Here is a 115,343-nt window from a genome sequence, read left to right as displayed (position 1 = left end):
ACGGCTACACGAAGGAAGAGTGGAAGGTGATGGCCGAAACCAAGAAGATCCTCGATCCGAAGATCAAGCTGACCTGCACGGCCGTGCGCGTTCCGGTCTTCATCGGTCATTCGGAAGCGATCAACATCGAATTCGAAAACGAGATCACCGCCGACCAGGCCCGCGACATCCTGCGCGAGGCGCCGGGTTGCCTGGTCATCGACAAGCATGAAAACGGCGGCTACATCACGCCCTACGAAAGCGCCGGCGAGGACGCGACCTATATTTCCCGCATCCGCGAAGACGCGACGGTTGAGAATGGCCTCAATATTTGGGTCGTCTCCGACAATCTGCGCAAGGGAGCCGCCCTCAACGCCATCCAGATCGCCGAGCTTCTCGTCAATCGTGGCCTGATCACCGCCAAGAAACAGGCAGCCTGAGCGAAAATCTGAAAAGCGACAGAAAATATAAAGTTTTAACCAATAAAAGCCCCGCATGAACCGTGATATGGTCTGCGGGGCTTCTTCATACGGCATAAGGCGGTAGCGGACTTCGGCGGAGGATTCACGTGAAATGGGCTTTCCTTCCTGTTCCACCCTCGTGACAGAACCCGCAAAGACTGGCATTTTGCGGACATTATTTTTTGGATTCAGGCAATCGGGGTTTTCCATGCACAAGGCAAAGTGCGTACTGGCAGGTTTCACGGCACTCGTTGCAGCGGCCATCCTGCCGGCGCAGGCATCTGCCGCGCAATGCGGCAATACATCGGCGGGCTTCGAGGCCTGGGTCGAGGGATTCAAGGGCGAGGCCGCCGGCCGCGGCATCAGTCCCTCGGCGCTCAACAAGGCGTTTGCCAATGTGCGCTACAACAAGGCGACGATCCGCGCCGACCGCGGCCAGAAGAGCTTCAAGCTGTCGCTCGACCAGTTCATGCAGAAGCGCGGCGGCCAGACGATCATTTCGCGCGGCAAGAAGCTGAAGGCGCAGAACGCCTCGCTGCTCAAGTCCATCGAGAGCCGCTACGGCGTGCCCGCCGGCCCGCTTTTGGCGATCTGGGGCATGGAAACCGGCTTCGGCGGCTTCCTCGGCAAGGAACATACGCTCTCGGCCGTCTCGACGCTCGCCTATGACTGCCGCCGGTCCGACTATTTCACCAACCAGCTTTATGCGGCGCTCGAACTGGTGCAGCGCGGCGATCTCAGCCCCGATGCGCGGGGTGCTGCGCATGGTGAAATCGGCCAGACCCAGTTCCTGCCGGCCAATGTGCTGAAATTCGGCGTCGATGGCGACGGCAACGGCCATATCGACATGGTTCGCTCCAAGGCCGATGCGCTGGCCTCGACCGCCAACTTCCTGCGCGGCCACGGCTGGAGCGCCGGGGGCGGATACCAGCAGGGCGAGGGAAATTTCAACGCCATCAGGGGCTGGAACGCCGCCAGCGTCTACCAGCAGGCCATCGCCATCATCGGCGCGGAAATCGACGGCGGCTGATAGGCCTGCCTTTTCGGCATGATATCGTCCGCAGTCCAGGAAACCGGGCTGCGGATTTTTTGTTGCGTGCGGGACGTTTGGCGGGTGGCGCATGGATCCTCGGGTCGAGCCCGAGGATGATCCGGGGAAGAAGGCCGACGGGGAAAGACGGTTACCGGCCGGAAGATGAGGCGGGCTCAACTGCGATTGCGGTTGCCAATATAGGGCTAACGCGCGGCCTACCAGCGGGACGCCGAGAATTTTGCCTCTTCGCCAATCGTAAGCATTTGAAAGGAGTATCTCCCACACTCCGTCATCCTCGGGCTTGACCCGAGGATCCAGCCAAACACTGCGGTTGGAGAACGCTGGCGTGGACGTGGTGATAGGCGGAGCTACCGGGCTGTTACTCGTTCGGCCGCAGGAAGTCTCCCGACTTGGTGTCCATGATCCAAAGCTCGCCGGTGGAAATATCGAACCAGGCGCCGTGGAGCTGCAGCTTGCCCTTGTCCTCGAGGATCTTGACGCAGGGGAAGGTGCGCAGATTGGCGAGCGAATTGCGGATCGAGACGCGTTCCAGCGCGCGCTGGCGTTCGCCGGCGGTGAGCAGGTCATTGTTGAGAATCTGCTCGGCGGCGGGTTTCAGGAGGTTCATCCAGCGGCCGATAAAATCGCCCGGCGACAGCGGCTCGGCATCGGGATCGAGCGCCGCCTTGATGCCGCCGCAACGGCCGTGGCCCATGACGACGATATCGCTGACCCTTAGGACCTGGACGGCGAATTCAAGCGCCGAGGAGGTGGAGTGATAATGCCCGTCCGGCTGATAGGGCGGCATCATATTGGCGACGTTGCGGACCACGAAGAGTTCTCCCGGACCGCTGTCGAAGATCGTCTCGGGCGCCGCGCGGCTGTCGCAACAGGCGATCACCATCGTCCGGGGTTTCTGGCCGGTTTCAGCGAGCGCCTTGTAACGTTGCTGCTGCTCGTTGAAGCGGCCGCTCATGAAATTATTGTAGCCCTTCAGCAAATAGTCCGGAAAGCGCTGCATCTGCTCTGTACTCCGTCTCTTCAAGTTCATTGGCGTTAAATTTCATTGGCCTTAAATTCGCGCGTGCCGCGCCGGGCAAAGATCTCGGCGCAAATCCGCCGCCGGTCTTGAGCGTGTCGATCCGGTTTATGCGCAGGCAACGGGTCGATGCAAGGATTACATGGAGGCGGATGGCATCATCGCCGTCGTTTCTGGCCCGGATGCAGCAGGCGGCGCATCTGGACCAGGGCCATCGGGCTGGCAAGGCTTGCGGCATCGCGCTCGAGCGTCAATTCATCGGCGCCGCGCCGCGTGGAGCGGGCAATGATCTCGAAGACGCTTGCGGTCGCAAGCTGCAAGGCGCGCTCCTCGTCCAGCCCTTCAAGAATCCGGGCAAGGAAAAGCGCTGCCAGGAGGTCGCCGGTGCCGTTCGGCGGGTTGTCGATCAGCCGGTGCTCGGCCAGAAGCGCAGTGTTTCCGGAAAGATAGAGATTGCCGGTGCTGCCCTGCATCATCGCCAGCGCCGAGGTGACGAGCATGCGGGACGGCCCGAGCGAAAGGGCCGCTTCCAGAATGGCGGCATTGCTCTCAAGCGCCACGCCGCAGAGCCAGGAAAGCTCGAACCGGTTCGGCGTGGCAAGCGAAGCGAGCGGCAAAAGCCGGTCGCGCATGGCAATCGCCGTTTCCTCCGGCACGTAAAGACCGCCGGCATCGCCCATGACCGGATCGCAGGCGTAGAAGAGATCGGGATTCTTGTCCCGCAGCGCTTCCACCAGCCGCGCCACGCCGTCCGCCTGACGGGCAGAGCCGAGATAGCCGGTGAGCACGGCGCGTACCTCGCCGACGAAGGGGGAACGGATCAGATCGTCGATCAGACTATCGAAATCGTCTTCGCCGAGCGTCACCCGCGTGGCGCGGCCATGGCCGGGATGCCAGGGCAGGATCACCGTCGGCAATGCCCAGACCGGATAGCCGAGCGTCTCCAATGCAAAAACAGCCGCCCGATTGCCGACCGAGCCGCGAATCACATGGCTCGAAATAACGATGACGGCGCCGGCGGCACTCTCGGACATGGGTTTTTCCGTAGTTTTGACGATCTTCTGATCGCCCGACAATCATGCGCCTGTCAACTGCGGCCGGCGGCATCGCGGCGGCAAATTTCGCGACCGGAGCAAAGATGCACTTGAACCGATTGAATTGCAAAACCGACGCTTCTTGGCTGAAACTTTCATGAAATCATTCCGAAATTCGCCAAAGAATGCCGAAAACGGCCACGATTTCAATCGCCAACCACTTTTCTTCTGCTAGGTTCGATCAAATCGTTGACGGCAGGAGAAAACGGCCATGGGCGCGAAATACAATCCGAAACGGGATCGGCATGCGGATGTGATGGAGGCAGCCAAGGCGCTGGATATTGCCATCCTCTCACCGGATGCGCTTTTCCGTCGGGCGAGCCCTGACGACCTCGGCAATTATACGCCCGACATGCTGGCGTTGACCGCGGCACATGCCTTGAAGGAGATCGGCCGCCAGGCAACGGAGCGTCCGACGATCACCGTCGAGACCGTCGATGGCATCGCACCCGGCGGCGCCGAGGTTTCGATCCTGGCGGTGACCGACCGCAACATGCCGTTCCTCTACGATTCGGTAATGGGCGAGGTGACCGGCACCTATCGGGACATCCATCTGGCGGTGCATCCGATCCTCGTGCTCGAACCGGGTAAGCCGGCTAAGCTTTTCGATCCGGAGGAAAAGAGCGACCCGGCGACGCGGGTCAGCCATATCCAAATCCACCTGCCGAGATTGACGGACAGCCAGGCGGAGGACCTGAAGGAGCGGATCGGCACCGTGCTGTCGCAGGTTCACCTGGCGGTCGGTGACTGGCGTCCGATGACCGAGCTGCTCGACCAGGCAATGGCCGAGCTCGAGGCCAACGGCCCGGCGCGCCGCAGGCATGATCGCGACGAGGCGCTGGCCTTCCTGCGCTGGCTGCGGGACAATAATTTCACCTTCCTCGGCATGCGCGAATATACCTATTCCGGCGAGGGCGAGAATGCCGTGGTCGAGCGCGGCGAGGGCCGGGGGCTCGGCATTCTCTCCGATCCGGACGTGCGCGTGCTACGCCAGGGCAAGGATGCGGTGCTGACGACGCCGGAAATCCTCGCTTTCCTCGACGGGCCGGATTTCCTGATCATCACCAAGGCCAATGTCAAATCCGTCGTCCATCGCCGCGCCTATATGGATTATATCGGCGTCAAGCGTTTCGATGCGAACGGCAATGTGACAGGCGAGCTGCGCATTGTCGGCCTGTTCACCTCCACCGCCTATACGCGGCCTGCAGCCGAGATTCCGCTGCTGCGCTCCAAGGTGGAGAAGATCGTCGACCAGTTCGGCTTCGATCCGCAGAGCCATTCCGGCAAGATGCTGACCAATACGCTGGAATATTATCCGCGCGACGACCTGTTCCAGATCGACGTCAAGCTGCTGGCGAGCTTCTGCGAGCAGATCAACGAGCTTGCCGACCGGCCGCGCATCCGCGTCCTGCCGCGCATCGACCATTTCGACCGCTTCGTCTCCGTCATCGTCTATGTTCCGCGCGAACAGTACGATTCCGACGTGCGCGAAAAGATCGGCACCTATCTTAAGACCATCTATGACGGGCGGGTTTCGGCCTATTATCCGGCCTTCCCGGAAGGCGGGCTGGCGCGGGTGCATTTCATCATCGGCCGCTCGGGCGGCAAGACGCCGCGCATGGCCCAGGCGAAGATGGAGGAGGCGGTGCGCGACATCGTCACCCGTTGGAGCGACCGCTTCGATCTTCTCGCCCGCCAGGACGGGGTGGAAATCCGTGTCAACGGGGCCTATCAGGCAGACTTCACGCCGGCGGAGGCTTATGCCGACCTCGCCGATATCGCGGCCTGCGCGCCGGATGATCCGATCCGCATCGCCTTCTACCAGAAGCCGGGCAAGGGACCGGAATCGCTGGAACTGAAGATTTTCCACGCCGGCGAGCCGGTGTCCCTGTCGCACCGCGTGCCGCTTCTCGAGAATCTCGGCTTCCGGGTGATCAGCGAACAGACGCATGATATCGTCGTCATCGACAAGGCCCGCGGCGAGAGGCTGGTGGTGCTGCACGACATGGAACTGATCCACCGCGATGGTCAGGCGCTGAATCTGGCGAAGAGCGGCCCCATGCTGGAAGAGGCCTATCTGGCCGCTTGGAACGGCCTGATCGAGGACGACAGTTTCAACCGGCTGATCCTGCTCTGCGGCCTTTCGGCCCGCGAGGTGACGGTGCTGCGCGCCTATGCCCGCTATCTGCGCCAGACCGGCATCACCTATTCGCAGGGCTATCTTGCCGATACGCTGAACAAATATCCGGCCATTGCCGGCGATATTTTCCGGCTGTTCGTCACCCGCATGGACCCGGCGCTGGACGACAAGCCCAAGGGCAAGCGCATGGCCGCGCTCAAGGCGGGCATCGAGGGCGCGCTGAACGCCGTGCCCAGCCTTGACGAGGACCAGATCCTGCGCCGCTACGTCAACGCCGTCGAGGCGACGCTGCGCACCAATTATTTCCAGCGCGACGCCAGCGGCAAACCCAAGCCGATGCTTGCCTTCAAGCTCGATCCGAAACTTCTCGACGGCCTGCCCGAGCCGCGTCCCTTCAGGGAAATCTTCGTCTACGGCACCGAGGTCGAGGGCGTTCACCTGCGCTTCGGCAAGGTGGCTCGGGGCGGGCTTCGCTGGTCGGACCGGGCGCAGGACTACCGCACCGAAGTGCTCGGCCTCGTCAAGGCGCAACAGGTGAAGAATGCCGTCATCGTGCCCGTCGGCGCCAAGGGCGGCTTCTACCCCAAGCAATTGCCGGTGGGCGGCACGCGCGACGCGATCTTCAAGGCCGGTTCCGAGGCCTACAAGACCTTCATCCGCACCCTCTTGTCGATTACCGACAACATCGTCGGCCAGGACGTGGTTCCGCCGGCCGATACGCTGCGGCTCGACGGGGACGATCCCTATTTCGTCGTCGCCGCTGACAAGGGCACGGCGACCTTCTCCGATACGGCCAATGCGCTGGCCCAGGAGGCGGATTTCTGGCTGGACGACGCCTTCGCCTCCGGCGGTTCGGCCGGCTACGACCACAAGAAGATGGGCATTACCGCACGCGGCGCCTGGGAAACCGTCAAGCGACATTTCCGCGAAATGGACGTCGACATCCAGACGACGCCGTTCACCGTCGCCGGCGTCGGCGACATGTCGGGCGACGTCTTCGGCAATGGCATGCTGCTGTCGGAAAAGATCCGGCTGATCGCCGCCTTCGACCATCGCGACATCTTCATCGATCCCGATCCGGATATCGAACGATCCTTTGCCGAGCGCCGGCGCCTGTTCGACCTGCCGCGCTCCAGCTGGCAGGATTATGACCGCTCGACGCTATCGGCGGGCGCGATGATCATTCCGCGGAGCGAAAAATCCGTGACCCTGACGCCGCAGGCCATGGCGGCGATCGGTCTCGACAAGAGCCATGCGACGCCTTTCGAGATCATGTCTGCGATCCTCAGAAGCCCCGTCGATCTTCTGTGGTTCGGCGGCATTGGCACCTATATCCGCGCCGCCGGCGAAACCGATGCCGATGTGGGCGACCGTGCCAATGACGCAATCCGCATCACCGCCGAGGAGGTGGGCGCAAGGGTGATCGGCGAAGGCGCCAATCTGGGCGTCACCCAGCGCGCCCGCATTGCCTACGGCCTGAAGGGAGGCCGCTGCAACTCCGACGCCATCGACAATTCGGCCGGCGTCAATTCCTCCGACGTCGAGGTCAACATCAAGATCGCGCTGGCTTCGGCGATGCGCGACGGCCGGCTGACGCGCGCCAAGCGCAATACGCTGCTGGCCTCGATGACCGACGAGGTGGCGGCGCTGGTGCTCCGGAACAATTACGAGCAATCGCTGGCGATCTCGCTCACCGAAATGCTCGGTGCCGGCAACCGCACGCCGCTGGCCCGGCTGATGACGCGACTGGAGGCGGAAGGGCACCTGAACCGCAAGGTGGAAGTGCTGCCGACCGATCAGGCGCTCAGCGAGCGCTACCAGAACGGCAAGCCGCTGACCCGCGCAGAGATCGGCGTGCTGCTCTCCTATTCCAAGCTCGTCCTCTCCGACGAGATCGTTGCCAGCGACCTGCCGGACGATCCCTATTTCCTGACGACGCTGCGCAATTATTTCCCGGCCCGGATGCACAAGGCCCATGCGGCCGATATCGACAGCCATCGCCTGCGCCGCGACATCATCGCCACGGTGCTTGCCAATGACACGATCAATCGCGGCGGGCCGGCCTTCGTCAGCACGCTGATCGACCAGACGGGTTTCATGCCGGCCGATGTGGTGAAGGCCGCGGTGCTGGCGCGCGACGGCTACGATTTGAAGCGCGTCTTCGGCGAGATCGATGCGCTCGACAACGTCATCAGCGGCGCAGTGCAGAACGAGCTCTACCAGGAGGTCGCGCGCATCTTCGCGATCGTCACCGAACGGACGCTCAGGACCAAGGCGATGCAGACGCCGCTCAAGGAAGCGATCGAGCGGCTGCGGGAGGCCCTGCAGAAGCTTAAATCCGCCCTGCAAAGCTCCATCCCAGCGGATGCCACGGCGGATGTGCGGCAAACGGCGGCCTATTTCATCGAGCGCGGCGTGCCGGCAGCGCTTGCCGAGGAGATCGCCGCTCTCGCCGTGATGACCTTCGTGCCGGAAATCATACAGATCGCCGACGATACCGGCGTGACGCTGACGCGCACCGCGCAGAGCTATTTCGGCGTGACGCAGAATCTCCGGATCGCCAAGCTGCTTGCCGCCGCCGAGCGCGTTTCGGCCACCGAGCAATATGAGGCGATGGCCCTTTCGCGCAGCATCAACGACATCGCGACCGCGCGCAAGGACATCACCATTGCGGCGCTCACAGGCAACAAGGACGAGCGCAATCCGGTCAGTGCCTGGCAGGACAGCGACCGGAGCCGGATTTCCCGGGTAAGCGACCAGCTGACCCTGTTGACGGAAAAGGGCGAAACGACCCTTGCCAAGATCACGGTGGCCGCGGGGCTGCTCAGCGATCTTGCGCATAACCGGATGAGGTGACACTGTCGGCCCCGGCGGGGGCGCGACCTGGGAGAGGCGAGTGAGCGGCATGACGGCAAGGGCGGGGGCCGACGCGGCCCCCCGGGTGACGCGTGCCGGCCTTGCCGGCTGGATGCTGTTCGATTGGGCCGCCCAGCCCTTCTTCACGGTGATCATCACCTTCATCTTCGGCCCCTATTTCGTCTCCCGTCTTGCCGAGGACCCGGCCCATGGCCAGGCCATGTGGGGCTATACGCTGACCATTTCCGGCATCGTCATCGCGGTGCTTTCGCCGGTACTCGGCTCGATCGCCGACGCCACCGGCGCCCGCAAGCCCTGGATCGCCTTCTTTGCCGTGATCAAGGTGGTTTCGCTGGCCCTGCTGTGGTTTGCCATGCCCGGATCGCCGCTGATCTATCCCTTCGTGCTTGTCATCCTTGCCTCGATCGCGGCGGAATTCTCGATCGTTTTCAATGATTCGATGATGCCGCGGCTGGTGCCGGAGGAGGAGATCGGCCGGATTTCCAATATTGCCTGGGGGCTCGGCTATCTCGGCGGCATGATCGTGCTGATCGCCGTCGTGGCACTTCTGGCCGCGAGCCCCGAATCCGGCAAAACAATTCTCGGGCTCGATCCACTGTTCGGCCTCGATCCGGCCACCGGCGCCGATGCCCGCGTCACCGGGCCGATCTCTGCGCTCTGGTATCTCGTCTTCATCCTGCCGATGTTCCTGTTTACGCCCGATGCGCGCCGGATCTCGCTACCGGCGGCCACGGCAGTGCGCAACGGCCTTTCCGAACTGCGCCAGACGATCGGCGAATTGAAGCACCGGACCGGCATATTGCGGTTTCTCGTAGCGCGGATGATCTTCCAGGATGGCGTCAACGGCCTCCTGGCGCTCGGCGGCACGTTTGCGGCCAGCATGTTCGCCTGGCAGACGGTCGAACTCGGGGTCTACGGGATCATCTTGAACGTCGTGGCGATCGGCGGCTGCCTCTATGCCAGCCGGCTCGATGCGAAACTCGGCTCCAAGACCATCGTCACCGCCAGCCTGGTCTGCCTGACGATCGCGACACTCGGCATCGTTTCCACCGGCCCCGGCTATACGCTGTTCGGCCTTCTGCCGCTGTCTGTCACCGATTCCGGCGGGCTTTTCGGCACCGCCGCGGAAAAGGCCTATATCGTCTTCGGGCTGCTGGTCGGCATCGCCTTCGGGCCGGTGCAGGCCTCCTCGCGCTCCTATCTCGCCCGCAGCGTCAGCGCCGAGGAGGCGGGGCGCTATTTCGGGCTCTATGCCTTTTCAGGCCGCGCCACCACTTTCCTGGCCCCCGCCTCCGTCGCCACCGTCACCCTTGCCACCGGCTCAGCCCGCATCGGAATGATGGCGCTGGTGGTATTCCTGGCTGTGGGGCTGGCAATCCTTCTGCGGACCCCTTATCCGGCAAAGTAGAGCGGATGGGTCGTGGATGGTCGGGTCGAGCCCGACCATGACGGAGGGAGAGCAGCGACAGCTCAGGAAGCAATATTTAGCAAGGCACTTCCGGTCGGAAAGCCGTGGAGAACCGCCGGCTTCCAACAAGAAGCTCAATGCCGGAAATGCCGCATTCCGGTGAAGACCATGGCGACGCCGGCTTCGTCGGCGGCGGCGATGACTTCGGCGTCGCGCATCGAGCCGCCCGGCTGAATGACGGCGGTGGCGCCGGCCGCGATCATCGACAGGAGACCATCGGCAAAGGGCAGGAAGGCCTCGGAGGCGACGGCGGAACCCTTTGTGAGCGGCGCCGGAAGACCGAGCACCCTTGCCGCTTCCTCGGCCTTCAGGCCGGCGATGCGGGCGGAATCCACCCGGCTCATCTGGCCGGCGCCAATGCCGACGGTCTGGCCGTCCTTGGCATAGACGACCGCATTCGACTTCACATGCTTGGCCACCTTGAAGGCGAATTTCATGTCTTCCAGCTCCTGCGGCGTCGGCGCGCGCCGGCTGACGACCTTCAGGTCCAGGTCCTCGACCATGCCATTGTCGCGTTGCTGGACCAGCATGCCTCCGGCGACGGTCTTGGCCGAGAGGCCGGGCACGCGCGGATCGGGCAGGGCGCCGGTGACGAGCAGACGCAGATTGGGCTTGGCGGCGATGATCGCCTTGGCCTCGTCGGTGACCGAGGGGGCGATGATCACTTCGGTGAAGAGCTTGACGATCTCCTGCGCGGTGGCGCCGTCCAGTTCGCCGTTGAGCGCGATGATGCCGCCGAAGGCCGAGGTCGAATCGCAGGCAAGGGCGCGCTCATAGGCTTCCAGCAGTGTCGGCCCGGTGGCGACACCGCAGGGATTGGCATGCTTGATGATGGCGCAGGCCGGCAATGCCTGCGGAGGGAATTCTGCGACCAGTTCAAAGGCCGCGTCGGTATCGTTGATATTGTTGTAGGAAAGCTGCTTGCCCTGCAGCAGGGTGGCGGTGGCGACGCCCGGGCGATCTTCACCGGTGAGATAGAATCCGGCTTTCTGATGCGGATTCTCGCCATAGCGCATTTCTTCCTTGAGCACGCCGCCAATGGTGCGGTGGCGCGGCATCGGCGTGTCGAGAACCTCCGCGAACCAGCCGGAAATGGTGGTATCATAGGCGGCCGTACGGGCATAGGCGCGGGCCGCAAGGCGCTGGCGGAAGGCAAAGGAGGTGGCGGCACCGTCGCCGAGTTCGGCCAGAAGCGCGTCATAATCGCCGCTATCGGTGACGATGGCGACATAGGCATGGTTCTTGGCCGAGGCGCGGATCATCGCCGGGCCGCCGATATCGATATTCTCGACCGTGGTCGGATAATCGCCGCCTTTGGCGCGGACCTCCTCGAAGGGGTAGAGGTTGATGACCGCCAGATCGATGCCGGTAATGCCATGAGTGGTCATCGCCTGGACATGGTCTTCATCGTCGCGGATGGCGAGGAGGCCGCCATGGACGCCCGGATGCAGGGTCTTGACGCGACCGTCCATCACTTCCGGAAAGCCGGTGATTTCGGACACGTCGGTGACCGGCAGGCCGGCATCGGCAAGCGCCTTGTGCGTGCCGCCGGTAGAAACCAGATGCACACCTTTTTCATGAAGCGCCCGGGCAAGCGCGACGATGCCGGTCTTGTCGGAAACGGAGAGGAGGGCGGTGCGGATCGTCACCTGGTCGGGGGCGGGGATTTTCTTCGAGGCGACGGCCATCATCATGCTCCTTGGAAAACGCCACGGGAGAAACGCGGCGGGAAAGCGCGGGAGAGAAAAAGCGCCGGCTGTTTCTCACATCCGCCGGCCGCCTGCCGTTAGCACAGCTTCCGGCCCGAAGAAACCGGGCGTGCTGCGCTCATCGGATTTACCGGGTAAAAATCAGCCCTCGCGGGAAAAAACCCACTGGATTTCGGGTTGGCTCGCGACAGGAAAACTCACGGCGATCTGCGCGCTGGGCCGCACGCCCGAGGGGTCGGCAAAGAAAATATCCTCCTCGACCGCGATTTCGCCGTCACGGCAGGTAAACAGCCAGGTCTCGCCGTCGGGCGCCGTCAGATAGGCCTCATGTGCGCTATGGCGGCGAATGGTGATGGCCGGATGGATATGGAAACGCGCAACCGCAACGGCCGTGTGGCTGGGCGCCGGATCGTTGCCATCCGGCTGCAGCAGCCGGTCACGGCCGCGCACGATACGTCCCTGGCCGTTGAGGCTGATATCGCGCTCATGGACGAGGCCGAGGCTTTCGACATAGCCATCATGGCTGGCAATGACCGCATCAAGCTCGCCCGCCCGTTCCTCGCGCCGCACGGCAACCCTTGAGACGCCGCCGGTGACGATAGGACCGAGAAAACGCGACTGCGACAGCCGCGCCGACGAGCGGTCATCGACGGTGACGGTCGAATGCGCCGCCGTCAGCCGCGCCAGTTGGCGGAATCGGTCGCCGGCGAATTTCGGCGAACCGGAATTGATGACGAAGCGGTGGCGGCCGGACGACATCTCGAACGACAGGCAGCCAGCATGCGCCGTGCGCGACCATGCGCTCGACAGCGGCATGCCGGTATCGACGATGACCACGACGGTTTCGGTGGCAAGCCTCTGATACTGGAGATGCGGCAGGGCCTTGAAGGGCATGCCGGCGGTTTCGTCATAGCGCAGCACCGACATCAGCTCGTTGCCGAGCGTCGAGGTGGCGCCGTTGAACAGGGCGAGTTCGCCCCCCTGGTGGCGGAAGAAACGCAGGGCCGGATACATGCGGTCGATGCAGGGAATGAGCCGGACCGGGAGTTCGTGGCCGAGATTGACATAGGTCTGGCGCAGCGGCAGCAGATCGAACAGGAGTTCGAGCCCGACACGCGAATTGCGCGAGACATGGCCGCCATCCGGCAGGATCTGCCGATCCAGTTCCCGATCGAGATTGCGGGCCGCCTTACGAATGGCGGAAGTCGAGGCCGGCATGGCGACCGAGGCCATGGCAAGGGCGATCCGGGTTTTCAGCCGTGCCTCGCCATCTGCGGTGGTATCGGCGACATGCCGGAGATATCGCAACTGGAAGGCAAGGCTCTTGAGGAAACGCCGATAGAAGGCATGTTCGGCATCGCGTAGGATGATCGGCGAATGGGACAGCCAGGAAATCATCCGCTGGGCGATGATATCGACATCCCAGGCCATGCCACCGATGACGCGGCCATGCGTGACGATCCAGTCATTGACGATATGGCGCAGCTGGCCGAGCGCCTCTTCCTGGCGGACGGAGCGCATATGGCGCACCCAGCCGAAGGAATGGAGACGAACGCCGAACTCCCGCGACGGAAGATCCATCTCAAAGGGCGATTCGCCTTCGGTTTCGAGAACCCGGCCAGCCAGCGGAAAACGCCCTTCAAGGATTTCCTGCGCGACAAAGGGATCGACAGCGCGCAAATCCGTCGGCGCGACGATCAGCCGGTCCGGCGTGGTGCCGGCAAAACGCAGCGCTGAACTGCGGCCAAGCGCAAGCCGGCGCGAGAACCGGCGCCAACCCTCACGCACATACAGATAGAGCAGCCTTTGACGATCGGAGATTCGCATATTCGACGCCCGTTTCACTCCCCTCTTCCGGACCAGGCCTCATGCCGTATCGGCACACCGGAATGACTGCTGTGCATGTGGGAACATCAGGACCATGATCCTGCCTGAAAAGTCATTAAACTTTTATAGATCACACCAGTTTGAACAGGAAAAACCGTGGACAGCGTCAGCTGAACGACAAAAACGGCCTGTTGATGGCGACATTATCCCTCTAATCCACACGGCGAAGGACGACGGCATAGAAACCGTCGAGCCCACCGGAAAAGCCATCCTGCGGCGGGATCATCGCCGGCGTTGTGCGGAACTCGCCGAGCGGCGTGACCGCTTCCTCAAGCCCGGGCCAAGCACTGGGATCAATGGACACGCGTTCGCAATGGCCCTCGGCAAGGATTCGTTCCGAGACCTCTTCCCCTTCGCGCTTGTCGAGCGAACAATTGGAAAAGACCACCTGCCCGCCGGGTTTCACCAGCGTCAGCGCGTGGCGCAGCAGCTTTTCCTCCAGCAGGGCCAGCTTTTCGATGTCTTCCGGCCCCTTGGTCCAAAGCACATCCGGATGGCGCCGGATCGTGCCGGTGGAGGAACAGGGCGCATCTAGCAGGGCGGCGTCGAACAGGTCTTCGGTGCGGAAATCGGCCATGTTGATTTCCTGTGTCCCCGCCTCCAGCCCGAGCCGGGCAAGATTGGACTTCAGGCGTTTCAACCGGCTCGACGACTGGTCGAGCGCCGTCACCTCGGCACCGGCGAGGATCAACTGGGCGGTTTTTCCGCCCGGTGCGGCACAGAGATCGATGACGCGCTTTCCGGACAATTGCCCGAACAGCCGGGCTGGAAGGGCGGCGGCGGCATCCTGCACCCACCACTGGCCATCCTCGAAGCCGGAAAGACCGGGCACCGCGCCGGAAAACCCGGCAAGACGCACCGAGCCCGTCGGCAGGACGCGACCATTGAGCTTCTCGGCCCAGCCGGCCGCATCGGATTTGACCGTCAGATCGATCGCCGCGGGCGAAAGCAGAGCCGCGGCAATGCGGCCGGCCTCCTCGGCCCCGTAATAGGTGACCAGGCGCTTGTGAAACCAGCCGGGGATTGCCGGGGTGTTTTCGCCGATGGTTTCGAGCAGGGCCTGTTTTTCGCGGGAAAGACGGCGCAGCACGGCATTGACGAGGCTGGCAAAACGCCGGTTGCGCGGATCGATCTGCGCCTGTTCGACGGCCAGATCGACGGCGGAATGGTCAGGAATGTCGAGATAGAGGATCTGCGCCGCGGCAACCGTCAGAACATGATCGAGCGCGCGGGCGCCCTCGGGAAGCGGGGTCTGCAGCAAGGAGGCGATCATCGCTTCGATGCGCGGCAATTGCCGGAGCGCCGAATTCAGGATCGCGCGGACGAGGGCACGATCGGCCTCGTTCAGTTCGCGATAGACCGGGTTGCCATTTTCCGCGTCCAGCATGCCATCGAGCGAGGTCTTGCGATCGACAACCGCAGCCAGCATCTTGGCGGCGGCCTGGCGGGCCCTGATCCCCGGCTTGTCGCTGCGCTCGAACGCCGGATTTTCGCTGTCGCGGCCCGAAGCTCTGCCGTAGGCACGCGGCCGTTGATTTCGTTTCGGTTGCGAATTGTTATTGTCGTCTGATGTCAAGACCAGGGCCCTTTCGGCGGCTCGGAACCACCGCGACCCCAGCCGGTCGACGGCACGGAGCGCGATTTGCGCACCGGATTATCAGCCCTGACGGGCGGCGTCGAGACCGATGCCATCTCGCCCGCCATGCGCTCCAGCGCCTCGATGCGGTTTTCCGTCGCCGGATGGGTGGAAAACAGATTGTCCATGCGCTCACCCGAAAGCGGGTTGATAATGAACATATGAGCGGTGGCCGGATTGCGCTCGGCTTCAGCATTCGGCACCTGATGGGCGAAATTCGAGATCTTGGCCAGCGCCGAGGCCAGAGCCAGTGGCTTGCCGCAGATTTCGGCGCCGCGCCGGTCGGCGGAATATTCACGCGTGCGGCTGACCGCCATCTGCACGATCATGGCGGCCAGCGGCGCGACGATCATCGCCACCAGCACGCCGATGAACCCGAGCGGATTGTTGTTTTCACGATTGCCGCCGAAGAAGAAGGCGAAATTGCCGAGCATGGAAATGGCGCCGGCCAGCGTGGCCGTCAGCGTCATGGTCAGCGTATCGCGGTTTTGCACATGCGCCAGTTCATGCGCCATGACGCCGGCCACCTCATCATAGGACAGCGCCTGCAGCAGCCCGGTGGAGGCGGCGACGGCGGCATTCTGCGGATTGCGGCCGGTGGCAAAGGCATTCGGCTGCGGATTGTCGATCACATAGACCCGCGGCATCGGCAATCCGGCATTTTGCGCCAGATCGCGGACGATGCCGTAATATTCCGGCGCGCTCTGCGCATCGACCTCCTGGGCGCGGTACATGCGCAGCACCATCGTGTCGGAATTCCAGTAGGAGAAGAAATTCATGCCGGCGGCAATGACGAGCGCGATCATCATGCCGCCCCTGCCGCCGATGAGAAAGCCGACCGCCATGAACAGGGCGGTCATGAAGGCAAGGAGCATGGCAGTGCGCATCAGGTTCATCGGCGAGGTCTCCAGCGGCGTTTCACGTGAATCACGGTTTTTCTTGAACGCGGATTTCCTATATGATGGGGAGATAGAGCGCTTTCTTCAATATTTTCACGGAAAATCGGTTCTCCCATGCAAAATGACAATGATAATCTGCTGGCGGCGCCGGCCAGGCCGCTGAGCCCCGCAGCAAAACGTGCGCTCGCGGAAGCCGAGGAGCGTAGGCGCGCCTCTCAGCCGCTGGCACTACCGGAGGAACATGGCGGACGCGGCGGCACCGAACCGGTGCGCTATGGCGACTGGGAGATCAACGGGCGCGCCGTGGATTTCTAAGGAAATAATTCCTGTTGTCTTTTGGTATTGATCGGCTTATTTTCCTATTCATGGGAACAACGATCAAAATCCTGCTGGCCGCTCTGATCTTGCCGCTTCTGGCGAGCGCCGCTGGCGCGGCGGGCTCCGGCAGCGGCTTGGAGATTGCAGGCCCGGTCAGCGCCGAGATCGTCCGGGTCATCGATGGCGATACGGTGCTGGTCATGGCGAGGCCCTGGCCGCAGCAGATCGTCGAGGTTTATGTGCGACTGCGCGGTATCGATGCGCCTGAGCTGAAATCATTCCTGCGCGGCGACGCGCGATGCCGGCCGCCAGGCGCTGATCGCGCTGGAAAATCTGCTCCGCTCGCAGGGCGAGATCCGGCTGTCGCGTATTTCCGGCGATAAATATTTCGGCAGGGTGCTGGCCGATATCAGTTTTCCCGACGGCCGGAATCCGGCTCAGGAAATGCTGTCGGCAGGCCATGCTGTGGCCTATGCGGGCGGACAAAGATCGAAGGCTTGTGCTTCGTTCTGGTAAGCTTCCCATCTCCACACTCGGGAGAAATACAGGACGGTGAGGGGGTTCGGCTAAGCTGGAGCCATAAAAAGGTGGCCTTCGGCCCCCTCATCCGGCGCGTTGCGTCCCCTTCTCCCCGACGGGGAGAAGGGGGAAGAGCGCCTATTTCCGGTTCTGGCGATTGGCAATCAGGTCGTCGACCACGGCCGGATCGGCCAGGGTCGAGGTATCGCCGAGCGTGTTGAAATCGTCCTCGGCGATCTTGCGCAGGATGCGGCGCATGATCTTGCCGGAGCGGGTTTTCGGCAGGCCTGGGGTGAACTGGATCTTGTCGGGCGAGGCAATGGCGCCGATTTCCTTGCGCACATGGGCGACCAGTTCCTTGCGCAGCTCCTCCGTGCCCTCATGACCGACCATCAGCGTCACATAGCTGTAGATGCCCTGGCCCTTGATATCATGGGGATAGCCGACGACGGCGGCTTCCGATACCAGATCATGGCTGACCAGCGCCGATTCGACCTCTGCCGTGCCCATGCGGTGACCCGAGACATTGAGCACGTCATCGACGCGACCGGTGATCCAGTAATAGCCGTCCTCGTCGCGGCGGCAGCCGTCGCCGGTGAAATATTTGCCCTTGTAGGTGGCGAAATAGGTCTGGATGAAGCGGGCATGGTCGCCATAGACGGTGCGCATCTGCCCCGGCCAGCTGTCGGCAATGCAGAGATTGCCGTCGGCAGCACCTTCCAGGACGCGGCCTTCGCCATCCACCAGCTGCGGCTGGACGCCGAAGAAGGGCAGGGTTGCCGAACCCGGCTTCAGGTCCATGGCGCCCGGCAGCGGGCTGATCATGATGCCGCCGGTCTCGGTCTGCCACCAGGTATCGACGACGGGGCAGCGATTGTCGCCGACCACATGGTAATACCATTCCCAGGCTTCCGGATTGATCGGCTCGCCGACCGAGCCGAGCGTGCGCAGCGACGAGCGCGACGAGCGGGTGACGAAGGCATCGCCCTGGCCCATCAGCGCGCGGATGGCGGTCGGGGCGGTGTAGAAGATGTTCACCTGGTGCTTGTCGACGACATCCCAGAAACGGCCGGCATCCGGATAGGTCGGCACGCCCTCGAACATCAGCGTCGTGGCGCCATTGGCGAGCGGCCCGTAAACGATATAGGAATGGCCGGTGACCCAGCCGACATCGGCGGTGCACCAGTAGATATCGCCGTCGTGATAATCGAAGACATATTCATGCGTCATGGCGCTATAGACGAGATAGCCGCCGGTCGTGTGCAAAACACCCTTCGGCTTGCCGGTGGAGCCCGACGTATAAAGGATGAACAGCGGGTCTTCCGCGCCCATTTCCTCCGGCGGACAATCGCCCGCGACCTTCGCGACGGCCTCGTGGTACCAGATGTCGCGTCCGTCGGTCCAATCGATCTTGCCGCCGGTGCGCCGCACCACCACGACGGACTTGACCGCGACGCCGCCGCGCCCGGCGATCTCGACGGCCTTGTCCGTATTGGCCTTGAGCGGGATAGGCTTGGCGCCGCGCAGGCCCTCGTCGGCGGTAATGACGATGTTGGACTGGCAATCGACGATGCGGCCGGCCAGCGCATCCGGCGAAAAGCCGCCGAAAACGATGGAATGCACGGCGCCGATGCGGGCGCAGGCGAGCATGGCATAGGCCGCTTCCGGGATCATCGGCATGTAGATGGTGACACGGTCGCCCTTTTTGACGCCGTTTTCCTTCAGCACATTGGCGAGCCGGCAGACATGCCCGTAAAGCTCGCGATAGGTGATTTTGGCGTCTTCCGACGGATCGTCGCCTTCCCAGATGATGGCGACCTGGTCGCCGCGTTTCTCCAGATGCCGATCGATGCAGTTATAGGCGACATTGGTCAGACCGTCCTCGAACCACTTGATCGAGACCTCGCCTTCGAAGGAGGTGTTCTTGACCTTAGTGTAGGGCTTAAACCAGTCGATCCGCTTGCCGTGCTCACCCCAGAAGGCCTGCGGATCGGAGACGCTCTTCTCATACCATTTCCGGTAGGTGGCCTCGTCGATCAGGGCACGCTTCTTCGCCGGTTCCAGGACCGGATAGGTTTTGACGGACATGCGATTTCCTCCCTGCGCAGGCTTCCTTGGACCGTACGTCTCCCCGTACGCGTTCTTTCCGGCAGTATTCATATCAGCTGAAGGCACGGCGGCAATTAGACAAAAGGTCATTTTTTCAGGAAGAATTGCATTTCCGACATGACGCAGGTATAGAGGCGCTCATTTCCCGGAAATCAGTGGTAGCATCCCACGGCCCGCGACACCGGCGCGGACGGACAGAAGGACTATATCCATGGCTCAACAACTGCTCATGCCCAAAGCGACGGCCGTATGGCTTGTTGACAACACTGCCCTGTCGTTCGAACAGATCGCCACCTTCTGCAAGCTGCACCCGCTGGAAGTCAAGGCGATCGCCGATGGTGAATCGGCGCAGGGCATCAAGGGTCTCGACCCGATCGCCACCGGGCAGTTGTCGCGCGACGAGATCGTGCGCGCCGAAGGCGATTCGAACCACAAGCTGAAACTGTCGGAACCGAAGGTCCGGGTGCCGGAAAGCAAGCGCAAGGGCCCGCGCTACACTCCGGTTTCCAAGCGCCAGGACCGCCCGAACGCCATTCTCTGGCTGGTGCGCAACCACCCGGAACTGAAGGATGCGCAGATCTCCCGCCTGGTCGGCACCACGAAATCGACGATCGAGCAGATCCGCGACCGCACCCACTGGAATTCGACCAACCTGACGGCGATGGACCCGGTCACGCTTGGCCTGTGCACGCAGATCGACCTCGACCTTGAGGTGGAACGCGCCTCCAAGGGCCGGCCGCTGCCGACTGCAGCCGAACTCGGCGCGACGCTCGAAGCCTCGCAGGAAACCGAAAAGCTGCCTTTCTCCTACGAACGCGAGGAAGAGAAGGAAATGGACGCCGACGCCGTTTTCGCCAAGCTCAAATCGCTGAAATCCGACCGCAAGGACGAAGACGAAGACGACGCCTTCTGATCGCGGCGAATTTTTTTTGAGACGACCAAACCCGGATCGGTGATTCGGGTTTTTTTGTGCCTGAACAGGCCCCGGTTGCGCTACGGCGCCGTGTTTCCCAGGCCGCGGGCCTTGAGGGCATCGGCGATTTCTTCCAGCACGGCAGGATCGTCGATCGTCGCCGGCATTTTCCAGCTTTCGCCATCGGCGAGCTTCTGCATCGTGCCGCGCAGGATCTTGCCCGAGCGGGTCTTCGGCAGGCGCTTGACGCAGATGACCGTCTTCAGCGCCGCAACCGGACCGATCCGCTCGCGCACCAAAGCGACGATTTCCCTTTCGATATCGGCGGTCTGGCGCGAGACATTGGCGTTGATGACCAGGAAGCCGGCGGGAACCTGGCCCTTGATCGCATCGGCAATGCCGATCACCGCGCATTCGGCGACATCCGCATGGCTGGCGCAGATTTCCTCCATCGATCCGGTGGATAGCCGGTGACCAGCGACATTGATGATATCGTCGGTGCGCGACATGATGAAGATATAGCCGTCCTCATCGATATAGCCAGCATCGGCGGTGCGGTAATAGCCGGGGAATTCGGCCAGGCAGTGCTGGCGAAAACGCTCGTCCGCCTTCCAGAAGGTCGGCAGGCAGCCGGGCGGCAACGGCAGCTTGATGACGACATTGCCGAGCGTGCCCCTGGCCACCGGGTGACCGGCATCGTCGAGAATCCGGACATCATAGCCCGGCAGCGGCACCGTCGCCGAGCCGTATTTGACCGGCAGAAGCCCGAGCCCGAGCGGATTTCCGGCCACCGGCCAGCCGGTTTCCGTCTGCCACCAATTGTCGATCACCGGCACGCGCAGCTGGGTTTCCGCCCAGGCGATCGTATCGGGATCGGCCCGCTCTCCGGCAAGGAACAGCGCTCGGAACCCGGAAAGGTCGCGACTGCGGATCAGATCGCCCTGCGGGTCTTCCTTGCGGATGGCGCGAAAGGCGGTGGGCGCCGTGAACAATGCCGCGACGCGGTGCTCCTCGATCACCCGCCAATAGGCGCCCGCATCGGGCGTGCCCACCGGCTTTCCCTCGTAGAGGATCGCCGTGCTGCCATTGAGGAGCGGTCCATAGACGATATAGCAATGACCGACGACCCAGCCGATATCGGACGCCGCCCAGAACACTTCGCCGGGTTTCACTCCGAAGAAATGTTCCATCGACCATTTGAGCGCGACCATATGGCCGCCATTGTCGCGTACCACGCCCTTGGGCTGGCCGGTCGTGCCGGATGTATAGAGGATATAGAGCGGATCGGTGGCAAGCACCGGCGTGCAGGCCATCTCGGCGCCGCGCGCCTTGGCCGACGAGACGGCGGTCGCAAAGTCGATATCGCGCTCCGCCACCAGTTCCGCCGTCAGTTGCGGGCGCTGGAAGACCAGGCAATGATCCGGCTTGTGCGGGCTGATCTCCATCGCCGCATCGAGCAGCGGCTTGTAAGCGATGGTCCGGCCGACTTCGATGCCGCAGCTGGCGGAAACGACCAGCTTTGCCTCGCAGTCCGAAATGCGGGCGGCCAGTTCGCTGGCCGCGAAACCGCCGAAGACGACGGAATGCACCGCGCCAATGCGCGCCGAGGCCAGCATGGCAAAAACAGCCTGGGGAATCATCGGCATGTAGATGACGATCCGGTCGCCTTTTCCAATGCCGAGATCGCGATAGACGCAGGCAAGTGCCGTGACCTCGGCCAGCATTGCCTCATAGGTCCAGTGTTCGATCGTTCCGGTGACAGGACTGTCGTAGATCATCGCATCCTGGCCGCCGCGGCCGGCGGCGATCTGGCGATCCAGGCAGTTGTAGCACGTATTGGTCTTGCCGCCGGTTAACCAGTGGCCATAGACGCCTTCCTGCGCGTCGAACACCCGGTCGAACGGTTCGAACCAGTCTATCTCCTGCGCCGCATCGGCCCAAAAACCCTCCGGATCCCGTTGCCATGCGCCATAGACGTCGAGATAGCTGCTCGCCATGATATCCTCCTCCGCTGCGGCAGGCCGGCCCGCCGGCGCCAAGCATAGGATATAGAGCCCCCGCCGAGAAGTCAGACGAAAGCGTAAGGAGGTTCAGCGCGTTCCGAAGATGGCCGAGCCGACCCTGACGCTGGTCGCGCCGAAGGCGACGGCGACATCGAAATCGCCGGACATGCCCATGGAGAGCCTGTCCAGCCCGCAACGCCCCGCAAGCCTGGCAAGCAGGGCGAAATGCGGACCGGGATTTTCATCGGCCGGCGGGATGCACATCAGCCCTTCGATCGGGATGCCGATGGTTTCGCGGCAAAGCCTGACGAAGGCCTCGGTCTGCTCAGGCGCAATGCCGGCCTTCTGCGGCTCGAGGCCGGTATTGACCTGGACATAGAGCCGCACGGCCTTGCCCTGGCGGGCCATTTCGGCAGCCAGGGCCCGGGCGATCTTCTCGCGGTCGATCGTTTCGATGACATCGAACAGCGCCACGGCATCCGCCGCCTTGTTGGATTGCAAAGGACCGATGAGATGAAGCGCGATCCCCGGTGTCTCCGTTTTCAGGGCGGGCCATTTGCCCTGCGCTTCCTGCACCCGGTTTTCACCAAAGACGCGCTGGCCGGCAGCGATGACGGGCCGGATCGCCTCGGCGGCGAAGGTCTTGGAGACGGCCACCAGCGAGACGGAACCGTCTTTCCGGTTCGCTGACGTCTCCGCCTGGCGAATCCGGCTCAGAACGTCATCCAGTCGTTCTTCCACCTGCATCATTCAGCCTCCATAGACCAAGCCGTCAAAAATCCTCAAGCCGGCATAGTCAAACCGGGCCGGACTGCCAAGCCCAAATGCCGCAGACACGCCGGTGCCTCAAAGTTTTTAACCCAAAGCCGTCCAAAACTTGACGCTACGCCTGTTTCATGGTGAAGGTCAGCCCAAATATTAAGGGCCGATTTTCCCGCCCCAAACTTCCGGACATGAGCATTATGGCGACCGAACGTTACAATCCACGCGATGCTGAACCCCGCTGGCAGCGGGAATGGGACGAGAACAATGTTTTCGTGACCGATAACGACGATCCGCGCGAAAAATATTACGTCCTCGAAATGTTCCCCTATCCGTCCGGCCGGATTCATATGGGGCATGTGCGCAACTATGCGATGGGCGATGTCGTCGCTCGCTACAAGCGCGCGCGCGGCTATAATGTGCTGCATCCGATGGGCTGGGATGCCTTCGGCATGCCGGCAGAAAATGCCGCCATGGAACGCGGCGTCCATCCGGCGAGCTGGACCTACCAGAACATCGCCTCGATGAAGGCGCAGCTGAAGGTCATGGGGCTTTCGCTCGACTGGTCGCGCGAATTCGCCACCTGCGATGTGGAATATTACCAGCACCAGCAGCATCTTTTCCTGGATTTCCTTGAAAAGGGCCTCGTCTATCGCAAGCAGTCCAAGGTTAACTGGGATCCGGTCGACAACACCGTGCTCGCCAACGAGCAGGTGATCGACGGGCGTGGCTGGCGTTCCGGCGCGCTGGTCGAGCAGCGCGAACTGACGCAGTGGTTCTTCCGCATCACCGATTTCAACCAGGACCTGCTCGATTCGCTCGACCAACTCGATCAATGGCCGGAAAAGGTCCGGCTGATGCAGAAGAACTGGATCGGCCGCTCGGAAGGCCTGACCATTCGCTGGGAGATCGTGCCCGGCACCGGCGCTAGCGACGCAACCGAGGTCGCCGTCTATACGACGCGGCCCGATACGCTGTTCGGTGCCTCGTTCCTGGCGATCGCCGCCGATCATCCGCTGGCACGCCAGGCCGCCGCCGGCAATGCCGAACTGGAGGCCTTCTGCGATGAATGCCGGCGCGCCGGTACGTCGCTCGCCGCCCTGGAAACAGCTGAGAAGAAGGGCATGGATACGGGAATCAGGGTCAGGCATCCGCTCGATCCCGATTGGGAACTGCCTGTTTACGTCGCCAATTTCGTGCTGATGGACTATGGCACCGGCGCGATCTTCGGCTGCCCCTCCGGCGACCAGCGCGACCTGGATTTCGCCCGCAGATACGACCTGCCGGTCGTTGCCGTAGTGATGCCCAAGGACGGTGATGCGTCGAGCTTTGCCATCGGCACGGAGGCCTATGTCGGCGACGGCGTGATGATCAATTCGCGTTTCCTCGACGGCATGTCCACCGAGGACGCCTTTGGCAAGGTCGCCTCCCTGCTGGAGGAAAAGAAGATCGGCGGCACACCGCAGGCCGAGCGCAAGGTCAATTTCCGCCTGCGTGACTGGGGCATTTCGCGCCAGCGCTACTGGGGCTGCCCGATCCCCGTGATCCATTGCGAGGATTGCGGCGTGGTTCCCGTGCCGAAGGCCGATCTGCCGGTAAAACTGCCCGAGGATGTGAGCTTCGACAAGCCGGGCAATCCGCTCGACCGTCATGCGACCTGGCGCAACGTGGCTTGCCCGCATTGCGGCAAGGATGCGCGCCGTGAAACCGACACGATGGATACCTTCGTCGATTCCTCCTGGTATTTCGCCCGGTTTACCGCGCCCTGGGAGACGAAGCCGACCAATCCGGCCGCCGTCGACCATTGGCTGCCGGTCGATCAATATATCGGCGGCATCGAGCACGCGATCCTGCATCTGCTCTATTCCAGGTTCTTTACCCGGGCAATGAAAGCCACCGGCCATGCCGGCCTCGACGAGCCTTTCAAAGGCCTCTTCACCCAGGGCATGGTGGTGCACGAGACCTATAGCCGCGGCGACGGCGCGCAGCGCGAATGGATCACGCCCGCGCAGATCCAGATCGAGGAACTGGACGGCAAGCGGCGGGCAACGCTGATCGAGACCGGCGAGGCGGTTGCCATCGGCTCGATCGAGAAAATGTCGAAATCGAAGAAGAACGTCGTCGATCCCGACGACATCATCGCCTCCTATGGCGCCGACACGGCCCGCTTCTTCGTGCTGTCGGACTCGCCGCCCGATCGGGACGTCATCTGGTCGGAATCCGGCGTCGAAGGCGCCCACCGCTTCGTCCAGCGGCTGTGGCGGCTGATTTCCGAGGCCTCCGCGGCATTGAAGGCCGCCGAGGCGCGTCCAGCCTCCGAAGGCCCCGCACTGGCGATCTCGCAGGCGGCCCACAGGACGCTGAAGGCCGTGCAGGCGGACTATGACAAGCTCGCCTTCAACAAGGCCGTGGCGCGGATTTACGAACTGGTCAACATGCTGGCCGGTCCGCTGGGCCAGGTCGGGGCCGGCACGGCCGATGCGGCGACGACGGCGGCCCTGAAGGATGCCACATCGATCCTGATCAGCCTTGTGGCGCCAATGATGCCACATCTGGCCGAACAGTGCTGGCAGGAGATTGGCGGCCAAGGGCTGGTCGCCCAATCGGCATGGCCGGCCTACCAGGACGCGCTGGTGGCCGAGAACGAGGTGACCATGCCGGTGCAGATCAACGGCAAGAAGCGCGCCGATTTGACAATCGCACGCGATGCGGACCAGACTGCGATCGAGAGTGCCGTCCTGGCGCTTGAGCCCGTCAAAGCCGCCTTGAACGGATCGAGCCCGAAGAAGATCATCGTCGTGCCGCAGAGGATCGTGAATGTCGTTGTCTGAGAACGCACGGAAATTGGCATGCCTCGCGATCCTCGGCACCGGCGTGGCAATCGCCGGATGCCAGGTCCGCCCGCTTTATTCGGAGGGTTCGACGGGAAAGCCGGCGCTGGCGCTGGCATCGATCGAGATTTCCGATGCGGACGATCGTGTCGAGCAGGATGTGCGCAATGCACTGATCTTTTTAACCTCGGGCGGCGCCGGCGAGCCGACAAATCCCGTCTATCACATGGCGCTGAACGTCACCTCGACGGCCAATGGCGTGCTCTATGACCAGGAATCCGACACGGCCGGCGCGGCGCGCGTCGTAGTCCGGGCCGACTACAATCTGACGCAAACAGCAACCGGTGAAACCGTCCGTTCCGGCAACCGCAGCGCCGTCGCCCTGGTCGATTTCTCCAAGCAGGAATTCGCCAAGCTGCGCGCGCTCCGCGACGCCGAAAAGCGCGCGGCGAAGGAGCTTGCCGAGATCATCCGGGCCGATATCGCCGCGGCGCTCGGCCGCTGAGCGGTATCGCGCCGGGGTAGCCGAATGAGCGACATCAAATCTCACGAATTCGACGCCTTTCTGCAGCGTCCGCTCGGGGACAATCGTCTCTTCCTGGTCTATGGGCCCGACCGTGGGCTCGTCTCCGAGCGCGCCGGCCAGATCGCGGCTAGAAGCAGCGTCGATCTTACCGATCCCTTTTCGCTGATCAGGCTCGACGGTTCCGATCTCCAGCAAAACCCGGGTCGCCTGCTCGACGAGGTCAATACGATCGGCCTGTTCGGTGGCGAAAAGCTCATCTGGGTCCGGGCAGGCGGCAGTGAAAAACCGCTTGTGGATGCTTTTTCCCTTCTGGCGCAGCAGCCTTCGGTCGCGAGCTTCGTCATCGTTGAGGCGGGCGATCTGAAGAAGAGTGCGGCCCTGCGCAAGACCGGCGAAGCCCGCTCGGTCATCTCCGTCGCCTGCTACAGCGACGATGCGCGCGCAATCAGCGTCTTGATCGACCAGGAATTGGGGCAGGCGGGCATGCGCATCTCGCCGGCGGCGCGGGAAAGGCTCAACGAGGCGCTGGGCGGCGACAGGATCGCTTCGCGCAACGAGATCCGCAAGCTCCTCCTCTATTGCGCCGGGATGGCGGTGATCGAGGAGGAACACGTGATGGATATCGTCGGTGATGCCAGCGCGGTTTCGGTGGATGATGCGGTCGACGCCGTTCTGAAGGGTGACCCGGATGGGCTCCAGCACGCGATCGCCAAGATCGTCGCGTCAAAAACGGCGATCTTCCTCGTCCTCCAGGCCTGTTTGAAGCAGTTCCAGCTGCTGGATGTGATGCGCTCCGAAATGGATGACAAGCGGCAACAGCCTTCGCAGGTCGTGGCGTCGCTGGGCCGCCATCTGCATTTCCGCCGCAAGCCCCTGATCGAATCCGCTCTTCGGACCTGGACGTCGCAGGCGATCCGGCGCGAATCGAGCCGTCTGCAGACCGCCATCTTCCAGAGCCGCTCGCGACAGAGCCTTGAAGACAGTATTGCCATGCATGCTTTGCTGGCGATAACCCTTCAGTCCGCCCGTAAGTAACTGAAAGTACTTCACTTTACGGACGTTACGTCTCCGAATCGATCAGCGGCGCTCAAGCAGTCGGCAGATTTCCTCGAGTTGATCCAGGGTCTTGTAGGAAATCCGCAACTGGCCGCCGCTTGCCTTGTGATTGACGGTGACGTCGAGGCCGAGACTGTCGGTGAGCGTGCGCTCAAGTGCCAGCGTATCGGCGTCCTTCTCTTCCCTGGCTGACGGCTTGCCATAGGAGGGGTCGTTCTGCGCGCGGATATCGTTCTGGGCCAGGCGCTCGGTATCACGCACTGAAAGCCCCTTGGCTACGATAGCTTTCGCCAGTGCGACCGGATCGGACGTCGGGATCAGGGCGCGGGCGTGGCCGGCCGAGAGAGTGCCGGAAGAGAGCATGTCACGAACCGGATCAGGCAATTTCAACAGCCGAAGGCTATTGGCGACATGGCTGCGGCTCTTGCCGATAATTTCTCCCAGGTCATTTTGCGTATAACCATGCTCGGCGATCAGCTGATCATATCCAAGCGCTTCTTCGAGTGGGTTGAGGTCCGACCTCTGGACGTTCTCGACAATGGCGATCTCCAGCGCCGTGCGATCGTCCACATCGCGAACGATAACCGGGATATCGGTAAAACCGGCCAGTTGAGCCGCCCGCCAGCGCCGCTCACCGGCGATGATCTCGAATCGGTCTTCAGCAAGAGTGCGCACCACTACGGGCTGAACGATGCCGTGCTGGCGAACGGAGCTTGCCAGATCCTGAAGCTCGGCCTCGTCGAAGCTGCGGCGCGGATTGCGCGGATTGCGCGTGATGAACTCGATAGGCACTCGGCGATCGGCACTGACTGACGAAGCGAGTGCGCTTGCCGGTAGGGGCTGATCCATCTCGCCGATCAGTGCTGCCAGACCGCGGCCGAGGCGTCGTCTCGAATTATCGTCATTCATGGTTTCTACTCACGCTAAATCGTTACGATGTCGAATCGGTTCTATGCCGCCCGTCGTACTCGCTCACGCTGGATGACTTCTGATGCCAGTTGAAGATAGGCCTGGCTGCCCGCGCATTTAAGATCGTAAAGAATGGCCGGCTTGCCATAGGATGGGGCCTCCGAGACCCGCACATTGCGCGGGATCAGTGTATGATAGACCTTTTCACCCAAATGTGTCCGAACATCGTTGACGACCTGCTGCGCCAGGTTGTTGCGGGAATCGAACATGGTCAACACGATCCCCTGGATATCCAATGTCGGATTCACGGATCGTCGCACTTGATCGACCGTTTCGAGCAGCTGGCTAAGGCCTTCCAGCGCAAAAAACTCGCACTGCAAGGGCACCAGAACGGAGTGTGCGGCCGCCATGGCATTCATCGTCAACAGGTTGAAAGAGGGAGGGCAATCGACGAGAACATAGGAATAGGTGAGCGCTTCCGGCGCCGACAGAGCCTTGCGCAGGCGGAAGACGCGGTCGCTCTCGCGGGAAATCTCCATCTCCAACCCAAGCAGATCCATGGTTGAAGGAATGATCGAGAGATTGGGGACGACCGTATTCTGGACCACATCCGCAACGGAATGGGTCCCGATCATCAGTTCATAGGAAGAGAGCTTACGATCCCGGCGTTGTATGCCGAGACCGGTGCTGGCATTACCCTGTGGATCGAGATCGACGATCAACACTTGCTCGCCGATCGCCGCCAGCGCGGTGGCAAGATTTATGGCTGTCGTTGTCTTTCCGACGCCACCCTTCTGGTTGGCGATCGTGATAATGCGGTTCTTCTCGCCTGCCATTGCCTATTCCGCCGTTTTAACGCGATGCGCTAGATTTTTGACCTCGAGCACGACCGAATCCGGCTCGATGACGCTTTGATGTTTTACCAGATCGAAATCAAAGCGGCCAATCGCTTTGTCGATCTCCTGCTGATAATCCCGGCCTTTATGGAAAAAAGCGGTCGGCCTGTTCTCCTGAGACATCCAGGGCGAGCAATAATCTAGCAATTGCTCCAGATCGGCCAATGCCCGCGCCGAAATCGCGTCGCAGGTCGGTATATGTTTGCGCGCTTCCTCTATGCGGACGGGATGGACAGACCCGCGCGCTCCGGTCTCGTTCAGAGCAACACGCAGAAAAGCCGCCTTCTTATTGTTGCTTTCCACCAGATGCACCCATCCATCCTTCAGCTCCGCCAGGAAGATGGCGGTGACGATGCCGGGGAAGCCGCCGCCGCTACCCAGATCAATCCAGCGCTTTGCGCCCGGATGAAGTTGGTAGATTTGAGCGCTGTCCGCAATATGGCGAGTCCAGAGATCATTAAGTGTCGATGGCGCAACAAGGTTGATCGACTTGGCCCATTTTTGGAAAAGGGCGGCAAAATGATCCAGTCGTTCCGCGGTTTCACGTGAAACACGTTGGCCGTTCAGGCTTTGTCGAGGACTCGCAGTCATTGCATAACGCGCTTTTCGATTGTGGGAGAACGCTCCGCCTTGGCCAAGTGGGCAAGAAGCAGCGAGATGGCAGAGGGTGTAATCCCGTCCACCTTCGTGGCTTGAGCTAGGTTACGCGGTCGCGCCTTCTCAAGTTTCTGCTTCAACTCGTTGGAAAGCCCCGACAGGCTGTGGAAGTCGAAGTCATCAGGTATATCACGGCTCTCTTCCCTCTGGACTGCCAAAATATCCGCGGCCTGCCTGTGCATGTAAACCGCATAGGTCGCATCGATTTCCAGCGCTTCCGCCAGCTTTTCGGGAAGCGCTGCCAGTTGCGGCCAGACGCGTGAGAGCGAAGCGATCGTATGATCGGCATAGGAGAGAAGCTCGAACGCCGATCGGCGCTGCCCATCCAGATTGAGTTTCAATCCGAGCTTCAGGCCCTCCGTTGGCGTAATCGCCAGCGCCTTCAACATATCGGCGCCAGCGGCCAAATCCTCGGTCCAGCGGCGAAATCTTCCAGCTCGATCCGAACTGACGCAACCCAGAGCAATCGCGTCCGGCGTCAACCGCACATCGGCGTTATCGGCACGAAGCGATAGTCTGTACTCCGCCCGGGAGGTAAACATTCGATACGGCTCTTCGATCCCACGTGTGGTCAGATCATCGATCATGACGCCAATATAGGAATTCGTACGGCTGAAGATATGACGGGGGCTGCCGGCACAGAGCAAAGCGGCGTTCAGGCCGGCGACAAGGCCCTGGGCTCCCGCTTCTTCGTAACCCGTTGTTCCATTGATCTGACCCGCGAGGAACAGCCCCGGGATTTTATTTACCTCTAGTGAGGCCGACAATTCCCTTGGATCAACGTGATCATACTCGATCGCATAGCCGGGCTGAAGGATCGACACAGTCTCGAGACCGGGGATGGTGCGAATAAAGGCCCGCTGTACCTCTTCCGGCAGCGATGTGGAGATGCCGTTCGGATAAACCGTATCGTCGTCTAGCCCTTCCGGCTCAAGAAAGATCTGGTGACCATCCCGCTCGCCGAACTTGACGATCTTGTCTTCAATCGACGGGCAATAGCGCGGGCCCACCCCTTCGATCTGGCCGGAGTACATGGCCGACTGGGACAGATTGTCAGCGATCAGCTTATGAGTCGCCTCTACTGTACGGGTCACACCGCATTCTATCTGCCTGTTGGAAATATGGTCGGTCATGAAAGAAAAGGGAACCGGATGCTCGTCGGCGCCCTGGCGTCCAACGGACTGCCAGTCGATAGTTCTGCCATCCAGCCGCGCCGGTGTTCCGGTTTTCAAGCGTCCGAGCCGAAGGCCAAACTGTTCCAGCGTTTTGGACAGACCGAGGCTGGGCTGCTCGCCGACGCGGCCGGCCGGAATTTTCCGTTTGCCGATATGGATCAAACCGCGCAGAAATGTTCCGGTCGTCAGGACGACGGCGCCACAAGAGAAGAACCGGCCATCGGCAAGTTCAACGCCACTTACGCGCCCCTCCTGCAGCCGCAGGTCGAAAGCGTCGCCTTCAATGACCTGCAGACCGGGGATATTGCCGATTTCCAGCTGCATGGCCTGGCGATAGAGTTTTCGGTCCGCCTGCGTGCGAGGGCCTCGAACGGCGGGGCCCTTGCGACGGTTGAGCAAACGGAACTGGATACCCGCCGCATCGGCAACACGGCCCATCAAGCCATCAAGTGCATCAATTTCCCGGACGAGATGGCCTTTACCCAAGCCGCCAATCGCCGGATTGCAGGACATGACGCCGATCGTGTCCTTTTTGTGCGTCAAAAGCGCGGTTCTTGCCCCCAAGCGCGCGGCAGCGCTCGCTGCCTCGCAGCCAGCGTGACCACCGCCGATAATGATGACGTCATAATCAGACATAGTCTGTCTCCATCGACACGAATCGTTTCACGTGAAACATGCGCCACGACTCGCTGAGATTGTAACAATGCTACTTGCCGATGCAAAACTGCGAGAAGATAACGTCGAGCAAATCTTCAACATCCACTCTGCCAGTGATCCGGCCAAGCGCATCGCCCGCCTGTCGCAAATATTCGGCCTGAATATCCAGTCCGCGATCGTCATGCAACAGGCTGAGTTCAATCGCGTCCTTTGCCTGCTTCAGGCAACTGACATGCCGCTTTCGCGTTGGCAGCGAAAGAGCCGAGCTTTCCGAGAGATCAGGAAGGAATTTCGTGATCGCCGATATCAGTCCATCTACACCCTGGCCTGTCGCCGTCGATATCAATATATCAGCCGCCGCCTTATCCCATAGTTCGGGATCGCGATCAATCTTTGTTCCAACGCGCAGAACCGGCTTCGCGGCGGCTCCCGTCACATCCATCGGAAAACCGTCCGGCCGATCGGCAAGCAAGAGAATGAGATCTGCCTGTTCCAGCGTCGCATAGGCACGGCGAATCCCTTCCTGCTCGACCCGATCCCGAGTTTCACGCAGACCGGCCGTATCGAACAGCCGGACACTGAATCCGGCTAAGGAAAGGTCCACCGAAATGACATCGCGCGTTGTACCGGCTATGTCGGTGACGATGGCGATATCCCGCTTAGCCAAGCTATTGAGAAGACTAGACTTTCCAACATTTGGCTCGCCGACGATGACGATTTTCAGCCCATCCCGGATGATTTCGGCAAGGCCGGCACCGGCCAAGTGCTGATCGATTTCACTTCGAAGCTTCTGCATATCGGACCAGATCTGCTCAGCCACCGATCCAGGCACATCGTCCTCGTCGGCAAAATCCAGTTCGGCCTCGATCATCGCCCTTGCGTGAACCAGGCGGCGCGCCCAGTTCCCGTAAAGATCGGAGAGCCGGCCGCTGGAATGTTCCTGTGCCAAGCGCCGCTGCATTTCGGTTTCAGCGGCGATCAGATCGGCGAGGCCCTCCACTTCGACAAGGTCGAGCTTGCCATTGTGAAAGGCGCGCCTGGAAAACTCTCCGGGCTCCGCATGCCGCAGGCCCGTCACGGCCGAGAGTTCCCGCAGGATCGCCTCCACGACTGCCCTTCCGCCATGAACCTGCAGCTCCGCGCAATCCTCTCCCGTGAAGGAGGCGGGGGCCGCGAAGAACAAGACGAGGCCCTGGTCGAGCATTTCACCGTTTCGGCCACGAATCGACCTGAGCGTGGCTTGCCGGGCGACGGGAACTGTCCCGCAGATAGCCTGCAGCGTCGTACGTGTCTGCGGTCCGCTGATGCGAATGACGCCCACACCTGCCGGCAGGCTGCCGGAGGAAAGCGCGTAGATCGTATCGGCCATGGCCTGGCTCCGGTCGTGGTTCGTGATCTCCAACGGCAGTCGCCTCCGCATCACCGCTGAGATCAATGAATCCGGGTAAAGATCGACTTCAGAAATGCAAAAGCCCAGGACAGGCCTGGGCTCCGCACGACGATGTTCGCCCCGATCAGGTGTTCATCGAGTCGAAGAAATCGCCGTTCGTCTTGGTCTGTTTCAGCTTGTCGATCAGGAATTCGATCGCGTCCGTCGTTCCCATCGGCGCAAGGATGCGGCGCAGGACGAAGATCTTCTGCAGATCCTGGCGCGGCACGAGCAGGTCTTCCTTGCGGGTACCGGATTTGAGAATATCCATCGACGGGAAGATGCGCTTGTCGGCGACCTTACGATCGAGCACGATTTCGGAATTGCCGGTGCCCTTGAACTCTTCGAAGATCACTTCGTCCATGCGGCTGCCGGTATCGATGAGGGCGGTAGCAATGATCGTCAGCGAGCCGCCTTCCTCTATATTGCGGGCGGCGCCAAAGAAGCGCTTCGGCCGCTGCAGGGCATTGGCATCGACACCGCCCGTCAGGACCTTGCCAGACGACGGAACGACGGTGTTGTAGGCGCGGCCGAGGCGGGTGATCGAATCGAGCAGGATGACGACATCGCGGCCGTGTTCGACCAGGCGCTTGGCCTTCTCGATGACCATTTCAGCAACCTGCACGTGGCGCGTGGCCGGCTCGTCGAAGGTCGAGGAGACGACCTCGCCCTTGACCGAGCGCTGCATGTCGGTGACTTCCTCGGGCCGCTCGTCGATCAACAGCACGATCAGGTAGCATTCCGGATGGTTGGCGGTGATCGAATGGGCGATGTTCTGCAGGAGAACGGTCTTACCGGTGCGCGGCGGTGCGACGATCAGGCCGCGCTGGCCCTTGCCGAGCGGCGCGATCAGGTCGATGACGCGGGCGGAAAGGTCCTTTGAAGTGGGAACCTCGAGCTCCATCTTGAAGCGCTCGTTCGGATAGAGCGGCGTCAGATTGTCGAAATGGACCTTGTGGCGGATCTTTTCCGGATCCTCGAAATTGATCGTGTTGACCTTGAGGAGCGCGAAATAACGTTCGCCCTCCTTCGGTCCGCGGATCGGGCCTTCGACCGTATCGCCGGTTTTCAGCGAGAAGCGGCGGATCTGCGAGGGGGAAATGTAGATATCGTCGGGGCCGGGCAGATAATTGGCATTGGCTGAGCGCAGGAAGCCGAAACCATCCTGCAGCACTTCGACGACGCCTTCACCGATGATCTCGACATCCTGGCTGGCCAGCATTTTCAGGATCGCGAACATCAGTTCCTGCTTGCGCATGACACTGGCGTTCTCGACCTCGACCTGCTCGGCAAACGCCAGGAGATCGGTCGCGGATTTGTTCTTAAGTTCTTGTAGCTTCATTTCAGCCATGAAGGGGGACCACACTAGGAAATCGGAATGGAAGGTCGGCGTGTTGGGGAGCTGCCGAGGGGGCAGGCTCGTAACGTTACACATGCCACGAAAGAGGAGATGGCGCGAAAATAGCGTTTCACTCGATGCGCCGCAAGGGGTCTGGCGAAATAACCGGTCGTTTCATCCATCAACGTCGCAGATTCAAAAAGGTTTCACCACGGCCATGATGACGATGAGGATCATCAAGAGCGTCGGAGCCTCGTTCATCAGCCGCCAATAACGCGCCGAGCGGGTGTTCTCGTCGCGCCCGAAGGCCCGTACCGCGCGGCTGAACCGCATATGGACGCCGGTCAGAAGAACGACAAACAGCAGCTTGGCATGCAGCCAGCCGCCCTGGAAGCCGTAGACCGTCCAGGCGAGGTAGAGGCCAAGTCCCCAGCTGATCATCATCGCCGGATTCATGATCACCTTCAAAAGCCGCTGCTCCATCATCTTGAAGGTTTCCGACTGCTCCGATCCCGGCGCCGCGTCGGTGTGGTAGATGAACAGGCGAGGCATGTAGAGCAGCGCCGCCATCCAGGACATGACGGCGATGATGTGCAGGGCCTTGATCCAGAGATAGAGGTCGTCCGGCTTAAACAGCAAGAGCCCGGCCAGAAGCGCAACGAAAAGGCTGATCGCGACAAAGGCGCGCAAGCGGGCCCGTCTTCCGGGCGCGCTGTCGGTTTGCCGCTCGCTCATGCGCTCGTCCCGCGCACCCGCGCGACCAGCCGCGAGACATGGTCAGGGTCCGCCTGCGGGGTAATGCCATGGCCGAGATTGAAGATCAGCGGACCATGACCGAGGCGCTGCAGGATCGCGTCGATCCCCTCGTCCAGCGCCTGTCCACCCGCCACCACTCGCATCGGGTCGAGATTGCCCTGGACCGGCCCGTCCTTCTGCAACTCGGCGGCAAAGGAAAGTGGCACCGACCAATCGAGACCGATCGAATCGGCGCGCGTCGCCTGGCGGTAATCCTTGAGCAGAATCCCGGCGCCCTTGGCAAAGGCGATGATCTTTGCTTGTGGGCGGCGGGCTCTGACACTGTCGATCATCCGACGGACGGGCTCCACGGCATAACGCTTGAACTCGCTTTCGCCGAGAACGCCCGCCCAGCTATCGAAGATCTGAACCGCATCGGCGCCGGCATCAATCTGCTCGACCAGGTAATCGGCGGAAACATCGGCAAGGAGGGCGAGCAGCCGGTCGAATTCTTTGGGATGCCGATAGGCGAACAACCGTGCCGGTGCCTGGTCCGGCGTTCCCTGTCCGGCGATCATATAGGTCGCCACCGTCCAGGGCGCGCCACAGAAGCCGAGCAGGGTCGTTTCCACCGGTAGTTCCTGCCGCAGGCGGGCAACCGTTTCGATCACGGGCCGCAGATGCGAAGAGACAGGCTTCACGTCGAGCTTGCCAATCTCTTCGGCAGCAATCGGATCCATGCGCGGCCCGTGCCCTTCCTCGAACCGCACATTGCGCTTCAAGGCATCTGGAATGACCAGAATATCCGAGAAGAGGATGGCCGCATCAAAGCCATAACGGCGGATCGGCTGCAGGGTTACTTCCACCGCCATTTCGGGCGAATAACAGAGATCGAGGAAACTGCCGGCCTGTTTCCGCGTCTGTCGATATTCCGGGAGATAGCGTCCTGCCTGCCGCATCAGCCAGATCGGGGGAGGCGAGAGCGTTTCGCCCTTCAACACCTGTAGCACCTTTCGGCTTTGCGCACTCACCGGATATGTTCTCCCATCTTAAAATATATCTATATCTAAGGCTTCTATTTCTTAGAGTCGGTGACTATCAAGGATTAAAATCCCTCCCGTCCTTTTCCACATCCGTTCCTGTTCGAGCAACTCTGCGCAATGATTTTGCGGGTCTGCTGAAAACTTCGTGGATTTTTTGAAAAAGCCGATCGGATTCAAATCTTTGGCCTCTATGCCACACCTATGCCGTTCTGTGGACAGGATGTGGATGAACGTGACACTTTGTCCTCTCATGAGTCTTGTTCACAGAGGCGAATTTTCCGTCTCCCGAAAATGGCAATTGTGAATAACTCGCCGGTTTTCCCCTTGCCTTCGAACCCGGCCGGCCCTTAGCTTGGCCCGTCCCGGTTTATCAACACCCCCCGGAGAATAGCGTGGAGAACCAGAAAAACTATTTCCACCTGCATCTGATCTCCGATTCGACAGGCGAGACGCTGATTGCGGCAGGCAGGGCGGCGGCGGCGCAGTTCCAGTCCGCGCATGCGCTGGAGCATGTCTATCCGCTGATCCGCAACCGCAAGCAGCTTGCCCAGGTGATGGAGGCGGTGGATGGCGCGCCGGGCATCGTGCTCTATACGATCGTCGATCGCGAGCTTGCCGATATCATCGATGCCGGTTGCAAGGAGATGGGCCTGCCCTGCGTCTCGGTGCTGGAACCGATCATCGATCTCTTCCAGTCCTATCTGGGCACCGCATCACGCCGCCGCTCCGGCGCCCAGCATGTCATGGATGCCGATTATTTTGCCCGCATCGACGCGCTGAATTTCACCATGGACCATGATGACGGCCAGTTGCCGGCGGATTTCGATGATGCCGATGTCGTGCTCGTCGGCATCAGCCGTACTTCGAAGACACCGACCAGCATCTATCTTGCCAATCGCGGCATCCGCACCGCCAATATTCCGATCGTTCCCGGCGTGCCGCTGCCGGAGCGATTGCTGGAGGCGACGAAGCCGCTGGTGGTCGGCCTGATTGCAACGGCCGACCGGATTTCGCAGGTGCGCCAGCACCGGGTGCTCGGCACCACGCAGGGCTTCCATGGCGACGACTATACCGACAGGGCGTCGATTTCCGAGGAACTCAAATATGCACGGTCACTCTGCAGCCGCAACAACTGGCCGATGATCGACGTGACGCGCCGGTCGATCGAGGAGACCGCCGCGGCGATCGTTGCCCTACGGCCAAGGCTGCGCTAAGGCGGCTAAAGAAACAGGACATGCCCATGACAACTTCCCTCATCCTTGCATCGGCAAGCCTATTTCGACGCCAGCTCCTGGAAAATGCCGGCATCACCTTCCAGGCGAAGGCGGCAGGGATCGACGAACGGGCGATCGAAGCGGAGATCGAGCAAAAAGGTCTTATGCCGGAAGAGATCGCCCTGGTGCTGGCCGAAGCAAAGGCCCGCGATGTCGGCGCGTCCTTCGCAGACGATGCCATCATTATCGGCTCTGACCAGACGATGTCTCTGGGTGCGCGTGTCTATCACAAGCCGAAGGATATGGATGAGGCACGCGACACGCTCCTCTCCCTGTCCGGGCAGACGCATCAGCTGAACAGCGCCATCGTCCTTACGCGCGGCAACCAGCTGCTCTGGAAACACATATCCTCGGCACGTCTATCGGTGCGAGTGTTGAGTGAAAACTTCGTCGAGGCCCATCTGTGCCGGGTGGGCGAAAAAGCGCTGACCAGCGTTGGCGCCTATCAGCTGGAAGGCGAGGGCATCCAACTGTTCGAGAAAATCGAGGGCGATTATTTTACCATCCTCGGCCTGCCCATGCTGCCGCTTCTTGCCAAACTCAGGGAATTGAATGTGATCGATGCGTGATTCACGTGAAACATTTGTTAACCATGCCTTCGTCACCGGCTATCCGGTCAAGCATTCCCGCTCGCCCTTGATTCACGGCTATTGGCTGAAACAGCTTGGACTTGAGGGCTCTTATCGCGCCCACGCGGTTTCGCCTGGGGATTTTTCCGACTTCATCGCCTCACTGAAAACCGGACAATCCGGCTTTACCGGCGGCAATGTAACGCTCCCGCATAAGGAAACGGCCTTTGCCCTGTGCGATCGGCCGGACGAACTGAGCCGGGAAATCGGAGCGGTGAATACGCTGTGGCGGGAAGACGGGCTTCTTCATGCCACCAATACGGACGGCCGCGGCTTCACCGCCAATCTCGACGAACGGGCGCCTGGATGGGACACGTGCAGCACCGCCGTCATCCTGGGAGCGGGCGGTGCCAGCCGCGCCGTCATCCAGGCGGTGCGCGATCGCGGCATAGGCACGGTGCATGTGGTCAACCGGACGCTGGATCGCGCCCGCGAACTTGCCGACCGTTTTGGCGCGAGCGTGCATGCGCAGCCTATGCCGGCGCTGGGCGAGGTGATGCGCGATGCCGGTCTGTTCATCAACACGACCTCGCTCGGCATGGATGGAACGCCGGTGCCGCCGATCGATTTCACGGTCATGCGCGAAAACGGCGTGGTGACCGATATCGTCTATGTCCCCTTGAAGACACCGATCCTGAAGCAGGCCCAAGAGCAGGGACTGACGACCGTCGATGGCCTCGGCATGTTGCTGCATCAGGCGGTCCCCGGCTTTGAAAAATGGTTCGGCCAAAAACCGGTGGTCGATCGGGCGCTGCGGCAGATCATCATCGACGACATGGCGCGGACAACATGATCGTTCTTGGCCTCACCGGATCGATCGGCATGGGAAAATCCACCACGGCGCGGATGTTTGCCGATCTCGGCGTGCCGGTGAACGATGCCGATGCCGTGGTACATGCGCTTTACGAGGGCGAGGCCGTCGCGCCGATCGAGGCGGCTTTTCCCGGATCGACGAAGGCGGGCGTAGTCGACCGAAAGGAATTGTCGCGACAGCTCAACGAGGATCCGGCCTTGTTCAAGACGCTGGAGGCGATCGTCCATCCGCTGGTGCGCGCTAGGGAACAGGAATTTCTCGCGCGCCATCGGGATGCCGGCGCGCCCTTCGTCGTGCTCGATATCCCGCTTCTCTTCGAGACCGGCGGCGAGGCCCGTGTCGATGCCGTCGTCGTCGTCACCTGCGATCCGGACATACAAAAGGAGCGGGTGATGAAAAGACCGGGGATGACAGAGGAGAAATTCGCCCTTCTCCTCTCCCGCCAGGTTCCCGACGTTCAAAAACGGGTGAAAGCCGATTACATCATCGATACCGGCAAGGGTCTTGATTCGGCCCGACAGGACGTCGAGGCGATCGCCCGGACGCTGTCCAGCCAGAAGGGGCCATGATGCGCGAAATCATTTTCGATACGGAAACGACCGGCCTCGACAACCGCCTGGACAGGGTCATCGAAATCGGCGGCATAGAGCTCGACAATCATTTCCCGACCGGCCGGACCTTTCATGTCTATATCAATCCGGGCGACCGAAAGGTGCATCCGGATGCCTTGGCGGTTCACGGCATTTCCGACGAATCCCTGAAGGACAAGCCGGGCTTCGCCGAGATCGTCGACGAACTGCTCGGCTTCTTCGGCGATGCCCGCTGGGTGGCGCATAATGCCACCTTCGACATGGGCTTCATCAATGCTGAGCTTGCGCGGCTCGGCCTGCCGGCAATCACCAATGATCTCGTCACCGATACGCTGGCGCTGGCAAGGCGCAAGCATCCGATGGGGCCAAATTCACTCGATGCGCTCTGCCGCCGTTATGGCGTCGACAATTCGCACCGGACCAAGCACGGCGCGCTGCTCGATTCCGAACTGCTGGCGGAAGTCTATATCGAACTGATCGGCGGCCGGCAGACGGCGCTCGGCCTCACCAGTGCCGACGGCGGCGACCGGGCAACGGAGGCCGACGATATCGTCATCGCTGCCAGCCAAAGGCCGCGCCCGCTCGGCTCTCGCCTCAGCGTCGTGGAAGTGGAAGCCCATGCCGCGCTGGTGGCGAAGATGGGCGAAAAGGCGATCTGGGCGAAATATTCGGACGTCAAATAAAAATGCCCGGTCGAAACCGGGCATCGATAAAACGGCTTCTCAAAAAGCGGATCAGTTCGGCGTCGTGGAAACCTGCGAACGGACCTTTTCCTCAGCCATGCGCTGGGTGAACATCTGCGCGAAATCGATCGGGTCGATCATCAGCGGCGGGAAGCCGCCATTGCGCGTCGCGTCGGCAACGATCTGGCGGGCGAAGGGGAACAGCAGGCGCGGGCATTCGATGAACAGCAGCGGCAGCATGTGTTCCTGCGGGAAGCCGGTGACGCGGAAGACGCCGCCATAGGACAGCTCGACATTGAACAGCATCTTGTCGCCATCCTTGGCTTCCGCGTTCAGCGACAGGACGACGTCGAACTCGGATTCCGAAAGCGGATTGGCATTGACGTTGACATTGATGTTGATCGCGGGCGCCTTGTCGCGCGCCTGCAGCGAACGCGGTGCGCCCGGATTCTCGAAAGAAAGGTCCTTGATGTACTGGGCCAGGATGTTCAGGGACGGGCTCTCGGCGGCGCCGCCATTGGCTGGGGATGCGGTATCGGTCATAAGGCCTTTTCCTTCGGACATGAAATTTGGTGAGGCCATCTAGCATTTCGCTGGAAGGCTTACAACCCGGCGGCCCTGTTCAACGCAACCGGTCGCGCTCGTTCGGGTCGGTATGGCCACGACTGTTGCCGGTGCGCGAGAACTCGTCGTCGTCGAGATCGATCACGCCCGGGCCGGTTCCGGGCCGGGGCGGTCCGTCCTGATGGGGGCTACGAGAAAATCCGCCGACACCGCCCATACCGCCCATGCCGCTTGTCACGATCGTCAGGCGGCTCTTGATCAGGCGCCAGGCCACGTCTCTTATTGTGGGAACGAAGAGCAGCAATCCGACGATATCGCTGATGAAGCCGGGAAGGATCAAAAGGAAGGCGGCAACGACGATCATCAGGCCATGCACCAGCTGTCGGCCCGGATCGGTGCCGGCCTGGCTGGCCTCCTGGATTTTTCGCAGTGCTCCGAAACCCTGGATGCGCAGGAGAAGCGCGCCAGCCACGGCGCTTGCGAGAACGAGAAGCAGGGTGGCGCCGACGCCGAGCTGCCGGCCGACGACGATGAAGCCGGCGATCTCGGCGAGCGGCATCATGAGAAGAAATATCGGAATCATCAGGGTACGCATCATGCCTGCTCGGGGATTTGAGGCCGGCCCAAGCGGGGCCGGCAATTGCAAATGAAGTGATATAGCCATTTGAATGATCGTGCCATGCAGACTATATGGGATGATCGCATGCCAAATTAACAGCGGTTCTGGGTGGAAATGGGCTCTTTCGACTTTATCACATTGTTTTTTCTGGTCGCCGCGGTGATCATTTTCCTCCAGCTGCGCAGCGTGCTCGGCAAGCGGACCGGCAATGAACGGCCGCCGGTCGATCCCTATTCGCCGCGCGAAGCGGCGGAAGCGCCGGAAAGCTCGGGCAAGGTCGTGCAATTGCCGCGCCGCGACGGTACCGGCGAGGATGTGTCGCGCTATGCCGCGATCGATGCTTTCACCAAGTCCGGCACGCCGCTCAACGATGCGCTGCGCCGCATGAACGATGCCGATCCGGGCTTCGACCCGAAGGAATTCGTCAAGGGCGCCAAGATGGCCTACGAGATGATCGTCATGGCCTTCGCCGATGGCGACCGAAAGACGCTGAAGGGCCTCCTGTCGCGCGAAGTCTATGAAGGTTTCGACGCGGCGATCTCCGAGCGCGAAAGCAGGGGCGAGGTGGTCAAGTCCACCTTCGTCGGCATCGAGAAGGCCGACATGGTCAATGCCGAGATCAAGGACAGCGAGGCCAATATCACCCTTCGCATCATCAGCCAGCTGATTTCGGCCACCTATGACAAGGCCGGCACCATTGTCGATGGCGATGGCGAAGCCGTGTCGGAGGTCAACGATCTCTGGACCTTCGCCCGCGATATCCGCTCGCGCGATCCGAACTGGAAGCTGATCGCCACCGAATCCGAAAACTGATCTAGGACCGGCGGCGATGGATTTCGATGTGCAACGGGTCGAATTTTCCGACCTTCCCGGTTGGCATGACGACAATCCGCTGCCGCTTCTGCCGGCGCTGAGGCGCTGCCACCATCAGGTTTCAACCGTCAAGCCGCACAGGACCGGCGCGCTCGGGATTTCATCCACCGACCTGATGCCGGCCTATGAGGCCGCCCTATCCACGGCACCTGCCGACGCGGCCGGTGCTCGAAATTTTTTCGAAACGCATTTCGTACCCTTCCGGATTGTCCGCCGCGATGGCGGTTCCGGCTTCGTCACGGCCTTCTACGAGCCGGATGTCGAGGTCAGCGACATGCCGGACGGCACCTACCGTTTTCCCTTCTATCGACGGCCGGAGGATCTGGCCGATATCGACGATAGCAACCGGCCCGCCGGCATGGATCCTTATTTCGCCTTCGGCAGGTCCCGGGATGGCGTGATCGGCGAATATCCGGATCGCAGGGCGATCGAAGAGGGATTTCTCGCTGGGCGCGGGCTTGAGATCGCCTATGCGAAATCGAAGGTCGATGTCTTCTTCGCCCATGTGCAGGGGGCCGCCCGGCTGGTCTTTCCCAATGGCAGCGTCAGGCGGATCACCTATGCGGCCAAGACCGGCCATCCTTTTTCGGCGACCGGCAAGCTCCTGATCGAGCGCGGCAAGATCGATGCGCGGACCGTTTCGATGCAGTCGATCCGGCACTGGCTGGAGACGCATCCCGACCAGGCCGACGAAGTGCTGTGGCACAACCGGTCGTTCATCTTCTTCCGCGAGGCGGAGGTTTCGGATGACGGGCTAGGCCCCATCGCGGCGGCCAAGGTGGCGCTGGAACCCGGCCGCTCGCTGGCGGTCGACCGGCTCATCCATACATTCGGCGTGCCCTTCTTTATCGCAAGCGACAGCCTGACGACGATCGACGGCGGCCGTCCGTTCCGCCGCCTGATGCTGGCGCTTGATACCGGCTCGGCGATCGTCGGGCCGGCACGGGGCGATATCTTTACCGGCTCCGGCGACGAGGCCGGGCGGATGGCCGGTGCGGTGCGCAACGAGGCCGATTTTTTCGTTTTCATTCCCAGGGGCGCGGCGGCAAGATACGGCCATGGCTAAGGGAAAGGCGCTGAGCGCCGAAGACCGGATACTCTGGGGCAAGGTCGCCCGCACCGCCCGCCCCCTGCCGGGCCGCATGGACGAGCTTGCCGAATTCGAAGCCCCGGCGGAGGAGCCGACGGGAGAGAAATTGGTGGTGACCGGACGGGCGAGGGCAACGGCGGAGCCTCCGGCAAGCCTGCAGCCGGAAAAGCCGAAACGCGCTGTTCCCGTCCATCATCCGCTCGAAAAGCCGGTGAAGCGCAAGCTTTCCCGCGGCCATCTGGCGATCGAGGCGCGGATCGACCTGCATGGCATGGTGCAGAGCGAGGCGCATGGGTTTCTCCTGCAATTTCTGCTGCGGGCCCATGATCGCGGCCTGCGCCATGTGCTGGTCATCACCGGCAAGGGCACCTCGTTCGGCAGCGACGGGGCGCTGAAGCGGGCGGTGCCGCTCTGGTTCTCGCTGCCGGAGTTTCGCGGGCTTATTTCCTCCTATGAGCCGGCGGCGCGCAATCACGGCGGCGACGGCGCGCTCTATGTGCGCCTGTCGAGGCTGAAGGGCCTTGCCTCATGACGCCCTTCGGCGAGGCCATGCATCGGCTGCGGCGGCAAAGGGGCGTTACGCAGAAGGAGATGGCGGCGGCGATCGGCGTTTCCCCCGCCTATCTTTCGGCACTGGAGCACGGCAAGCGCGGCGCGCCGAGTTTCGAATTCCTCCAGCGGGTCGCCGGCTATTTCCACGTCATCTGGGACGATGCCGACGAACTCTTCGGCCTGGCCGCACTTTCCGACCCTCGCGTCGTGCTCGATACGTCCGGCCTGTCGCCGGCGCACACCGCCTTTGCCAACCGGCTCGCGGCCCATATCCACTCGCTTGACCGCGAAACCATCCGCCTTCTGGAAGATGTTTTGGAAAAAGCCCGTTTTCCTGATAAGGAACCCTGACGATCCCCTGATTTCTGCCGCTTTCAGGCCGCACGGGATTGGGAACGATGGACAAAATCCCTATAGTCGGGAGGGCGTTTGAGGACTGATTCGCACGGAATCGGACCGCCACGCACATGCCGTGAAGAAACCTGGAAAGACTTAAAGCCGAATGACCGATTTGCCTGAAACCGAAAACGGCGCAAACGCCGAATATGGCGCTGATTCCATCAAGGTTCTGAAGGGCCTCGATGCCGTCCGCAAGCGGCCCGGCATGTATATCGGCGATACCGACGACGGCTCGGGCCTGCATCACATGGTCTATGAGGTGGTGGACAACGCCATCGACGAAGCGCTTGCCGGCCATGCGGATATCGTCACCGTGACGCTGAATGCCGACGGCTCGGTGACCGTCACCGACAATGGCCGCGGCATCCCGACGGATATCCATACGGGCGAGGGCATTTCGGCGGCCGAGGTCATCATGACCCAGCTCCATGCGGGCGGCAAGTTCGACCAGAATTCCTACAAGGTCTCCGGCGGTCTTCACGGCGTCGGCGTCTCGGTGGTCAATGCGCTCTCGGTCAAGCTGCAGCTGAAGATCAAGCGCCAGGGCAAGATCCACGTGATCAACTTCACCCATGGCGTTGCCGACGCGCCGTTGAAGGTGATCGGCGACAGCAATGGCGAAACCGGCACGGAAGTCACTTTCCTGCCGAGCACCGAAACCTTCACCATGATCGATTTCGATTACGGTACGCTCGAGCACCGGCTGCGCGAACTGGCCTTCCTCAATTCGGGCGTGCGCATCGTGCTGACCGACAAGCGCCATTCGGACGTCAGGCAGGACGAGTTGATGTATGAGGGCGGGCTCGAAGCCTTCGTCACCTATCTCGACCGCGCCAAGAAGCCGCTCGTCAGCAAGCCGGTGTCGATCCGTGGCGAAAAGGACGGCATCACCGTCGAGGTCGCCATGTGGTGGAACGACAGCTACCATGAGAACGTGCTGGCCTTCACCAACAATATCCCGCAGCGCGACGGCGGCACCCATATGGCCGGCTTCCGCGGCGCACTGACGCGGCAGATCGTTTCCTATGCCGATAGCTCCGGCATCACCAAGAAGGAAAAGGTCTCGCTGACGGGCGACGATTGCCGCGAAGGTCTGACGGCGGTCCTGTCCGTCAAGGTGCCGGATCCGAAGTTCTCCTCGCAGACCAAGGATAAGCTGGTCTCCTCGGAAGTGCGCCCCGTCGTCGAGAGTCTTGTCAACGAGGCACTCAGCACCTGGCTGGAAGAGCATCCGGGCGATGCCAAGATCCTCGTCGGCAAGGTCGTCGAGGCCGCTGCCGCCCGCGAGGCGGCCCGCAAGGCCCGCGAACTGACGCGGCGCAAGGGTGCGCTGGATATTTCCTCGCTTCCCGGGAAACTTGCCGACTGTTCCGAACGCGATCCGGCCAAATCCGAGCTCTTCCTGGTGGAAGGGGACTCGGCCGGCGGCTCGGCGAAACAGGGCCGCTCGCGTGAAAACCAGGCGATTCTGCCCCTGCGCGGCAAGATCCTCAATGTCGAGCGCGCCCGCTTCGACAAGATGCTGTCGAGCCAGGAAATCGGCACGCTGATCACCGCGCTCGGCACCTCGATCGGCAAGGACGAGTTCAATCTCGGCAAGCTGCGCTACCATAAGATCATCATCATGACCGACGCCGATGTCGACGGCGCCCATATCCGTACGCTACTTCTGACCTTCTTCTTCCGGCAGATGCCGGAGCTGATCGAGCAGGGCCATCTCTATATCGCCCAGCCACCGCTCTATAAGGTCTCGCGCGGCAAGTCGGCGCAATATCTCAAGGACGAGAAGGCGCTGGAGGACTATCTGATTTCGATGGGTCTCGAGGATGCGCGCCTGGAACTGGGCTCGGGCGAGGTACGCACCGGCCAGGACCTGCGCGAGATCATCATCGATGCCCTGCGCCTGCGTACGCTTCTCGAGGGCCTGCATTCGCGCTACAGCCGCTCGGTCGTCGAGCAGGCGGCGATTGCCGGTGCGCTCAATCCGGAACTGAACGACAACACCGCCCAGTCGGAGGCCACCGCCGCTGAAGTCGCCAAGCGGCTCGACCTGATCGCCGAGGAAACCGAGCGCGGCTGGAGCGCCGTGGTGGCGTCGGATGGCGGGCTGAAATTCGAGCGCATGGTGCGCGGCGTCAAGGAAGTCGCCTCCCTCGATATGGCGCTGATCGGATCCGCCGATGCCCGCCATATCGACCAGCTGACCCCGCGGCTGAAGGAAATCTATGCGGTACCGCCGGCCCTGAAGCGCAAGGAAGGCGAAATCGAGATCAGCGGCCCACGGGCTCTGCTCGACGCGATCTTTGCCAGCGGCCGCAAGGGCCTGTCGATGCAGCGCTACAAGGGTCTCGGCGAAATGAATGCCGAGCAGCTCTGGGAAACGACGCTCGATCCGAATGCCCGCTCGCTGCTGCAGGTCAAGGTCCACGACGCCACCGATGCCGACGGCCTGTTCTCGCGCCTGATGGGCGACGAGGTCGAGCCCCGCCGCGACTTCATCCAGGAAAATGCTCTGAGCGTCGCCAATCTCGATATCTGATCGAGCGGCGTTTTGACCGAAAAAGCGAACCACGCCCTCTCGCGAAGGCGTGGTTTTTCTTTAGAAGCTCAATCGGCCTTGAACGCACCGTTGAAGGCGAGTTCGGACAGCGGACGGCGCGGGCTTGGCGTTTCGCGGGCCTGCAGATAGTCGGGCAGCTGCGCCTTGTCGCCGAGACGACCGATGGCGGCAGCGGCTTCGACGCGGTAGCCGTCGGGGATGCCGAGGATCTCGGTGGCCTTGTCGAAATGCAGGCCGGTCATGCCATGGGCCTGGAATCCGAGCAAATGTGCCTGATGCGCAATCGCACCCCAGGCAGCGCCGGTATCGAAACTATGGCTGTGCGACAGCTTCGCCTCGTCGGAACCGGGAGCGACGAAATGCGTTTTCGAGATCATGAGGACGAGCGCGGAAGCGGACTTCGCCCAGCCTTGGTTGAATTCGACCAGGATCGGGAAAATTCTGTCCCATTCCGGCGTCTCGCGCAAAGCATAGACGAAGCGCCACGGCTGCGAGTTGAATGCCGAAGGCGCCCAGCGACCCGCTTCGAGAACGGTCAGGACTTCTGTTTCGGTAATGGTTTCGGCGGTAAACGCGCGCGGGGACCAACGGTTGAGAAAGCTCGGCTCGATCGGAAAATCGGCCTGACGGTGATTGCTGGCGGTTTTCATGGCAGTTCCTGTCTTGGGAGATCGGACATTCTGGTTCGTGTCCGAAGCACGGACGAAGTCCGTATATAAAGATCGGGTACCCACCCACTAGGCTGCGTTTTGGAGATGGACTGTTTCTCCAGTGAGAACAAACGACCCGCTTCGGGGCGGTCGGATTCCGAAGAGGCCAAGGAAAGCTATACGGGTGATTGAAGAAGACGAAAATAATTGTATAAGTTCTGTAGATTTCTCAAGCGAAGGATTGCCGCCCATGACCGTGCCCCTGAAAGACGTTTCGCTGTTCCGCCAGGCTGCTCTCGTCGGGGGCAACTGGATCGAGGCCGATCCGAAGAATGCGATCGAGGTCAACAATCCCGCCACCGGCGAAATCATTGGTCGAGTGCCCAAGCTGGGTGCCGAAGAAACCAAGGCGGCGATCGAGGTAGCGCGGATCGCTCAGAAAAGCTGGGCCGCACGCACCGCCAAGGAGCGCTGCGTCGTGCTTCGCAAATGGTACGACCTGATGATCGAGAACAAGGACGATCTCGGCCGTATCCTGACGATGGAACAGGGCAAGCCGCTGGCCGAGGCCACCGGCGAAATCGTCTATGGCGCAAGCTTCATCGAATGGTTCGCCGAGGAAGGCCGCCGGATCTATGGCGACCTGATCCCAGGCCACCAGCCGGACAAGCGCATCATGGTGATGAAGCAGCCGATCGGCGTCGTCGCCGCCATCACGCCGTGGAACTTCCCCAATGCGATGATCACCCGCAAGGCGGGGCCCGCCTTTGCCGCCGGTTGCGCCATGGTGGTGAAGCCTGCCTCGCAGACGCCGTTCTCAGCGATCGCGATCGCCGTCCTTGCCGAGCGTGCCGGCCTGCCCAAGGGCCTGTTCAGCGTCATTACCGGCTCGGCAAAAGCGATCGGCGGGGAGATGACCTCGAACCCGACGGTGCGCAAGCTGACCTTCACCGGCTCGACGGAGATCGGCATGGAGCTTTACCGGCAGAGCGCGCCGACAATCAAGAAGCTCGGCCTGGAACTGGGCGGCAATGCGCCGTTCATCGTCTTCGACGACGCCGATCTCGATGCCGCCGTCGATGGCGCGCTGATAGCCAAATACCGCAACAATGGCCAGACCTGCGTCTGCGCCAACCGGATTTACGTTCAGGACGGCGTCTATGATGCCTTTTCGGAAAAATTGGCTGCGGCTGTGGGCAAGCTGAAGACCGGCAACGGTTTCGACGAGGGCGTCATTCTCGGCCCGCTGATCGACAAGGCGGCGATGGACAAGGTCGAGGAACATATTGCCGATGCGGTTGCCAAGGGCGCGCGCGTGGTGCAGGGCGGCAAGCCACACGCACTCGGCGGCACCTTCTTCCAGCCGACGATCCTGGCCGACGTGACGAAGGACATGGCGGTTGCGCGCGAGGAAACCTTCGGGCCGCTGGCGCCGCTGTTCCGCTTCACCAACGAGGCTGATGTGATCGAGCAGGCAAACGACACCGAGTTCGGGCTTGCCTCCTATTTCTATGCCAAGGATCTTTCCCGCGTCTTCCGCGTGGCCGAAGCGCTCGAATATGGCATGGTCGGCGTCAATACCGGGCTGATCTCGACGGCGGAAGCGCCATTTGGCGGCGTTAAGCTGTCGGGTCTCGGGCGCGAAGGCTCGAAATACGGCATCGAGGAATTCACCGAGATGAAATATGTCTGCCTCGGCGGCATAGCCTGACCCATAGAGTGACATGACGGAACCGGCCGGATTGTTCTGGCCGGTTTTTTCGTTTGCCGCTACAGATCGGCTTTCCAAAGGAGTGCGCCATGCCAGCCCCGAAAAACACCTTCAAGACCGCACTTCGCGAAAACCGCTTTCAGCTTGGCCTCTGGGTCGCGCTTGCGAGCCCCTATGCGGCCGAGGTCGTTTCGGGCAGCGGCTATGACTGGCTGCTGATCGATGGCGAGCACGGACCGAACGATATTCCGCTGCTCTCGGCCCAGTTCCTGGCGGTCTCGCGCTCCGGCGCCCATCCGATCGTGCGCCTGCCGGCCGGCGAAACCTGGCTGATCAAGCAGATTCTCGACATCGGCGCCCAGACGCTGTTGATCCCGATGGTCGAAAGCGCGGAACAGGCGCAGGCGCTGGTCAAGGCCGTGCGCTATCCGCCGCACGGCGTGCGCGGTGTCGGCGCGGCCCTTGGCCGGGCATCGCAGTTCAGCCGGATCGGTGATTATCTCGAGACCGCCAATGACGAAATCTGCCTGATCGTACAGATCGAAAGCCGGGCCGGCCTGGAAGCCCTCGATGCCATCGCCGCGCTCGACGGAATCGATGGGCTTTTCATCGGCCCCTCCGATCTTGCGGCCGATATGGGCTATCTCGGCCAGCCGGGCCATCCCGAGGTGACCGCTGCGATCACCGATGCTTTCGCGCGGATCAAGAAGGCCGGCAAGGCGCGCGGCATCATGACGCTCGATCTCGCCCAGGCCCGCCGCTACCGCGAAATGGGCGCGGATTTCATGGCAATCGGCACGGATGTGACGGTTCTCGTCAGCGCCACCAGCAAGTTGCGGGAAGATTTCCTGTCCGGCGGCGATGCGGAGGCTAAGCCGGTGTCCGGCTACTGACCGGCGAATCCGGCAATCATTGCCGGGTTCGCCATCTATCGGATGGGCATCTATTGAATGGACTGAAGCAACGTTTCGCGCGCCGATTGGAGATGGCGCCGGCAGGCTGCCTCGACCTTCGCCAGATCCCGCGTCTTCAAGGCTGCGATATAGGCCAGATGTTCCTCCATCGCCAGCGCATTGCGCTCGCGCGCATTCGTCTTGTTCCACTGGTAGTGATAGTGGAAGACGATGGTGATGATGTCGTAGAAATCGATGATGAAGCGGTTGCTGGAGGATTTGTGCACGAGGAGATGGAACCGCTCGTCGAGCTCGGAGAACTCGCGGTAGCGATTGTCGATGTCGGCAAGGATTTCCCGGTGCAGCGCCTCGATCCGTGACAGCTCGAGCCAGGCCGGATGATCCGCCGCCAGCGTAGTGAAGCTCGCGGCCGAGCGCAGTTCGAACATTTCGCGCACCTCCGTCAGTTCCAGCGCGAATTCGCGGGTAAAGCCCTTGAGGATCCAGTGGCTGTTCGGCCGCTTCTCGATCAGCCCGAAACGGCTGAAGCGGATGAGGAATTCGCGCACGCTGGTGGTGCCGGTGCCGATATCGCGCGCCAGTTCCAGCTCGTTGATCTGCATGCCAGGCTCGGCGCCGCCGGCCAGAATCCGGCGCATGAAGCTGCGCTCGATGATGTCGGAGAGCGAATCGGTCTCTTCCGCCGGGTAATAATCCGCTGCCACGGGCTGGCGCAGCACCCGCTTTTCCCGCTTGTTCCAGGCGATCAGCTGCAGCGTCTCCATCCGCGCCAGGATGGCCCGGATGGTGGTGCGGCTGACGCCGAGCGCCGTTCCGAGTTCCGGTTCCGACGGCAGTGTCGCGGTTTCCGCCACGAGCCTGAGGCAGCGATTGAAGGCATCCTTGAAGACGGTGTTTTGCTTTGCCATGGTTTGCCGGCCGAATTGGAGTTCTACGAATTGCCGTTTTCATCATTGACGGGGCGCCGCTTCGGTCTGGTGTCCTCTCTATCCCGATCGTCCATTGCCGTCTTCATCCATGATAGACCCTTCGCGCCGTCGGCGGTCTGAGCGCCCTTGTCCGTCTCATAGGCCATAATACCCATTGACGGCAATCTGTCTATTGTGGATAAAAGACAAAATGAGCGGGAGAGCCCGCCCTGTAGCCGAGGAGACTATCGGTGAGCGCACCGTCCTTCATCATCCTGTCGCCGCAAGACAATGTCGCAGTTGCCACGCTTGCCATCGAGGCCGGCGGCGAACTTGCCGGCGGCGCGCGCGCGTCCGCCAGGATCGATCCCGGCCACAAGGTTGCCGTCCATGCCGTGAAGGCGGGCGAGCCGGTGGTCAAATACGGCCAGGCGATCGGCCGTGCGGTCCAGGATATCGCGCCCGGCGAGCATGTGCATTCCCATAATCTCGCCTTCGACCAGGATCGCCTGTCGATTGGCGCGCCCGTGCCGCCGGAAGCGGCAAGCGCCGCCGACAAGGCGCGCACCTTTATGGGTTACCGCCGCGCCGACGGACGCGCCGCGACGCGCAATTTCATCGGCATCATCGCCAGCGTCAACTGTTCCACCACGGTCTGCCGGGCGATCGCCGAGGAGGCCAACAAGACCATCCTGCCGCGTTACGAGGGGATCGACGGTTTCGTGCCGATCGTCCACGACCAGGGCTGCGGCATGAGCTCGACCGGCGACGGTATGAAGAACCTGCACCGGACATTGGCCGGCTATACTAGACATGTGAATTTCGGCGGCGTGCTGATGGTCGGGCTGGGCTGCGAGGTCAACCAGCTGACGCTTTACGGCCAGAGCGGTGCCGGCGCCGGCAAGCGTCATTTCAACATCCAGGATGCCGGCGGCTCGCGCCGGGCGGTCATGCGGGCGCTCGATGTGCTCGAGGACATCGCCGCCGAAATCGGCAGCGTCAGGCGCGTGCCGATCTCGATCAGCGAAATCATCGTCGGTCTGCAATGCGGCGGCTCGGACGGCCTGTCCGGCATCACCGCCAATCCGGCGCTGGGTGCCGCCGTCGATTTATTGGCCGGCGCCGGTGGCACGGCGATCCTTTCGGAAACATCCGAAATCTACGGCGCCGAGCATCTGCTACGCAGCCGCGCCGTCAATGACGATGTGGCACGCAAGCTCGACGGGCTGATTTCCTGGTGGGAAGACTATGTCGCCATGCATGGCGCCTCGCTCGACAACAATCCTTCGCCGGGCAACAAGCGTGGCGGCCTGACGACGATTCTCGAAAAATCGCTCGGCGCCGTCGCCAAGGGCGGACGCTCGCCGCTGACGGCCGTCTATCATTATGCCGAGCGGGTGACGGAACGGGGGCTCGTCTTCATGGATACGCCCGGCTACGATCCGGTTTCGGCGACCGGGCAGGTGGCCGGCGGCGCCAATGTCATCACCTTTACGACGGGGCGCGGCAGCTGTTTCGGCAGCCGTCCCTGCCCATCGATCAAGCTGACAAGCAACACCGCGCTCTTCCAGGCCATGGAAGAGGACATGGACATCGATTGCGGCACCATCGCCAGCGGCGAGGCGACGATCGCCAGCATGGGTCGGGACATTTTCGAGCTGATCATCGACACGGCATCCGGCAAGAAGACCAAGAGCGAGCTGTTCGGTTACGGCGACAATGAATTCGTGCCGTGGCACCTGGGCGCGACGCTCTGAGGAAGAGGCCCCGGCGGGAGGAGGCGATTGATGCAGAAAAGGCGGATCGGCAACACGAACCTGTCGGTGACGGAATATAGTTTCGGCACGGCGGCGCTCGGCGGGCTTTACCGCGCCTGTCCGCGCGAAACAGCGATGGAGACGCTCGACGCCGCCTGGGAAGCCGGCCTCCGCTATTTCGATACCGCGCCCTATTATGGGCTTGGGCTTGCCGAACGGCGCACCGGCGATTTCCTGCGCGGCAAGCCGCGCGACAGCTATGTCCTGTCCACCAAGGTCGGACGGCTGCTGCGGCCGGTTCCCGACAGCGAAATACCGGATTATTCCTATGTCGATCCGCTGCCCTTCGACGTCGATTACAACTATGGCTACGACGCCATCATGCGCTCGGTCGAGTTCAGCCATGCCCGTCTTGGCCTCAATCGCATCGACATTCTCTATGTGCACGATATCGGCGCCTATACCCATGGTGCAGCGCGCAACAAAATCCTGTTCACACAATTGATGGATTCCGGGCTGAAGGCGCTGGAGGAGCTCAAGTCGAGCGGCGTCATTTCGGCCTATGGGCTCGGCGTCAACGAAGTTCCGGTGTGCCTCGACGTGCTGCGCCGGGCCGATCTCGACTGCATCCTCCTGGCCGGGCGCTATACGCTGCTTGACCGTTCGGCCGTGGCCGAGCTTTTGCCGCTCTGCGAGAAAAAGAAAACCTCGCTGGTGGTTGGCGGCGTCTTCAATTCGGGTATTCTGGCAACAGGCCCGGTGGCAGGGTCGCATTTCGACTATATGCCGGCGAATGACGCTGTTTTGGGCAAGGTGGGTGCGATGGAGGAGATCGCCCGTGCCAACGGCCTGCCGCTGGCGGGCCCGGCGATCCAGTTTCCATTGCAAAGCCCGATGGTCGCCTCGGTTCTTCTCGGCACTGCCCGGCCATCGAGCCTGGTGCGCAACATGGAATTGACGCAGCCGCGCCTGAGGCCCGAGGATTTTACCGCCTACGAGCCGCATACGCTGGTGGCGCCCGAACTGGGGCTTGAGGCCGTTAGGGCTTGATCGCGGCGACATCGACCAGAGCAAAACCGACAAGGAAGACCGCGATGCTGAAGGGAATACATCCATTGCTCGGGCCGGATCTGCTGCATGCGATCCGCACGATGGGCCATGGGGACGAGATCGTCATCGCAGACGCCAATTTTCCGGCCGCCTCGATGGGGCCGAAAGTGGTGCGGGCCGACGGCGTCGATGCGCTCGGCATTACCGAGGCGGTGCTGGCGCATATGCCGCTCGATACGTTTGCGGCGGAATCCGCCTGGCGGATGGAGGTAGTCGGCGATCCCCTGGCGGTGCCGGAGATCTGCGTGGAATTCCAGGCCCTGGTCACAAAGCTCGCCGGCGATTTCGAGGTCGTGCCGATCGAGCGCTTCGCCTTCTACGAGCGCTCGCGCAAGGCCGCCTATATCGTCGCAACCACGGAATTTCGCCTTTACGGAAATATCATCCTGAAGAAAGGCGTCGTGCAGGAACAGGAATTGTATCGCGTCTGAGACCGGCTGATCATAATCGATTCGGAGAAAATTTGTAATTATCCCATAGAAAACAGGCATTTGTCGTCGGGAGGACGACCCCATGCAAGGCAGCGGCGTACAGCTTGCAATTTCGAAAGTGCTGAGATAGCTTGCCAAAGCCAAATGTTTTTTATGGATAAAAGATCGAGCTTATCTGCGTCTTGCAGCTCGACCTGAAAATCGAAAAGGCGCTGTTGGAGGAGAACAACATCATGACCCTTATGAAGCATATCCTGTCCCGCCGCGCCTTTACCAGCCTGGCCGGTGCCGCCGTTTTCGCAACCATGATGCCGGCGGCATCTTTTGCGCAGGACGTCACCATCCCGATCATCGTCAAGGATACCACGTCCTTCTACTGGCAGATCGTACTCGCCGGCGCTCGCGCGGCCGGCAAGGATCTCGGCGTCAACGTGCCGGAACTCGGCGCGCAGTCGGAATCCGACATCAACGGCCAGATCAGCATTCTCGAGAACGCCGTCGCCGGCGCGCCGGCCGCCGTCGTCATCTCGCCGACGGAGTTCAAGGCGCTCGGCAAGCCGATCGACGAAGCCGCCAAGTCGGTGCCGATCATCGGCATCGATTCGGGTGCCGATTCCAAGGCCTTCGTCTCGTTCCTGACCACCGACAATGTACAGGGCGGCCGCATCGCCGCCGATGGCCTCGCCGCCGCGATCAAGGAGGCCACAGGCAAGGAAGAGGGCGAAATCGCCGTCATCACCAGCCTGCCGGGCGTCGGTTCGCTGGATCAGCGCCATGAGGGCTTCATGGAGCAGATCGCCGCGAAATATCCGGGCCTCAAGGTCGTTGCCGATAAATATGCCGATGGCCAGGCAACCACCGGCCTCAACATGATGACCGACCTGATCACCGCCAATCCGAACCTCGTCGGTGTCTTCGCCTCCAACCTGATCATGGCGCAGGGCGTCGGCCAGGCGATCGCCGAAAACAAGCTCGGCGACAAGATCAAGGTGATCGGCTTCGACAGCGACGAAAAGACGGTCGGCTTCCTCAAGGAAGGCGTGCTGGCCGGCCTCGTGGTCCAGGACCCCTACCGTATGGGCTATGACGGCATCAAGACCGCGCTTGCCGCCTCGAAGAAGGAAAAGGTCGAGGCCAATGTCGATACCGGTGCAAATCTGGTGACCAAGGCCAATATGGCCGAGCCGAAGATCGACGCTCTTCTGAACCCGAAGATCGACTGACCTGACAAGCGGCAGGGGCGTCCCAACGGATAACCCTGCCGCTTGCCGCCTGCGGTTTCCGCCGGAGCGGGGCGGACGCGAATGGGGAGGAGACCGCATGACAGGACTATACGACGTTAGCCATCGGCATGAGCATGGCGCAGTGCCGGGGCATCCCGTTGCCAAGGGCCAGCCAATCCTGGAGCTGCGCGGCCTGCAGAAGAAATACGGTGCGGTAGAGGCGCTGAAACCGGCGGATGTCACCTTTCTTTCGGGCGAAATTCACGCCATCGTCGGCGAGAACGGCGCGGGAAAATCGACGCTGATCAAGCTTTTGACCGGCGTCATCCGGCGAACCGCCGGCGAGGTCTTCTGGTGCGGCCAGCCGGTGCAGCTTGCCACGCCGACGGAGGCCATTTCGCGCGGCATCAATGCCGTGCACCAGGAAGTCGTTCTCTGCGCCCATCTGAGCGTCGCGGCCAATATGTTCCTCGGCGACGAGATGAACAGGAACGGCCTGATGCGCAAGCGCGCCATGACCGATGCGGCGCAGGCGGTGCTTGACGACCTCGGCTTCAACCTTCCCGCCGCCGCCCTGTTGTCGAACCTGACGATCGGCCAGCAGCAGCTTGTGGCAACGGCGCGCGCCGCCATGCGCGGCACCCAGTTCCTGATCTTCGACGAGCCGACCGCCTATCTGACCCGCCAGGAATCCGCCCAGCTGTTCCGGCTCATTCGCCGGCTGCAGGCCGAAGGCGTCACCATCGTCTATATCAGCCACCGCATGGAGGAGGTGTTCGAGCTGGCCGACCGCGTGTCGGTCCTGCGCGACGGAACCCATGTCGGCACGCGGCTGATCGGCGAGACCAATGATGCCGAACTGATCGCCATGATGATCAACCGCACCATCGAGCAGATCTACCACAAGGAAACCCTGCCGATCGGCGAGACGATCATCGAGACGCGTGGCCTCACCGGCCCCGGCTTCAAGGATGTCTCGCTCTCCGTTCGGGCCGGCGAGATTGTCGGCCTCTATGGACTGATCGGTGCCGGGCGCAGCGAATTCGCCCTCGGGCTCTATGGCCGCCAGCCGGTCACATCAGGAGAGATTTACTGGCAGGGAGAGAAGGTCGCGATCCGCAATGAGCGGGTGGCGATGGATCTCGGCATCGCGCTGGCGCCGGAAAGCCGCCGCGACCAGGGTCTCTGCCTCAACCTGCCGATCGGCACGAATATCAACCTGCCGGTGTTCGACCGGCTGAGCAATGGCCTGATCGTCAATCGCCGCCGAGAGATCGAAAATGCCGACCGGCAGATCAACGACCTGAAGATCAAGACGCCGACGCGCCGGGTGCTGGCATCGGCCATGTCCGGCGGCAACCAGCAGAAGATCGTCATCGGCAAATGGCTGAGCCACGGCGCCAGGCTTTTCATCTTCGACGAACCCACGGTCGGCGTCGATGTCGGCACCAAGGCGGAAATCTACCGGTTGTTCGCGCGGCTGCTGGAGCAGGGGGCGGGGATCATCCTGATCTCGTCCTACCTGCCGGAGGTCTACGAGCTGTCCGACCAGCTGCATGTGTTTCGCGAAGGCCGGCTCGTGGCCAGTCATGACCATCGCGGTGCCTCGCATGAGGACGTGCTGACCCAGGCCATCGGCGCGTGACGTCGTCAAAAGACCAGACAAGAAAATGCAGGGAGGAACGGCATGAGCATTGAGACCGCGACGGAAACCGCACCGGCGCCCAAAAGGGGCATGAGCATCCTGTTCGGGCTCACACTGCTCGGGCTTCTCCTGTTCCTCTGGGTGCTTCTCGGCTTGTCCACCAACAGCTTCTGGACAGCCAACAATATCAGCAACCTGTTGCGCCAAGGCGCCATGACCGCGATCCTCGCGGTCGGCCAGACCTTCGTTATCATCACCGCCGGCATCGATCTTTCCGTCGGGGCCGTGGTCGGCTTCACCAGCGTCACGATCGCCTGGCTGCTGACGCATGGCGTGCCGCTGTGGCCGGCCATGTTCCTTACGCTGCTGGTCGGCGTCCTGATCGGTGCGTTCCATGCGTTCGGCATCGTGCGCATGGGCCTGCCGGCCTTCATCATCACGCTGGCGACGCTGACCTCGCTGCGCGGCATCGGCCTCTTGATCACCAACGGCTCCACCATCTCGATCAGCAACGATGCTTTCACCGATTTCTCGCGCGCCGATTTCCTCGGCATTCCCAGCCTGTTCTGGATGGTTCTCGTCGTCGCTATCCCGGCCTATATCTTCCTGCATCTAAGCCGCTGGGGCCGCTATCTCTTTGCAGTCGGCTCCAACAGCGAGGCGGCGCGGCTCTCCGGCGTCAATGTCAACCGGACCATCTATCTGGCCTATATCCTGTCTTCCACCTGCGCCGCCTTTGTCGGGATCTTGCTTGCCTCGCGCATCGGCATCGGCAACGCCACCCAGGCAGAGGGCTGGGAATTGCAGGCGATCGCCTCGTCGGTCATCGGCGGCACCAGCCTGTTCGGCGCCGTCGGCTCCGTGCACGGCCCGCTGCTTGGCGCCTTCATCCTGGCGACCATCAACAACGGCGCCAATCTGCTGAATGTCAATTCGTTCTGGCAGCGCATCATCACCGGCGCGCTGATCATCGTCATCGTCTATTTCGACCAGCTGCGCCGCCGCGGATCGCGCTGATCGGCGTGAGCCGATCAGCGCGGCGGCCCCCGTCCCGCCCGGTGCCCAATTGACTGTAAGGAACTGCCAGCCATGAAAGCCGCCATCTGCCTGGAGCCCGGGCGCCTGGAGATCATCGACAGACCTGCCCCGCCGGCGCCGGCGCCCGGCTGGGCCCGGCTCGCCGTCAGCCATGTCGGCATCTGCGGCACCGACTATCATATCTTCGAGGGCAAGCACCCGTTTCTCGAATATCCGCGGGTCATGGGACACGAAATCTCCGCCAGGGTCATCGAGGCGGGTGAGGGTGTTTCGCTGGTGCCGGGAACGCCCGTCATCGTCAATCCCTATCTCTCCTGCGGCACATGTGGGGCCTGCCGAAAGGGCAAGCCCAATTGCTGCACGGCCATCCGGGTTCTCGGCGTTCACATGGACGGTGCCTTCTGCGAGGAAATCCTCGTTCCTGGCGAAAATCTCTATCCGGCGGGCGATCTCCCGGCCGAGGATGCGGCGGCCGTCGAGTTCCTGGCGATCGGCGCCCATGCGGTTCATCGTTCGCTCGCGCCTGCCGGCGCGCGGGCGCTGGTCATCGGCGCCGGGCCGATCGGGCTTGGAACGGCCCTGTTTTCGCGCATTGCCGGCCATGATGTGACATTGCTGGACACCAGCGGCGAGCGGCTGGATATGGCATCGAAGCGGTTCGGTTTTGCCACTGGTATCGTCGCCGGCGACACTGCGCTGGAGGCCGCACATGCGATGACCGGCGGCGAGGGGTTCGATGTCGTTTTCGACGCCACCGGCCATGCCGGCTCGATGGAAAAATCATTCTCCTTCGTCGCCCATGGCGGCTGTCTCGTCTTCGTCAGCGTCGTGAAAGACGAAATCCGTTTTTCCGATCCCGAATTCCACAAGCGCGAAATGATGCTGGTCGGCAGCCGCAATGCGACACGCGAGGATTTCGAGCATGTGGCGGCCTCCATTCGGGCAGGCCTGGTGCCCGTCGGCGCGCTGATTACCCACCGCACCACCCTCGATGCGGTCGCCACCGACCTGCCCCGCTGGGCGAGAGACAAGGCCGGTCTGATCAAGGCGGTGATCCAGATATCGCCATGACCTTCATCGATGCGCATCAGCATTACTGGAGCCTCGGGCGCGGCCACAATGACTGGCCGCCACCCGCGCTTGCGGCGATCTTCAGGGATTTCGCGCCGGAGGACCTGAAACCGCATCTGGCGGCGGCCGGCATTACGAAAACCGTGCTCGTGCAGGCGGCGCCCAATCTCGCCGAGACGGAATTCCTGCTCGATCTGGCCGCACGCGAGGAAACCGTGGCGGCCGTCGTCGGCTGGGTCGATCTGTGGTCGGGGCAGGCGCTTCATGATCTCCAGCGCTTTCGGCAGCATCCGAAATTCCGCGGCATCCGTCCCATGCTGCAGGGCATCGAGGACAGCTTCTGCATCCTCCGGCCGGAGGCGATCGCCCTTCTGGAAAGGCTGCCGGAGCTTGGCCTGCGTTTCGATGCGCTCATCCAGCCGCGGCACCTGCCGGTGATTTCCGCGCTGGCGGACCGCCTGCCGGACCTGCCGATCGTCATCGACCATGCGGCAAAGCCGTTCATCGCCGGGGGGATGATCGAGCCGTGGCGCGCCGACATGGCGGCGCTCGCCCGCCGGGAAAATGTCTGCGTCAAGCTGTCGGGGCTGGTCACCGAGGCCGGGCCGGGTTGGAGCATCGACCAGCTACGCCCCTATGTTCGCCATCTGCTTGAGGTCTTCGGACCACAGCGCATCATGTTCGGCAGCGACTGGCCGGTCGTCAATCTCGATGCCGGCTATGCGGAATGGTGGCAGGCGGCAAATGCTTTGGTTAGTGACCTGGATGCCGCCGCGCGCCGCGCCGTCTTTTCCACGACCGCCGCGCATTTCTACGGCATCGAGGCCTGAAAGGCAGTTTCGGACAAGTGTCCGTCTTCAGGATCGCCGATGCGCCGAGACGGCAGGGCTTGTCCCGTCGCGTCAAAAGCATATTTGTTGCGTTGCACAAGAAAAATGCTACTGTTCAGCCACCTGAGCTGCGGGACAGCACGGGAATGCAGGCTTGCCTCCGGTTGAGCGGCGTTGTCGTCAGAGTGCCAAGGAGACCGCCTGCGATGTTCTATCAGCTTTTCGAGCTCAATCATGCGATGATGGCCCCCTGGCGGGCCGCGGCCGATGCGATGCGGCTCGCCTATGCCAATCCGCTCAATCCGCTGTCCCAGACCCCGTTCGGCCGCGCCGCCGCCGCCAGCCTCGAGGTTTTCGAGCGCACGACGCGGCGCTACGGCAAGCCGGAATTCGGTATTTCCGAAACCACCGCCGATGGAAATCCGGTTGGCGTGCGGCAAAAGATCGTCTGGCGCCAGCCCTTCTGCAACCTCGTCCATTTCGAGCGTGCCCTGCCGAAAAGCCGGCCCACTGACCCCAAGGTGCTGATCGTCGCGCCCATGTCCGGTCACTATGCCACCCTGTTGCGCGGCACCGTCGAGACGCTTTTGCCGCAATCGGACATCTACATCACCGATTGGGTCGATGCGCGCATGGTGCCGCTCACCGACGGCACGTTCGATCTCGACGATTATATCGACTATGTCATCCAGATGCTGCATGTTCTGGGGCCCGACACGCATGTCATCGCCGTCTGTCAGCCGGCCGTGCCGGTTCTTGCCGCCGTGGCGCTGATGGAAGCCGATGACGATCCGCTGTCGCCCTCCACGATGACGCTGATGGGCGGGCCGATCGATACGCGGATTAATCCGACGGCGGTCAACCAACTGGCCAAGGAAAAGCCGCTTTCCTGGTTCCGCGACAATGTCGTCATGCCCGTGCCGTTTCCACAGCCCGGCTTCATGCGCCCGGTCTATCCGGGCTTCCTGCAGCTTTCCGGATTCATGTCGATGAATCTCGACCGGCATCTGACGGCCACCCGGGATTTCTTCGAGCATCTGGTTAGGAATGACGGCGATGCCGCGGAAAAGCACCGCGATTTCTACGACGAATACATGGCCGTCATGGACCTGACCGCCGAATTCTACCTGCAGACCGTCGATGTCGTCTTCATGCGACATGCGCTTCCGAAAGGCGAGATGATGCATCGAGGCCGGAAAGTGGACACGAGCGCGATCCGCAAGGTGGCGCTGCTCACGGTGGAGGGCGAAAACGACGATATCTCCGGCCTCGGCCAGACCGAGGCGGCGCAGACCATCTGCACCCATATCCCCGATCGCATGCGCGAGCATTACATGCAGCCCGATGTCGGCCATTACGGCGTCTTCAACGGCTCTCGCTTCCGCCGGGAAATCGCCCCGCGCATCCTCGCCTTCCAGCGCCGGCACGCGCGGGAAGCCCGGCCGGTGCGCCGGGTGATCAAGGGCGGAAAGTCCGGCTGAGCCGGAAAGAGTACCGATTTCCTGAGGCGTTATCAGGCGTTTGCCGGATTTCGCGGCGATCTGCCTTGCGCGGCACCTGGCCTATTCCCATCTCGTAATAAGCGGGCCCGAAGAAGGAGGCCCACTTTTAGCGAGGACTCTCAACATGAACCAATCTGCATTGATCCGTCCGGACTGGACGCCAGCGACCATTGCCATGATGGTGCTCGGTTTTGTGGTTTTCTGGCCGCTCGGGCTTGCGATGCTCGCCTATATCCTGTTCGGCGAAAAGCTGAAGACCTTCAAGAAGGATGCGAATGACACCGTCGACGGGTTTTGTTCGTCCTTCAAGCGCAAGGGACAGCGTTATGGCCGTGCGAGCTTCGGCACCGGCAATGTCGCCTTCGACGACTGGCGCGATGCCGAACTGGCCCGCCTTGACGAGGAGCGCCGCAAGCTCGACGAAATGCGCGAGCAGTTCGACGAATATGTCCGCGAATTGCGCCGCGCCAAGGACCAGGAAGATTTCGACCGCTTCATGCGCGATCGCAATTCCGGCGGCGCAGGCCCCGGTTCGGTTCCCGGCTTTCCGGCGCGCTGAACCAGGCTTCGCAAGACCACCAGAACCGGCATCCTCCCCGATGCCGGTTTTTCTTTTTGATCATGGCTCCGCACCTTGGCCATCATGCGCCCGTTGAGCGAATCGGTTATCAAGGCTTCATGTTTTCTCTGCTTCGAAAGTCGCGCCCGCAAAAGTCTCCGCCGCCGCCGGTGCAGCGGGTGATCGACGTGGCCGGCAAGGCCATGCCGCTGACCATTCGCCAGAATGCCCGCGCCACCCGCATGACGCTGCGCATAGAGCCGGGCGGCCGGGCCCTGAAGATGACCATTCCCGCCGGCCTGCCCGAGCGCGAGATCAATGCCTTCCTCGATCGCCACCAGGGCTGGTTGATGACCAAGCTGGCGCGATTTTCCGGCGAAAGCGTCCTGGAAGAGGGCGGCACGATCCTGTTGCGCGGCGTCGCCCACCGGATCGAGCGCACCGGCAAGCTGCGCGGCCTGACCGAGGCGATCATTGTCGATGAGGAGCCGGTGCTGCGCGTCAGCGGCGCGCCGGAACATCTGCGCCGCCGGATCGCCGATTTTCTGAAGAAGGAAGCTCGTGGCGACCTTGAGCATCTCGTCAAGATCCATGCGCGGATGGTCGGCCGCAAGGTGAAATCGCTCAGCCTCAAGGATACGAGGAGCCGTTGGGGTTCCTGCGCCGCCGATGGCGCCTTGAGCTTTTCCTGGCGCATCGTCATGGCCCCGCCAAAGGTGATCGACTATCTCGCCGCCCATGAGGTCGCGCATCTGCGCGAGATGAACCACGGCCCGGATTTCTGGGATCTGTGCGAGGAGCTTTGCCCGGCCATGGAAGACGCCAAGCGCTGGCTGAAGCGCAACGGCACCATGCTGCATGCGATCGATTTCGATTGATCGATTTTAACGACGATACTGGTTGCCCAGCGCTTCGCGGATCTTCTCGTCCGTCTTGTACTGGCTCAGAGCATAGACTGACCAGATTGCAGCTGGAATCCATCCGATCAGCGTGATCTGCAGGATAAGGCAGATGATGCCCGCAATGGGCCGGCCGATGGTAAAGAATTGAAGCCAGGGCAGAATAAGGGCAAGCAGCAGGCGCATGATGTTCTCCGTGATCGTCACCCGCGATATGGGCGCATGACCCGGCATATGCAATGGTTGGAGCACCGTTCGCGCCGCCGTTCGGCGTGTTTACGCTCGACTTGCGGACCATTTCATGGCACGTCGCTTGCATGAAAACGGAAGTGAAAATTTGTGGGCTGAAGACCGTCGAGGCAGTGGATCGTGCAGTGGCGCTGGGTGCTGCTCATACCGGCTTCATCTTCTTTCCGAAGAGCCCGCGCAATATCGAGCCCGACGATGCCGGCCGTCTTGCCGAGCGCATTCGCGGCAGGGCCAGGATCGTCGCCGTCACGGTCGATGCCGGAAGCGACGAACTCGACGAGATCGTCTCGGCGCTGTCGCCCGATATGCTGCAGCTTCACGGCAGCGAAACCCCCGAGCGGGTGCTGACGGTCAAGGCGGTCTACGGGCTGCCGGTGATCAAGGCGTTCTCGGTGCGCGAGGCGGACGATCTGAGACGGATCGAGCCCTATATCGGCATTGCCGACCGGTTCCTGTTCGATGCAAAGCCGCCTAAGGGCTCGGACCTGCCGGGCGGCAATGGCGTCACTTTCGACTGGCGCCTGCTCGCCGCGCTTGACCCGGGCCTCGATTACATGCTTTCCGGTGGGTTGAACGCGGACAATATCGGCGAAGCCCTTGCCCTGACGGGTGCCAGGGCCGTCGATATATCCTCGGGCGTCGAAAGCGCGCCGGGCGTCAAGGATTTGAAGCGCATGGAAGAATTTTTCCAGGCCGTTGTCCGCGCCGAGGCGGACATGGCGGGAAACAGGGCAGGGGAAAACAGGTGAACGAGACGCCAAAACTGAATTCGTTTAGATCAGGCCCCGACGAAGACGGCCGCTTCGGCATATTCGGCGGGCGTTTCGTCGCCGAAACGCTGATGCCGCTGATCCTCGATCTGCAGGCCGAATGGGACCGGGCCAAGACCGATCCGCAGTTCCAGGCCGAACTCAAGCATCTCGGCGCCCATTATATCGGCCGCCCGAGCCCGCTCTATTTCGCCGAACGCCTGACGGCGGAACTCGGCGGCGCTAAGATCTATTTCAAGCGCGAAGAGCTGAACCATACCGGCTCGCACAAGATCAACAATTGCATCGGCCAGATATTGCTGGCCAAGCGCATGGGCAAGACCCGCATCATCGCCGAAACCGGCGCCGGCCAGCACGGCGTCGCATCAGCGACCGTGGCTGCCCGCTTCGGCCTGCCCTGCGTCGTCTATATGGGCGCCACCGATGTCGAGCGGCAGGCGCCGAACGTGTTCCGCATGAAATTGCTCGGCGCCGAGGTGAAACCGGTGACGGCCGGTTCCGGCACGCTGAAGGATGCCATGAACGAGGCGTTGCGCGACTGGGTCACCAATGTCGACGATACCTATTACCTGATCGGCACCGCCGCCGGCCCGCATCCCTATCCGGAAATGGTCCGCGATTTCCAGGCGGTGATCGGCACGGAAGCGCGCGCGCAGATTCTCGAAGCCGAAGGCCGGCTGCCCGATGTCGTCATCGCGGCGGTGGGCGGCGGCTCCAACGCCATCGGCATTTTCCATCCGTTCCTCGACGATGCCTCGGTCAAGATCGTCGGCGTCGAGGCCGGTGGCAAGGGGCTGGACGGCGAGGAGCACTGCGCCTCGATCACCGCCGGCTCGCCGGGCGTGCTGCACGGCAACCGCACCTATCTGCTCCAGAACGGCGACGGCCAGATCAAGGAAGGCCATTCGATTTCGGCCGGCCTCGACTATCCGGGCATCGGGCCGGAACATTCCTGGCTTTCCGATATCGGCCGCGCCGAATATGTGCCGATCATGGACCATGAGGCGCTGGAGGCCTTTCAGCTGCTGACCCGCCTCGAGGGCATCATTCCGGCGCTGGAGCCGAGCCACGCGATCGCCGAAGTGATCAAGCGGGCGCCAAAGATGGGCAAGGACCAGATCATCCTGATGAACCTCTCCGGCCGCGGCGACAAGGACATCTTCACCGTCGGCAAGTTACTGGGTATGGGGCTTTAAGCGCATGACCGCACGCATGGACAAACGATTTGCCGATCTGGCGGCCGAGGGGCGCCCGGCGCTCGTCACCTACTTCATGGCTGGCGACCCGGATTTCGACACCTCGCTCGCCATCATGAAGGCGCTGCCGACGGCAGGATCGGACATCATCGAACTGGGCATGCCCTTTTCCGATCCGATGGCAGATGGCCCGGCGATCCAACTGGCCGGCCAGCGGGCGCTGAAGGGCGGCCAGACGCTGGCCAGGACCCTGGAAATCGCCCGTCTCTTTCGGGAAGACGACGCGAAGACGCCGATCGTCCTGATGGGCTATTACAATCCGATCTATATCTACGGCGTCGAACGCTTTCTCGACGACGCGCTGGCCTGCGGTATCGATGGCCTGATCGTCGTCGATCTGCCGCCGGAAATGGATGACGAACTCTGCATTCCGGCCTTGCGCAAGGATATCAACTTCATCCGCCTGGCGACGCCGACCACCGACGACAAGCGTTTGCCGAAGGTTCTCGAAAATACCTCCGGTTTCGTCTATTATGTCTCGATGAACGGTATTACCGGCTCGGCGCTGCCCGATCCCGGCCTTATCGGCGGCGCGGTTGCGCGGATCAAGAGCCATACGAAACTGCCGGTCTGCGTCGGCTTCGGCGTCAAGACGGCCGAACACGCGCAGGCCATCGGCGCTTCCGCGGATGGGGTGGTGGTCGGCACGGCCATCGTCAACCAGGTGGCATCCAGCCTGACCGGTGACGGCAAATCGACGGAAGCCACCGTGCCGGGCGTGGAAACGCTGGTGCGCGGCCTTTCGGCAGGCGTCCGTTCCGCAAGGCTTGCCGCAGCCGAATAAATGCCCAGATTAACGGGCAAGGTGCTGGAAACCGCAACGCGATTTCCGGATGACGACGCGACCGATCCTGCTTCGCAGCCGAAGCGGATCGAGCCACGCCGCCCATGAATATTCAGGAGTTTGGATTTGAACTGGATCACCAATTACGTTCGCCCGAAGATCAACTCGATGCTCGGCCGCCGGGAAGTTCCGGACAATCTCTGGATCAAGTGCCCGGAAACCGGCGAGATGGTGTTTCACCGCGATCTCGAGGAAAACAAATGGGTCATTCCCGCCTCCGGCTATCATATGAAGATGCCGGCCAAGGCGCGGTTGAAAGATCTGTTCGACGATGGCGTCTACGAGGCCCTGCCGCAGCCGAAAGTGGCGCAGGACCCGCTGAAGTTCCGCGATTCGAAGAAATATGTCGATAGGCTGCGCGATAGCCGGGTAAAGACCGATCTGGAGGACACGATCGTCGCCGGCGTCGGCCACTGCCGCGGCGTCAAGCTGGTCGGTGTCGTCCACGAATTCAGCTTCATGGGCGGTTCGCTGGGCATTGCCGCCGGCGAGGCGATCATCAAGGCCTTCGAGCGGGCGATCGCGGAAAAATGCCCCTTGGTGATGTTCCCGGCTTCGGGCGGTGCCCGCATGCAGGAAGGCATATTGTCCCTCATGCAATTGCCGCGCACCACCGTGGCCGTGCAGATGCTCAAGGAAGCGGGCCTGCCCTACATCGTCGTGCTCACCAATCCGACCACCGGTGGCGTAACCGCCTCCTATGCGATGCTTGGAGACCTGCACCTGGCCGAGCCGGGCGCTGAAATCTGCTTTGCCGGCAAGCGCGTCATCGAGCAGACCATCCGAGAAAAGCTGCCCGAGGGCTTTCAGACGTCGGAATATCTGATGGAGCACGGCATGATCGACATGGTGATCAAGCGTCACGATATTCCGGATACGCTGGCGCGGACGCTGAAAATCCTGATGAAGAAGCCGGTCGATGCCGCCAAGCTCAATGGTGGTTCCGCCGTTTCCACCATGCCGATCGCCGCCATCGCCTGATCGGCGCCGCAGCCCTTCAGGAAAACGAGAATGACGACAGCGGAAATGAGTCTTGCAGGGCGGGAAATCGACAAGCTGCTTGCCCTGCATCCGAAGGGTTTTGACCTGTCGCTCGACAGGATCACGCGGCTCCTCGATGAACTTGGCAATCCGCAGGACAGGCTGCCGCCGGTGATCCATGTCGCCGGCACAAACGGCAAGGGGTCGGTGACCGCCTTTTCCCGGGCCATCCTGGAAGCCTCTGGCCTCAGCGTCCATGTCCATACCTCGCCGCATCTGGTCAACTGGCACGAACGCTACCGCATCGGCCGCAAGGGCGGGCGCGGGGAACTGGTCGAGGACGAGGTTCTGGCGGATGCCGTCCGGCGCGTCGGCGAAGCCAATGGCGGCCGCAAGATCACCGTTTTCGAAATCCTCACCGCCGTCACCTTCGTGCTCTTTGCCGAGCATCCGGCCGATGTGGCGATCATCGAGGTCGGGCTCGGCGGCCGTTTCGATGCGACCAATGTCATCAAGGCTCCCGCCGTTTCCGTCATCATGCCGATCTCGCTCGATCACCAGGCCTATCTTGGCGATAGGGTGGAACTGATCGCCGCCGAAAAGGCTGGCATCATGAAGCCGCAATGCCCGGTCGTCATCGGTCACCAGGAGGAGGACGCGGCGCGCGAGGTGCTCGTCTCCATCGCCGAACGGCTGAAATGCCCGATGTCGGTCTATGGCCAGGATTTCATGGCCTATGAGGAATTCGGCCGGCTGGTCTATCAGGACGAGTTCGGCCTTGCCGACCTGCCGCTGCCGAGGCTGCCCGGCCGCCATCAATATGCCAATGCCGCCGCCGCCATCCGCGCCGTCAAGGCGGCCGGCTTCGAATTGCAGGACGGCGCGATCGAAACCGGCCTTTCCACCGTGGAATGGCCCGGCCGTCTGCAGCGCCTGAGCGAAGGCAGGTTGGCGAATCTCGGCCCCATGGGCGCGGAAATCTGGGTCGATGGCGGCCATAATCCCGGCGCCGGTCAGGTCATCGCCGAAACCATGGCCAATCTGGAGGAGCGAGATCCGCGTCCGCTGGTCCTGATCATCGGCATGATCAATACCAAGGACCCGATCGGCTATTTCAAGGCGTTCAAGGGCCTGGCCGAACAGGTCTTCACCGTGCCGATCCGCGGATCGGATGCGGGTATTGATCCGGTCGCATTGGCCGAGGATGCGGGCGAGGCCGGGTTCGAGGCGGCGGCCATCTCGACGGTCACCGATGCGCTTGGTGCTATCTCGGCCATTTTTGCCGGCGATCCGGTGGCGCCGCGCATCCTGATCGGCGGCTCGCTCTATCTGGTCGGCGACGTGCTTGCCGACAACGGCACGCCGCCGCGCTGAAACATACTCTGAAACGAAAAAAGCCCGGTTTCCCGGGCTTTTTGGTAAATTCAAGGAGATCAGGCGGCTGCGTTGTTGATCCAGGAGGTCAACGCCGTCTTCGGCGCGGCGCCCACCTTGATATCAGCCACTTCGCCGGCCTTGAACATGGCGAGCGTCGGAATGGAGCGCACGCCGTACTGGGCGGCGATTTCCGGGTTCTCGTCGATATTCACCTTGGCGACCTTCACCTTGCCGGCCATCTCGTTGGAAATTTCTTCCAGGCTCGGGGCGATCATCTTGCACGGGCCGCACCATTCCGCCCAGAAATCGACGATCACCGGCTCGGCGGAATTGAGGACTTCATCCTGGAAATTGGATGTATCGACTTTAACGGTAGCCATAGGCTGCTCCTTGTTTTGAAATCGCGTTCAACGAACGTTTGCCTTGATGTGATAGACGGGTGCCGATTTTTCAATGCTTCCTATCTCACTTTGTCGAGAGCTCCACAAGGCTGCTGTCGAGCATGTCCGAGGGCAGGGTCACGACGCGTGGCCCCTCGGTATAGATCAGCACGCACGAAAACAGGTGATCGGGATAAAGCGGCTGAAGCAGCGCCCGGTAGATGGCCAGTTGCGCGCGATAAACGAAGGGCACCCCGTCTGACCCCTCCGGCATGTCCCGGTTGGTCTTGAAATCGGCGATGATCACCCGGTTGCCGGCAACCGCCAGCCGATCGATCCGGCCGGACACGGCGAATTCGCGCCGCCCGAGCTTGAGCGTGCCCATGACCGACACTTCCGCGCGGCTGGTTTCGGAAAACAGGGGCGCAAGCTCTTCATGGTCGATCACCCGCAGCACGGACCGGATCAAGGCCTGGCGTTCCGTCGCCGACCAGCGCGGAACGGAGCGGGCAAGATAGCGTTCGGCCGCTGCCTCCCGCTCTGCAGGCGGGATCGCCGGCAGCACCTGCAGGAACCGGTGCAGGATCGCCCCGCGCAGCAGCGAGACATTGCCGGCGGGTTTTTGTGTAAACAGTGCCGAGCCGACGATTCCACCCGCATCTTCGTCCTCGATCATGATGCCGGCACCTGACGGGCTCAGAGGTCGGGGCAGATGCCTTTGCGGCGGCAGCGGCTGCGACAATGCCGGTGGCAGGCCTTGCGGCCGCGCACCGGCATCGGTGCTGTCGGCGTCGCGCAGGCCAAGGTCGCGGGCAGCGGCGGAAACCTGCCAGCGATAACCCGCCCATTGCTGGTCGCCGGCGGACAATGTCATGGGCGTGCTGCGGCCGCGCTCGTCCACGGAAAGGCTCGCCGTCACCATCGCATGCCAGCTTTCGGGATTGGCGCGTTTGCCCTGATAGCCGCAGACGATCAGCCGGTCGGCGGCGCGCGTCATGCCCACATAAAGCAGCCGGCGGTATTCCTCCTCGGCTGCATCCTTGAGTTCCGCGGTATCCGCATCGATCAGCATGTTGGAGGAGGCCCCCGGTGGGCGCCAGACGGGGAGCGGCACGGCGCCGGGGCGGTCGTCCTTCCGGATCATCCTCAGGCCCGAGACATGCTGCGAATTGAAGGCCCTGCCGCCGCCATCGACCAGGAAGACCACCGGCGCCTCCAGCCCCTTGGCGGCATGCACCGTCATGATGCGAACCTCGTTGCGCTCCTTGTCCTGCTCGCGCTTGACGGTGGGCGCTTCCATTTCCAGCCCGGCAATGAAGGCCTGCAGGCCGGGAAGCCCGTTCTTCTCGTGATCGAGCGCAAAGGTCAGAAATTCGTCGAGAATATCGCTGACCTCGCTGCCCAGCCGGCCGAGAAAGGCGGCGCGGCCGCCGTCATGGCCGAGAATCCGGGCGTAGAAATCATAAACGGGCAGGGTGCGGGACAGGCTCTTGTAGCGCCGCAGCTTCAAAAGGGCGGGATGATAGCGCTCGGCTTCGTCGGCACCGAAATCCTGAAGGCGTTGCCAGAGGCTGATCGCTGCCGGCCGGTCCGCCGCCAGATCCCTGATATCATCTTCGCCGAGATCAAACAGCGGGCTTTTCAGCACCGCCGCCAGCGACAGGTCGTCCTGCGGCAGAAGCACGAAGCGCCCGAGCGCCAGAAGATCCTGCACGGCGATATGGTCTGTAAGCACCAGCCGGTCGGCGCCGGCAACGGGAATGTTCTGCCGTGTCTTCAAGGCGCGGGTCAGCGCATTGACGAAGGCGTCGCGCTTGCGCACGAGAACGATGACGTCGCCCGGCTGCATCACCCGCCGGACATTCTTCTCGATGATGGTTTCCCGGCCGATCCAGTCGGCCAGCACGGCAGCGATGCGCTGCGCCAGTATATTGGCCGGCGCATCTTCCGGCGTGGCGTCGAAGGCGGCGGTCCAGTCGTCTTCCTGGATACTGTCGGCGGGCGCGATCGCATCCCAGACCTCCACCATGCCCGGGTGGCCGACGCGGTTTGAGGCGTGCACCACCGCCTCGTGCCGGGCACTGAGGCCACGGGCATGGAGCGGATTTTCAAACACCGTATCGACGGCCGACAGCACATCCTCGGTGGAGCGGAAGGAGAGCTGCAGCCTGATCGGGCTGAAAGACCTGCCGCCGGCGGCCACCCGCCGCGCCGTCTCGGTGCTCTCGCTGGAAAAGCGTTCCGGCCGGGCGCCCTGGAAGGAATAGATCGACTGCTTCTCGTCGCCGACGGCGAAGATCGTCCGGTTGCCGCCGCGCGCCGTTTCGCCGGAGAAGAAATCCTCGGCCAGCGACTGGATGATCGTCCATTGCACCGGGCTGGTATCCTGTGCCTCGTCGACGAGGATATGGTCGATGCCCTGGTCCAGCTTGTAATGAATCCAGTGGCTGGCATCGCCGCGCCCGAGAAGGGCCGCCGTGCGGTTGATCAGGTCGTCGAAATCAAGCTGGCTGCGACTTTTCTTGATGTCCTCATAATCACGGTTCAGCCGGTCGGCGAGGACCAGCGCCGCCTTCGTCGCCTCGAACATGGCGATGAGATTGAGCCGGTCGATAGAAGCCGCCACATGGTCCTGGGCGGCAAGGACGAGGGCTTCGAGATCGGGTGCCCTGTCGCGCATCGCCTTGGACATGAAGGTCGAATCCGCCTTCGGCTTGCCGGTGCCGGTGTAGAACAGGTCGCGCAAGAGGTTGAAGCGCTGAAGGGGATCGAGGATTTTGCCGGCCGCGCGCAGGCCATCGGCGAATTCCGTGACCTTCTTGCCGCCGGCCGACTGTGCGGTCCCGATATAGCGTTCGAGCGCCGCGCCATTGAGGCCCGGCAGCGGCCAGGAGCCGGCGATCGTTTTCTCCGCCGTCTCGTCGGGCGCCAGTTCGAGCGCGGCGCGCAACGCGGCGTCGATGCCGCCCTTTCTGCCGGCATCGTCGAGAAAGGCCTGAAGCGGCGTCCGGTTAGCGACGATCGCCGACAGGAGTTTTTCAAGCCCGGTGTCGTCGGCAAGGTCGAGCACGGTCGCGAAGGCTTCGGTCAGCTCGCGGTCGTCCTCGCTCGCCGTCGCCGTCAACAGCGCGCGCCGCGCATCGGCAAGCAGCGTCGCGGAGGCGCGGTCGTCGAGCACCGAGAAATGGCCGGCGACATTGGCCTCGAGCGGAAACTGGTGCAGCAGCGCCTCGCAGAAGGCATGGATGGTCTGGATTTTCAGGCCGCCGGGCGTTTCCAGGGCGCGAGCAAACAGGCGGCGCGCTTCCTGGCGCTTCAGGAGATCGGGCCTTTTGCCTTCGATGGCGGCAATGCGGTCGTCCAGCGCCTCATCGTCCAGCGCCACCCATTCGGCCAGCCGCACGAAGACGCGGTTCGACATTTCCGAGGCCGCCGCCTTGGTATAGGTCAGACAGAGGATCGCGGAAGGACGGCAGCCGGAGAGAAGCAGCCGGATGACGCGCTGTGTCAGCACATGCGTCTTGCCGGAGCCGGCATTGGCCGAGACCCAGGCGGAGCGGGCGGGATCGGACGCCTCCGCCTGCTTGGACGAGGTCCAGTCGAGCCAGGCCTCCGGCGAGGGGTCGCGGGGGCCGAAATCGTCGTCGCTCATGCCTCATCCTCCCCGTCCGCCGTCGCCCATTCGGCGACGCGCGCCAGATGGTCGTATTCGCCGCCGTAATCGCGCTCCTTCTGTACGATCAGCCGTGAGGCGAAGCCATGTTTCCCGCTCATCAGCGCCGAAAGCAGTCCGATCAGTTCCTTCAGCGATTCCTCGGCCAGTTGATCCGCCGACTTGTTCTCTACATTGGCGCGGGGCTTGGCATGCTCGTTATTGACCTCATGGACGGCAAAGCGTTCGCCGGGCTTCAGGCGGACATAGAGGAGGGATTGCGCCCTTCTTGCGCCGGCGGCCTCGAAGGCACCGGCCTTGAGGGCGGCCGCTTCCAGAGCAAGCTGTGGGTCGAGCAGCGCCCGAGCTTCATTGGCGGACGGCGAGGAGCCGGTCTTGTAGTCGATCAGCACGGCGCTGCCATCGCCAAGAATATCGATCCGGTCGGCCACGCCCGTCAGCTTGATATCGGCGACGCCGATCTCCATCGTGGCATAGAGTTCCGTATGGGATTTGCGGATATCCGCCTGGCGGCCTGCCTGCCAGGCGATGAAGGCCCTGCCGACGGCGGCAAAGCGCGGCCGCCAGACGATGTCGATATGCGTGGGCAGCGCCTGTTCGTCGAAGGCTCCGGCCAGGATCCGGTTCATCTCCGCCTCGGCCTGCGGCGAGGCGGCATCGATCCCCTCCCGCACGAAGCGCTCGACGATCTTGTGATAGAGCGTGCCGCGTTCGGCCGCGCCCGGATCGCGGTTGAAGGGATCGATCGGCTGCAGCCGCAGGATCCGCCTGGCATAGACGGCATAGGGGTCGCGCCGCAGCCGGCTCACTTCGCTGAAGGAATAGCTGCGCGGCTGCTGGTCGGCATGCGGCTTCGGCTCGGGGCGTTTGGCCAGCGGCTGGTTGACGCCTTCATCGAGCATGCCGGCCCATTGCTGGTAATCCCTGCCCCTGTCGCGCAGGTTTTTCGCCAGATCCTCGCCGCCCACGGCGAGCAGCCGCTGCAGCCAGCGCGAGGCGACCGTCGGTGTGGCGCCCTTGCGCATGGCCCGCGTCAGGATGAGCCGGCGGGTGCCGCAGGCCATCTGGAAATCATGGGCCAGCTGGCCGATCCGCCGCTCCGGCGGCTCCAGCCCCAGCGAGGTCTTCATGGTGCGCGACAGAAAAGGGTCGTTCGAGGTCTGGCCCGGCCATGTTCCCTCGTTCATGCCGCCGAGAACAACGAGATCGACGCTTTGCAGGCGGGATTCGAGCGCACCGAAGATGAACACGCGCGGATGTCGCATGGAGGGCGGCTTGATCGCTTCGCCGGCCAGAAGCGCCTCGACGATATCGCTCCATTGCGGCCCGTCCGCCGTCAGCTGGCCGTCGGTGTCGATGACGGACCGCAGGAGCGTCGCCAGCGCCTGGCCTGCCTCGCCGGACCAGAGCCCCTCGAGGCTGCCGCGCTCGTCCACGGCAACGGCCTCGAGCACGGTGCCGGTCTTTTCCGCCCATTCCGAAAGCGTCAGCGATGCCGTCAATCCACGGCCGCTCCTGTGGTGGCGCACCAGCATTCCGACCAGTGGTTCGGCCGCCTCTGCGATGCGCCGAGCAAGTTCGCGCGCCATGGCCAGCGCCTCTTCATCCACATGGCCGCGCCATTCCGGCAGATGCTTCCTGCCCACCTCGCGCTGCAGCGCCTGGTCGAGAAGGCTTTCCAGCTCGCCAAGATCGGCGCTGGCACTACCGCCCCTCAGCGCCATCAGTTCCAGCGTGCCGACGGCCGTGGCCAGCGCATCGGCGCTCAGGCCGAACCGCGTCAGGGGGTGCTTGAGAAGGGCGGTGATCGACACCGGATCGCCCGGCCGCAGCGCCGCCTCGAGCACCAGCCGGACCAGACTGCCGGGATCGGTCGCCGAAAGCGGCGTGCCGGCCGAATCGTCTGCCTCGATGCCGAAGCGCATCAGTTCGGCGGCGACCCGTCGGGCAAGGTCGCGGTCGGGCGTAACCAGGGCGGCCTGGGACTCGTCGCTTCCCTCCAGCGCCAGCCTGAGCGCAATTGCGATTGCAGACGCCTCCTCACGCTCATTCGCCGTTTCGATCAGCACCGCATCGGCAAAGGCCGTTTCAAGCTGTGCCTGATCGGCACGGTCGCGATGCGCCGTCCAGCCGCTGGTCGCCTCCACAGGTAGAAGCGCCTGCGAGATCAGCTCCGTCCGATGGGCGAGGTCCGGCGCGGCGGCGCCCAGTTCCACCACATCGCCTCGGCTAAGGCCCATCCGCTGCAGCAGACGGAACAGGCCATATTGCGGATGGCTGCGGCTAGCGGGATCGGGCCGGCCGGCAAGCCTTTCGGCCTGCGGCGCAAGCATCTGCCATTCCGCCTCGGTCATCGTCCGGTCGAGGCCGGGCAGCACGATGGTGCCGTGCTGGAGCCCTTTTACTGCGACGATCAGCTTGGCGGTGGCGGGGATAGAGCCGGTGGAACCGGCGATAATGATCGGCCCCGTCGCCTTGCCCTCGGTGATGCGCCGCGCTTCTGCCTCCAGGATGGCGTTGCGATGGCGGGCCGGCGAGGACTGCTTCAGTTCCTCCAGCCGCTCGGGCCAGTAGAGGCTGGCGATCTTGAGGAATTCGAGTGTCAGCTGCCACCAGAGCGCATGGTCGGCGGCGTCGAGGTCTTCGAGCGCGCTCCATTCCAGCTCTTCCGTTTCGATCGCATCGATGATCTCGGAGAGATTGCGGGCGAGCCAGATGGCGTCGGCGGGGCTGGCCGGCGCGATCAGCGGGCTCTCAGCATGCACATCGAGCACGGCCTTGGGCAATTGGTTGCGCCAGGCAAGGATGAGCCGGCCAAGCTCGATCAACCGGGCGGTATTGGGAAGCGGCGGCGCGAGATCGAGGATCGCGGGAATTTCCGCATCGAAGAAGCCGCTGTCGTCGTCGGTTTCGCCAAGCGCCCGGATCACAGGCAGGATCGCCGAGCGACCGCCCAGGCAGTCCACCAGCTCGGAACGCAATACGCGGGCCGAACGGCGGGTCGGCACGAAGATGGTGATGCCGGAAAGCGCCAGCGGATCGGTCCGGTCATAGTGAAAGCCGGGGATCAGCGCGCCGGAACAGAGCTTTTCGGCCAGCGTCTTCAGGAAGGGAAGGCCGGGCGGAATGGTGAAGACGTTGGAGGCGGCACCGGCCATGTCACCGTCCTCCGGCGCGGCGCACCACTGCCTCGGCCGCATCCACCGCCTCGGGCGTGCCGACGGTCACCCACTGCCCATCGAGCAGGATGCCATGGAGCCGACCGGCCGCGATCGCCCGGTCGAAATAGAGGTTGAGATTGAACGCATCCTGCGGCGCATCGGCAAAGAGGCGGCTGTCGAGCGCAATGGCGCCGGCATAGACGACCGGATTGTCCATTCCATCCCGGTAGCGGCTAAGCCAGCCATCGGGACCAAGCGAAAAGTCCAGCTTGCCGTTATGGCCGGTCGTGTCCTCGTTGCGCACGCAAAGCAGCGCCATGTCCATGATCTTCGGATCGAAGAAGGCAGCCAGCCGCTCCAGATTGGAGGGTGATTCCCGTTTTTCGCCGACCCAGAACAGATCGGCGTTCATCACCAGCACCGGGCCTTCCTCCAGCAGCCTCAGCCCCTTGACGAGGCCGCCGCCGGAATTCATCAACCCCGTCCGCTCGTCGGAAAACAGAATTTTGGGCCGGCTGCGAGACGCAAGATGCGCCTCCATCCGGTCGGCGAAATGATGGACATTGACGACGGCCGTTTCGACGCCGGCGCCTTCGAGCAGGTCGAGCACATAATCGATCATCGGCCTGCCGGCGATCGGGACCAGCGGCTTGGGCATGGTATCGGTGATGGGCCGCAGGCGGGTGCCGAGCCCCGCGGCAAGCACCATGGCATTCGTAATGGGCATGGGCAGCGCTATCCCTCGATCCAGGCCGATGATTCGAGGTTCAACCTGTTACAGCGGCTCCGGCACGTCAAGTTTGGCGGAGGCGCTTTCCAGGATTCCGGCCTTTGCGCACCAGTCACTGAGCGGCGCGAGCGCCTCATGGCGAAGGGCTTCCTCCAGATAGGCGAATGTCCGCGGCATATGCTTCATGTAGAAGGGCTTGCCGTCGCGCTGCATCAGCCGCACCCAGATGCCGGCAAGCTTGCAATTGCGCTGGGCGGACATCAGGTGCCAGTCGCGCCGGAAGAGCGCCTCGTCGAAGACCCCAAGTGTCCGGCGTTCGCGGCAATAAAGGTCGAGCATGTCGCGGCAGAGACCGGGTTCGATCGTCACGCGGGCGTCCTGCGTGATCGCCGCCACGTCATAGGCGGTCGGGCCGATCATCGCATCCTGAAAATCGATGATGCCGACCCGCTCGAAGCCGGTCTTTTCGCCGCGCCAGATGATGTTGGGCGAATGATAATCGCGCAGCAGAAGTTTCTTTTCCGAAACGGCGAGAAGGTCGATCAGCTGGTCCCAGACCTCGAAATAGCTCCTGCGTTCGCTGTCCGAGGCTCTCTCGCCGCGTTTCCACGGCAGATACCAGTCGATCAGAAGGCCGGTTTCGATCCTCATCGCGGTGCGGTCGAAATCGGGAATATGATGGCTGATCGCGCCGGGAAGCGTAATGTCGCGCTTGACCGGCTGGGCATGCAGATGCGCAAGAACCCGCACGCTTTCGAGATAGCGCTCGGGGATTGGGGTCCCGTCGTGTGACAGGATGCCCTCGCGGCCGAGATTTTCGATCAGCAGGATGCCGGCCTCGAGATCGCTTTCGTAGATCTCCGGCGCGCAAAAACCCTTGTCGCGAATATCCTTCGCGACGGCGACGAACGGAATGACGTCTTCGGCGATATGGGCCAGTTGCTGGTAATATTTTCCGTCCTGGAGAATGGGGCCTGGCGTCTGGCGGGCCGCGTCCATCAGGATTTTCGTCCGCTGCCCGGCGATCTCGATGCGCTCATAGGCCCGAGACGAGGCATCGCCGCTCAGGTGCCGGCGAATGGCTTCGCCATGACCCCGCGCGCGGAGAAAGGCGCGGATGGCAAGGCTGCGCTCGACCCGCGCCATGGCAGCGTCATCGCCTGAGAGAACCAGAAGGCGGCCGGTGTCGAGATGGGAAAAATCCGCCGTCAGACGTTTTTGGGGCAGTGCCGCCAGCGCTTTTTCCGGCCATTCCACCAGGCAGATGCCTGCATCGAGCGCCTCGTCGAAACCGAGTTCCTCGAGTTCCGACGCATCCGCCAGCCGATAGAGGTCGAAATGGGCCACCGGAATGCGCAGCTCGTAGTTCTGCACCAGGGTGAAGGTCGGGCTCGGGACTTCGAGTGCCGCGTCGTCCGCCATGGCACGCAGCAGGGCGCGGGCGAGCGTCGATTTGCCGGCGCCCAGATCTCCGGACAGGGCAAGGCAATCGCCGGTCTTCAGCGCCAGTGCCAGATCCTCGCCGAGCTGGATGGTGGCGGCCTCGTCCTCAAGCCGGAGTTCGATTGTCCGCATCATTCCGCCGCTGCGTATTTCGGCAGTTCGCCCGATGGAATCCGGCAGGTGACCTCCGTTCCCTCGCCCTCGCGGCTGCGGATGGAAACCGTGCCGTGATGAAGGCTGACGAAGCTTTCGACGATCGACAGGCCAAGACCGGCGCCGCCGTGCTGTCCATGGCTCTCGAAGCGATTGAACACCGTGTCGAGGATATCCTGCGGAATGCCGGCGCCGCTGTCGGTAACGCTGAAGACGAAACTATGGGCTTCGCGGCGGCACGTCAGGCTGATCGTGCTGCCGTCTGGCGCGAAATTGGCGGCATTGGTCAGGAGCTTGATCATGATCTGCTTCAGCCGCTGGTGATCGGCGACGAACAGGCCGAGCATGTCGGGTGCATCGATCCGCAGGGTAACGGCGCTTTCCTGCAGCCTGTCGGCCATCTGCAGCGACACTTCGTCGAGGAAATCCGTCAGGTTGATTTCCGACAGATCAAGCTCGACGATGCCGGCATCGACGGTCGCGAGATCGAGAATATCGTTGACGATGGTCAGGAGCAGCGAGGAAGAGGTGGAGATATGATCGACATATTCCGCCTGCCGCTCGTTCAGGGTGCCGAAGGTCGGCGTCTTCAGGAGATCGGCAAAGCCGATGATATTGGTCAACGGCGAGCGCAGTTCGTAGGAAACATGCTGAACGAAGTCGTTCTTCAGATGGTCGGCCATCTGCAAGGCTTCGTTCTTTTCCGTCAGCGCGCGCTCAACCCTGGCGCTGTCGGTGATGTTGACGAAGGTCAGCATGGTCTGCGCATTGGGAAGCGGGATGACGGCGAAATCGAGAATGAGGCCGGTGCGCAGTTCCAGGATTCCTTGGCAGGACGGACGCTCGTCGTCGAAACTGGTGATCAGATGCGAGAAACGCTTCCAGCCATCCGGCTGGTCGTAGGAGGGTGCGCAGGCCTGTTCTATGGCGCGGATATGGGTTCCGGGCTTGGCTTCGCTCTCGCTGACACCCCAAAGGGCGCGGAAGGCCGGGTTGGACAGCTTGATGCGGCCGTCGGGGCCGAACACGGCGACGCCTTCTGAAAGATGGTCGATCGTCTCGCCCTGGACCTGGACCAGCGTATTGTAGCGGGTTTCGAGATCGACCTTTTCGGTGAGGTTCTCGAACACCCAGGTGGCGCCGCCCTGCGGGCGAGCGGTGGCAAAAACGCGCAATGTCTGGCCGTTGGGGAGATGCCAGAGGTCTGACTGCGTCTCGATCGCCTGGTAGACGGAGAGCGCGCCTTCCTTCCACTGTTTCCAGTTCAACTGTTCGGGCAGCTTGCCGGCGGCGCGCAGCCGGTCGAGGATTTCGCCATTGTCGGGCTTGCGCTCGAGGAAGGCGGTATCGACATCCCACAGCCTCTGGAAGGCCTGATTGTAGAATTGCAGCCGCTGGCCGCCATCGAAAATGGCAACGGGCGTGGCGAGATGATCGAGCGTTTCGGCGTGACTTTTCAGCGTCCGGTTCAATTCCTCGCGAACCGCTTCGATATCGGAGATGTCGATGGCCATGCCGGCCGAGCCGCTGGTGCTGCGGGCATCGACGACGTCGAAGAAGCTCCGGTTGCCGCCGACCACGGTGGAGACCTTGTCGCGATAGGGTGAATCATAGGTGCTCATGGCGCGGATCTTTTCGCGCGCCACCGTGGCCAGCAATTCGCGGCCTTCCTTCACCGCGGCGGCCGGGTCTTGCGCCTCCACGGCTTCGCCATAAGCCTGGTTGACCCAGAGCAGCGTGCCGTCCGCCGCGCGTTGCCAGACCGGCAGGTCTATGGCGTCGAGCAGCGCATGCAGACTGGAAAGCGTGCCATGCAGCCGGTCCCGCTCGATTTTGACCTCCGCCAGTTCGGCGCGCAGATTGTTGAGCGCGATGAAGCGCACGAAGGCGCGCCCGCCCGAGACGCGGCCCTGCGCCTCGATGATCTCGCTGCGCGTGGTCTCGACGACGAGATCGAAGCTCTGGGCATTGGTACGCAGACGCTCGATCGCCTTTTCCAGCTGCGAGGCGGATTGGGACTTGATCCAGCGGCCAAAGGCCAGGAAATCGCGATCATCGGCCGGCGCGCCGGTCTCGACGGGTAGCTGGCCGAGGAATTCCGGCTTGTTGGCAAGGCCTTCCCAGACGACGATGCAGCGGTTCTTGTCGGCAATCAGGGCCTGGAACCTGGCGATCCGATGGTTCGCGTCGGCGAGTGCCGCGTTCAGTTCGCGATTGTCGCTCTCGATCGTGCCGCGCTGGCGGATCAGCCAGACGGCCGAAATCATTGCCGCCGAAATGGCGCCGACCAGAACGGAAAAGATGACGACTTCGGAGGAGCGGAAGAGATTGACGGCGGTCAGCGTCTCGGCCGCTGCGAAAGCCGGACCGGCACAGGCGCAGAGTGCCGAACCCGCCAGGAAGCGAGAGAGCAAGGAGGCAATCCGGCCGGCCGCGCGTTTCGAAGGACCTGTTTCCATGACGTGCTTCCCCGTTTGCACCACATCGGTTCGGCGCGCCGGAAAACCGAATCACGCACGATCGTCTGTGTATTCAACATCTTGAAGCGTGCCCCGACCTTATCAGCGGAGAAAGTTCAAGTGTCTGTCTTCCGGGTGCAAATCGCCACGCAACGCCACATCGAAATCCGCCTTGGCGGGCCTCGTTCAATTCCGATCGCAGTCCGGCATGTCTTCGTCAGTTTGCCGCATCAACAAAAAGACATCCCCGATCCGTGACGCGTCTGTTCCGCATCTTCGTCACGAATCACTGTCCCAAAAACATACGCCTTCGGGGAATCCTCGGGAAGGCTAAAGCAAAAAAAGAGACCGCGATCGAGATGTCTCGATCGCGGTCTCTATATGTTGTGGCTTATCCGGGTAAGGATCAGTAGCGGTAGTGTTCAGCCTTGAACGGGCCCTGCGGCTTCACGCCGATATAGCTGGCCTGTTCTTCCGAAAGCTCGGTCAGCTTGACGCCGAGCTTGGCGAGATGCAGGCGAGCGACCTTCTCGTCGAGATGCTTCGGCAGGATATGAACCTGCTTGTCATACTGACCGCCCTTGGTGAACAGCTCGATCTGCGCCAGCACCTGGTTGGTGAACGAGGCCGACATGACGAAGGAGGGGTGGCCGGTGGCATTGCCGAGGTTGAGCAGGCGGCCTTCCGAGAGGAGGATCATCCGGTTGCCCTTGGGGAACTCGATCAGGTCGACCTGCGGCTTGACATTGGTCCATTTCAGGTTGCGCAGGGCGGAAACCTGGATCTCGTTGTCGAAATGGCCGATATTGCCGACGATCGCCATGTCCTTCATCTCGCGCATGTGGTCCATGCGGATGACGTCCTTGTTGCCGGTCGTGGTGATGAAGATATCGGCGGAGGAGACGACATCCTCCAGCTGAACGACTTCGAAACCGTCCATGGCGGCCTGCAGGGCGCAGATCGGATCGACTTCGGTAACCTTGACGCGGGCGCCGGCGCCGGCGAGCGAGGCGGCGGAACCCTTGCCGACATCGCCATAGCCGCAGACCACGGCAACCTTGCCGGCCATCATCACGTCGGTGCCGCGGCGGATGCCATCGACCAGCGATTCCTTGCAGCCATACTTGTTGTCGAATTTCGACTTGGTGACGGAATCGTTGACGTTGATCGCCGGGAAGGGCAGGAGGCCCTTGGCATGCAGCTGGTAGAGGCGGTTGACGCCGGTGGTGGTTTCTTCCGTCACGCCCTTGATGGCGTCGCGCTGCTTTGTGAACCAGCCGGGCGTGGCGGCAAGGCGCTTCTTGATCTGGGCGACGAGGATTTCCTCTTCCTCGGAGGTCGGGTTCGACAGGACGTCCTCGCCGGCCTCGGCACGGGCGCCAAGCAGGATATACATGGTGGCGTCGCCGCCGTCATCGAGGATCATGTTCGATACGCCGCCATCGGCCCACTGGAAGATCCTGTCGGTATAGGTCCAGTAATCCTCGAGGGTCTCGCCCTTGACGGCAAAGACCGGCACGCCGGTTGCGGCGATCGCCGCGGCGGCATGGTCCTGGGTGGAGAAGATGTTGCAGGAAGCCCAGCGAACTTCCGCGCCGAGCGCGACCAGCGTCTCGATCAGCACGGCGGTCTGGATGGTCATGTGCAGCGAACCGGTGATGCGCGCGCCCTTCAGCGGCTTCTTCGTGCCGAATTCCTCGCGGCAGGCCATCAGGCCCGGCATTTCCGTCTCGGCGATGGTGATTTCCTTGCGGCCGAAATCGGCAAGACCGATATCCGCAACCACATAATCCTTGGTTGTGCTCATGAATGTCTCCGGGCTGGCGCCGCGCCATGGCCGGACAAGGCCCGGCTGGGCAGGACGCACTGAATGGCGCTTCCTGGCGGCTGCCGGGAAGTTTGACTATCGATTATCAGGAATCCAAATCAGGAGCAACAGGACATAAAGAGGTGTTTATGTCTTTATGTGATTAGGCCTCTTCGCCGAACTTGTCACCGACCAGGGCGTCCAGCGCCTCGAGCGCTTCCTGGGCCTGGCGTCCCTCGGCGGTCACCGAAACGGAACTGCCGGTACTGGCGGCCAGCATCATCAGTCCCATGATCGAGGTCCCGCCGACGGTCATGCCGTCCTTGGTGACGCGTATTTCGGCATCATAGGCTTCGACCGTCTGGACGAATTTGGCCGAGGCGCGGGCGTGAAGACCGCGCTTGTTGATGATCAGCAGGTCGCGCGACAGGGTCATGACCGGCGTCTCGTTATTTTCCACTGAGGACACGACTTGCGACATTGATATATTTCCTGCCTGCCTCTGCGGCTTCCACGAGTGCCTTGTCCATGTCGCTCTCCCCACGCACGCCGGCCAGCTTGATCAGCATGGGCAGGTTGACGCCGGCGATGACCTCGACCGTGCCGCTCTGCATGACGGAGATCGCCAGATTGGAGGGCGTGCCGCCGAACATGTCGGTGAGGATGATGACGCCATTGCCCTGGTCGGCGGAGAGGACGGCTTCGAGAATATCCTGCCGGCGCTGGTCCATATCGTCCTCGGGACCGATGCAGACCGTCTCGATCGACTTTTGCGGACCAACGACATGCTCCAGCGCATGACGAAACTCTTCAGCCAGCTTGCCGTGAGTGACAAGCACAAGTCCGATCATGGTGTCTTTGCTCCAACTGCATCTGCAAATCTTCAGGATGGTCAGATATCGCAATGCAGCAATTTCGTCCACCTTCGGGGCGGCCATCTTGGCAAGGAAAAGGCGAAGTGCAAGTCAAAAATCCTCAAATGCCTTTTCCGTAGGCATTATATGCCCTCAAAATGGCATTTCACGGTAAAAGCCGGCAGAGAATATCGAAAGGATCAGCCCCCTCGCCATGGGGAAGGCGCAGCAGCGGCAGATGTTTCCCGCCGGCCAGTTGGAAGACTTCGTTTTCGGGCGCCATGCGCTGCGCGAAAGGCGCCTTGACCGGCAGGAGCGCAAAATCCATCACGGCGGCGGCGATGGTTTCGACGTTGACGATGCCGGCCCCGCGAATTTCGGCGAGCCCGGCGATCGAAGCCGGACGGCGGGCGACGATCCTGCCGTTTTCGACCGCGATCATGACCTGGTCGTCGGCGACAAGACCCGCGAACAGCCCGGCGCGCCGGGCGGAAGCCACAAGGCCGAGCGCCAGCATGGACTTGCCGGTACCCGAAGGGCCGACCACGAGAAAGCCGCGCGTACCGAGCACCAGCCCGGTCGCGTGAAGGTTGGTCGCATGCAGGTTGGTCGCATGCAGGTTGGGCGCCTCGTCCGTCACTGGCCCGACTCGATCGGCAGTGACAGGATGAAGCGGGCGCCGACGATATGCCCGGTGGCGTCGAGAATGTTCTCCGCCTTCAGCGAGCCGCCATGCGCCTCGGCGATCTGGCGCGAAATGGAAAGGCCGAGACCGGAATTCTGGCCAAAATCCTCGCCTTCCGGACGGTCGGTATAGAAGCGTTCGAAAATACGGTCGATGTCTTCCGCCTGGATGCCCGGGCCGTTGTCCTCGACATAGATGATACAGCGGGTGCGGGTGCGGGTGAGTCTGAGGATGATGCGGCCGCCCTCGTCGGGCACGAAGGAGCGGGCGTTCTCGATGAGATTGGTGATGATCTGGCTGATGCGCAGCTCGTAGCCGCCGACATCGAAGCGAAGCTTGGGATTGTCCTTGCGCTCGACCACGAGACTCAGCTGCACCGCTTTCTTGCCGGAGCGGATTTGCCTGGAAATATCGACGATATCGCCGAGCAGTTTTTCCAGGTCGACCGCCTTTGCGTCGCTGCGGGCAAGTTCGGCGTCGAGCCGCGAGGCATCGGAAATATCGCTGATCAGCCGGTCGAGGCGGCGTACATCGTGCTGGATCACGTCCATCAGCCGCTTCTTGGATTCGTCGGTGCGCGCCAGCGGCAGCGTCTCGACGGCGCTGCGCAGCGAGGTCAGCGGGTTTTTCAGCTCATGGCTGACATCGGCGGCGAAATTCTCGATTGCCGCAATGCGGTCGTAGAGCGCTGTGGTCATTTCCCGCAGCGCGATCGAAAGATTGCCGATCTCGTCCTGGCGCGAGGAGAAATCGGGGATTTCCTCGCGTTCCTTGGCACCACCGCGTCGCACCCGCACGGCCGCCGCCGCCAGGCGCCGCAGGGGATTGGCGATCGTGCTCGACAGAAGCAGCGACAGGATGACGTTGACGAGTGCCGCCACGCCGAAGACGCGGATAATGGCGAGGCGTTCGGCATGGACGATCTTGTCGATGTCGCCCGCCTGGGTCGAGAGGAGAAGAACGCCGAGCACGGCGCGGAAGCGCTGGACCGGAACGGCAACCGAGACGATCAGTTCGCCTTTCTCGGTGACGCGAACGACGGCGCCGCGAACGCCGGTCAGAGCGTTCATCACCTCGGGATAGATCGATCCGTTGCCGCCCGGTGGCTCCTTGTAGAGCGGCAGGTTGCCCGGCTGCAGGATGCGGTTGAACCAGCTGTTCATGCGCTCCGAAAAAGTGATCGATTCCGGCTCGAGCGGTGGCAGGTCGAAGCGCAGCACCTGTCCGCCAGTATAGAGATGGCGCGAATCGAGCAGCAGGTCGGCATCGGCGTCGAACAGGCGGGCACGGGTGCGGGTCGGCGAAATCAGCCGCCTCAGCACCGGCGCCACCCGCTCCTGGGTGATGGGGAATTCGAGGTCCTCGTCGCTCGGCAGCGGCGTGATGCTCTGCCCGGCCTGCAGTTCCAGCAGCTTTTCCGGGTCGATGGTGATGGAATTGGTATCGACGGAGGCAGAGGCGGCGATCGCGCCGGCGATGATTTCGCCCTGGGTCAGCAGGCTTTCGACGCGCGCGTCGATCAGTCCCTCGCGAAACTGGTTCAGATACATGATGCCGCCGACGAGAACGACGAGCGCCACGAGGTTGAAGAACAGGATGCGGCGCGTCAGGCTGGAAAAGACCGCATTGCCGAAAATACGGCGGATCAGCGTGAAGGGATGCGCCCAGGTTCGGCCGGAAGCAATTGCGTCGCCGTCATCCGTATCGCTATTTCGCAAGACCTCGGCCAAGCCTTCAACTCCGCTTTCGCGGCCTTTCATGTCATCGGCAGCCCGGCTGTCGCCGGTCGCTCCCTAGCATAGGGACCCGGCACTGGCCAAGCCAGCGAACCCGATCAGGCCGATTCGCGAAAACGATAGCCGACGCCATAGAGCGTCTCGATCATGTCGAAATCATTGTCGACCATCTTGAACTTCTTGCGCAGCCGCTTGATGTGACTGTCGATCGTGCGGTCGTCGACATAGACCTGCTCGTCATAGGCGGCGTCCATCAGCGAATCGCGGCTCTTTACCACGCCCGGGCGCTGCGCCAGCGAATGCAGGATGAGAAATTCCGTCACCGTCAGGGTCACCGGCTCGTTCTTCCAGGTGCAGGTATGACGCTCCTGGTCCATGGCGAGCTGCCCGCGCTCCAGCGAGCGCGCCTGCACGTCGGCGGCCGTCTTTACCGATCCGCTCGAGCCGGCGAGCGCCGCCGCTTCGCGGTTGGCGGAACGGCGCAGGATCGCCTTGACACGTTCCACCAGCAGGCGCTGCGAGAAAGGCTTGGTGATGAAATCGTCGGCCCCCATTTTCAGGCCGAACAATTCGTCGATCTCTTCGTCCTTGGAGGTGAGGAAGATCACCGGAATATCCGATTTCTGGCGCAGCCGGCGCAGAAGCTCCATGCCGTCCATGCGCGGCATCTTGATGTCGAAGATCCCGAGTTGCGGCGGCCGGGCAAGCAGACCGTCGAGAGCCGAGGCGCCGTCGGTATAGGTTTCGACCTTGTAGCCTTCCGCCTCCAGCGCAATCGACACCGAGGTCAGGATATTGCGGTCGTCATCGACAAGTGCGATCGTCTGCATTGTTTGGGGCTCCACCGTTTCGCTGCGTGTCCGGACCGGGCCTGTCACGGTGCCGGGCCACGGTACGACGCGTTCTTGAGTATAAAGGTGGAACAAATTGTGGCGAAGTAAATTGCAAAAGTGCGAGCGGGGAGAGAAGACACGGTTCGCGGACTGAAAAAAGCCATACAAAAACGCATGATTCAACCGATTAAAGAAACGATAATTTTCTTTAAATCGATTAATATACTGAAATTGTTAGATTATTTAAGTCAGCAATCTTGTCTTTTTGAGCGACTGCTTTTATGTTTGCCGCCATTCACGACATCGGCACACCATTGGAGGAAAGCTGAACCATGAAGGAATTTGGCATTCACAACCCGTCTCTTGGGCTGGAATCGATCGGCTTCGCCAACCTCGACATGGTTCGGTACAATTTTGGCACCGCCGAACTCTACGAGGAAATCCTGCGCCGCGGCGAGGCGCAGCTGACCGCGGATGGCGCCATTCGCGCCCTGACCGGCCAGCATACCGGTCGTTCCCCTAAGGATAAATATGTCGTGCGCGACGCGCGCACGGCGGATGCGATCTGGTGGGACAACAACAATGCCATGACGCCGGAGCAGTTTTCGGTCCTGCACCAGGACATGCTCGATCACGCTGCCGGCACATCCCTCTACGTCCAGGACCTGATCGGCGGCGCCGATGCGCACAATGCCCTGCCGACGCGCGTCATCACCCAGTTCGCCTGGCATTCGCTGTTCATCCGCAATCTGCTGATCCGGCCGGACAAGGCTGCGCTGCCAAGCTTCGTGCCGAAGCTGACGATCATCGATCTGCCGGATTTCAAGGGCGACCCTGTCCGCCACGGCTGCCGTTCACAGACGGTGATCGCCTGCGATTTCACCAAGGGCATCATCCTGATCGGCGGCACCTCCTATGCCGGCGAGATGAAGAAATCCGTCTTCACCATGCTCAATTACCTGCTGCCCGAAAAAGGCGTCATGCCGATGCATTGCTCGGCCAATGTCGGCCCGGATGGCGACGCGGCAGTGTTCTTCGGCCTGTCGGGCACCGGCAAAACCACCCTGTCGGCCGATCCGAAGCGCACGTTGATCGGCGATGACGAACATGGCTGGGGCGAGGACGGCATCTTCAATTTCGAAGGCGGCTGCTATGCCAAGACCATTCGTCTTTCGGCGGAAGCCGAGCCGGAAATCTTCGCGACCACGCAGCGTTTCGGCACCGTGCTTGAGAATGTCGTGCTCGATGAAAACCGCCGGCCCGATTTCAACGACGGCTCGCTGACGGAAAACACCCGTTGTGCCTATCCGCTCGATTTCATTCCCAATGCCAGCAAGACCGGGACCGCCGGGCATCCGGCCACGATCATCATGCTGACGGCCGATGCCTTCGGCGTCATGCCGCCGATCGCCCGCCTGACCCCGGACCAGGCCATGTACCATTTCCTTTCCGGCTATACGGCGAAGGTTGCCGGCACGGAAAAGGGCGTGACCGAGCCTGAAGCGACCTTCTCGACCTGCTTCGGCGCGCCCTTCATGCCGCGCCATCCGTCCGAATACGGCAATCTCCTGAAGGAATTGATCGCCGGCCATGGCGTCAATTGCTGGTTGGTCAATACGGGCTGGACCGGCGGCGCCTATGGCACCGGCAGCCGCATGCCGATCAAGGCGACGCGGGCGCTTCTGGCGGCTGCGCTGGATGGATCGCTGGCATCGGCGGATTTCCGTCTCGACGACAATTTCGGTTTCGCCGTGCCGGTCTCCGTTCCCGGCGTCGAAAGTGCCATCCTCGATCCGCGCTCGACCTGGAGCGATGGTGCCGCCTATGACGCGCAGGCGCGCAAGCTCGTCGATATGTTCGTGGCCAATTTCGCGAAGTTCGAAGATCACGTCGATGGCAGCGTCCGCGACGCGGCCCCCGGCACAAGACTCGCTGCGGAGTAAAAAACCTCTATAAATCGCAGGCACTGATTCACGTGAAACCCGGCTCGAAAGCGCCGGGTTTTCTTTATTCGGCCTGTCATGCGTTTTCAGAGGGCCCGACCTGTGAGATAGAGCAGGAAAGGATCAGACTCATGGCCAGCGAACCGCTTCATATCAATGACCGCATCATCATTGCCGGCTGGGAACTGACCGAGCAATTCGTGCTGGCCGGTGGGCCAGGCGGGCAGAATGTCAACAAGGTCTCCACCGCGGTGCAGCTGTTCTACGGCATCTCCACCTCGCCGGCCCTGCCGGAACGGGTGCGTGACAATGCCATCAAGCTTGCCGGCCGCCGGGTTTCCAAGGACGGCGTGCTGATGATCGAGGCCAATCGCTTCCGCAGCCAGGAGCGCAACCGCGAGGATGCGCGCGACCGGTTGAAGGAACTGATCCTCAAGGCCGCCGAACCACCGCCGCCGCCGCGCCGCAAAACCCGGCCGACGAAAGGCTCGATCGAGCGCCGGCTAAAGGAGAAGACCGGGCGCGGCGAAGTCAAGAAGATGCGCGGCCGCCCGCAGGACGATTGAGAGAAACCTCAATTTTTACCGCCTCTTTTTTCCGGGCCCTTGTTTTCCTGCCCCTGCTGCGCTCTGTTAGGCTGGAGCAACACGCCAAGGAGAAGTGCGATGGGTCTGTTCAGCTTTATCAAGAATGCCGGCAAGAAGCTCGGTATCGGCGGCGATGACGATGCGCCCGATGTCGAGGCCGTGAAGAAGGAGCTTTCTTCCCACGATCTCGGAACCGACAAGGTCGACGTCGCGGTAAAGGGCGACAAGATCGTGCTGTCCGGCGTGGTGAAGGACCAGTCCGCCTTCGAAAAGGCCGTCGTCGCCGTCGGCAATACGCTGGGCATCTCGCAGGTGGAAGCCTCCGAACTGAAGGTTACGGACGCGGCGACGTCGGCGCCCGCGCCGGCAAAGGCGCCGGTCTTCTACACGGTGAAGAAGGGCGACAATCTCTGGAAGATCGCCGAGGCGCAATATGGCAAGGGCAAGGGCGCCAAGAACACCGTCATCTTCGAGGCCAACAAGCCGATGCTGACACATCCCGATAAGATCTATGCCGGCCAGGTGCTGCGCATCCCCGATCTCGCCCAGGCCTGACCGTGAGAAAAGCCGGCGCAATTTTCGCCCTGTTTCTCGCAGCAATGCTGTCGGTACCGGGCGGTATTGCGCTGGCGCAGACGCTTCGCGAGCCGGCCAAGGGATCGGCCGAGCGCGCGGCCATCCTCGATGCGTTGCGGCCTGCCGTCGAGGCGGAAATGCGCGGACCCGTGGAATTCGTGGTGACGACCCTGCGCGCCTCGCCCGACTGGGCCTTTGTCCAGGCCGAGCCGCAGCGGCCGGGCGGCGGCGCGATCGATCCGCAGGAAACCGGCTTTAACGGTGAAACCGACATCATGGACGGGCTGACCGTCTATGCGCTGATGGCTTTCCACTCCGGGCGCTGGAACATGATCGATCACATGGTCGGCCTGACGGATGTCGGATATGCCGTGTGGCCGCAGCGCTATGGCGTACCGCCGGCCGTGATCGGCATGGAATAGAGCCCGATGAAGGCTCTCCCCAAGGGCATCCGCCATCTTCCGGGCTTCCTTGACCGGCAAGGCCAGGAAAAGCTGGTCGAGGCGATCCGCGCCGTCGTCGTCGAAGCACCGCTCTACGTGCCCGCCATGCCGCGCACCGGGAAGCCGCTTTCGGTCCGCATGACGAATTGCGGTGCGCTCGGCTGGGTGACGGACAAGGAGCGCGGCTATCGTTATCAGCCGGGACATCCCGTCACCGGCAGGCCCTGGCCTGCCATGCCGGAAAGCCTGCTTGACATCTGGCATGCCGTTTCCGGTTCGCCGAAGGAGCCGCAGGCCTGTCTCGTCAATTTCTATGCGCCGGAGGCGCGCATGGGCCTTCATCAGGACCGCGACGAGGAAGATCTTGAAACGCCGGTCGTGTCCATCTCGCTCGGCGACAGCTGCCTGTTTCGCGTCGGCGGGCGGGAGCGCGGCGAGGGGACCCTGTCGTTCAAGCTGGCAAGCGGCGATGTCGTCGTTCTCGGCGGCGAGGGGCGCCTTGCCTTCCACGGCGTCGACAGGATCTATCCCGGCACCTCGACGCTCCTGAAAAGCGGCGGCCGCATCAACCTGACGCTCCGCCGCGTGACGGCCTGAAACAGTCGTATGGATAAGCCCCTCACCCTAGCCCTCTCCCCGCAGGCGGGGAGAGGGGACTACGGAGTCTGACGCTGGCCCTTTTCCCATAGGCGCGGAGGGACGACGGAGTTGGCCGTTTTGTCCCTTCTCCCCGCAAGCGGGGAGAAGGTGCCCGATAGGGCGGATGAGGGGCGATCTCTGCCCGCATTCCCAATCGGCGATGATCCCGTGTTTCACAGCTTGCGTAGCGCCACAGTCTCGGTCAGGTGGTTCTGGCCCTTCTGCAGGATCAGGTCGGCGCGGGGCCGTGTCGGCAGGATGTTCTGGCGCAGATTCTTCAGGTTGATATTGCGCCAGAGCCCTTCGGCAATCGCCAGCGCTTCGTCCTCGCTCACCTCGGAATAGCGCCGGAAGAAGGAGTCCGGATCGCGGAAGGCGGTCTGGCGCAGCCGCATGAAGCGATTGACGTACCAGGTGTGGATGAGGCTTTCCTCGGCATCGATATAGATCGAGAAATCGAAGAAATCGGACACCATCGGCACGATCTTGCCGTCGGCCGGCAGGTTGCGCGACTGCAGCACGTTGATGCCTTCGAAAATGAGGATATCCGGCCGGTCGACGGTCTGGAACTGGTCGGGCAGCACGTCATAGGTCAGGTGCGAATAGGACGGTGCCCTGACGTTGGGTTGTCCCGCCTTGATCGCCGACAGGAAGCGCAGCAGCGCGCCGATATCGTAGCTCTCGGGAAAGCCCTTGCGGTCCATCATGTTGTCCCGCAGCAGCACCGCATTGGGATAGAGGAAGCCGTCGGTGGTCACCAGGTCGACCTTCGGGCTGGACGGCCAGCGCGACAGAAGCTCGGCGAGAATGCGCGCGGTGGTCGATTTCCCGACGGCGACGGAACCGGCAATGCCGATGACGAAGGGGGTCTTGGTGTCGTCGGACATGCTGAGGAACTGCTGGCGCTGCGCAAACAGCCGCTGCGAGGATTCCACATGGGTCGAAAGCAGCCGCGACAGCGACAGGTAGATGCGCCGCACCTCGTCGAGATCGATCGGGTCGTTCAGCGAGCGCAGGCGGCGAACCTCGTCGGCCGACAGGGTAAGCGGTGTATCGGCCCGGAAATGCGACCATTCCTCCGCCGAAAAGAAGCGATAGGGCGAATAATCCCTGTTGTCGAAATGGTCCGGAATATCGGCCGGCGGAATGTCTTGTGCGACAATGGTCATGAACGGTCTACCGGCTCGCCTTTTCCTGAAGCCCCGACTGGCTGGTGCGCCTCTCGAGTTCCGCCATCACATCCTGCAACGGAATATCGGCAATTTTCAATACGACCATCAGATGATAGAGAAGATCGGCACTTTCGGCGACAAGGTTTTCCCGGTCGTTGGAGATCGCGGCGATCACCGTTTCCACCGCCTCTTCGCCCAGCTTCTTGGCGGCCTTCGCCTGGCCGTGCTGCACCAGCTTGGCGGTCCAGGAATGGTCCGGCGAGGCTTGCGCCCGGGTCGCCACGATGGCTTCGAGAGTGGACAGGCTGAATTCGGTCATCTGTCGTTTCCCCTCAATCGAGTCGCATGGCGATGCCATGTTCCGCCATATAGCGCTTGGCCTCGCCGACGCTATGGGTGCCGAAATGGAAGATCGAGGCGGCCAGTACAGCCGTCGCATGCCCGTCGCGAATGCCCTCGACCAGATGATCGAGATTGCCGACGCCGCCCGATGCGATCACCGGCACCGAAACCCGGTCGGCGATCGCGCGGGTCAGCGCAATGTCATAGCCGCTCTTCTGGCCGTCGCGGTCCATCGAGGTGAGCAGCAATTCGCCGGCGCCAAGCTTGACCATCTTTTCCGCAAAGGAAACGGCATCGATACCGGTCGCCTGCCGCCCGCCATGGGTAAAGATCTCCCAGCGTTCCTCTTCGCCCGGTTTCGACACCTTCTTCGAATCGATCGACACGACGATGCACTGGTTGCCGAACTTGTCGGCCGCTTCGGCGACGAAATCGGGATTGCTGACCGCGGCCGAATTGATCGAAACCTTGTCGGCGCCGGCCAGAAGCAGTTTGCGGATATCGGCGACCGCGCGCACCCCGCCACCCACCGTCAGCGGCATGAAGCAATGGTCGGCGGTGCGGGCCACCACATCGAAGATCGTGTCGCGATTGTCGGAAGAAGCAGTGATGTCGAGGAAACAGAGCTCGTCGGCGCCGGCGAGATCATAGGCCTTGGCCGATTCCACCGGATCGCCGGCATCGACCAGGTCGACGAAGCTGACGCCCTTGACGACACGGCCGTCCTTGACGTCCAGGCAGGGAATGACGCGGGCTTTGAGGGTCACAGGACGGCCTCCTTGTTGGTTTGTGCGTCCTCGCCGCTTCGCGGCTGCGGGCGTCGCGGCATGTCCTTCACATCAAGGCAGGGGATAATGCGGGCTTTCAAAGTCATGCCGCCTTTCCTTTCGTGCTGCCGATCAGTGCCAGCGCTTCGGCAGGGTCGATGCGTCCGTCATAGAGCGCTCGGCCGGAAATGGCGCCTTCGAGCTTTGCCGAGTCCGGCTCCAGCATGCGGCGGATATCGTCCATCGAGGCAAGGCCGCCGGACGCGATCACGGGAATGGAGACGGCATCGGCCAGTTCCAGCGTCGAGGCCCAGTTGATGCCGGTGAGGATGCCGTCGCGGTCGATATCGGTATAGATGATCGCCGAGACCCCTGCGCCTTCGAATTTGCGGGCAAGCTCGATGACGCCGAGTTCCGAGGCTTCCGCCCAGCCCTCGACCGCCACCTTGCCGCCCTTGGCGTCGATGCCGACGGCGACCTTGCCCGGAAATTTACGGCAGGCTTCAATCACCAGCGCCGGATCGCGCACCGCGACCGTCCCCAGAATCACGCGCGCCAGCCCTCGGCTGAGCCAGTTCTCGATATGATCGAGCGTGCGGATGCCACCGCCGAGCTGCACCGGGTTTTTCGTCGCCTTCAGGATCGCGTCCACGGCAGCGCCATTGACGGTTTCGCCGGCGAAGGCGCCGTTGAGATCGACCACATGCAGCCATGCGAAGCCCTGATCCTCGAAGGCTTTCGCCTGCGCACCGGGATCGGGATTATAAACGGTCGCCTGTTCCATGTCGCCGAGCTTGAGGCGCACGCACTGGCCGTCCTTGAGGTCGATGGCGGGAAAAAGGATCATGTCAGGGCTTCCAGCGGAGGAAATTGGAAATCAGGGCAAGGCCGAGCGTCTGGCTCTTTTCGGGGTGGAACTGCGCGCCGGCCCTGTTGCCGCTGGCGACGAAGGCGGTGACCGCGCCGCCATAGGAGGTGGTGGCGATCAGGTCGTCCGGATTTTCGACGGCGAGGTGATAGGAATGCACGAAATAGGCGTGCAGCCCCTCCGCCCCGGTCCTGATGCCGTCAAACAGCGGATGCGGCTTTACCAGGTCCAGCGTGTTCCAGCCGATCTGCGGGATCTTCAGGGCGGGATCGGAGGGCAGGATGTCCACCACGTCGCCCTTGATCCAGCCGAAGCCCTGGGTCGTGGTCTTTTCAAGCCCGCGCGACGACATCAGCTGCATGCCGACGCAGATGCCGAGAAACGGCCGGGCCGATTTCTCCACCGCCTCGATAAGCGCCTCGCCCATGCCATCAACCGCATCGAGGCCACGCCGGCAATCGGCATAGGCGCCCACGCCGGGCAGGACGATCCGGTCGGCGCTCGCCACGCGCTCGGGCCTGTCGGTCAGGTCGATCTCAGCCTTAATGCCGGCCTCGCGGGCGGCACGCTCGAAGGCTTTGGTGGCCGAGCGCAGATTGCCGGATCCATAATCGATGATCGCCACGCGCATCAGCGTTCTCCATAGGTCTCGAACAGGCCGAAGGCAGCCTTGCCGCCGGCGGGTCTGTCGGTGGTTGCCGGCAGTGCCGGGCGTTGCCAGTCGTCGGCGGCCACGGTCACCTCGGCCTGTGTGTCGTAGATCATTTCCGCGGTCGCCAGATCATCGGCGGTCACGACGGATTGCAGCACCCAGCCGCGCGCTTCCAGGCGGCGGACGACGAAGGCGGGGCCTTCGAGCGCCACCAAGAGGCGCAGCGAAAGCTCGATCAGCAGGCCCGCCAGCATGACGCCCGGCGCCGAGGTAAGCACTGCCACCGCGATCTGCAAGACGGCAAGACCGATGCCGGCGAGCCATTGCCGCTTTACGAGCAGCCAGATCGCCGGGAACAGGAAGGCCAGCCAGGAAAAGCGGTCGGCGATGAAGCGCGCCCGTTTGTCGTTCAGGCCGGTGCCGGGGGGTGTCAGGACCAGATAGGAGGTCATGTCGGCCGACTTTCGCTATGGCGGGTCAGACCAGCGTTCCCTTGGTGGAGGGGACACGGCCTGCCTGGCGCGGATCGATCTCCGTTGCGGTGCGAAGCACCCGGGCAACGGCCTTGAAACAGGTCTCGGAAATATGGTGGTTGTTGGCGCCGTAGATATTCTGCACATGCAGCGTGATGCCGCCGTGCTGGGCCAGTGCCTGGAAAAATTCGCGAACCAGTTCGGTGTCGAATGTGCCGATCTTCGGGGCCGAGAAATCGACGTTCCAGACGAGGAAGGGTCGGCCGGAAAGGTCGATCGCGGCCCGCGTCATCGTTTCGTCCATGGCGAGATCGATCGAGGCATAGCGGTTGACGCCGCGCCGGTCGCCCAGTGCCCTGGAAAGCGCCTGGCCGATGGCGATACCGGTGTCTTCCACCGTGTGATGATCGTCGATATGAAGATCGCCCTCGGCAACGATGTCCATGTCGATCAGCGAATGGCGGGACAGCTGTTCCAGCATATGATCGAAGAAGCCGACGCCGGTCGAAATCCTGGATGTTCCGGTGCCGTCGATATTGACGGATACGGTTATCGAGGTCTCGTTGGTCTTGCGCGACACGCTGCCGGTGCGCATGGCCTGATCGTCCGCCATCAGCTTCTCCCGAATGTAACAGAGCCGCTCCATATCAGGCGGTGGGCGAAATATCCAGAACCGCCGCCAGGATTCTCGCAGGCGCGAAGGGTTGCCGCGTCGAGCGCCGGCGGACAGGAAACCGGGCTATTTGCAATCGGCAAAAGCGCACTTACATAGGCTCTGACAGGGCCGGGATGCGGCCCTCGCAAGAGCCCGGTATCCGGGCAGGGTGGTATTCATGACAACGATTATTACGGTCCGCAAGGACGGACAGGTGGTCATGGCGGGCGATGGCCAGGTCAGCCTTGGCCAGACCGTGATGAAGGGCAATGCCCGCAAGGTCCGCCGTCTCGGCAAGGGCGAGGTGATCGCCGGTTTCGCCGGCGCCACCGCCGATGCCTTCACGCTTCTGGAGCGGCTGGAATCCAAGCTCGAACAATATCCCGACCAGCTGATGCGCGCCGCCGTCGAGCTTGCCAAGGACTGGCGCACCAACAAATATCTGCGCAATCTCGAAGCCATGATGCTGGTCGCCGACAAGACGATCACACTCGCCATCACCGGCAATGGCGATGTGCTGGAGCCCGAGCACGGCACGATCGCCATCGGTTCGGGCGGCAATTATGCCTTTGCCGCCGCCCGCGCCCTGATGGATACCGATAAATCCGCCGAGGAGATCGCCCGTCGCGCCATGGAAATCGCCGGAGATATCTGCGTCTATACCAATGGCAATATCGTCGTCGAAACGCTCGATGCAGGCTGATCCTTCGCCCCGCTACCATTTTCGCGATCTGCGACGGGAGGATTTCCCGCTGCTTGGCCTCTGGCTGGCGCAGCCGCATGTCGCAAGATGGTGGGGCGAACCGGAAAAAGAGTTGGCGAGCATCGAGCAGGCCATGACCAGCGTCGAAACACGCCCGCTAATGGTCGAGCTGGACGGAAGGCCGATTGCCTATCTGCAATGTTATGACCCGCACCTGGAAGAGGATCACCCCTATCGCGACCAGCCGCCCGGCACGCTCGGGATCGATATTTCGATTGGCGATCCGGAACTGACCGGGAAGGGCCACGGCAGCGCGATCGTCCGCCTGTTCTGCTTAGAACGTTTTGCCGCCGGTGCGGCGCGCATCGTGATCGATCCCGATCCTGAAAATGCGCAAGCCATTCGCGCCTATGAGAAAGCAGGCTTCCGCTTTCTGGACAGGCGTCATTCCATTTACGGTCCGGCCCATTTCATGGTGCTGGACAAGCTTGAGGAAACGGATCTGCCATGACCACATTTTCCCCCCGCGAGATCGTGTCCGAACTCGATCGGTTCATTATCGGCCAGCACGACGCCAAGCGTGCGGTGGCGATCGCGCTGCGCAACCGCTGGCGCCGCCAGCAGCTCTCGGACGAGTTGCGCGACGAGGTCATGCCGAAGAATATCCTGATGATCGGCCCGACCGGCGTCGGCAAGACGGAGATTTCCCGGCGGCTCGCAAAGCTTGCCGGCGCGCCCTTCATCAAGGTCGAGGCGACCAAGTTCACCGAGGTCGGCTATGTCGGCCGCGATGTCGAGCAGATCATCCGCGACCTGGTCGAGGTCGGCATCGGCCTGGTGCGCGAAAAAAAGCGCGCAGACGTCAAGGCCAAGGCCCATCTGAACGCCGAGGAACGGGTGCTCGACGCACTGGTGGGCGCCACATCCTCGCCTGCGACCCGCGACAGCTTTCGCAAGAAGCTGCGCACCAACGAGCTTGACGACAAGGAAATCGACATCGAGATCGCCGACACGGCAACGCCCGGCGGCTTCGAGATCCCCGGCATGCCCGGCGCCAATATCGGTGTTCTCAACCTGTCGGAAATGTTCGGCAAGGCGATGGGCCAGCGCACCAAGAAGGTGCGCACCACCGTCAAGGAAAGCTATGCTGTCCTGATCAACGACGAGTCGGACAAGCTGCTCGACAATGAGGAAATCCAGCGCGAGGCGGTCCGTTCGGCGGAAAACGACGGCATCGTCTTTCTCGACGAGATCGACAAGATCGCCGCGCGCGATGGCGGCATGGGTGCCGGTGTTTCACGTGAAGGCGTGCAACGCGACCTGCTGCCGCTGGTGGAAGGCACGACGGTTGCGACCAAATACGGCCCGGTCAAGACCGACCATATCCTGTTCATCGCCTCGGGCGCCTTCCATGTGTCGAAGCCCTCCGACCTTTTGCCGGAACTGCAGGGTCGCCTGCCGATCCGGGTCGAGCTGAAGGCGCTGACCAAGGAGGATTTCCGCCGTATCCTCACCGAAACGGAAGTGAGCCTGATCCGCCAGTACAAGGCGCTTCTGGAGACGGAGGGCGTCGATCTTGATTTCACCGAGGATGCGCTCGACGCGCTGGCCGATGTTGCCGTCAAGCTCAATACCAGCGTCGAGAATATCGGCGCGCGGCGGCTGCAGACGGTGATGGAGCGGGTACTTGACGAAATCTCCTATGCGGCGCCCGACAGGTCCGGCCAGTCGCTGAAGGTGGACGCGGACTATGTAAAAACCCATGTCGGCGACCTTGCCGCCAACACGGATTTGTCGCGCTATATTCTGTAGGGACGGAACCCTTAGCTGCAGAATTCCCGGGCATATGGCCGGCTCCTCTTCTCCCCGCCGGGGAGAAGGTGGCGCGAAGCGCCGGATGAGGGGCCGAAGGCAACGTCTTCCGGATCCGGCTTTGCCGACCTCCTCATCGCCTCGCATGCGCTCGGCACTTCTCCCCGCTGGGGAGAAGAGGGAGGTCGCGGCCTGTCTACTGAATCCATCCGAGTTGTCTCTGTAACGATCGCACGCTAAACCTTCGTCCGCCGGCATGATTCCGACATGATTTTGCCGCATGCGTGCCGGCGCATGCCTTAGCCAGGTCCACAGGAAACCGATCGTGCGCCCCATTTTCCATATGCTTCTCATCGCAGCGATGTTTCTCGCCACCGGCCCCGCCTTGGCGGGCGGCATAAAAACGGTGCCGGAAGGAAACCGCTTTCAGGAGCAGCCGAACGTGCCGGGCGCCTCGGTGCGCCGCACCAAGGCCGGCAAGACCTCGTTCGATGCGAAATATGAAAAGGTCCACAATCTGCTCGCCCGCGACGGCAAGCTGATGGACAAGATCAAGTCGACGGCGCGCGCCTATGGCATCGACCCGATCCACATGATCGGCGCCATTGTCGGCGAGCACACCTATAATGTCGATGCCTATGACCGGCTGCAGTCCTATTACGTCAAGGCTGCGGCCTATGCCGGTGACAGTTTTCGGTTCGGCTATGACGGCCAGAGCGTCGCCGATTTCGTCGCGCGACCGGAGTTTTCGAAATGCGCGGGCAAGGCCGGCTCCTATGTTCTGTGGACCTGCCGCGAATCCGTCTGGGACCGGCAGTTCCGCGGCAAATCGGTCGGCGGCACCTCCTATCCGGACAATCGCTTCAGCGCGGTATTCTTCCAGCCGTTCTTCGCCGGCCAGACCTTCGGGCTCGGCCAGATCAATCCGCTGACGGCCTTGACCCTGACGGACATGGTGGCGCGCATCTCGGGATATGAACGTCTCGACGAGCGCAAAGCCGCAGCGGTCTATGAGGCGATCATGGACCCCGACCAATCGCTTGCCTATATGGCCGCCTCGATCCGCCAGTCGATCGAAGCCTACCGGTCGATCGCCGGTATGGATATTTCCGGCAATCCGGGCATCACCGCGACGCTCTACAATGTCGGCCATCCCGACCAGCGCGCGGCCGCCCTTGCGGCCAAAAACAAGGGCGGCGCGGTGCAGTGGCCCGAGGAAAATTATTACGGCTGGCTGGTCAACGACAAGCTGGCCGAGCTCAAGGCGCTGCTCTAGCTTTCCTGCATGGTCCTGCCTGGACGAGGGCATGGAAGCTGCCGGTTTGCGGCAGCACAGGGAAAGTTCGCCGATGGATATGAAACCCGAACCCTTCGAGCCGCCGGCGCCGATCCCGCGCACGGTGCCGCCGTCACGGCTCCAGATCATCCGCACGGTGATGCGCAACCCGCTTGAGCTCTGGGGCGAGCCTTCCTATACGCTGCCCTACATCGATACGCGGTTCTTCAACCAGCGCACCCTCATCGTCAACGATCCCGACCTGATCCGCTATATCCTCGTCGAGAATGCCTCGAACTACGAAATGTCGAAGGTCCGTCGTCTCATCCTGCGGCCGATCCTGCGCGATGGCCTGCTGACGGCCGAGGGCGCGGTCTGGAAGCGTTCGCGCAAGGCCATCGCGCCGGTGTTCACGCCGCGCCATGCGAAAGGCTTTGCCGCGAGCATGCTGGCGAAGAGTGAGGAATATGCGGCACGCTATGACGAGGCGGCCGCAACCGGCACTGTCGTCAATATCGCCAACGACATGACCGAACTTACCTATGGCATCCTGTCTGAAACGCTGTTTTCCGGGCAGATCGCCGCCGAGACCGAGGGCTTTGCCGAGAGCGTCGAGCGGCTGCTGCACCGCATGGGCCGCGTCGATCCGATGGATATCCTGCTGGCGCCCTCCTGGGTGCCGCGTCTTACCCGCATCGGCGGCGCAAGGGTGATGGCGGAATTCCACGCCATCGTCGAAAAAACCATGGACAACAGGCGGCGGCTGCTGCGCACCGACCCTGGCGCCGCGCCTCAGGATTTCCTGACCCTGCTGCTGCAGCTGGAAGGGCCGGACGGGCTTTCGACCGACGAGATCGCCGACAATATCCTCACCTTCATCGGCGCCGGCCACGAAACGACGGCGCGGGCGCTCGCCTGGACGCTCTATTGCGTCGCAAATGCCCCTGAAGTGCGCGAAAACATGGAAGCCGAGATCGATGCGGTCCTGTCGAGCGGCGCCGAGCCCGTCGAATGGCTGGGCCTGATGCCGCATGTGCGGGCCTCCTTCGAGGAGGCGATGCGCCTCTATCCGCCGGCGCCCTCGATCAACCGGGCGGCGATCCGGGCGGATTCCTGGGTCTCCCCGCAAGGCGAGCGCGTCGATATCCCCAAGGGGATCTCGGTTCTCGTCATGCCCTGGACGCTGCACCGCCATGCCCTCTACTGGGAGAAACCCCGCGCCTTCATGCCGGAGCGCTTCCTGCCGGAAAACCGCGACAAGCTGCATCGTTTCCAGTATCTGCCCTTCGGCGCCGGCCCGCGCATCTGCATCGGCGCCACCTTCGCGCTGCAGGAGGCCGTGATCGCGCTCGGCGTGCTGATGAAGCGGTTCCGCTTCGACGTGACGCCGGAAACGAAACCCTGGCCGGTGCAGCGGCTGACCACCCAGCCTAGGGGCGGCCTGCCGATGCGGGTTTCGGTTCGCTGAGGCCCTGGCCCGGTTGCTGATGGATATCCGATCGCCGCAGAGGTCGCTTCACCGGACGGTCCATGTCGGCGCCGCGATGGCCTTTCCTTAAAAGATGCCCTATCACCCAAGTCTCTGAAGCCGGCCCGCCGGCATGAAGCCGAATGGACCTTGCCTTGTCTGATCATCTTCTCCTCGGTATCGATACCGGCGGAACCTATACCGACGCCGTCCTTTTCAGCGAAACCGCCGGCGTCGTCGCCAGGTCGAAGGCGCTCACCACGCGTCATGATCTCTCCGTCGGCATTGCCGGCGCCGTCGATGCGGTGCTGGATCAGGCGGGCGCCTCGGCCTCCGCCATCGGCCTCGTTTCCCTGTCGACGACGCTCGCCACCAATGCGCTGGTCGAGGGGCAGGGCGGCCGCGCCGGCCTGGTGATGATCGGCTTTTCGCCCGAAGACCTGAAGCGCGATGGCCTGCAGGATGCGCTCGGCAGCGATCCGGTGATCTTCCTTCCGGGTGGCCACAATGTCCATGGCGGCGAAACCCTGCTCGACATGACGGCGCTCGACCAGGCCCTGCCGCAATTGGCGAAAGAGGTCTCCTCCTTCGCCGTCGCCGGCTATTTCGCGGTGCGCAATCCCGCCCATGAAGAGCGGGTGCGTGATCGTATCCGCGAAATATCGCATCTCCCCGTCACCTGCAGCCACGAGCTGTCCTCGAAGCTGGGCGGCCCGCGCCGGGCGCTGACCACGCTCCTCAATGCGCGCCTGGTTTCTATGATCGACCGGCTGATCGGCGCCTGCGAGGGTTTCCTGCAGTCGCGCGGCATCGACGTGCCGATTATGGTGGTGCGCGGCGATGGCGCGCTGATCTCGGCGGCTCAGGCGCGGCTCCGGCCGATCGAAACCATCCTGTCCGGCCCGGCTGCCAGCCTGGTCGGTGCCCGCCACCTGACGGGCCTCGACAATGCTGTCGTCTCCGATATCGGCGGCACCACCACCGATGTCGCCGTGCTCGACCAGGGTCGGCCGCGCCTCGATGGCGATGGCGCCGTCGTCGGCGGTTTCCGCACCATGGTCGAGGCGGTCGCCATGCGCACCTTCGGACTTGGCGGCGATTCGGAAGTCCGCATCGACGACCGCGGCCTCAAGGTTCGGATCGAGCTCGGCCCGCGCCGTCTTTTGCCGCTCAGCCTGGCGGCCTTCCAGCATGGTGAGACGGTCCTGTCGGTCCTCGAACGGCAGCTGCGAAGCGCGCATATCGGCCGGCATGACGGCCGCTTCGCGGTGCGCACCGGCCTTCCCGATGAAATGGCCAATGGCCTGCAGCCGCAGGAACTTGCGCTCTACGAGCGGATCGGCGCCGTGCCGGTGCCGCTCGACAGCCTCCTCGCCAACACGCCGCGAAAGGCGACGCTGGACAAGCTCGTCGGGCGCGGTCTCGTCCATATCTGCGGCTTCACTCCGTCGGATGCCATGCATGTGCTCGGGCGCCAGGACCAGTGGAGCCGAGAGGCCGCGCAATTGGGCGCGCAGCTCATGGCGCGCAGCCGCGACGGATCGGGCCAGCCGATCGCACAAAGCGCCGAGGACCTGGCGGAACTGATCGCCGCCCGGCTCACCCGGCAATCGGCCGAGGCGATCCTGACCTCGTGCCTTGCCGAGGACGGCGCGGCGATCGATCCGGCGGTTTCCCTCTCGATCGACCGGGCGCTGAAGCGCGAGCCTGGCATTGTCGGTTTCTCGCTGGCGCTCGACCGGCCGCTGGTCGGGCTTGGCGCCTCTGCGCCGGTCTATTATCCGGCGATCGCCAAGATGCTGGGCGCAGAGTCCTGCATCCCGCCCGAGGCGGGCGTGGCCAATGCGGTCGGCGCGGTCGTCGGCCAGGTGCGCGCCGCGGTGACCATCTTCGTGACAACCCCGGACGAGGGCATCTTCATCGTAAATGGTGCTGGCCCAAGCCTGCGCTTCTTCGATGAAGCCCAGGCCTTTGCCGAGGCGCGCGACCGGGCAAGGGCGGCGGCCCTGACGCTTGCCGGGGAAAATGGCGCTGAAGAGCCGGCCGTCATTCTGCGCGAAGACATCGTCGCGCCTGAGGTGGAAGGCAGCCGCAAGCTCGTCGAGGCCCGTTTCACGGCAACCGCCAGCGGGCGGCCCAGAATGGCGCATTGACAGGTTGCACATTGACAGGTGGGACATTGGATTTATTCCATATCGGAAACAATCCTTCACATTTTCTCTGGATTGACAGGCAATGAAAGCGTGAGAGACTGCCGCCACTTTCTATTCGCGCATTAATTCATGGAGTTGCAGATGGACCGGGTTGAAAAGAACGGATTGAAATTCGACGCGGGCCTGCTCGATTTCCTGGTCAACGAGGCCCTGCCCGGCACCGGCGTGGACGCTGACCGGTTCCTGGCTGGCTTTGCCGCCATCCTGCACGATCTGGCGCCGAAGAACCGGACGCTTCTCGCCAAACGCGATGCGCTTCAGGAAAAGCTCGACGACTGGTACCGGAAAAACGGCGCGCCGGTGGATATGGACGCCTATCAGCGCTTTCTGAGAGAGATTGGCTATCTCCTGCCGGAAGGACCGGATTTTGCGGTCACGACCTCCAATGTCGACCCCGAGATCGCCGCGATCGCCGGGCCGCAGCTCGTCGTGCCGGTCATGAATGCGCGCTATGCGCTGAATGCCGCCAATGCCCGCTGGGGCTCGCTCTATGATGCGCTTTACGGAACCGATGCGATTCCCGAGGTCGACGGTGCCGAAAAGGGCCGGGCCTATAATCCGGTTCGCGGCGAAAAGGTCATCGCCTGGGCCCGCGATTTCCTCGATGCGAGCGCACCGCTTGCGGACGGCCGCTGGAGCGAGGCCACCGGCTTTGCCATCGACAGTGGCATTTTGTCAGTCTCAACGGCAAAGGGAAGCATCGGACTTGCCGATCCCGCACAATTCGCCGGCTATCGCGGCACGGCCGATGCGCCGTCGCATCTCGTCGTGAAGAAGAACAATCTGCATATCCAGATCGTCATCGATGCATCGGCGCCGACCGGCAAGGACGATCCGGCCCATATCTCCGATCTGATCGTCGAATCGGCCATCACCGCGATCATGGATTGCGAGGATTCGATCGCCGCCGTGGATGCCGAGGACAAGATACTCGTCTATCGCAACTGGCTGGGCCTGATGAAGGGCGATCTTCAGGAGGAGGTAAGCAAGGGCGGCAAAAGCTTCATTCGCCGGCTCAATCCGGATCTCGACTTTAGCGCGCCGGCTGGTTCCAGCCTCTCGCTCAAGGGCCGTGCCCTGATGCTGGTTCGCAATGTCGGCCATCTGATGACCAATCCGGCCATTCTCGATGGCGAAGGCCGCGAAATTCCCGAAGGCATCATGGATGCCATGATCACCGGCCTGATCGCGCTTCACGATATCGGCCCGAACGGCCGCCGGATGAATTCGGCGGAAGGCTCGGTCTATATCGTCAAGCCGAAAATGCACGGCCCCGAAGAAGTGGCCTTTACCGATGAAATCTTCGCCCGCGTCGAACAGGTGCTCGGCATGGCGCCGAACACATTGAAAATGGGCATCATGGACGAGGAGCGCCGCACGACGGTCAACCTCAAGGAATGCATCCGGGCAGCAAAGGACCGCGTCGTCTTCATCAATACCGGCTTCCTCGATCGCACCGGCGATGAGATGCACACCTCCATGGAAGCCGGGCCGATGATCCGCAAGGGCGATATGAAGCAGGCGGCGTGGATTGCTGCCTATGAAAACTGGAATGTCGATATCGGCCTTGCCTGCGGCCTGTCCGGCCATGCGCAGATCGGCAAGGGCATGTGGGCCATGCCGGACCTGATGGCGGCGATGCTGGAGCAGAAGATCGCCCATCCGAAGGCCGGCGCCAACACCGCCTGGGTTCCCTCGCCGACGGCAGCCACCCTGCACGCGACGCATTACCACAAGGTCGATGTGGCAAAGGTCCAGGCCGGATTGAAAAGCCGCGCCCGTGCCAGCTTAAGCGATATTCTCTCCGTTCCCGTCGCCTCGCGGCCGAACTGGACCGCCGGGGAAATCCAGCGCGAACTCGACAACAATGCGCAGGGCATTCTCGGTTATGTCGTGCGCTGGATCGACCAGGGCGTCGGCTGCTCCAAGGTTCCCGATATCAACGATGTCGGCCTGATGGAGGATCGCGCCACCCTGCGCATTTCGGCCCAGCACATGGCCAACTGGCTCCATCACGGCATCGTCACGGAAAAGCAGGTGGTCGAAACGATGGAGCGCATGGCAGCCGTCGTCGATGCGCAGAATGCCGGCGATCCCGCTTATTCGCCGATGGCCGGCAATTACGACGGCTCGATCGCCTTCCAGGCGGCGCTCGAACTGGTCCTGAAGGGTCGCGAACAGCCGAATGGCTATACCGAGCCGGTCCTGCATCGCCGCAGGCTGGAACTGAAGGCCAGCCGGGCGGCGTAGCCTTGATGCCGTAATGATGGGCTCGCCACGCACTCCCTCTTCTCCCCAGCGGGGAGAAGTGCCGAGCAGAGCGAGGCGATGAGGGGGCGACGGCGCAAGCCGGCGCGACTTGTTTTGTAGTGAACTTCGGCCCCCTCATCCGCCCTTCGGGCACCTTCTCCCTGAGGGGAGAAGGGATTGCGCGAAAAAATCATCTCCGCTCATCCCTGCAAGAATCAAAAATCCCCGGACAAGCCGGGGATTTGAAAACCGCGATGAAGACGGTATCCGGCTACTGCTGAACGATAACGTGGGTGTTCTTGCCCGGGCGGACGCGGGCGTAGAGGTCGATGATGTCCTGGTTGATCATGCGGATGCAGCCGGAAGAGGCGGCGGTGCCGATCGAGGACCATTCCGGCGAACCGTGGATGCGAAACAGCGTGTCGCGGCCTTCGTCGTTGAACAGGTACATGGCGCGGGCGCCGAGCGGATTGCGAAGGCCGGGACCCATGCCCTTTTCGACATATTGGGCGACGTCCGGCTTGCGCACGGCCATTTCCTTCGGCGGATGCCAGGTCGGCCATTCCTGCTTCCAGGCCACATAGGCGCGGCCTTCCCAGGCAAAGCCGGACTTGCCGACGCCGATGCCGTAGCGAACGGCCTTGCCGCGCGGCAGCACGAAATAGAGGAAGCGGTTCGGCGTATTGACGACGATCGTGCCGGGCTTCTCGTCCGTCGCATAATCGACGATCTGGCGATGGAATTTCTGGTTGACCTTGTTGATCGGGATCGCTGGCAGTGCATAGCCGTGATCCTCGACGGGTCCGTAGCCGCTGCTGAAAATCTGGTTGGTTGCTACTTTTTCGCCGGTGGGAGAGATCGGCGAGGTCGAGCAACCGGTCAAAACGAGGGTTGTCGCGAGGCTGCACAGCATCAGGGCATTGCGAATGCGCATGGGATTCTCTTGGAAAATGAAGCTAAGAATAACTGAGTCGTTCCGACCATCAGCGCTTACGGTCTATGTGAGATAAAGGCCGCGATGCAAGGGAATGCGTTGCCGGGCCGGGTGACCGTCGATCAAAGTCGCGCCGGATTGTTTTTTTGCAACAAAAGCGGCTCTATGCGAAAATCGCGCCATGGCGATTCTTTCCATCCATAACGACAATCCCCTCATCGACGGGCGGCAGTCGCAGCGTGCCATGATGGTGCGGCGCGGTGTCCAGCGCTTCCTCCACGACATGCGCCATGCCGTCCTGCCGGAGCTGACGCTTTCAAGCGGCCGCCGCGCCGACCTCATCTCGCTGTCGCCGAAGGGCGAGATCTGGATCGTCGAGATCAAGACCTCGATCGAGGATTTTCGGGTCGATCGGAAATGGCCGGATTATCGCCTGCATTCGGACCGGCTGTTCTTCGCCACGCATGGCGGCGTGCCGCTGGATATTTTTCCGGAAGAATGCGGCTTGTTCCTGTCGGATGGCTACGGTGCCGAGATGATCCGCGATGCGCCGGAGGAGAGGCTGTCGGCCCCGACGCGCAAATCCGTATCGCTGAATTTCGCCCGCGTCGCGGCGCAGCGCCTGATGCTGGCTGAATGGTCCGCCGACCGCGCCGGCGACACGGCCCCCGCCATGCGCGAGATCGTCTCCGGCGCACTGGACGGGGAAGGCTGACGTATAAGCGCGCCGATTACTTCGGCGCGCGCTTGGCGAGAATCCGCTGCAGGGTGCGGCGGTGCATGTTGAGGCGGCGTGCGGTTTCCGAGACATTGCGCTCGCACATCTCGTAGACACGCTGGATATGCTCCCAGCGGACCCGGTCGGCCGACATTGGGTTTTCCGGCGGCTCGGCGCGCTCGCCGGCCTTCTGCACCAAAGCGGCGAAAATGTCGTCGGCATCGGCGGGCTTGGCCAGGTAATCGACGGCGCCCAGCTTCACCGCATTGACGGCCGTGGCGATATTGCCATAGCCGGTCAGCATGATGATGTGGGTATCGTCGCGACGGGCGCGGATCGCCTCGATCACGTCGAGGCCGCTGCCGTCGCCGAGCCTCAGATCGACCACCGCATGTTTCGGCGGCCGGGTCTTCGCCTTGGCGATGCCCTCGGCGACCGATTCGGCGATATCGACGGAAAAGCCGCGGGTCTCCATGGCGCGGGCAAGCCGGCGCAGGAACGGCACGTCGTCATCGACGATCAGAAGGGATGTGTCGGCGCCGATCAGCGCGGCATCGGGCTGGCTGGCGGCGGCTGTCTGGGGCGCCTGGTCGATGGGTCTGTCCGTCATGTCGCAATCCTCGAACCTGTCTCGGTTGTTCCTGCAATTCAGTTTAATCTCGCTTAGTCACGGTTCGAAAGGCCGTAAAGTCATTTCGTCTGTTTCACATCCATCAGGCTGCGCGGCCATTCGGCATGGACACGGGCACCGGGCTTCTCGGGACCGCCGTTTTCGAAGGAAAGCCGGGCGCCGGAGCGCTCCAGAAGCGTCTTGGCGATGAACAGCCCCAGTCCGAGCCCCCCGGCACTGTCGTCCTTCTGCCGCCGGGTCACATAGGGCTCGCCGATCCGGCTCAAAATATCCGGCGCGAAACCGTCGCCGTCGTCCTCGATGGTAACCGATACGATCTCCGGCGTATGGGCAACGGTGACGGTCACCTCCGTCTTGGCATAGTCGACGGCATTTTCCAGAAGATTGCCGAGCCCGTAGAGAATGCCCGCATTGCGGTTGCCGACTGGCTCGCTCGCCCGCTCGCCCTTTTCGACGAGGTCGATGCGGATGCCGAATTCGCGGTGCGGCGCCATCACCTCCTCGATCAGCGACGAGAGCGGCAGATGCCGCATATGCGCTTCGTTTTCCGAGGACAGCGTCGTCAGCCGCCGCAATATGTCCCGGCAGCGTTCGCTCTGGCTGCGCAGCAGATGCACGTCCTCGCCGAAGCGCGGATCGTCGCCCAGTTCGCGCTCCATCTCCTTGGCAACGACGCTGATCGTCGCCAGCGGCGTGCCCAGTTCGTGGGCGGCGGCGGCGGCCAGCCCGTCGAGCTGCGACAGGTGCTTTTCGCGCTGCAGCACCAGTTCGGTCGCGGTCAGCGCCTCCGACAGCTGGCTCGCTTCCAGCGAGACGCGATAGGTATAAAAGGCGGCAAAGGCGGTGGTGGAAACGATGGCGAACCAGAAGCCGGCGGTCAGGATCGGCGGGATCAGCAGCACCACGCCCGGATACCAGGGTAGCGGAAACGGCGAGAAGGCAAGCGCGGTGACGCCGGTGATGGCGAGCATCGCTAGGGCCACGCTGTGCCATTTCGGCTGCGAGGCGGAGGAGATGATCACCGGCACGCAGACGAGCGGCGCAAACGGATTGGCAAGGCCGCCGGTGATGAACAGCAGCGCCGCCAACTGGGCAAGATCGATGCCGAGCAGCGCAAAGGCGGCCGGCGGCTGCAGCCGGTGCGTCGGCGGATAGCGGATGGTGAGATAGGCATTCACCCAGGCGAGAAAGGCGATGAGTAACGAGCAGGCGGTGAGAGGCAGCGGAAACTGCAGCCAGAAGACGGTGATGATCACCGCGACCGTCTGTCCGCCGACCGCCAGCCAGCGCAGGCGCACGATGGTGCGCAGGCGAAGCAGGCGGCTGGAAACGAGATCATCCCCTTCGAGTGTCGCCGCTGCCCTGCCGCTTCCAGCCATGCCATTTCCCGTCATCGATTCCAACATGCCCTCATGTACCACGCGGTTTTGCCCGTGTCGTCGGCGCCGCATTGGCCGGATCTTCCGGCCAGGGATGCTTCGGATAGCGGCCGCGCATATCGGCGCGCACGTCCTTCCAGGAACCGGCCCAGAAGCCGGGCAGGTCGCGCGTCGTCTGCATCGGCTTGTGGCCGGGAGAGACCAGTTCGAGCAGCAGCGGCAAGCGTCCGCCGCCGATCGCCGGATGCGTCTTCAGCCCGAACAGTTCCTGCACTCTTATCGACAGCACCGGCTCGTCGCCATCGTAGCGTATCGGATGGCGCTGGCCGGTCGGCGCCTCGAAATGGGTTGGCGCCAGCCGCCCAAGATCGCGGCCAAGGTCGGGCGGCAACAGCGCCTGCAGGCCTTCTGAAAGGCTGCCCGCATGGATGTCGTCGATCCCGCGCGTATCGTGCTGGAAGGGCACGAACCAGTCCTCAATCCGCGCCATCAGGCTGTCGTCAGACATATCAGGCCAGGGTTCTCCAAGCGTGCGGTGGAGAAAGCCGATCCGGTCGCGCAATTGCGCCGCTTCCTTCGAGAAGGGCAGGACGGCAAGTCCAAGCTGGCGCACGCCGTCCGCAAGTGCCGCGGCGGCGGCTTCGCCCTTCGGACGCGGCAGCGGCGCTTCTTCGAAAATGATGGCGCCGAGCCGCGTCACCCGCCGCGCCCGGACCTGCCGGCTCGCGCGGTCGAAGAAAATCTGGTCTTCCCTGACGATCGCCTGCGGCCGATAGGCCTCGACATCGGCGCGCGTGATCTCGGCCGCCGCAAGTATCCGCTGCCCGCCCGCCCGCCCGGTCAGGTCGGCGATAACAAGCATCGTGGCGCCCGCCAGCCGTTCGGTCTCCGGCAGCTCGGCCCCGCGGCCATTGGCCATGACGAAGCGCCCGCGCCCGCCGCGCTGCAGCGCGATCCGGTCCGGAAAAGCCTGCATCAGAAGGATGCCCGGCTGGATCGGCATTTCCGCCTGCCCCGGAACGCCTGCCTGCCGGCCGGAGTCAAGCGATTTCGCCATCCGCCGGGCAAGCGCGCGGGCGGCGTCGGCGCGGTCTCCCCGCTCGGCCTTGAAGCGGCGCAGCCGGTCTTCGAGATCCACGCCGCTGCCCCCAAGTCCCTGTTCCGTCAGCACCACGGCCAGGAGACAGGCTTCCAACGCCTGGCCGTCCTGCGCCGCCGAGACGGCCATGGCGGCAAGGCGTGGCGGCAGGGCCAACTGGCGGATTTGCCTGCCCCGCGCCGTCAATGCACCCTTTGTATCAAGCGCGCCGAGGTCGCCGAGCAGAGCCTTCGCCTCCTGCCAGGTCGTGGCGGGCGGCGGATCGAGGAAGGCAAGGCTGCCGGGATCGGTCACGCCCCAATGGGCAAGGTCGAGCACCAGCCCGGAAAGATCGCTCGACAGGATCTGCGGCGGTGTAAAGGCCGGTAGCGCAGCCATCTGGCCCTGGTGCCACAGGCGGATGGCAATGCCCGGCTCCGTCCGCCCGGCCCGGCCTGCCCGCTGCTCGGCCGAGGCGCGCGAAACCCGCACCGTCTCAAGCCGGGTAATGCCGGTGGAGGCCTCGAAGGCCGGAAGTCGCTGCAGGCCGCTGTCGATGACGATGCGCACGCCGTCGATGGTGATGGAGGTTTCGGCGATCGAGGTCGCCAGCACGATCTTGCGCGTGCCCGCCGCTGCCGGCCGGATGGCCGCATCCTGTTCCTTCTGGCTGAGATTGCCGTAAAGCGGCGTGATGTTGGTTTCCGGCCCGAACCGTCCCGACAGGCGCTCGGCTGTCCGGGTAATCTCCGCCTGTCCCGGCAGGAAGGCGAGGATCGAGCCCGTTTCAGCGCGATGCGCCTCGACGATCGCCCGGGTGACCGCATCCTCGACGCGCTCGCCCGGAGGCTTTTCCCGGTAGCGCACCTCCACCGGAAAACTGCGCCCCTTGCTCTCGATCACCGGTGCATCGCCAAGAAGCCGGGCCACCCGCTCCACGTCCAGCGTCGCCGACATGACGATGATCTTCAGGTCGTCGCGCAGTGCCTGCTGCACGTCGAGCGCCAGCGCCAGGCCGAAATCGGCGTCGAGCGACCGCTCGTGAAATTCGTCGAACAGGACGGCAGATACACCGGGCAGTTCCGGATCGTCGAGAAGCATCCGGGCAAAAACACCCTCGGTCACCACCTCGATGCGCGTCCGGCCGGTGATCCGGCTGTCGAGCCGCATGCGGTAGCCGACGGTTTCGCCGACGCTCTCGCCAAGTAGGCTCGCCATGCGCCCGGCGGCCGCGCGGGCGGCAAGGCGGCGCGGCTCGAGCAGGATGATCCGTCCATCGCCGCGCCAGGGCTGATCCAGCAGGAACAGCGGCACCAGCGTCGTCTTGCCGGCACCGGGCGGCGCCGAAAGGACCACGCATGACCCCGTCGCCAGCGTCTCCCCAAGCGCCGGCAGGATGGCGCGAACCGGCAGGTCCGGCAGATGGTCGGCGGCGCTCATCGGTCCTGTCTCCCGCCGATCGTCACGATGGTCCCACCCGCGGCCTCGGCATCCGCCTCGTCATGGGTAACGAGAACCACCGGCAGGCCTGCCGATTTCGCCCGGTCGAAAACCAGGGCCCGGATCTGCTGGCGCAGATCGGCATCGAGCTTGGAAAAAGGCTCGTCCAGCAGCAGGTAGCGCGGGGCCGACAGCATCATCCGCTGAAGCGCCACCCTTGCCCTCTGGCCGCCGGAGAGTGTCGCCGGATCGCGGTCGAAGAAGCCGGAGAGGTCCACATCCTCGAGTGCCTGAAGCGCCAGTCGCCGCCGCTCGTCCTTCTGCCGAATGTCGGCGCTCAGCCCGAAAAGAAGATTGCCGCCGACCGAGAGATGCGGAAACAGCAGTGGATCCTGGAAAAGCATGCCGGCCCCCCGCTTCTGCGCCGGCATGCCGGTGAGATCGATACCGTCGATCGACAGGCGGCCGCCGGCGGTGAAGGCCGGGTCGAGAAAACCGCCGAGAAAAGCGAGCAGCGCCGATTTCCCCGATCCAGACGGGCCCATGACCGTCAGGATTTCGCCGGTCCGCACTATGGCGTTGAGGCTGAGCAGCATCCGCCCCGAAAGAGCGATGGAAATCTCCTCCAGATGCAGGCCATCGGTCTTGTCGTCGGGGCTCATTCAAATCCTCATCGCGCGCCGGTGGCGAAATAGCAATTGAGGCATGAGCGATGCAATTGCAAATCCGGCAAAGGGAATGATCGTCTGCAACAGCGCATAGACGCCGATGGTTCGCCGGTCGCCGCCCGAAGACAGGGCCACCGCCTCCGTGGTGATGGTAACGATCCTACCGGCGCCGATCAGCAGCGTCGGCAGGTAGAGCCCGGCCGACACCGCAAAGCCGACGGCGAATGCCGTCAGGCAGGCGCGCATCAGCATGGGCAGGCGGATATGGAGCAGGGTCTGCCAGGGCGATTTGCCGAACCCGGCGGCGATCGTCTCGAAGCGCCGGTCGAAGGCATGCCAGGGGTCGGACAGCGAGAGCACGACATAGGGCAGCACGAAGATCAGGTGAACGAACAGCAGAAGCGGAAAGGACGTTCCAAAGCCGAGCGTCAGGCTGAGGATCTGCAGGCCGAACAGGAAGGAAAGCTGCGGCACCACCAGCGGCAGATAGAGCATGGACTGCAGAAGACCTGTACTGCGAAGATCCGTGCGCCACAGGAGGCCGATGGCAAGCATGAGCGCGATCACAGCCGATATGCCCGCAAGTGCCATGGTCGTTGCCAGCGGCACGGCGATCTGCGGAAGCACCCGCATCCAGGCTTTCAGCGTCAGCACCTGCGGCGAGAGTGCCGGAAACGGCCACAAGCCGGCGAATGACCAGACAAGCAGAACGACCAGCCCGAGAATGACGAGCAGGGCCGAGACGCCCATGGCGGCGCAGGCCATCCCACGGATCAACCGATCGTCGGCGCAGCGAAGTCCGGATATCGACATGCGCCTCAACAACAGCGCCCCGGCGATTTCGATCGCGCGCCACACCAGCATCGCCGCAAGGGTCAGGCCGAGTTGCAGCAGGGCTGCGGCCGAGGCGAGAAACCGCATCTGCAGATCGGGGTCGGCCATCCAGCCGGCAATGCGCACCGCGAGCGGCGCCGGCAGGTCCGGCCCGAGGATCATCGCGACATCGACCACCGAGCCGGCATAGGCGAGCACGGCAAACACCGGCAGCCGGATCTGCCGGTAGACGAGCGGCCAGGTGGCAATGAGAAAGCCGCGCACGCGCCCATAACCCAGGCTGGTTGCAAGCCGGCGCGCCTGCGCCAGCTCTGTTTGCGGCAAGGCCGCCAGTGTCACGAGGAAGAGAAAGGGAATTTCCTTGACGATCAACCCCGCCATCATCGACAGACCGAACGTATCACCCGGCACCAGCCAGTCCGGCGGGCTGAGATAGCCGGTCAGTTCCGGCGAGACCAGCCGCATCGCGAGGCCAGAGGGTGCGATCAGGAAGGCAAGGCCAAAGGCCGCGGCGGCATGCGGCACTGCCAGAAGCGGCGAGACGAGATGCTGGACCCGCGAAAACATGCGCGTGCCGGCATAGGCGGCGGTAAACAATGCGACCAGCGCCAGCGAAACGCCGGTGGTGACCAGACCGGTGGCAAGGCCGACCAGTGCCGATTGCAGGAGATGCGGCTGGGCTGCGAGCCTCTCAAAGGGCGCGATGGTCAGCCGGTTGCCGCCCAGCGCCGGCAGATAGCCGAAAGCCGGTCCGATCGTCCCGGCCAGCCCGGCAAGCAGCGGCAGGCTGATAAGGGCGAGGATGAGCCCGGGCAGGACGCGACGTTTCATTCCGCCGTCATTCCTACGGCTCCGCATTGGACGCGCCTCAGTTTCCAGCTCCATAGCGTCTGGTCCATTCCGCTTCGATGCGCGTCATCCAGCTGGGATGCGGCTCGGCAAGCGCGGGTCCGAGCCTGTCCGGCGGCAGCGTCGCCACACCGAGATCCAGCGCCTGGAACGCCTGCCGATCGGCTGCCGGGAGCCTGTCCAGCGCCAGCACGGTCGGATCGCCCCAGACCTGCGGATCCTGCTTGCGTCTCTGCGCCTCCGGCGACAGCAGAAAATCCGCAAACACAAGAGCCCCCGCCTTGGCGCTGGCATTATAGGGAATGGCAAGGAAATGCGAATTGCCGAGCGTTCCCTTCGAAAACACGAAGGAGCGCACCGTGTCCGGCAGTTCGCCGGCGGCGATCCCGGCCGAGGCTTCCGCCGGGTTGAAGGCGAAGATGATGTCGAGCTCGCCATCGGCCAGCTTCTGCTTCATGTCGGGATAGTTCCGCGGAAAAGCCTTGCCCCTGCGCCACAACTGCGGGTGCATCTCGTCGAGATAGGCAAAGAGCGGTGCCGTATCCTCCGCAAAATGACTTTCATCGACCGGCCGCGCAAGCCTTTCCCGGTCACCGGTCAATTCAACCAAGAGCTGTTTCAGGAAGGACGAGCCGGTGAAATCCGGCGGCTGCGGATAGGAGAAGCGTCCTGGATGGGTCTTGACCCAGGAAAGAAGATCCTTGGCCGAATCCGGCAGGCTGTCCTTGGCCGTGCGCGCCTCGTCATGAAAGAACACCAGCTTGGCGGCACCCCAGGGGCTTTCCAGACCCTCGGTGGCTAGGGTAAAATCGGTGACCGTGGTCGGCATGGCCGCGGTATCGACGAGGCGCCAGTTCGGCAGTTTGGTTGCCCAGTCCGGGCCGAACAACAGGCCCTGATCCTTCATGGCGGCGAAATTCTCACCATTGATCCAGATCAGATCGACCGAACCGCCCTCGTTTCGCCCGGCAGCCTTCTCGGCAAGCACGGTCGAGACCGCGACTGCCGTATCCTCAAGCTTGACCTGGACGATGGAGAGGCCGAACCGCGTCTTTGCCTCGTCGCCGGCCCATTGGATATAGGCGTTGATCGCAGGAGACCCGCCCCAGGCGTTGAAATAGACGGTCTCGCCGCGCGCCTCGTCGAGCACCTGCTGCCATCGGCTGGCATCCGCGGCCCGCGCCACGCCGCTTGTCGCCGGAATGGCCGAAAGCGTGAGCATGAGCACGGCAAGCATTTTTCGCGTGGAAATCACCATGGATCGCATATTCCCCTGTTGGCGGGCGAGCCTAGGCCAAGGCATCGATCCGTCAACGGCTATGGCGACCGGCGCCTTCACGATCCGGTGAAAATGGACTGGACGGACAGAAATACCCAGGATCGCAGGCTGCTGAATCAACATGCTTGCGGATTGGAGATGTGGGTTGGGTCATTCCCGTGTTGTTTCGAGGAATTCGGGTTCGAAAAGTCGAGTGAATTTATCGATTTCATTTGCTGTTGGTTGTGTGATTGGAAATATCTGTTGTTTATCATGATGTTGGAAGATTTTTTGATTTTTTGGAATTGGGCTGTTGACTTCGTTCGGGGG

At 62.6% G+C, this 115,343-nt stretch carries 99 protein-coding genes (1 of these 99 running past the window's edge); 51 read left to right on the top strand and 48 right to left on the bottom strand.

Annotation, left to right across the window (positions count from 1 at the left end; genetic code table 11):
- Both ASD31_RS05090 and ASD31_RS05085 read left to right on the top strand, forming a co-directional pair.
- Positions 1–419: the final stretch of an aspartate-semialdehyde dehydrogenase gene (locus tag ASD31_RS05090; RefSeq protein WP_056330307.1), read on the top strand. The gene continues 616 nt to the left of window position 1, outside the view; the window shows 419 of its 1,035 coding nt (coding positions 617–1,035); the start codon falls outside the window, past its left edge; it ends in the stop codon at positions 417–419.
- A gap of 229 nt (positions 420–648) precedes the next feature.
- A complete protein-coding gene (locus ASD31_RS05085; protein WP_056330304.1) occupies positions 649–1,470 on the top strand; it encodes a lytic transglycosylase domain-containing protein in 822 nt (273 codons plus the stop codon).
- A gap of 382 nt (positions 1,471–1,852) precedes the next feature.
- Here the strand turns inward: ASD31_RS05085 and ASD31_RS05080 are convergent, their stop codons facing one another.
- Both ASD31_RS05080 and pdxY read right to left on the bottom strand, forming a co-directional pair.
- Positions 1,853–2,494, bottom strand: a complete 642-nt coding sequence (locus tag ASD31_RS05080; RefSeq protein WP_056330302.1) for a carbonic anhydrase — start codon at positions 2,492–2,494, stop codon at positions 1,853–1,855.
- Positions 2,495–2,670: 176 nt separating this feature from the next.
- Entirely contained in the window at positions 2,671–3,546 is an 876-nt protein-coding gene (pdxY, locus tag ASD31_RS05075) for a pyridoxal kinase PdxY (protein ID WP_056330300.1), read from the bottom strand.
- 271 nt (positions 3,547–3,817) lie between these two features.
- Between pdxY and ASD31_RS05070 the strand changes: the two genes are divergently transcribed.
- Both ASD31_RS05070 and ASD31_RS05065 read left to right on the top strand, forming a co-directional pair.
- The gene (locus ASD31_RS05070) at positions 3,818–8,602 is read left to right on the top strand and encodes an NAD-glutamate dehydrogenase (protein ID WP_056330298.1); all 4,785 of its coding nucleotides are present in this window, start codon (positions 3,818–3,820) and stop codon (positions 8,600–8,602) included.
- A 49-nt stretch (positions 8,603–8,651) separates the two neighbouring features.
- Positions 8,652–10,031 carry an MFS transporter gene (locus ASD31_RS05065; RefSeq protein WP_056330372.1) on the top strand — a complete coding sequence of 460 codons (1,380 nt, stop codon included), beginning with the start codon at positions 8,652–8,654 and terminating at the stop codon, positions 10,029–10,031.
- Positions 10,032–10,165: 134 nt separating this feature from the next.
- Here ASD31_RS05065 and purH read toward each other — a convergent pair whose 3' ends face one another.
- The 4 genes from purH to htpX form a co-directional block, all read right to left on the bottom strand.
- Positions 10,166–11,779 (bottom strand): bifunctional phosphoribosylaminoimidazolecarboxamide formyltransferase/IMP cyclohydrolase, encoded by a 1,614-nt coding sequence (purH, locus tag ASD31_RS05060; protein ID WP_056330295.1) that lies wholly within the window; start codon positions 11,777–11,779, stop codon positions 10,166–10,168.
- A 162-nt stretch (positions 11,780–11,941) separates the two neighbouring features.
- Complete coding sequence (locus tag ASD31_RS05055) at positions 11,942–13,627, bottom strand: heparinase II/III family protein (RefSeq protein ID WP_056330293.1); 1,686 nt, start codon at positions 13,625–13,627, stop codon at positions 11,942–11,944.
- Positions 13,628–13,838: 211 nt separating this feature from the next.
- Complete coding sequence (locus tag ASD31_RS05050; RefSeq protein ID WP_056330290.1) at positions 13,839–15,263, bottom strand: RsmB/NOP family class I SAM-dependent RNA methyltransferase; 1,425 nt, start codon at positions 15,261–15,263, stop codon at positions 13,839–13,841.
- Positions 15,260–16,219 (bottom strand): zinc metalloprotease HtpX, encoded by a 960-nt coding sequence (gene htpX, locus ASD31_RS05045; RefSeq protein ID WP_056330288.1) that lies wholly within the window; start codon positions 16,217–16,219, stop codon positions 15,260–15,262. Before htpX ends, ASD31_RS05050 begins: the two co-directional genes overlap by 4 nt.
- Positions 16,220–16,336: 117 nt before the next feature.
- Here htpX and ASD31_RS05040 point away from each other — a divergent pair, with 117 nt between their 5' ends.
- Entirely contained in the window at positions 16,337–16,537 is a 201-nt protein-coding gene (locus ASD31_RS05040) for a DUF1674 domain-containing protein (RefSeq protein ID WP_056330285.1), read from the top strand.
- Between the two features lie 50 nt (positions 16,538–16,587).
- A complete protein-coding gene (locus tag ASD31_RS05035) occupies positions 16,588–16,923 on the top strand; it encodes a hypothetical protein (protein ID WP_244483761.1) in 336 nt (111 codons plus the stop codon).
- 274 nt (positions 16,924–17,197) lie between these two features.
- Here the strand turns inward: ASD31_RS05035 and acs are convergent, their stop codons facing one another.
- On the bottom strand, positions 17,198–19,147 hold the full coding sequence (gene acs / locus ASD31_RS05030; RefSeq protein ID WP_056330282.1) for an acetate--CoA ligase: 1,950 nt from the start codon (positions 19,145–19,147) through the stop codon (positions 17,198–17,200).
- A gap of 232 nt (positions 19,148–19,379) precedes the next feature.
- Between acs and ASD31_RS05025 the strand changes: the two genes are divergently transcribed.
- Positions 19,380–20,081: a DUF1013 domain-containing protein gene (locus tag ASD31_RS05025; RefSeq protein ID WP_056330280.1), complete on the top strand. Its 702-nt coding sequence runs from the start codon at positions 19,380–19,382 to the stop codon at positions 20,079–20,081.
- An 80-nt stretch (positions 20,082–20,161) separates the two neighbouring features.
- Here the strand turns inward: ASD31_RS05025 and ASD31_RS05020 are convergent, their stop codons facing one another.
- Positions 20,162–22,078, bottom strand: coding sequence for a propionyl-CoA synthetase (locus ASD31_RS05020; protein ID WP_056330278.1), 1,917 nt, complete (start codon positions 22,076–22,078; stop codon positions 20,162–20,164).
- A 93-nt stretch (positions 22,079–22,171) separates the two neighbouring features.
- Entirely contained in the window at positions 22,172–22,831 is a 660-nt protein-coding gene (locus ASD31_RS05015; RefSeq protein WP_056330369.1) for a YggS family pyridoxal phosphate-dependent enzyme, read from the bottom strand.
- 215 nt (positions 22,832–23,046) lie between these two features.
- Here ASD31_RS05015 and leuS point away from each other — a divergent pair, with 215 nt between their 5' ends.
- The 3 genes from leuS to holA are packed head-to-tail and all read left to right on the top strand — an operon-like array spanning position 23,047 to position 27,238.
- Positions 23,047–25,677, top strand: coding sequence for a leucine--tRNA ligase (leuS, locus tag ASD31_RS05010; protein ID WP_056330276.1), 2,631 nt, complete (start codon positions 23,047–23,049; stop codon positions 25,675–25,677).
- Complete coding sequence (locus ASD31_RS05005; protein WP_056330273.1) at positions 25,664–26,182, top strand: LPS assembly lipoprotein LptE; 519 nt, start codon at positions 25,664–25,666, stop codon at positions 26,180–26,182. The genes leuS and ASD31_RS05005 overlap by 14 nt, the downstream gene beginning before the upstream one ends.
- A 24-nt stretch (positions 26,183–26,206) precedes the next feature.
- Complete coding sequence (gene holA / locus ASD31_RS05000; RefSeq protein WP_056330271.1) at positions 26,207–27,238, top strand: DNA polymerase III subunit delta; 1,032 nt, start codon at positions 26,207–26,209, stop codon at positions 27,236–27,238.
- 42 nt (positions 27,239–27,280) lie between these two features.
- On the opposite strand, the gene ASD31_RS04995 is transcribed toward holA, so the two are convergent.
- The 8 genes from ASD31_RS04995 to hemE form a co-directional block, all read right to left on the bottom strand.
- Positions 27,281–28,168: a ParB/RepB/Spo0J family partition protein gene (locus tag ASD31_RS04995; protein WP_056330268.1), complete on the bottom strand. Its 888-nt coding sequence runs from the start codon at positions 28,166–28,168 to the stop codon at positions 27,281–27,283.
- Positions 28,169–28,209: 41 nt separating this feature from the next.
- Positions 28,210–29,004: a ParA family protein gene (locus ASD31_RS04990; protein ID WP_056330265.1), complete on the bottom strand. Its 795-nt coding sequence runs from the start codon at positions 29,002–29,004 to the stop codon at positions 28,210–28,212.
- A 3-nt stretch (positions 29,005–29,007) separates the two neighbouring features.
- Positions 29,008–29,655, bottom strand: coding sequence for a 16S rRNA (guanine(527)-N(7))-methyltransferase RsmG (gene rsmG, locus ASD31_RS04985; RefSeq protein WP_056330263.1), 648 nt, complete (start codon positions 29,653–29,655; stop codon positions 29,008–29,010).
- A complete protein-coding gene (mnmG, locus tag ASD31_RS04980) occupies positions 29,652–31,532 on the bottom strand; it encodes a tRNA uridine-5-carboxymethylaminomethyl(34) synthesis enzyme MnmG (protein WP_056330260.1) in 1,881 nt (626 codons plus the stop codon). The genes rsmG and mnmG overlap by 4 nt, the downstream gene beginning before the upstream one ends.
- A 70-nt stretch (positions 31,533–31,602) precedes the next feature.
- Positions 31,603–32,922: a tRNA uridine-5-carboxymethylaminomethyl(34) synthesis GTPase MnmE gene (mnmE, locus tag ASD31_RS04975; protein ID WP_056330257.1), complete on the bottom strand. Its 1,320-nt coding sequence runs from the start codon at positions 32,920–32,922 to the stop codon at positions 31,603–31,605.
- 145 nt (positions 32,923–33,067) lie between these two features.
- Positions 33,068–34,333: a transcription termination factor Rho gene (gene rho, locus ASD31_RS04970; RefSeq protein WP_156392515.1), complete on the bottom strand. Its 1,266-nt coding sequence runs from the start codon at positions 34,331–34,333 to the stop codon at positions 33,068–33,070.
- A gap of 183 nt (positions 34,334–34,516) precedes the next feature.
- Complete coding sequence (gene hemJ, locus ASD31_RS04965) at positions 34,517–35,056, bottom strand: protoporphyrinogen oxidase HemJ (protein WP_056330251.1); 540 nt, start codon at positions 35,054–35,056, stop codon at positions 34,517–34,519.
- Complete coding sequence (gene hemE, locus ASD31_RS04960) at positions 35,053–36,087, bottom strand: uroporphyrinogen decarboxylase (protein ID WP_056330248.1); 1,035 nt, start codon at positions 36,085–36,087, stop codon at positions 35,053–35,055. Before hemE ends, hemJ begins: the two co-directional genes overlap by 4 nt.
- 404 nt (positions 36,088–36,491) lie before the next feature.
- Between hemE and ASD31_RS04950 the strand changes: the two genes are divergently transcribed.
- The 5 genes from ASD31_RS04950 to dnaQ are packed head-to-tail and all read left to right on the top strand — an operon-like array spanning position 36,492 to position 40,089.
- A complete protein-coding gene (locus tag ASD31_RS04950; protein WP_056330243.1) occupies positions 36,492–37,313 on the top strand; it encodes a pyruvate, water dikinase regulatory protein in 822 nt (273 codons plus the stop codon).
- Between the two features lie 26 nt (positions 37,314–37,339).
- On the top strand, positions 37,340–37,942 hold the full coding sequence (locus ASD31_RS04945) for a Maf-like protein (RefSeq protein WP_056330240.1): 603 nt from the start codon (positions 37,340–37,342) through the stop codon (positions 37,940–37,942).
- The gene (locus ASD31_RS04940) at positions 37,935–38,795 is read left to right on the top strand and encodes a shikimate dehydrogenase (protein ID WP_056330237.1); all 861 of its coding nucleotides are present in this window, start codon (positions 37,935–37,937) and stop codon (positions 38,793–38,795) included. The genes ASD31_RS04945 and ASD31_RS04940 overlap by 8 nt, the downstream gene beginning before the upstream one ends.
- The gene (gene coaE, locus ASD31_RS04935; protein WP_056330235.1) at positions 38,792–39,385 is read left to right on the top strand and encodes a dephospho-CoA kinase; all 594 of its coding nucleotides are present in this window, start codon (positions 38,792–38,794) and stop codon (positions 39,383–39,385) included. Before ASD31_RS04940 ends, coaE begins: the two co-directional genes overlap by 4 nt.
- Positions 39,385–40,089, top strand: a complete 705-nt coding sequence (gene dnaQ / locus ASD31_RS04930) for a DNA polymerase III subunit epsilon (RefSeq protein ID WP_056330367.1) — start codon at positions 39,385–39,387, stop codon at positions 40,087–40,089. Before coaE ends, dnaQ begins: the two co-directional genes overlap by 1 nt.
- Positions 40,090–40,140: 51 nt before the next feature.
- Here the strand turns inward: dnaQ and secB are convergent, their stop codons facing one another.
- The gene (gene secB, locus ASD31_RS04925; protein ID WP_056330232.1) at positions 40,141–40,632 is read right to left on the bottom strand and encodes a protein-export chaperone SecB; all 492 of its coding nucleotides are present in this window, start codon (positions 40,630–40,632) and stop codon (positions 40,141–40,143) included.
- Between the two features lie 79 nt (positions 40,633–40,711).
- Positions 40,712–41,248, bottom strand: coding sequence for an FxsA family protein (locus tag ASD31_RS04920; RefSeq protein ID WP_056330364.1), 537 nt, complete (start codon positions 41,246–41,248; stop codon positions 40,712–40,714).
- A gap of 138 nt (positions 41,249–41,386) precedes the next feature.
- Here ASD31_RS04920 and ASD31_RS04915 point away from each other — a divergent pair, with 138 nt between their 5' ends.
- From ASD31_RS04915 to gyrB, 5 genes are all read left to right on the top strand, one after another.
- Complete coding sequence (locus tag ASD31_RS04915; RefSeq protein ID WP_056330230.1) at positions 41,387–42,085, top strand: Tim44/TimA family putative adaptor protein; 699 nt, start codon at positions 41,387–41,389, stop codon at positions 42,083–42,085.
- A gap of 16 nt (positions 42,086–42,101) precedes the next feature.
- Positions 42,102–43,211 (top strand): murein transglycosylase A, encoded by a 1,110-nt coding sequence (locus tag ASD31_RS04910; protein WP_056330226.1) that lies wholly within the window; start codon positions 42,102–42,104, stop codon positions 43,209–43,211.
- Positions 43,204–43,767: a Smr/MutS family protein gene (locus ASD31_RS04905; protein ID WP_056330223.1), complete on the top strand. Its 564-nt coding sequence runs from the start codon at positions 43,204–43,206 to the stop codon at positions 43,765–43,767. Before ASD31_RS04910 ends, ASD31_RS04905 begins: the two co-directional genes overlap by 8 nt.
- Positions 43,764–44,138, top strand: coding sequence for a helix-turn-helix domain-containing protein (locus ASD31_RS04900; RefSeq protein ID WP_056330221.1), 375 nt, complete (start codon positions 43,764–43,766; stop codon positions 44,136–44,138). Before ASD31_RS04905 ends, ASD31_RS04900 begins: the two co-directional genes overlap by 4 nt.
- A gap of 151 nt (positions 44,139–44,289) precedes the next feature.
- A complete protein-coding gene (gene gyrB / locus ASD31_RS04895; RefSeq protein ID WP_056330219.1) occupies positions 44,290–46,725 on the top strand; it encodes a DNA topoisomerase (ATP-hydrolyzing) subunit B in 2,436 nt (811 codons plus the stop codon).
- Positions 46,726–46,793: 68 nt separating this feature from the next.
- On the opposite strand, the gene ASD31_RS04890 is transcribed toward gyrB, so the two are convergent.
- Positions 46,794–47,396 (bottom strand): nitroreductase family protein, encoded by a 603-nt coding sequence (locus tag ASD31_RS04890; protein ID WP_056330217.1) that lies wholly within the window; start codon positions 47,394–47,396, stop codon positions 46,794–46,796.
- A 256-nt stretch (positions 47,397–47,652) separates the two neighbouring features.
- Here ASD31_RS04890 and gabD point away from each other — a divergent pair, with 256 nt between their 5' ends.
- The gene (gabD, locus tag ASD31_RS04885; RefSeq protein ID WP_056330361.1) at positions 47,653–49,107 is read left to right on the top strand and encodes an NADP-dependent succinate-semialdehyde dehydrogenase; all 1,455 of its coding nucleotides are present in this window, start codon (positions 47,653–47,655) and stop codon (positions 49,105–49,107) included.
- Between the two features lie 89 nt (positions 49,108–49,196).
- Positions 49,197–50,000 (top strand): 4-hydroxy-2-oxoheptanedioate aldolase, encoded by an 804-nt coding sequence (gene hpaI / locus ASD31_RS04880; protein WP_056330213.1) that lies wholly within the window; start codon positions 49,197–49,199, stop codon positions 49,998–50,000.
- 50 nt (positions 50,001–50,050) lie between these two features.
- Here the strand turns inward: hpaI and ASD31_RS04875 are convergent, their stop codons facing one another.
- The gene (locus tag ASD31_RS04875) at positions 50,051–50,929 is read right to left on the bottom strand and encodes a GntR family transcriptional regulator (protein WP_056330210.1); all 879 of its coding nucleotides are present in this window, start codon (positions 50,927–50,929) and stop codon (positions 50,051–50,053) included.
- Positions 50,930–51,180: 251 nt separating this feature from the next.
- Between ASD31_RS04875 and ASD31_RS04870 the strand changes: the two genes are divergently transcribed.
- From ASD31_RS04870 to ASD31_RS04820, 11 genes are all read left to right on the top strand, one after another.
- Complete coding sequence (locus ASD31_RS04870) at positions 51,181–52,686, top strand: UxaA family hydrolase (protein ID WP_056330207.1); 1,506 nt, start codon at positions 51,181–51,183, stop codon at positions 52,684–52,686.
- Positions 52,687–52,716: 30 nt separating this feature from the next.
- A complete protein-coding gene (locus ASD31_RS04865) occupies positions 52,717–53,736 on the top strand; it encodes an aldo/keto reductase (protein WP_056330204.1) in 1,020 nt (339 codons plus the stop codon).
- A 44-nt stretch (positions 53,737–53,780) separates the two neighbouring features.
- Positions 53,781–54,227 (top strand): RbsD/FucU family protein, encoded by a 447-nt coding sequence (locus tag ASD31_RS04860; RefSeq protein WP_056330201.1) that lies wholly within the window; start codon positions 53,781–53,783, stop codon positions 54,225–54,227.
- 233 nt (positions 54,228–54,460) lie between these two features.
- A complete protein-coding gene (locus ASD31_RS04855) occupies positions 54,461–55,450 on the top strand; it encodes an ABC transporter substrate-binding protein (protein WP_056330358.1) in 990 nt (329 codons plus the stop codon).
- A gap of 97 nt (positions 55,451–55,547) precedes the next feature.
- Positions 55,548–57,095 carry a sugar ABC transporter ATP-binding protein gene (locus ASD31_RS04850; RefSeq protein WP_056330198.1) on the top strand — a complete coding sequence of 516 codons (1,548 nt, stop codon included), beginning with the start codon at positions 55,548–55,550 and terminating at the stop codon, positions 57,093–57,095.
- 42 nt (positions 57,096–57,137) lie between these two features.
- Positions 57,138–58,112 carry an ABC transporter permease gene (locus ASD31_RS04845; protein ID WP_056330195.1) on the top strand — a complete coding sequence of 325 codons (975 nt, stop codon included), beginning with the start codon at positions 57,138–57,140 and terminating at the stop codon, positions 58,110–58,112.
- 72 nt (positions 58,113–58,184) lie between these two features.
- The gene (locus tag ASD31_RS04840; RefSeq protein WP_056330193.1) at positions 58,185–59,204 is read left to right on the top strand and encodes a zinc-binding alcohol dehydrogenase family protein; all 1,020 of its coding nucleotides are present in this window, start codon (positions 58,185–58,187) and stop codon (positions 59,202–59,204) included.
- Positions 59,201–60,034 carry an amidohydrolase family protein gene (locus tag ASD31_RS04835; protein WP_056330190.1) on the top strand — a complete coding sequence of 278 codons (834 nt, stop codon included), beginning with the start codon at positions 59,201–59,203 and terminating at the stop codon, positions 60,032–60,034. Before ASD31_RS04840 ends, ASD31_RS04835 begins: the two co-directional genes overlap by 4 nt.
- A gap of 206 nt (positions 60,035–60,240) precedes the next feature.
- Positions 60,241–61,515 (top strand): polyhydroxyalkanoate depolymerase, encoded by a 1,275-nt coding sequence (gene phaZ, locus ASD31_RS04830; RefSeq protein ID WP_056330188.1) that lies wholly within the window; start codon positions 60,241–60,243, stop codon positions 61,513–61,515.
- Between the two features lie 145 nt (positions 61,516–61,660).
- Positions 61,661–62,095 (top strand): DUF2852 domain-containing protein, encoded by a 435-nt coding sequence (locus ASD31_RS04825; RefSeq protein WP_056330184.1) that lies wholly within the window; start codon positions 61,661–61,663, stop codon positions 62,093–62,095.
- Positions 62,096–62,214: 119 nt separating this feature from the next.
- A complete protein-coding gene (locus ASD31_RS04820; RefSeq protein WP_056330355.1) occupies positions 62,215–62,973 on the top strand; it encodes a M48 family metallopeptidase in 759 nt (252 codons plus the stop codon).
- A gap of 6 nt (positions 62,974–62,979) precedes the next feature.
- Here the strand turns inward: ASD31_RS04820 and ASD31_RS04815 are convergent, their stop codons facing one another.
- The gene (locus ASD31_RS04815) at positions 62,980–63,180 is read right to left on the bottom strand and encodes a YqaE/Pmp3 family membrane protein (protein WP_056330181.1); all 201 of its coding nucleotides are present in this window, start codon (positions 63,178–63,180) and stop codon (positions 62,980–62,982) included.
- Positions 63,181–63,311: 131 nt separating this feature from the next.
- On the opposite strand from ASD31_RS04815, the gene ASD31_RS04810 reads away from it, so the two are divergent.
- From ASD31_RS04810 to ASD31_RS04790, 5 genes are all read left to right on the top strand, one after another.
- The gene (locus ASD31_RS04810) at positions 63,312–63,992 is read left to right on the top strand and encodes a phosphoribosylanthranilate isomerase (RefSeq protein WP_056330352.1); all 681 of its coding nucleotides are present in this window, start codon (positions 63,312–63,314) and stop codon (positions 63,990–63,992) included.
- On the top strand, positions 63,989–65,209 hold the full coding sequence (trpB, locus tag ASD31_RS04805; protein WP_056330178.1) for a tryptophan synthase subunit beta: 1,221 nt from the start codon (positions 63,989–63,991) through the stop codon (positions 65,207–65,209). The genes ASD31_RS04810 and trpB overlap by 4 nt, the downstream gene beginning before the upstream one ends.
- Positions 65,210–65,213: 4 nt before the next feature.
- Complete coding sequence (gene trpA / locus ASD31_RS04800) at positions 65,214–66,053, top strand: tryptophan synthase subunit alpha (RefSeq protein ID WP_056330175.1); 840 nt, start codon at positions 65,214–65,216, stop codon at positions 66,051–66,053.
- A gap of 126 nt (positions 66,054–66,179) precedes the next feature.
- Positions 66,180–67,094, top strand: coding sequence for an acetyl-CoA carboxylase, carboxyltransferase subunit beta (gene accD, locus ASD31_RS04795; RefSeq protein WP_056330172.1), 915 nt, complete (start codon positions 66,180–66,182; stop codon positions 67,092–67,094).
- Between the two features lie 30 nt (positions 67,095–67,124).
- The gene (locus tag ASD31_RS04790) at positions 67,125–68,468 is read left to right on the top strand and encodes a bifunctional folylpolyglutamate synthase/dihydrofolate synthase (RefSeq protein WP_156392514.1); all 1,344 of its coding nucleotides are present in this window, start codon (positions 67,125–67,127) and stop codon (positions 68,466–68,468) included.
- A 59-nt stretch (positions 68,469–68,527) separates the two neighbouring features.
- Here ASD31_RS04790 and trxA read toward each other — a convergent pair whose 3' ends face one another.
- The 12 genes from trxA to ASD31_RS04730 all read right to left on the bottom strand — a co-directional run bounded on the left by trxA (position 68,528) and on the right by ASD31_RS04730 (position 86,382).
- Positions 68,528–68,851 (bottom strand): thioredoxin, encoded by a 324-nt coding sequence (trxA, locus tag ASD31_RS04785; RefSeq protein ID WP_056330170.1) that lies wholly within the window; start codon positions 68,849–68,851, stop codon positions 68,528–68,530.
- An 85-nt stretch (positions 68,852–68,936) separates the two neighbouring features.
- Positions 68,937–72,503, bottom strand: coding sequence for a double-strand break repair helicase AddA (gene addA, locus ASD31_RS04780; RefSeq protein ID WP_056330167.1), 3,567 nt, complete (start codon positions 72,501–72,503; stop codon positions 68,937–68,939).
- Entirely contained in the window at positions 72,500–75,682 is a 3,183-nt protein-coding gene (addB, locus tag ASD31_RS04775; protein ID WP_056330164.1) for a double-strand break repair protein AddB, read from the bottom strand. The genes addA and addB overlap by 4 nt, the downstream gene beginning before the upstream one ends.
- A 1-nt stretch (position 75,683) precedes the next feature.
- Positions 75,684–76,412 (bottom strand): nucleotidyltransferase family protein, encoded by a 729-nt coding sequence (locus tag ASD31_RS04770; protein WP_056330160.1) that lies wholly within the window; start codon positions 76,410–76,412, stop codon positions 75,684–75,686.
- 48 nt (positions 76,413–76,460) lie between these two features.
- Complete coding sequence (tsaE, locus tag ASD31_RS04765) at positions 76,461–77,990, bottom strand: tRNA (adenosine(37)-N6)-threonylcarbamoyltransferase complex ATPase subunit type 1 TsaE (RefSeq protein ID WP_056330347.1); 1,530 nt, start codon at positions 77,988–77,990, stop codon at positions 76,461–76,463.
- Complete coding sequence (locus ASD31_RS04760; RefSeq protein ID WP_056330157.1) at positions 77,990–80,470, bottom strand: PAS domain-containing sensor histidine kinase; 2,481 nt, start codon at positions 80,468–80,470, stop codon at positions 77,990–77,992. Before ASD31_RS04760 ends, tsaE begins: the two co-directional genes overlap by 1 nt.
- Positions 80,471–80,876: 406 nt before the next feature.
- Positions 80,877–82,277, bottom strand: a complete 1,401-nt coding sequence (gene ahcY / locus ASD31_RS04755) for an adenosylhomocysteinase (RefSeq protein WP_056330154.1) — start codon at positions 82,275–82,277, stop codon at positions 80,877–80,879.
- Between the two features lie 163 nt (positions 82,278–82,440).
- Positions 82,441–82,713: an HPr family phosphocarrier protein gene (locus tag ASD31_RS04750; RefSeq protein WP_056330344.1), complete on the bottom strand. Its 273-nt coding sequence runs from the start codon at positions 82,711–82,713 to the stop codon at positions 82,441–82,443.
- 13 nt (positions 82,714–82,726) lie between these two features.
- Positions 82,727–83,128 carry a PTS sugar transporter subunit IIA gene (locus ASD31_RS04745; RefSeq protein WP_056330341.1) on the bottom strand — a complete coding sequence of 134 codons (402 nt, stop codon included), beginning with the start codon at positions 83,126–83,128 and terminating at the stop codon, positions 82,727–82,729.
- Positions 83,129–83,297: 169 nt separating this feature from the next.
- Complete coding sequence (locus tag ASD31_RS04740; RefSeq protein ID WP_244483760.1) at positions 83,298–83,771, bottom strand: HPr kinase/phosphorylase; 474 nt, start codon at positions 83,769–83,771, stop codon at positions 83,298–83,300.
- A complete protein-coding gene (locus ASD31_RS04735; RefSeq protein ID WP_056330337.1) occupies positions 83,768–85,546 on the bottom strand; it encodes a sensor histidine kinase in 1,779 nt (592 codons plus the stop codon). Before ASD31_RS04735 ends, ASD31_RS04740 begins: the two co-directional genes overlap by 4 nt.
- A 104-nt stretch (positions 85,547–85,650) precedes the next feature.
- Positions 85,651–86,382 carry a response regulator transcription factor gene (locus ASD31_RS04730; protein ID WP_056330151.1) on the bottom strand — a complete coding sequence of 244 codons (732 nt, stop codon included), beginning with the start codon at positions 86,380–86,382 and terminating at the stop codon, positions 85,651–85,653.
- Between the two features lie 335 nt (positions 86,383–86,717).
- Between ASD31_RS04730 and ASD31_RS04725 the strand changes: the two genes are divergently transcribed.
- The 5 genes from ASD31_RS04725 (at position 86,718) to ASD31_RS04705 (ending at position 90,531) form a co-directional block, all read left to right on the top strand.
- A complete protein-coding gene (locus ASD31_RS04725) occupies positions 86,718–88,328 on the top strand; it encodes a phosphoenolpyruvate carboxykinase (protein ID WP_056330146.1) in 1,611 nt (536 codons plus the stop codon).
- A 131-nt stretch (positions 88,329–88,459) separates the two neighbouring features.
- The gene (gene arfB / locus ASD31_RS04720) at positions 88,460–88,894 is read left to right on the top strand and encodes an alternative ribosome rescue aminoacyl-tRNA hydrolase ArfB (protein WP_056330144.1); all 435 of its coding nucleotides are present in this window, start codon (positions 88,460–88,462) and stop codon (positions 88,892–88,894) included.
- Between the two features lie 99 nt (positions 88,895–88,993).
- Entirely contained in the window at positions 88,994–89,470 is a 477-nt protein-coding gene (gene lysM, locus ASD31_RS04715; protein ID WP_056330141.1) for a peptidoglycan-binding protein LysM, read from the top strand.
- 2 nt (positions 89,471–89,472) lie between these two features.
- Positions 89,473–89,913: a hypothetical protein gene (locus ASD31_RS04710; RefSeq protein WP_244483759.1), complete on the top strand. Its 441-nt coding sequence runs from the start codon at positions 89,473–89,475 to the stop codon at positions 89,911–89,913.
- A 6-nt stretch (positions 89,914–89,919) separates the two neighbouring features.
- Positions 89,920–90,531: an alpha-ketoglutarate-dependent dioxygenase AlkB family protein gene (locus ASD31_RS04705; RefSeq protein ID WP_056330134.1), complete on the top strand. Its 612-nt coding sequence runs from the start codon at positions 89,920–89,922 to the stop codon at positions 90,529–90,531.
- 215 nt (positions 90,532–90,746) lie between these two features.
- On the opposite strand, the gene coaA is transcribed toward ASD31_RS04705, so the two are convergent.
- The 7 genes from coaA to hisB all read right to left on the bottom strand — a co-directional run bounded on the left by coaA (position 90,747) and on the right by hisB (position 95,460).
- Positions 90,747–91,742: a type I pantothenate kinase gene (gene coaA / locus ASD31_RS04700; protein ID WP_056330133.1), complete on the bottom strand. Its 996-nt coding sequence runs from the start codon at positions 91,740–91,742 to the stop codon at positions 90,747–90,749.
- A gap of 7 nt (positions 91,743–91,749) precedes the next feature.
- Positions 91,750–92,064 (bottom strand): phosphoribosyl-ATP diphosphatase, encoded by a 315-nt coding sequence (locus ASD31_RS04695; RefSeq protein WP_056330130.1) that lies wholly within the window; start codon positions 92,062–92,064, stop codon positions 91,750–91,752.
- Positions 92,065–92,077: 13 nt separating this feature from the next.
- The gene (hisF, locus tag ASD31_RS04690) at positions 92,078–92,854 is read right to left on the bottom strand and encodes an imidazole glycerol phosphate synthase subunit HisF (RefSeq protein WP_056330128.1); all 777 of its coding nucleotides are present in this window, start codon (positions 92,852–92,854) and stop codon (positions 92,078–92,080) included.
- A 103-nt stretch (positions 92,855–92,957) separates the two neighbouring features.
- Positions 92,958–93,701: a 1-(5-phosphoribosyl)-5-[(5-phosphoribosylamino)methylideneamino]imidazole-4-carboxamide isomerase gene (hisA, locus tag ASD31_RS04685; RefSeq protein WP_056330125.1), complete on the bottom strand. Its 744-nt coding sequence runs from the start codon at positions 93,699–93,701 to the stop codon at positions 92,958–92,960.
- A 1-nt stretch (position 93,702) separates the two neighbouring features.
- Positions 93,703–94,353 carry an imidazole glycerol phosphate synthase subunit HisH gene (gene hisH / locus ASD31_RS04680; RefSeq protein ID WP_056330122.1) on the bottom strand — a complete coding sequence of 217 codons (651 nt, stop codon included), beginning with the start codon at positions 94,351–94,353 and terminating at the stop codon, positions 93,703–93,705.
- Positions 94,353–94,826, bottom strand: a complete 474-nt coding sequence (locus tag ASD31_RS04675) for a DUF2628 domain-containing protein (RefSeq protein ID WP_056330121.1) — start codon at positions 94,824–94,826, stop codon at positions 94,353–94,355. Before ASD31_RS04675 ends, hisH begins: the two co-directional genes overlap by 1 nt.
- A gap of 25 nt (positions 94,827–94,851) precedes the next feature.
- Entirely contained in the window at positions 94,852–95,460 is a 609-nt protein-coding gene (gene hisB / locus ASD31_RS04670) for an imidazoleglycerol-phosphate dehydratase HisB (protein ID WP_056330118.1), read from the bottom strand.
- Positions 95,461–95,680: 220 nt separating this feature from the next.
- Between hisB and hslV the strand changes: the two genes are divergently transcribed.
- The 7 genes from hslV to ASD31_RS04635 all read left to right on the top strand — a co-directional run bounded on the left by hslV (position 95,681) and on the right by ASD31_RS04635 (position 105,224).
- Complete coding sequence (hslV, locus tag ASD31_RS04665; protein ID WP_056330116.1) at positions 95,681–96,205, top strand: ATP-dependent protease subunit HslV; 525 nt, start codon at positions 95,681–95,683, stop codon at positions 96,203–96,205.
- Positions 96,195–96,716 (top strand): GNAT family N-acetyltransferase, encoded by a 522-nt coding sequence (locus tag ASD31_RS04660; RefSeq protein ID WP_056330113.1) that lies wholly within the window; start codon positions 96,195–96,197, stop codon positions 96,714–96,716. The genes hslV and ASD31_RS04660 overlap by 11 nt, the downstream gene beginning before the upstream one ends.
- Positions 96,713–98,017: an ATP-dependent protease ATPase subunit HslU gene (hslU, locus tag ASD31_RS04655; protein WP_056330110.1), complete on the top strand. Its 1,305-nt coding sequence runs from the start codon at positions 96,713–96,715 to the stop codon at positions 98,015–98,017. The genes ASD31_RS04660 and hslU overlap by 4 nt, the downstream gene beginning before the upstream one ends.
- A 325-nt stretch (positions 98,018–98,342) precedes the next feature.
- On the top strand, positions 98,343–99,293 hold the full coding sequence (locus ASD31_RS04650) for a DUF1402 family protein (protein WP_056330107.1): 951 nt from the start codon (positions 98,343–98,345) through the stop codon (positions 99,291–99,293).
- Between the two features lie 73 nt (positions 99,294–99,366).
- Positions 99,367–100,761, top strand: a complete 1,395-nt coding sequence (locus ASD31_RS04645; protein WP_056330105.1) for a cytochrome P450 — start codon at positions 99,367–99,369, stop codon at positions 100,759–100,761.
- 155 nt (positions 100,762–100,916) lie between these two features.
- A complete protein-coding gene (locus tag ASD31_RS04640; protein ID WP_056330335.1) occupies positions 100,917–102,914 on the top strand; it encodes a hydantoinase/oxoprolinase N-terminal domain-containing protein in 1,998 nt (665 codons plus the stop codon).
- A gap of 141 nt (positions 102,915–103,055) precedes the next feature.
- Positions 103,056–105,224: a malate synthase G gene (locus ASD31_RS04635; RefSeq protein WP_056330102.1), complete on the top strand. Its 2,169-nt coding sequence runs from the start codon at positions 103,056–103,058 to the stop codon at positions 105,222–105,224.
- A gap of 271 nt (positions 105,225–105,495) precedes the next feature.
- Here ASD31_RS04635 and ASD31_RS04630 read toward each other — a convergent pair whose 3' ends face one another.
- On the bottom strand, positions 105,496–106,158 hold the full coding sequence (locus ASD31_RS04630) for a L,D-transpeptidase (RefSeq protein WP_056330099.1): 663 nt from the start codon (positions 106,156–106,158) through the stop codon (positions 105,496–105,498).
- 181 nt (positions 106,159–106,339) lie between these two features.
- Between ASD31_RS04630 and ASD31_RS04625 the strand changes: the two genes are divergently transcribed.
- Positions 106,340–106,873 carry an MmcB family DNA repair protein gene (locus ASD31_RS04625; RefSeq protein WP_056330096.1) on the top strand — a complete coding sequence of 178 codons (534 nt, stop codon included), beginning with the start codon at positions 106,340–106,342 and terminating at the stop codon, positions 106,871–106,873.
- Between the two features lie 16 nt (positions 106,874–106,889).
- Here ASD31_RS04625 and ASD31_RS04620 read toward each other — a convergent pair whose 3' ends face one another.
- From ASD31_RS04620 to ASD31_RS04595, 6 genes are all read right to left on the bottom strand, one after another.
- A complete protein-coding gene (locus ASD31_RS04620) occupies positions 106,890–107,486 on the bottom strand; it encodes an ActR/PrrA/RegA family redox response regulator transcription factor (protein WP_056330093.1) in 597 nt (198 codons plus the stop codon).
- Positions 107,487–107,566: 80 nt separating this feature from the next.
- Positions 107,567–108,886, bottom strand: coding sequence for an ActS/PrrB/RegB family redox-sensitive histidine kinase (locus tag ASD31_RS04615; RefSeq protein ID WP_156392513.1), 1,320 nt, complete (start codon positions 108,884–108,886; stop codon positions 107,567–107,569).
- Positions 108,887–108,917: 31 nt separating this feature from the next.
- Entirely contained in the window at positions 108,918–111,404 is a 2,487-nt protein-coding gene (hrpB, locus tag ASD31_RS04610) for an ATP-dependent helicase HrpB (protein WP_056330088.1), read from the bottom strand.
- Entirely contained in the window at positions 111,401–112,066 is a 666-nt protein-coding gene (locus ASD31_RS04605; protein ID WP_056330084.1) for an ATP-binding cassette domain-containing protein, read from the bottom strand. Before ASD31_RS04605 ends, hrpB begins: the two co-directional genes overlap by 4 nt.
- Positions 112,067–113,737: an ABC transporter permease gene (locus ASD31_RS04600; protein ID WP_056330081.1), complete on the bottom strand. Its 1,671-nt coding sequence runs from the start codon at positions 113,735–113,737 to the stop codon at positions 112,067–112,069.
- Between the two features lie 37 nt (positions 113,738–113,774).
- Complete coding sequence (locus ASD31_RS04595) at positions 113,775–114,977, bottom strand: ABC transporter substrate-binding protein (RefSeq protein ID WP_413813795.1); 1,203 nt, start codon at positions 114,975–114,977, stop codon at positions 113,775–113,777.
- Positions 114,978–115,343 lie beyond the last annotated feature (366 nt).

Source organism: Rhizobium sp. Root482 (assembly GCF_001426565.1).
GTDB lineage: Bacteria > Pseudomonadota > Alphaproteobacteria > Rhizobiales > Rhizobiaceae > Pararhizobium.
This window is presented reverse-complemented; position numbering and strand designations above follow the sequence as displayed.

Bases quoted from the DNA above. Each gene is read 5' to 3' on its own strand.
- ASD31_RS05085 (WP_056330304.1), top strand. From the start codon at position 649: ATGCACAAGGCAAAGTGCGTACTGGCAGGTTTCACGGCACTCGTTGCA.
- ASD31_RS05080 (WP_056330302.1), bottom strand. From the start codon at position 2,494: ATGCAGCGCTTTCCGGACTATTTGCTGAAGGGCTACAATAATTTCATG.
- pdxY (WP_056330300.1), bottom strand. From the start codon at position 3,546: ATGTCCGAGAGTGCCGCCGGCGCCGTCATCGTTATTTCGAGCCATGTG.
- ASD31_RS05070 (WP_056330298.1), top strand. From the start codon at position 3,818: ATGGGCGCGAAATACAATCCGAAACGGGATCGGCATGCGGATGTGATG.
- ASD31_RS05065 (WP_056330372.1), top strand. From the start codon at position 8,652: ATGACGGCAAGGGCGGGGGCCGACGCGGCCCCCCGGGTGACGCGTGCC.
- purH (WP_056330295.1), bottom strand. From the start codon at position 11,779: ATGGCCGTCGCCTCGAAGAAAATCCCCGCCCCCGACCAGGTGACGATC.
- ASD31_RS05055 (WP_056330293.1), bottom strand. From the start codon at position 13,627: ATGCGAATCTCCGATCGTCAAAGGCTGCTCTATCTGTATGTGCGTGAG.
- htpX (WP_056330288.1), bottom strand. From the start codon at position 16,219: ATGAACCTGATGCGCACTGCCATGCTCCTTGCCTTCATGACCGCCCTG.
- ASD31_RS05040 (WP_056330285.1), top strand. From the start codon at position 16,337: ATGCAAAATGACAATGATAATCTGCTGGCGGCGCCGGCCAGGCCGCTG.
- ASD31_RS05035 (WP_244483761.1), top strand. From the start codon at position 16,588: ATGGGAACAACGATCAAAATCCTGCTGGCCGCTCTGATCTTGCCGCTT.
- acs (WP_056330282.1), bottom strand. From the start codon at position 19,147: ATGTCCGTCAAAACCTATCCGGTCCTGGAACCGGCGAAGAAGCGTGCC.
- ASD31_RS05025 (WP_056330280.1), top strand. From the start codon at position 19,380: ATGGCTCAACAACTGCTCATGCCCAAAGCGACGGCCGTATGGCTTGTT.
- ASD31_RS05020 (WP_056330278.1), bottom strand. From the start codon at position 22,078: ATGGCGAGCAGCTATCTCGACGTCTATGGCGCATGGCAACGGGATCCG.
- ASD31_RS05015 (WP_056330369.1), bottom strand. From the start codon at position 22,831: ATGCAGGTGGAAGAACGACTGGATGACGTTCTGAGCCGGATTCGCCAG.
- leuS (WP_056330276.1), top strand. From the start codon at position 23,047: ATGGCGACCGAACGTTACAATCCACGCGATGCTGAACCCCGCTGGCAG.
- ASD31_RS05005 (WP_056330273.1), top strand. From the start codon at position 25,664: ATGTCGTTGTCTGAGAACGCACGGAAATTGGCATGCCTCGCGATCCTC.
- holA (WP_056330271.1), top strand. From the start codon at position 26,207: ATGAGCGACATCAAATCTCACGAATTCGACGCCTTTCTGCAGCGTCCG.
- ASD31_RS04995 (WP_056330268.1), bottom strand. From the start codon at position 28,168: ATGAATGACGATAATTCGAGACGACGCCTCGGCCGCGGTCTGGCAGCA.
- ASD31_RS04990 (WP_056330265.1), bottom strand. From the start codon at position 29,004: ATGGCAGGCGAGAAGAACCGCATTATCACGATCGCCAACCAGAAGGGT.
- rsmG (WP_056330263.1), bottom strand. From the start codon at position 29,655: ATGACTGCGAGTCCTCGACAAAGCCTGAACGGCCAACGTGTTTCACGT.
- mnmG (WP_056330260.1), bottom strand. From the start codon at position 31,532: ATGTCTGATTATGACGTCATCATTATCGGCGGTGGTCACGCTGGCTGC.
- mnmE (WP_056330257.1), bottom strand. From the start codon at position 32,922: ATGGCCGATACGATCTACGCGCTTTCCTCCGGCAGCCTGCCGGCAGGT.
- rho (WP_156392515.1), bottom strand. From the start codon at position 34,333: ATGGCTGAAATGAAGCTACAAGAACTTAAGAACAAATCCGCGACCGAT.
- hemJ (WP_056330251.1), bottom strand. From the start codon at position 35,056: ATGAGCGAGCGGCAAACCGACAGCGCGCCCGGAAGACGGGCCCGCTTG.
- ASD31_RS04945 (WP_056330240.1), top strand. From the start codon at position 37,340: ATGACAACTTCCCTCATCCTTGCATCGGCAAGCCTATTTCGACGCCAG.
- ASD31_RS04940 (WP_056330237.1), top strand. From the start codon at position 37,935: ATGCGTGATTCACGTGAAACATTTGTTAACCATGCCTTCGTCACCGGC.
- coaE (WP_056330235.1), top strand. From the start codon at position 38,792: ATGATCGTTCTTGGCCTCACCGGATCGATCGGCATGGGAAAATCCACC.
- dnaQ (WP_056330367.1), top strand. From the start codon at position 39,385: ATGCGCGAAATCATTTTCGATACGGAAACGACCGGCCTCGACAACCGC.
- secB (WP_056330232.1), bottom strand. From the start codon at position 40,632: ATGACCGATACCGCATCCCCAGCCAATGGCGGCGCCGCCGAGAGCCCG.
- ASD31_RS04920 (WP_056330364.1), bottom strand. From the start codon at position 41,248: ATGCGTACCCTGATGATTCCGATATTTCTTCTCATGATGCCGCTCGCC.
- ASD31_RS04915 (WP_056330230.1), top strand. From the start codon at position 41,387: ATGGGCTCTTTCGACTTTATCACATTGTTTTTTCTGGTCGCCGCGGTG.
- ASD31_RS04910 (WP_056330226.1), top strand. From the start codon at position 42,102: ATGGATTTCGATGTGCAACGGGTCGAATTTTCCGACCTTCCCGGTTGG.
- ASD31_RS04905 (WP_056330223.1), top strand. From the start codon at position 43,204: ATGGCTAAGGGAAAGGCGCTGAGCGCCGAAGACCGGATACTCTGGGGC.
- ASD31_RS04900 (WP_056330221.1), top strand. From the start codon at position 43,764: ATGACGCCCTTCGGCGAGGCCATGCATCGGCTGCGGCGGCAAAGGGGC.
- gyrB (WP_056330219.1), top strand. From the start codon at position 44,290: ATGACCGATTTGCCTGAAACCGAAAACGGCGCAAACGCCGAATATGGC.
- ASD31_RS04890 (WP_056330217.1), bottom strand. From the start codon at position 47,396: ATGAAAACCGCCAGCAATCACCGTCAGGCCGATTTTCCGATCGAGCCG.
- hpaI (WP_056330213.1), top strand. From the start codon at position 49,197: ATGCCAGCCCCGAAAAACACCTTCAAGACCGCACTTCGCGAAAACCGC.
- ASD31_RS04875 (WP_056330210.1), bottom strand. From the start codon at position 50,929: ATGGCAAAGCAAAACACCGTCTTCAAGGATGCCTTCAATCGCTGCCTC.
- ASD31_RS04865 (WP_056330204.1), top strand. From the start codon at position 52,717: ATGCAGAAAAGGCGGATCGGCAACACGAACCTGTCGGTGACGGAATAT.
- ASD31_RS04860 (WP_056330201.1), top strand. From the start codon at position 53,781: ATGCTGAAGGGAATACATCCATTGCTCGGGCCGGATCTGCTGCATGCG.
- ASD31_RS04855 (WP_056330358.1), top strand. From the start codon at position 54,461: ATGACCCTTATGAAGCATATCCTGTCCCGCCGCGCCTTTACCAGCCTG.
- ASD31_RS04850 (WP_056330198.1), top strand. From the start codon at position 55,548: ATGACAGGACTATACGACGTTAGCCATCGGCATGAGCATGGCGCAGTG.
- ASD31_RS04845 (WP_056330195.1), top strand. From the start codon at position 57,138: ATGAGCATTGAGACCGCGACGGAAACCGCACCGGCGCCCAAAAGGGGC.
- ASD31_RS04840 (WP_056330193.1), top strand. From the start codon at position 58,185: ATGAAAGCCGCCATCTGCCTGGAGCCCGGGCGCCTGGAGATCATCGAC.
- ASD31_RS04835 (WP_056330190.1), top strand. From the start codon at position 59,201: ATGACCTTCATCGATGCGCATCAGCATTACTGGAGCCTCGGGCGCGGC.
- phaZ (WP_056330188.1), top strand. From the start codon at position 60,241: ATGTTCTATCAGCTTTTCGAGCTCAATCATGCGATGATGGCCCCCTGG.
- ASD31_RS04825 (WP_056330184.1), top strand. From the start codon at position 61,661: ATGAACCAATCTGCATTGATCCGTCCGGACTGGACGCCAGCGACCATT.
- ASD31_RS04820 (WP_056330355.1), top strand. From the start codon at position 62,215: ATGTTTTCTCTGCTTCGAAAGTCGCGCCCGCAAAAGTCTCCGCCGCCG.
- ASD31_RS04815 (WP_056330181.1), bottom strand. From the start codon at position 63,180: ATGCGCCTGCTGCTTGCCCTTATTCTGCCCTGGCTTCAATTCTTTACC.
- ASD31_RS04810 (WP_056330352.1), top strand. From the start codon at position 63,312: ATGAAAACGGAAGTGAAAATTTGTGGGCTGAAGACCGTCGAGGCAGTG.
- trpA (WP_056330175.1), top strand. From the start codon at position 65,214: ATGACCGCACGCATGGACAAACGATTTGCCGATCTGGCGGCCGAGGGG.
- ASD31_RS04790 (WP_156392514.1), top strand. From the start codon at position 67,125: ATGACGACAGCGGAAATGAGTCTTGCAGGGCGGGAAATCGACAAGCTG.
- trxA (WP_056330170.1), bottom strand. From the start codon at position 68,851: ATGGCTACCGTTAAAGTCGATACATCCAATTTCCAGGATGAAGTCCTC.
- addA (WP_056330167.1), bottom strand. From the start codon at position 72,503: ATGAGCGACGACGATTTCGGCCCCCGCGACCCCTCGCCGGAGGCCTGG.
- addB (WP_056330164.1), bottom strand. From the start codon at position 75,682: ATGGCCGGTGCCGCCTCCAACGTCTTCACCATTCCGCCCGGCCTTCCC.
- ASD31_RS04770 (WP_056330160.1), bottom strand. From the start codon at position 76,412: ATGCCCATTACGAATGCCATGGTGCTTGCCGCGGGGCTCGGCACCCGC.
- tsaE (WP_056330347.1), bottom strand. From the start codon at position 77,990: ATGCGGACAATCGAACTCCGGCTTGAGGACGAGGCCGCCACCATCCAG.
- ASD31_RS04760 (WP_056330157.1), bottom strand. From the start codon at position 80,470: ATGGAAACAGGTCCTTCGAAACGCGCGGCCGGCCGGATTGCCTCCTTG.
- ahcY (WP_056330154.1), bottom strand. From the start codon at position 82,277: ATGAGCACAACCAAGGATTATGTGGTTGCGGATATCGGTCTTGCCGAT.
- ASD31_RS04750 (WP_056330344.1), bottom strand. From the start codon at position 82,713: ATGACCCTGTCGCGCGACCTGCTGATCATCAACAAGCGCGGTCTTCAC.
- ASD31_RS04745 (WP_056330341.1), bottom strand. From the start codon at position 83,128: ATGATCGGACTTGTGCTTGTCACTCACGGCAAGCTGGCTGAAGAGTTT.
- ASD31_RS04730 (WP_056330151.1), bottom strand. From the start codon at position 86,382: ATGCAGACGATCGCACTTGTCGATGACGACCGCAATATCCTGACCTCG.
- ASD31_RS04725 (WP_056330146.1), top strand. From the start codon at position 86,718: ATGAAGGAATTTGGCATTCACAACCCGTCTCTTGGGCTGGAATCGATC.
- arfB (WP_056330144.1), top strand. From the start codon at position 88,460: ATGGCCAGCGAACCGCTTCATATCAATGACCGCATCATCATTGCCGGC.
- lysM (WP_056330141.1), top strand. From the start codon at position 88,994: ATGGGTCTGTTCAGCTTTATCAAGAATGCCGGCAAGAAGCTCGGTATC.
- ASD31_RS04705 (WP_056330134.1), top strand. From the start codon at position 89,920: ATGAAGGCTCTCCCCAAGGGCATCCGCCATCTTCCGGGCTTCCTTGAC.
- coaA (WP_056330133.1), bottom strand. From the start codon at position 91,742: ATGACCATTGTCGCACAAGACATTCCGCCGGCCGATATTCCGGACCAT.
- ASD31_RS04695 (WP_056330130.1), bottom strand. From the start codon at position 92,064: ATGACCGAATTCAGCCTGTCCACTCTCGAAGCCATCGTGGCGACCCGG.
- hisA (WP_056330125.1), bottom strand. From the start codon at position 93,701: ATGATCCTTTTTCCCGCCATCGACCTCAAGGACGGCCAGTGCGTGCGC.
- hisH (WP_056330122.1), bottom strand. From the start codon at position 94,353: ATGCGCGTGGCGATCATCGATTATGGATCCGGCAATCTGCGCTCGGCC.
- ASD31_RS04675 (WP_056330121.1), bottom strand. From the start codon at position 94,826: ATGACCTCCTATCTGGTCCTGACACCCCCCGGCACCGGCCTGAACGAC.
- hisB (WP_056330118.1), bottom strand. From the start codon at position 95,460: ATGGCGGACGATCAGGCCATGCGCACCGGCAGCGTGTCGCGCAAGACC.
- hslV (WP_056330116.1), top strand. From the start codon at position 95,681: ATGACAACGATTATTACGGTCCGCAAGGACGGACAGGTGGTCATGGCG.
- ASD31_RS04660 (WP_056330113.1), top strand. From the start codon at position 96,195: ATGCAGGCTGATCCTTCGCCCCGCTACCATTTTCGCGATCTGCGACGG.
- hslU (WP_056330110.1), top strand. From the start codon at position 96,713: ATGACCACATTTTCCCCCCGCGAGATCGTGTCCGAACTCGATCGGTTC.
- ASD31_RS04645 (WP_056330105.1), top strand. From the start codon at position 99,367: ATGGATATGAAACCCGAACCCTTCGAGCCGCCGGCGCCGATCCCGCGC.
- ASD31_RS04635 (WP_056330102.1), top strand. From the start codon at position 103,056: ATGGACCGGGTTGAAAAGAACGGATTGAAATTCGACGCGGGCCTGCTC.
- ASD31_RS04630 (WP_056330099.1), bottom strand. From the start codon at position 106,158: ATGCGCATTCGCAATGCCCTGATGCTGTGCAGCCTCGCGACAACCCTC.
- ASD31_RS04625 (WP_056330096.1), top strand. From the start codon at position 106,340: ATGGCGATTCTTTCCATCCATAACGACAATCCCCTCATCGACGGGCGG.
- ASD31_RS04620 (WP_056330093.1), bottom strand. From the start codon at position 107,486: ATGACGGACAGACCCATCGACCAGGCGCCCCAGACAGCCGCCGCCAGC.
- ASD31_RS04615 (WP_156392513.1), bottom strand. From the start codon at position 108,886: ATGGCTGGAAGCGGCAGGGCAGCGGCGACACTCGAAGGGGATGATCTC.
- hrpB (WP_056330088.1), bottom strand. From the start codon at position 111,404: ATGAGCGCCGCCGACCATCTGCCGGACCTGCCGGTTCGCGCCATCCTG.
- ASD31_RS04605 (WP_056330084.1), bottom strand. From the start codon at position 112,066: ATGAGCCCCGACGACAAGACCGATGGCCTGCATCTGGAGGAGATTTCC.
- ASD31_RS04600 (WP_056330081.1), bottom strand. From the start codon at position 113,737: ATGAAACGTCGCGTCCTGCCCGGGCTCATCCTCGCCCTTATCAGCCTG.
- ASD31_RS04595 (WP_413813795.1), bottom strand. From the start codon at position 114,977: ATGCTCACGCTTTCGGCCATTCCGGCGACAAGCGGCGTGGCGCGGGCC.